This is a genomic window from Natrinema sp. H-ect1 (genome assembly GCF_041821105.1).
Lineage (GTDB): Archaea > Halobacteriota > Halobacteria > Halobacteriales > Natrialbaceae > Natrinema > Natrinema thermotolerans.
The window spans coordinates 53421-163251 of the sequence record NZ_JBGUBA010000005.1 but is presented as its reverse complement, the minus strand read 5'-3'; the positions used below and the strand labels follow the sequence as shown (position 1 = coordinate 163251).

Sequence of the window (109831 nt, the reverse complement as noted above, 5' to 3'; positions counted from 1 at the left end):
CTTCGGAGGTCGCCGACCGGCTCGACATCGCCCGCCAGACCTTCCACCAGCACCTCCGGGTCGCACAGGCGAAACTGCTCTCGGCGTACTTCGGCGACGACGACTGAGCCGATGGCACCACCGAGCGATACCAGAGTATGCTGGTACAGTTCTTTCCACCGCTCGCTGTCTCTATCCGCCAATGAGTTTCCCCCCGTCCCTCGAGCTGACGACGACCGCGGCGGACGTCCTCGCGGACCCGCACCGGCGGGCCCTCCTCGCCGTGTTGCGCGACCGCGAGGGGCAAACCCCGACGGCCGCCACAGCGACGGGACCCGCCATGCCGATCGCCGACCTCGCGACCGAAGTCGCGGCCGTGGAACGGGGCACCCCGATCGTTCCCGACGCCCACTGCGAGCGCCTCCACATCGAACTGATTCACCGGCACGTCCCGCGGCTGGTCGACCGCGGTGTTCTGTCCCGGGACGCCGACGGCGACGACCCGGCGGTCTCGCTCACCGCCCACCCGATCCTCGATCTCGAGTGGGTCGAGAGCCTCCTCAAGGATCCGACCGGGGACGACGTCCCCGTCGCCGCGGAGACGCTGACTCGGACCCTCGAGGCGCTCCGGGAGCCGCGGCGTCTGATCGTCTGTACCGAACTCGCGAGTCGGGGCGGATCGATCGCCGTCGACGACCTCGCCGCCGGCGTCCTCGTCCGGGAGGGCGAGGCGGACCGTCCCGCCGACGTGGTCGGCTCGCAGCGGACGGCCGTGGCGATGGAGCTGGCCCACAAACACCTCCCCGCGCTCGCGGCTGCGGGGCTCGTGGCCCACGACGACGAGTCGGGACGGGCCGCGCTCGAGACCGACGCGCCACACTGGGACGTCGACTGGCTCGCCGACGGGCCGCTCGCCGAAGCCGCCGCGCTCGTTCGGTCCGACTCGACGCGACGAGCGCGACCCGAGAGCGAGCCGTCGGTCCCGGCGCAGCCGATCGCTCGGGACTCGGACGAGAGCGGACGGACGGGGACGGATGTCGAGAGCTGCTGGACGCTCGAGGGCGAGGCGAACGTCGCCGAGCGGGGCGACGAGATCGCCGCCGGGGCCGACGAGGAACTGTTCGTGATGGCGCCCAGCGCCGTGTTACTCGGATCGACCTGCCTCGAGAACCTGCGGGATGCCGCCGACCGTGGAGTCGACGTCTACGTGGCGTCGCGGTCGCCCCGCGTTCGCGACACGGTCCGGGCGGCGGTACCGACCGCGACGGTCTGTGAACCGCGGTTCGACTGGTTCAGTTTCCCGGTGGACGCGCCACAGTGCGGATACGTCCTCCTCGCGGACCGCGAGGCGGCCATGCTCGTGACGGCCGAGCGCGACGTGGGCGACGAGTCAGTACGAGCGGGCGCGATCACCGGCGAAGGCCGCGAGAATGCGCTCGTGTCGGTCGTCCGCACCCAGCTCGGACCACGGCTGGACCGGCTGCCGACCGCCGGCGACGAAACCGACGGGACGCCCCTGCCAATGTGACGGCTCAGACGGTTTGCTGTAACTGACGGACAGTAGACCGTATCAAAGGACCAGAAAGGCCATGAAGCCGGCGTAGCCGACGACGAGAGCCGCGCCGTCGAGTCGCGTGAGCCGCCGGCCGTAGCTCATCATGCCGACCAGCACGAGCGTGAAGGCGACCATGACCGGGAGTTCGAACCGAAGCGTCGCTGGCTGGATCTCGATCGGCGTGATCAGTGCCACGACCCCGAGTACCGCGAGGACGTTGTAGATGTTCGAGCCGACGACGTTCCCGACCGCGAACTCCGTCTCGCCGCGGACGGCACCCACGACCGAGGCCGCCAGTTCGGGCAACGACGTCCCCAGGGCCAGCACCGTCAGCCCGATGATGAGGTCCGGGACGCCGAGCGCCGACAACAGCCCCGTCCCGCCGGCGACGAGCCACCGCGAGCCGACCACCAGCGCGATCAGGCCGGCGACGACGAGCCCGATATCGCGGATCGAGACGCCCGCGCCGGCGTCCGGATCGTCGGCCACCGACGGCGGATCCGCGTTCACGTAGTAGAGGAGAAAGGCCGTGAATCCGGCCAACACCAGCAGGAAGATCGCGCCCTCGAGGCGACCGATCCGCCCGTTTGCCCCCAGCCCGACCAGGAGCAGGGCAGCAAGCACCATCGTGGGGACGTGCCGGCGGAGGACCCGATCGCCGATCGGGAGCGGTTTGATCAACGCCGATACCCCCAGCACGAGCCCGATGTTCGCGATGTTCGAGCCGACGACCGTTCCCAGCCCCACGTCGCTCGAGACGTTCAGCGCGCCGATAGTCGAGACGAACAGTTCGGGCGCGGTCGTCGCGAAGGCGATGACGGTCACGCCGACGGTCGTCGCCCGCAGCCCGATCCCGAGCGCCAGCCGCCCCGCCCCCGAGACCAGTAGCTCGGCACCGCCATACAGCGCGACGATACCGGCCGCCAACAGGAGGAGATACAACGGCGTTCCCGAAAGCATGGCGGCGGCTACTCACGAGGGGCCTAAAAGCGACGCGAAACAGCTCGTCGCCGCGTCGGCACCGATCGCTCACACGCGATTTTCTGCGCTGCGGTGGCGCACGCTGAACTGTGCCGAACGGAAGTGAGGGACAGTTCGAACCCGTGCGAGGGATGAGCGAAGGAACGGAGTGACTGAGCGTTAGCGCGGAACCGGAAGTTCCGCGAACCATGCGAACGGGCCGAAGGCCCGTGAGCAGAAATCGGCTGGGGAGGGCGTGGCCACTCCCTGCAGCCATGATAGCAGGACGCTTGTCGCAGTCGCTGTCGGAAATCCATACTACCCATCGAACAGCCAGTAACAGAAGCAAAGCGAGCCACGAGTCCCTGCCGGAGCCGGACCCATTATAGGCCCGCCGTGCCGACTACCGGGAAACGATGGCAATGGACGTGTACGGGCTCCTCGGCAACCCGGTGGGACACTCCCTGTCCCCGCCGATGCACGAGGCGGCCTACGACGAACTCGGCCTCGAGGCCCGCTACGTGACCTTCGAACCGGATCAGGACGCCCTCGCGGCCGCGATCGACGGCGCCGACGCCCTCGGGATCGCGGGGCTGAACGTGACGATCCCGTTCAAACAGGAGGCGCTCGAGATCGTCGCGCCGGAGGACTTAGCGACCCGAATCGGCGCGGTCAACACGATCGACTTCTCCGGCTCGGGGCCGCCGACGGGCTACAACACCGACGCCGTCGGCGCGTTACGCGCGCTCCGGGACCACGACGTCGCCCTCGAGGACGCGCGGGCGGTCGTCGTCGGGGCCGGCGGGGCCGGGCGGGCGGTCGCGTTCGGGCTGGCCGACGCCGGCGCGACGGTCGCGATCGCCAACCGTACCGAGCCCAAGGCCCGCCAGCTGGCCGAGGCGGTCCCCCGGGCGAGCGGCCACGGGCTGGCGGACGTCGAGCGGCTGCTGGCCGAGGCCGACGTGCTGGTCAACGCCACCAGCGTCGGGATGGAGGAGGACGCGACGCCGGTACCGGCCGACGCGCTCCACGGCGATCTGGCCGTCCTCGACGCGGTGTATCAGCCCCTCGAGACGCGACTGCTGCGCGACGCGGCCGAAGCGGGGGCCACGACGGTCGACGGCGCGTGGATGCTGCTGTATCAGGGCGTCGAGGCGTTCGAGATCTGGACCGGCCGGGACGCGCCGGTCGAAGCGATGAACGAGGCACTGCGCTCGCGGCTGTAACCCAGCGCCAGCACCGCGGGACCGACAGTATCAGGCGAATTTAAGTGTTGGAACCGACTACGATCAGATAATGGCAATCCTCCAAAAGCTGAAGTCCCTGTTGGGGTTCGACGAGTCGGACTCGGAGCGCGGGGGCGCTCGAGAGGTCGGGGTAACGGTCGAGCGGGAACGATCGAACGACGACGCCGGGAGCGACACCGACGCGGGCGCGGCGGACGAAGGGGCCGCCGAGCCGCCCCAGTCGGCCGCGACCGGCTCGACGGCGGCGGCGTCGACGGAGTCGCTGACGGACGAGCCCGATCGCCCGGAGGAGGCCGCCGAACCGGCGGAGGCGACCGGGCCGGAGACCGAGGACGCGGCACCGACGACCGAGAAAACGGCCGAACCCGGGTCGCCCGTCGAGGAGGCCGAACCCGACGCCGACGCGGCGGCCGAGTCCGAGTCGACGGAACCCGAGCCCGAAACCGCAGCCGAGACCGACGACGCCGAAGACGAGGAGGACACGGCGGTCGAAGCCGACGCCGCGGACGAAAGCGCCGCCGAACCCGCGCTCGAGGAGTCGGTCGCCGAAGCGGAGACCGACGACGAAGTTGACGACGCCGAACCCGACGCCGACGCCGAGCCCGAACCGGAAAATCAGGAGCCGGTCGACTCCATCAAGGGGATCGGCCCGGCCTACGCAGACCGGCTGGCCGGCGCGGGCGTCGAGACCGTCGGCGAACTCGCCGTCGCGGACGCCGCCGACCTGGCCGAGCAGACCGACATCTCGGAAAAGCGCATTCAGGGCTGGATCGACCGCGCCGAAGTCAGGTAACGACCCCACGGATCTCTCACTCTCTCGCCGTCTCGAGGCGCTGTCTCTCCCCGTTCTCCGAGCCGACCCAGTTTTGCCGGTCGACCCCGCCGACCGGCGGCCCGTGACCGCCGGCGTCCCCGCCCGCGTTCGACGGTCGGCCGACTGCCGAATCGCAAGAGGATTATCGATCCGTTCCGTTCCGTGCCACATGAGCGACCCGCGCGTCGTCACGACGCTCGACTCGTTTCGCGCCGCCGCTCGGGACCCCGAGCCCGGCGCGTCGACCCCCCGTGACGCCCCGGCGACGCGCACCGGACGCCGCGTTCCCGTCGAAGTGCGACTCACCGTCGACGACCCCTTTGCCGCCTACCGCCGCGCCCGCGACGGCGAGGGCGACGCCTTCCTCGAGACGACCGGCGGCCAGCCCGGCTGGGGCTACTTCGGCGTCGATCCGGTCGACCGGCTCACCGTCGGCCCCGACGCGGTGCCACGAGCCGAGGGTGATTCGCCGACGCTGGCCGCCCTCGAGGGCCTGCTCGCCGCCGACGGACTGGCGCGGGGCGACTGCGACGTCCCCTACCCCTGCGGGGCCGTCGGCTGGCTCTCCTACGACGTCGCCCGCGAACTCGAGACCCTCCCCGAGTCGGCCGTCGACGACCGGGGGCTGCCGCGGCTCGAGGCCGCGGTCTACGACCGGCTGGCGGCGTGGGAGGCACCGGTCGACGGCGAGACGACGCTGCGGATCACGGCCTGCCCGCGAGTCGGGACCGGCGACGCCATCGAGTCCGCCTACGAACGCGGCCGCGAGCGGGCGCTCGACCTCGCCGAGCGGATTCTCGAGGGCGATCCGACGGTCGGCGACCCGCCGGTCTCGAGCCCCGAGGCAACCTTCGAGAGCGACTGCGGTCGCGAGGCCTTCGCCGACCGCGTGCGCCGGGTCAAGGCGTCCGTCCGCGACGGCGACACCTTCCAGGCGAATATCTCCCAGCGGCTGGTCGCGCCCGCGGCGGTCCACCCCGTCGCCGCCTACGACGCCCTGCGGCGGGTCAATCCCGCGCCGTACTCCTGTCTGCTCGAGTTCCGGGCGGCCGACCTGGTCAGTGCGAGTCCCGAACTGCTGCTAGAGCGCGACGGCGAGTTCGTCCGGACGGAGCCGATCGCGGGCACCCGGCCCCGCGGCGAGACGCCGGCCGAGGACGACGCGCTCGAGGCCGACCTGCTGGACGACGAGAAAGAGCGGGCCGAACACGCGATGTTGGTCGACCTCGAGCGAAACGACCTCGGGAAGGTCTGTGCGTACGGCTCCGTCGACGTGGCGGAGTACCGCCGGATCGACCGCTACTCGGAGGTGATGCATCTCGTCTCGAACGTCACGGGCAGACTCCGGCCCGACGCCACGCTCTCGGACGCCATCGGGGCGGTCTTCCCCGGCGGGACGATCACCGGCGCGCCCAAACCACGGACCATGGCGATCATCGACGAACTCGAGGCAACCCGGCGGGGTCCCTACACCGGCAGCGTCGGAATCTTCGGGTTCGACGGCCGCGCCACACTCGACATCGTCATCCGGACGCTGGTCCGGCAGGCCGACGAGTACCACCTCCGGGTGGGTGCGGGGATCGTCCACGACTCCGACCCCGAACGCGAGTACGACGAGACGCTGGCCAAGGCCCGCGCGCTCATCACGGCCGTCGACGAAGCGCTGGGCGAACGGGCTGAGCTGGACCTCGAGGACGAGAGCGACGAAGCGAACCCGGAGACGGCCGGCAGGGGTGAGCAGAGTGACTGAGTCGCGGACCCGCGTCCTCGTCGTGGACAACTACGACTCGTTCGCGTACAATCTGGTCCAATACGTGGGCGAACTCGCGGACGACGTCGTGGTCCGCCGGAACGACGAGATCGATCTCGCGGGGGTTCGGTCCCTCGAGCCGACGGGGATCGTCGTCTCGCCGGGCCCCGGAACGCCGCAGGAGGCGGGGATCTCGATGCCGCTGTTTTCCGAGACCGAGTACCCGATTCTGGGGGTCTGTCTCGGCCATCAGGCGCTGTGTGCCGCCCACGGCGCGCCGGTGGGCCACGCCCCCGAGGTCGTCCACGGGAAGCCGTCGACGATCACCCACGACGGGACGGGACTCTTCGACGGGCTGCCCGAGACGTTTCAGGTCGGCCGGTATCACTCGCTGTCGGTCGAGCGCGCTGGCCTGCCGGACGCGCTCGAGGAAACCGCTCGGACGACCGACGAGCGCGGCGTTTTGATGGCGGTCCGCCACCGCGAGAAGCCCCATCTCGGGGTACAGTTCCATCCCGAGAGCATTCTCACGCGGGCGGTGCCGGGCGCGGACGCCGACTCCAGCGACGACGGGAGCGGCGAGGAAATCTCGCTCGAGGTGGGCAAAAAGCTGATCGCGAACTTCTGTCGGCTCGCCGCCCGCGCCGACGGGTGAGCGGGCCGCCCGATGCTCCCTCGAGCGGGCCGTCAGCACTCCCGTTCGATCACCGTGACCGCCTCGAGTGCCGGCTTCAGCACGACGCGGTAGCCCGCGTACTCGAAGCGGACGGTGACGGTCGCGTCCGACTCGAGGACCGCGGTCAGCGCCTCGGTGTCGACCGTGTCGCCGAGGGGCGGCAGGCCGGCCACGGCGCGGCCCTCACGGGCCGCGATACGCGTGAGTGCCGTAGCGAGTGCTGGATGCATGGGTATCATCGGGGCGTTCGACGAGCGTGAGTGCGAACGTCGTCTCGCAGTCCGGGCAGGTGGCCGGACCGTCGGTCGGTGCGATACGGCTGTCGGTCCCACAGTCGCAGTGGATGGTGATGCTCGAGACCATAGGTTGGGTGTGGCCCCGACGCGGCGGTCGGCAACCCAGCGAAGACATCGGCGACGGTAGCGACTGGTCGGCGGGACGTCGGCACTTCTTTATTTCGCCACCGACAATGGTGGATTGCTCCCGCGACGCGGGGGCCGTGTGTGAGCCGGAGCGCGTGGCTCCAACCTAGCACTCCGGCTCAGCGCACTTTCGTGCGCGTCTGTACGTTACGGAATCTATCCTAAAGAACGTTAGGATATTGACTGGTTAAAGTCTACGATGGTACTCCAGAAAACGGGCCCAAGCGATGGTTTGGCTATGTTGTGTGCAAAAACGCGGTGCCCCTAAGGGGGCAGGGCAATTGCGCGGCGCGCAGAGCGCGCGCCGCGCTGAGAGAAGGGCGAACTGGTCGGTGCCAGACGGTACAACGGTGCTACTTCAGCATTAGGTGAAGATGGGACCTCGATAACGATTGTTGTCGAGTCCGCTTAGGAGGGGAGAGATTAGACTGGGGCTGAGCGGTAAGTACAAGAGACTTACTTATCGACCGTTAGCCAGTTTTAACTGCATGAGTAATCAGTGTCAATGTAGAGATGAACTGGAGGGAGATTTCGGTACCAGTATTAGTCTTAGTCCTATTAGCAGTCTTTCTATTGGGGACTATCCTTGGCGGTTCATCTGCTGGCTTATGGTGAGTGTCTATCGAACTACACCCAAACTGGTTGCTTACTCTGCCCATAGGACGTTAGCCAGTAAGTAGGCACACATAGTTATCGGGACGTTCAGCCAACCACTGAGTGAATAGAAGATGGTAAATCACTGTTTCGATCCAACCCCCTAGAGTTGCACGTCGATAGAGTCCGATTCCCGAATATGCACACGAATCGCGACTCGTCGTGTGCATATCAAGCGATGATTGCCCCGAGAGAACAGTCGGTTCTCATATCAGATGATGGTAATTCCCCGCTCGTGAGCTGATAGGCTACTCGAGAGCGTCACAAATGACGACGTGAGCAGTCGTGTGTACGAGGGAACGAACCCGAACGGCGAGGGTAGGCGTGACGAGAGCGGCGCACTCGAGCAGCAGTCAGCACCTTCATACACCTCCGAGTGCCACGACGAGACAATCCGAGCGCACCACCATGACTGACGACCCCATCTACCACGTCGACGGCGACCTCGAGCCCGCCAGCGAGGCGACCGTCAGCGTCGACGACCGGGGCTTTCGCTACGGCGACGCCGCCTTCGAGACGCTGCGGGTCTACGGCGGGACCGTCTTTGCGTGGGACGCCCACCTCGAGCGCCTCGAGCGGACCTGCGAGATACTCTCGCTCGAACACGGGCTCGCCGCCACCGACCTCCGGGAACGGATCGACGAGACGCTGGCGGCCAACGACCTCGCGGACGCCTACGTCCGGCTGTCGATCACCCGCGGCGTCCAGCCGGGGAAGCTCACGCCCGCTCCCGAGGTCGACCCCACCGTCGTCGTCTACGCCAAGCCCCTCCCGCGGGGCGGGCTCGAGGGCGAGCCCGTCTGGGACGGCCCGGCGACCGTCGAAACCGTCGACACGCGCCGGGTCCCCGATGAATCGATCCCCGCCGCCGCCAAGACTCACAACTACCTGAACGGCATTCTCGCGCGCACGGAACTCGAGCCCGGCAGCGACGAGGCGCTCATGTGTGATCTCGAGGGCCGAGTGACCGAGGGGGCCACGAGCAATCTGTTCTTCGTCCGCAACGGCACGCTCCACACGCCGACGACCGACGGGCCGGTGTTGCCGGGGATCACCCGCGATATCGTCCTCGAGTTGGCCCGCGAGGCCGGCCTGTCGGTCCGCGAGGGCCGATACGAACCGGACGCGGTCCGCGCGGCCGACGAGGCGTTTCTGACGAACCGAACGTGGGAACTCCGGCCGATCGGGACGCTGGACGGCCACGCGATCGGCGGCGGGTCGGTCACCGACCGGCTCGCACGGCTGTACGACGAGCGGGTCGAGCGGAGCTGTTACGAGTAATGGCGGTCGTCACCGATCCCGTCGAATCGCCCACGACAGCGACCAGCCGCCGAGACTGGTCACGCCGAAGGCGATCGCTGCGCGGTGTGTCGGGTCCTCGGTCAGGACCCCGGCGAGCAGATAGATGCCGGCGAACAGCCCGAGCGCGACGGCGGACGCGGCGACGGTCCACAGGACGTCGGTCGACCAGGGCCACTCCTGTGGCCAGTGCGCTTCGTGAATGGACGGCACGATCACACCGAGCAGCATGAGTAACATGAACCCGCCGGCGAACTCGTCCCAGTACCATGTACTCCCGAGCGCGACCGCCATCCCGATCGGCACCGCGGTCAGCAAAACCGGCAGCGAGCCGGTCCGGAGATCGTCCCTGAACCGCTCGCGGAGGGTGGGTCGATCGGAGGACATCGATAGCTACCGGCTCGAGCCGGACGCACAAAAGTGTGGTTGGTTATCCAAGAGGTCCGCAGTCCTCGGGACCGCCTCGCCGGGACTCGCCGCTCGAGTGCCATCGGAAAACGTGGTTCCACTCCCGCCGAACGGATCGATTCACCGCGGCTCGACCGGCGACGGCCGCTCGGACTCGCCGATCGCCGCCGCTTGCCCGCCGGACTCGGCCGGTGCCTCGACCAGTTCCCGCTCGGTTGCCGACAGCTCGAGGACGAATTCGCTGCCGAAGGCCGATGCGGGCGTCTGGAAGCCGGCCGGGACCCGGCCCCCCTCGAGGACCCGCTGTGCGGCCGCGACCGCCGACTCGGCCGTCAGGGCGTAGGGATTCGGCGTGCGGAGCCGGGCCTGTGCCCGTCGGCCGGTCGCCTCGTCGACGACCTCGCCCCAGACGACGGCGCTGCCGGTCGCCAGTTGGCGGTCGTCCGGCCCCTCGAGTCGGGCGTCGATCAGTCGCTTCAGGACTCGCTCGGCGGGGCCGCGCTCGAGGAGCCAGCCCAGCGAGTCGACCGCCGAGAGGGCCCGGTCCGCCCACGACGGCGCGGCGGCGTAGACCTCGATCGATTCGATCCCGGTGCTGTGGGCAGCGGTGACGACGTCGCCCCACGGGATCGTGACGGCGTGTTCGGGGCCGTCGCCGAAGTCGATCTCGCGGCTCCGGAACGCGGTCGGCACCTGAATGAGCCGGCCGTTGCGGCGCACGACGCCGCCGTCGCCGAGGTGTTCGAGCATCGTCCGGGCCGTGCCCCGCGAGAGGCCGCCCCCGCCCTTGATCCCGAGTCGCAATTGGTCGGCGGCCGGTAGCTGCTCGTTGAGAAACGCCGCCAGACAGTCCGAGGGGACGACGTCGAAGCCGACGCCGGGCAACAGCGTGATCCCCGCCTCGCGGGCCTGCTCGTCGCGCTGGCGGAGCCGCTCGAAGACCGGGAACTCACCGGTGATATCGAGGTAGTCCGTCTCCGTCTCGAGGCAGGCGTCGACCAGCGGGCCGGCCGTCTCGACGAACGGACCGGCACAGTTGAGGACGGCGTCGAAGGGGCGGAGTCGGCGCTCGAGGTCGTCGGCCGCGAGGTCGACGGTCCGGCCCTCGACCCGGAGCGCGTCGGCTTGTTCGGCGACCGCGCGGCCGTCGCGGCCGGCGACGACGGGCGAGCCGCCGCGAGCGACCGCCTCGCGAGCGATCAGCCGCCCGGTGTAGCCATAGGAGCCGTAGACGAGAAGGGAATCCATAGGCGGCGTTTGGCGGAGAGGCGGTTAAAACTCCGTCAGACATATGCACGCTCGTTGTCGAAACGTTCAGGACGAACGACCGGTAATCGGGGTCCCATGGACGCAGGACGGATCACGGCGCTTGCGGACGTGCCCGCCGACTCGACGGTGCTGTTTCGTGTCGCCGACGGCACGGGCGACGAGCGGGAAGCGATACTCGTTCGGACCGAAGCCGAGGGCGACGGTCCTGCCGACGAGGTCGCCTGCTGGCTCAACTACTGTCAGCATCTCACCCACATCAAACTGGACAAGGGGTCGGGCGCACCGATCCGAGACGGCGAACTCGTCTGTGCGAACCACGGCGCGTACTTCGAACCCGACTCGGGCCGCTGTACCTTCGGCCCCTGCGAGGGAGCCTATCTCACCGACCTCGAGGTCACCGTCGCGGACGGCGACGTCTACCTGACCGACGACGACTACGAGTTCGTCGGTCCCGGCCCGCTCGAGACGGACGATCTCGATCGAACGTCGACCTCGAACGTCGAGTTCTAGATCTCGTCGGGCGCGACGAGGTCGCGTTCCTGATCGTACACGAGCAGGCCGGCATCGACCAGCCGCGGCAGGTGATCGTGATAGAGCGAGAGATAAACCTCGGTGACCCGCTCGGCCGGGATATCCGTTACGCCGTGGCCCGTCTCCCGGATGGCGACCTCCTCCGCGGCGTCGGGCAGCGTCAGCTCCTCGTCGTAGGTGCGCATGACCCGCAACAGCAGCCGGCGGCGCTGGTCGGACAGCAACGCGAACGCGTCGTCGATCGCCTCTGCCGATGCGGTGGGCTCGTCGAGCCAGTCGAGGACGGCCTGGACGAACTCGGCGCGATCGGGTTCCGAGTGTGGTGCGGGACTCATATCTGTTCGATGGGCTCGAGTCGAACGGCCGAGACGGTGCCCGGACACGCGGGGGTTCGTCGACCGGGACACGACCGCTCGCTCGAGGGGACTACCGGGTTTGCTCTTGCGCGCTAAATATTAGTGTCGAATCGGAGACGGAATTAGACACCGGCGATGACAGTCCTCGAAGGTGGACTGTCAAGTCACTCGATCGTAAACGTCGGTTCGTCGACGGACTCGCTCTTGCAGTCGGGACACCGCGAGGGGAGGTTCAGCAGGTCGTCGTAGTCGTCGAACCCGCAGTTCCGACAGGTCGGCGGGGCGACGAGGAACTGCTCGTCGCCGTCGGCTACCGACTGGGAGACGTGTTCGACGTGGCCCACCACCGCGTGGGGCGTGAGATCGAACTGCGTCGCGAGTTCGCTCGGCGTCGCCGGCTCGGCCCGGAGGGCGTCGGCGAGTTTCTGTCGGGTGGTTTCGTCGGCCTCGCGCATACCGGGGGGTAACGGCGGGTGCGCTTTTACCGTTTGCTCTCCGCTCGCCGCCGCGAGTCCGTCCCCCATGAAAGGACAACTGACTTAGACCCCGCAGGAGAACACCGCCCTATGAAGGCCGTCGTCCTTGCAGGCGGGTACGCGACTCGGATGTGGCCGATTACCAAACATCGGCCCAAGATGTTCCTCCCGATCGGCGAGTCGACTGTCGTCGATCGCATCTTCGCGGAACTCGAGGCCGACGAGCGAATCGACGAGGTCTACGTCAGCACCAACGAGCGGTTCGCCCCCGACTTCGAGGCCCACTTGGCCGATAGCGAGTTCGACAAGCCCCGGCTCTCGGTCGAGGAGACGACCGAGGAAGACGACAAGTTCGGCGTCGTCGGCGCGCTTTCCCAGCTGATCGACCGCGAGGACGTCGACGACGACCTGCTGATCATCGCCGGCGACAACCTGATCAGCTTCGACGTCGCGGACTTCCTCGACGCGTTCGAAGCGCGGGACGCGCCGACGCTGGCCGCCTACGACGTCGGCACCCGCGAGAAGGCCAAATCCTACGGGCTGGTCGACCTCGAGGGCGACCGCGTCGTCGACTTCCAGGAGAAACCCGACGACCCCAAGAGTACGCTCGTCTCGATCGCCTGCTATGCGTTCCCGAAGGAATCGCTCGATCTCCTGCCGACCTACCTCGAGGACGGCAACAACCCCGACGAGCCCGGCTGGTTCGTCCAGTGGCTCCAGAACCGCGAGGCCACCTACGCCTACACCTTCGAGGGCGCGTGGTTCGACATCGGCACCCCCGAGAGCTATCTCGACGCCGTCGCCTGGCACTTGGACGGCGACTCGCTGGTCGCCGACTCCGCGACGCTGGAAGACGCCACGATCGGCGAGAACGTCCACGTCATGGCCGACGTGACCCTCGAGGGGACCGACCTCGACCACACCGTCGTCTTCCCCGAGGCGACGGTTCGCAACGGCGACATCCGCCGTTCGATCATCGATCGGGGAACCACGCTCGAGGACCTCGATCTCGCGGGGGCGCTCATCGGTGCCCACACGACGATCACGAACGGCGGCGCGTAGCGACGGCCGGCCGTCGATCGCTGGAATCGGGCGATACACCTATGGGCATGCCGTGTGTCACCCGTGACCAACGGACATGAGTGTCGACGAGACGGCCCGGGCGGCCCTCGAGTCCCGTGCCGACGGCGTCCCGGCCGCGGAACTCGCGGCCCAGTTCCTCGAGTTCCGGCGCTGGACCGGCTCGAACCCGCTGTTGCTCGTCGCCGAGGCCGCCGCGGCCGCGACCGGACAGGGCTTTCTCGACGGGATCAAACCGGCCGTCGAGCGATTTCGCGACGCGTTCGTCGCGACCGGGCGGATCGCGTCGTTTTCGGACCTCGCCGCCCTCGAACGCGAGGACGACGACCTCGTAGCGGCGCTGGGCGCCCGGCGCAAGCGCGATGTCTGTTGTGAGATCGCGGCCGTCCTCGCCGACTCCCCGACGGACGACGACCTCAAGGCGCTGGTCGACTGGGCCGAAACAGCGGATCACTACCGGCACGAGTCGGATCCGATCGGATCGATCGCCGGCGTTGGCCTCGGGACCGTTCAGTACCTGCGACAGTTGGCCGGCGTCGATACCCCGCGACCGGATCCGCCCCTCGAAACCCTGCTGTCGGCCGTCGACGACGATCTCGAGCGCTCGCCGATCGACACCGCGACGGCGCGCCGGACGATCGCCTCCTGTGAGTGGCTCGCCGTCGTCTCGGGGTATCGCCGGCTCGAGATCGATCGGATCGCGTGGTGGCGGGCGACGGAGCCGGCCGAACGGGAGCGAATCGCCGACGTTCACGTCGCTCGAGTCGATCGGGACCGTTGAACCGACCGGCACGGGGCCGCGGTGGCCGCCGGCGCGGCGCGATCGGACTAGAACTCTTCGGTCGGGACGGTGAATTCGGCGGTCACGAGACGGCCGTCCTGCGAGACGTCGCCCAACGTCGCCTCCTCCGAGAGGTCGTTCTCGACGTCGGATTCGGCCTGCTCGAGATCGACGCCGTCCTCGCTCGCGTACAACAGGAGGTATGTCCCGTTCGTCTCAGCGCCGTCGATCTCCGCAGTGATCGCGGTCGTGACGACCGTATCGTCGGCGGCGTCTTCGGTCGCCGACTCGGTCTGTCCGCTGACGTAGACGTAGTGGTCCGTGTCCACTTCGCTCTGTACCTGATCGAAGTCGTCGTTCACGTCGACGAACCGGTCGACGTCGCCGCTGGCGGTATCGATCAGGTGTTCGATCTCCTCGCGGGCGTCGACGTCGGAGAACCGTTTCCGGACGTCTTGACGAGGATGTCTCCGTCGGTTCCGATCACCGCGTTCTCCTCCTCGTCGTCCGTGTAGAGGTCGAAGTCACCGTGGCTGCCCTCCGCGGCGAACCCCATCCCGTCGACGACCGCCTCCCCATCGAACGAGCCGGTCAGTATCTCCGACCGACCGACGTTGAGGACGTACTCGACGTCGTCGGCGACGAGTTCGCCGCTGTAGTTGTTCGTGGCCTCTTCGCGCAGGTCGCCTTTGTTCTCCACCTCGTCCGTCTCGAGGATCGCCTCCACGTTCATAAGGAAGACCGTCACCGAGTCCGAATCCAGCCCGTCGGGATCGTAGACCCACTCGGTGTAGTCGAAGCCGAAGTAACTCCCGACGACCGGAATCTCGCTACAGCCGGCAAGCGCCGTCAGTAGTCCGGTCCCCGCAACGCCTGCCCCAGTTCGAATAACGTCACGTCTCGAGTGCATCCGCTCGCTCTGTAATCAAGTATTATATAAAATCGTTGTGACCGATACGTGCATCGAAATAAAATTCGAATTATCGATCGTTTGTACTATCTTTGGGCGTTCACAACCAGGAATCTCGAGACGGATCCTCCGACGGTCGGCTCGAACCGATGTCTCGCTGCCCCCTCGAGACGGTCCGCATCGATCGCGAACCACGTCACTCGAGTCGAGCGTCGGTGATCCGCAAGCGCCCCCGCGTCCCCTCCCACTCCCGCTCGTACTCGAGGTCGATTCGCCGATCCATATGTGGCCCATCCACGACAAAGGTCTCTGACCCACCTTTTTTGCTCGAGTGGTCAGCCTTCGGCTGACCACTCGAGCAAAAAATCTGGTCCAAAAAATGCCGCTCACTCGCTGCGCTCGCTCGCGGTACTTATGCTAGCTCCGCATCGGTAATCCGCAATCGACCTCGCGTCCCTTCCCACTCCCGTTCGTACTCGAGGTCGATCCGCCGGTCCATATGCGGCCCGTCCACGACAAACGTCTCGAACTCGCCGCCCTCTCCGAGGATATGGACGCCGTACTCCTCGTACAGCGCCTCGAGTTCGGCGATCGCTTCCCGGTCGAGCGTGCGCCCGAGCCACGACTCGTCCAGCCCGCGGGCCGCGACCTGGATGATCGCGATCTCGAAGCCGGCCTCGAGCATCGCGTCGGCGAGGTCGCGGGGGTCCTCCTGCCAGAGCGGGGCGAACAGCTCACAGCCGAGGCGGTCGCACATGCCCTGAATGCGGCTCGTTTGGTACTCGCTTTCGACGGCACCGGCCGTGACGCCCGCGATCCCGCCCGGGAGGTCGGCGTCGAGTTCCTCGAGGGCGGCCTCGAGGGGCTCGAGTTCGGCGTCGCCTTGCACCCCGGAGTCGGCGGCCGTGTCGGCCGCGAAGTCGTCGGGTTCGACGTCGATCAGTTCGATGCCGATGCTCTCGGCCGCCAGCGTCGCCAGTTCCGTCGCGGGGACGTGATACATATACGAGTCGCCCGCGGGGTGGACGGTCACAAGCCGGTCGACGGGCAGTCCCGCCTCGAGGGCCCGGTACAGCGCCCACGAGGAGTCCTTGCCGCCCGAAAAGAGACTCACCCACGCGCCGTCTGCGTCGCTCATGGTCGGTCGTCGGCCGGCGCGGGTAAATGGATACCGAGTCGGAACGGTCAGCGGTCGCGATCGGCGGGCGAGTCGGCGCCGGCGGCCGCACCGCCGTCGGTGAGTTCGGGATCGCTCCGGTCCGGGACCGCGCCGGAATCGGGGGTTGCGGCCGCGGACTCGCCGTCGGCCGTCGCGCCGTCTTGTGGACCCGCATCGGAGCCGCCGTCGCTCCGTTCGTCCTCGCCGCTCGAGCCACTGAGCGAGGCCGCGATCTGTGCGCCGACGAGGCTAATGACGATCGCGGTGACGACGTAGAGCGCGAGGCGTTCGCCCGCCCCCATCACGAACCGCTCGTTCGAGAAGATGAGGAACTCGTTGGCCGGGACGACAAACGACTCCATCTGACCCTGTTGCTCGAGGAAGTACGCGGAGAACCCGCGAACGACCAGCCCCACCGCGACGACGATGAAGGGGAGGTTGAGAAAGGAGGTGCGGATGGGGTCGTCGCCGATCGCCTCGTCGAGCAGGCGGCCGGCACTGGCCGTCAGGGCGGCCATCGCCAGCCACGGGACGCTGTCGAACGCGAACCGGGTCGCCGGGATCACGATGCCGGACGTATCCTCGAGTCCCGAGACGCCGAGCGCGCCGACGAACAGGCCGACGAAGGTCAGCCCGGCCGCGACGACGTAGGTGACGACCGACACCTGCCCGGAGTACAGCGACTCGCGGGTCCCGCGGGCGAGTCGGGTCAGGCGTTCGTCGATGTTGAAGCCCTTGTAGAGCAGGAAGAGGCCGATGACGGTCGTAATCGCGGCCGCGCCCTCCGCCGGCCCGACGGTCGTCGCGAGCAGCGGAAAGACCAGCAGCGTCAGCCCGATCGGGACGAGGATCGTCTGGCGCAACTCCTCGTCGGCGAGGAACTGCTTGAGCAGGTAGTACGTCGACTCGATGTCCCGTGCCTGGCGGACGACGACCCGGTCGACCGAATCGACCTGCACGCGGCTCTCGACGATCGGAATCAGCCGTTCGTCCTCCGCACTGTCGGTCACGACGACCGCCGAGTCCGGATCGTAGTCCGCGATGAGGTCGTCGAGCTGCTCGGCGACCGCCCGGTCGGCCGACACCATCGACTCGTGGTCCCCCGAGACGACCGCGACGACGACCTCCTCGTTCTCGTCGCGCAAGTCCTGGGCGACCCGCAACGACTCGAGCAGGGTGTTGACTCCCGAGTCCTCCGGATCCGCGAGGCCGACGTCGGTCACGAGCGCGCGAACTGCCTCCCAGCCGACGACCGGCGAGCGCAGGCCGGTCTTGCGGCCCACGTCGTCGGTCCGGTCGAGACAGACGACCAGCGTTGTCACGGTAGCCGATGCATTCTGTGCAACGATAAAACCACTTACTCGTTCGACCGCTCCCGGGCCCGTCTCGACCGTGAGATGGGGCCTCGAGCGGGCGACCCCGCGCAGTTAGCTCCGAAGGCGGAAGCCGCGACCGTCGTCGAGGCCGGCGATGCCGGCCCCGAAGGCGTAGGCGACCTTCTGGGCGCCCGCGCCGACGCGGGCCATCAGCGGACGCTCGGGCTCGAATTCCTCGACGACGACCTCGTCGGTCTCGAGCCGGTCGGCCAGTTCGGCCTCGATCTCGCGGCGGGTACCGAGGTGGTCGACCAACTCCAGCTCGTGGGCCTGCTCCCCGAGGTAGATCCGCGCCTCGGTGTCGCGGACGAACTCCGGCTCTAAGTCGCGGCCGTCGCTGACCCGTTCGACGAAGGTGTCGTAGTAGTCGTCGATGATCCCCTGCAGGTACTCGCGTTCGTCGTCCTCGAGTTCCTTCAGGGGGGTTCCGGCGTCCTTGAACTCGCCGGCGGCGAAGCGCTCGTAGGAGAGGCCGACCTTCTCGGCCAAGTCGCTGGCGTTGACCCGGGAGCCGATGACGCCGATCGAGCCGACGATCGACCCCTCGCGGGCCCAGAGTTCGTCGCAGCCGCTGGCGATCCAGTAGCCGCCGCTGGCACAGACGTCGGTCGCGTAAGCGACGGTCGGCCCGTCGAAGCGCTCGGCAGCGAGGCGAATGTCGTCGCTGGGGACGACCTCGCCGCCGGGCGTGTTCAGCTTCAACAGCAACGCGTCGACGCTGTCGTCCTCGTCGGCGCGATCGATCTGGTCGACGACGTCGTCGGCCGGCGTCGCACCCGGGCTCGTCGGCAGGGGCCCACCGCCGCCGTCGCGGCTGATCGGCCCCTCGACGGCGACTTCGGCGACGTCGTAGCTCGGGTACAGCGAGCCGGCGATGTTGCTCGTGAATCGCAGCCCCACGAGGACGGCGGCGATCGCGACCAACACGCCGAGCAGGTCCGTCAACGTCGCCGGATAGACGATAAACAGCGCGACCGCGACCGCCGCGGACGCGAGCCCGCCGAGGGCGACCGTCAGGAGTCGCTCGGTCCCGTTACTGACCATCGGTGACACCTCGAGTCATATTGATAGCTGCGTGTGCGGTCCGTTAAGCGTTGGTGGTCTAAACTGAAATACAGTCAGTAACTATAGTAAGGACCGGTACCGTTCAATCCCCATATATTTGGGGAGAGAAAGTAGTTTATGATAGTTACGGTTAGTTAACAGGATAGAAAATAGCATCCAACAGATTACTTTCCACCCATGGTATTTCAGGTCGCAATATGAGAAAAAGAAGAACTGTATTGCGCACGTGTGTACCGGGACCCTCCATAAATCAGGGTTAAACCTAGATGGCTAATCACACGTCACACATAAGCACTAAGTTCACCATGATTTTAGCCGGGGTGGCGGCAACGGGGCTATATACGATCGCTACGGGGCAGGTAGTCGAAGTCGTGACGCCACTGCCTTACTTACTCGTCGCGGCCGCGCTCGGAAACCTCGGCGCTCTTATCGAGTACACACGGGAGAGTACGATCCTGAAATTGATATGGGCAGTCGTAGCCGGCGGGATCATAGGCGTACTCATTTCCGATGAAACATGGTCCGAACTCCTTTTTGCGTTCTTCTTCGGCGGTTTGCTCGTCATGACTGTGCTATACGTACTCGGAACACGGCGCTCGAACTCGTCTCCGAGTACGACTGACACTTGATATCCCGCTTTGCGATCTATTTTGGTACTGTGAACTCGAGTCAGTTGCGAATTCCGTAATTCGGAGTGTGCTGTGTTGCTGGTCTGGGATGGTTACATCGGCGTTTCGCGCTGGCAACGTGTCGGTCACCGCGTCCCGTCGTCCGCATCACCGGACTGCGGTCCGGTCGGGCCGCCGTCGGTCTGGGCCGGCTCCGATGCCGGGCGGTCGATCGTCGGCGTCGCGCCGGTCGGCTCCGTCCCGTCGTCCCCCGTCTCGGCCGCCGCCGACCGATCCCCCAGCCACGTCCGCACGAGGTTGACGCCGTCCTGCACGAACGGCACCGGGTCGTCGGCGACGGCGTAATCGAACCGTGGGTGAGCGACGAGCGACGTCGCAACCTCGCGGACGGCGGCCCCGAGCGAGGGCCGCTCGACCAGCGGATACTCCTCGGTGGCGACGCTGTGTACGTAGCTGAGTTCGCCCCGCAACAGATGGCCGCCCATCCCGACCTCGTAGGTCGGCTCCGACGTGATCGGCTCGCCGGTCGCCAACTGCCAGTAGTAGGCGGGAAAGTCCGCGCCCGCCCGGACCGAGAACGGCAGCGAGGACCAGAACCGCGGGTTGATCTCCATCAGCTTGAACTCGCCGTCGGCCGGGTCCCGCAGGAACTCCACCATCGCGAGCCCGTGCCACTCGAGTTCGTCGAGCAGCGCCCGCCCCGCGTCCTCGAGTTCCGGGATGAAGACCGATTCCCGGTAGGCGCTGGGTCCGCCACAGTACTTCCAGCCCCGTCGCTGGCAGTGCTGGAAGGTCGCGACCGGGTCCCCGTGATCGTACAGCGCGAAGAAGCCGTACTCCGGCGAGTCCGGGATCCGTTCTTGGACCAGCGGCACGTGGCCTCGCGTGTCGATCTCGGCCTGCCGGTCCGGTTCCGTTCCCGGAGGCTGGTACTCGGTCGAGCCGATCGTCGCGTGTGCCGCGCTCGAGCCGAGATAGGCCGGTGCCGCGACGGTGTAGCGTGGTTTGACGATCGTCTCGCGATCCCAGTCGTCCCACTCGTCGAGAAGGGCGGTCTCGGGGGCCGCGACGCCGGCCGCGTCGGCGGCGGCGAAGAGTTCGACCCGGTCCTGGACGCGCCGGAGCGTCTCGAACGCCGGCCACGGGGTCGCGACGGCCGTTGCGAACTCGTCCCTGCGGTTCGCGAGGACGTAGACGTCTTCCTCGCGGACCGGGACGATCGTCTCGATATCGGTCCGTTCGGCGAGCGAGCGGAGGGCGTCGCCGTACGCGGCGAGATCGGTCTCGGGGTCGGGCAGCCCCACGAACTCGTCGCGATAGGCCGACGTCGCCGCCGGCGTCGATCGCGACTCGGAACCCACGACGGTCCGAACGCCGCGCGGTCGAAGCGAGCGGCAACAGGCGACCGTACTCGGGGCGGCGATTCCCGGCACGAGAACGCTCGCGTCCTCCCTGTGACGTTGCATGAGCAGCGACTGAGGACGGCCGGTTCCATTGTTATAGATCGGGTACAGCGGCGGGACGACGACACCACCGGCCCGGCTTCCGACCGGTGGCTGTAGGCGCGGGCTACCCACGGCCGGCACCGAGACGCCAGTGCGACCGGCCGCCACGAGTCGAACCCGTCGATTCCGGCGGCCGACAACGGATAGCAGACGCTAGGATGGCGCTACAGGACACGTATGTCACTCCTATCGATCGGACACCGGACCGGCCGGTCGCGGGTGAGACGAGCCGCCGGCCGACGAGGCGGGAGCTGACGGGGACGAGTCGGCCGGCTGAGACACGGTCACGGTCCCGCCGCGCTCGAGCGACCGGAGCCGATCCCGGAGCGACTGTCGGCCCGCCAGCGCCGTCGCTGGACGGACTCGAGAACCCCGAAGACTCGGGGGAGAAAAACCGCGGGGTAGACGGAATCGACTTAGAGCAGTCCCGTCTTCTGGAGCTTCATCAGGTCCTCGGTGTCGAGGGTTTCGCCTTCCTTGAACTTCTGGTAGATCTCCTCGGCCTCCTCTTTGGCCTCCTCTTTCTTCTTGTCGCGCTCGGACTTGCGCTCTTCTTCCTCTTTCTTGTCCAGTTCGCGCAGGCGCTTCTGGACGCGGACGAAGTCCTCGTGGTGGCGGTCGGCGGCCTCCTGGGCCTCGACGAACTTCTCGTGCATCTCGTCGGCCTCGTCACGGATGTCGTCGGCCTCCCGATAAGCCTCGATCATCTGGTTGTGATGTTCCTGGGCCTTGTCGGCGAGTTCCGTGACCTTCTGGTGGTGCTGGGAGGCTTCCGATCGCACTTCCTCGGCTTCCTCGACGAGTTCCTCTAAGTCCTCGTTCTGATCGAGTTTCTGCTTGCGCTCCTCGTACTCCTCGCGCTTGCTCTCGATCTTCTCGATGAGTTCCTGCTCTTCCTCGCTCGAGAGGACCTCGGTCTGCTGTTTGAACTCGAGGTCTTCGATCTCCTCTTCGAGTTCCTCGAGGTCCTTGCCCTCGTCGAGCTCCATGTCCGATTTGAGCTGCTCGACCTTGTCGAACAGTTCGTTGGCCTCGGCGTTGAGCTCGTTGCGGCTTTCTTTGTGTTCCTGGACCTGCTCGTTGAGTTCGTCGCGTTTCTCGCGATGCTCCTGGGCTTCGTCGACCTTCTCGCGAGTCTTCGCGTTAAGGTCGTCGCGTTTGGAAGCCCGGTCAGAAGCCATCTGGTTCAGCTCGTTGCGCCGGTCTCGCAGTTGACCGGCCATCTTGATGAGCTGTCCTTTCGATTTGTTTTCTAGGTCGTCCTCTGTCAGTTCGATGTTCTTCGATTCGTCTACCATGTTAGTCAAACCTCTGTGCCATACCCGCACCGGGAAACCGACCGGCCGGCCGTCCGAGCCGATCGCCGGCGATTCGGCGATCGGTTCGGCGGTAGCCAACCAGTCGTTCGAAGCGACTGCTCACGATCTGCGAAACCTCGGTGAATAAGATTTCCTGTCATCGATCGTCGAGCGATACGCGCCCCGGTGGCGTTCTGGTGACTGGTACTATTGTCGCCTCTAATTTAAAGCTACCGGTACCCCAACCCCTGAAAACGGTTCGCAGGGGCCTCGTCTCGCCCCGTTAGCCCGTGACATGGTGAGCCGAACGTAGTTATAAATAGTACCGGTTACGGACCGTCCGCCCGTCGACGGCGACCTCGAGGTCGACCCGATCCGCGTCGGGCGGAATCCGGGCGGTCCCGGCGCTCGTCGTCTCGAGGGGGTCGACGTCTACCGTCGTCGCGGCCGTCTCCTCGCCCGCCCGCCAGCCGACGGTCGCCTCGACGGCCTCGTGGCTGTCGTTACAGAGCGTGATCCCGGCGGTCCCCGGCGTCGGCGGCCCGTCGAGGACGGCCTGAATCGGCTCGTAGGACTGCGCGATCGCCTCGGCGGCCCGCTTCGGATCCCCGTCGACGGTGTGAACGCCCATGCCCCCACCCGGTCCGGGGTCGCGAAGCGTCGACGCCGCGAGGACGCCACACTCCCGCCGGCGGAGCGTCTCGGCGACCGTTTTCAGGATCCGTGCCTGCTCGCGCTGTGAGTCCGCGGCGTCGGCCCCGTCGGCGAGCAGCGCCGGCTCGAGCCCTGGGACCGTCGCCGGATCGGCGTCGTCGGCCGCGAGCGATCCGGCACCGAATCGGCCGACCACCGCGCCCAGCGACGGATAGGTCTCGAGCAGCCAGTCGATATCGGCGGCCGCGAGGTATCGCCAGCCGGGGAAGAGATGCGCCGCGTCGGGGTCGATTCCCGGGGGGCCGGCCACCGACACGACCGGCAGCTCGTCGGGGAGGTTCTCGGCGATCTCGTCCGCCGGTTCCCGGTCGGCCGACGCTCGCCACGTCCGGTACCGGACGGCGAGTTTCGCGAGCAGGCCCGTCCCCAGCGGCTCCGCGGACGGATCAGCCGGCCGGTCCTGAACGCCGTACATCGCGAGGCTGGGGTGGCCGCCGTACGTCTCGGCCAGCGCCGTCGCCAGTTCGGTCCCCCGCTCGACCGGGAGATCGGCCCCGCAGGCCGGCAGGTCCTGCCAGACCAGCACTCCGGCCTCGTCGCAGGCCTCGTAGAACGACCGGGGCGGGACGTGACCGCGCGCCCGGAGCAACGTCGCGTTCGCGTCGACGGCCCGGTCGACGTCCGCGCGGGGCTCGCCGCCGGGAAGCCGCGTGAACCCGCGGGCCCGAACCCGTCGGCCGTTGACCAGCAGGCCCTCGTCGTCGCGCTCGACGCGGCGCAGTCCGACCGTCCGCTCGAGCGTGTCGCCCTCGAGTTTCGCCCGCACGGTGTACCGGTCCTGTGGGCCGTACTCGCGGGGCCACCACAGCGAGGGCTCCCTGATCGTGAGCGTCCGCGAGACGGTGGTCCGTTCCCCCGCCTCGGCCCGCACGGGAACCCGTTCCATGGCCGCGCCGCCGCGAAAGCCCTCAGGCCGCAGCGACAGCGTTATGGCGTCGTCGACGGCCGCGCCCGCGTCGACCTCGAGGGTCACGTCGATCGCGGCACCCGCGCCGTCGGGAGCCACGTTCGCGGCCGACGCGGCCCCCTCGCTCGCGTCGCCCGCCGACACCGGTCCCAGTCGCGGACGGGCCTCGAACGCTCGCAGGAACGTCCGGGGACGGGACTCGACCGCGACGCCCCAGCGGATCCCGGGCGTATCGAACCGGTCGGGGACCGCGTCGGTCGCGTGAATCCCCGCGAACGAGTCGGGGGGCTCGCAGACGACGAGCAGTTCGTTCTCCGGGCGGGGCTCGAACTCGAGGCGGGCCGGGACGAAGGGGACGTTCTGGGTCCCCAGTCGCGTGCCATTGACCCAAATCTCGGCGCGGCCGTACGCGCCGCGGACCTCGAGCAGCGCCCGTTCGGACGCTTCGTCTCGCGGGTCCGGAACCGTCGTGCGATAGGCGATCGGGCCGTCCGCATCGGCAACGGCCGCAGGGTGGCCGGGCACCGATACCGGTCGCCACCCCTCGACGGTCGGCGGGTCGTCACCGCCGGCGTCGGTGACGACGCCGGCAGTCCACTCGTCGGTCATTACCCCCGAGAGTGAACCCGAGATAAAAAGCCCTTCCGACGGTTCAGACGGTTTGGTGTACCGATTTCCGGTGCAACCACAAAGCGGTCGTGGTCGCACCGATACTGACGGCAGGAGACCGTCTCAGAACAGGTTCTCGAGCCGGTCGTCGGCGAACTCCTCGGCGTGGTCTGTCGATTCTTCCTCCTGGGCCTCCTTGGCCTCGCGGGCCCGTTCCATGAACGCCTGGACCCGGTCGGAGCGCTCGGCACCGCCGAGCAACACCAGCGCGCCCAGCCGATCGCTGTCCAGCGGGAAGTCCCCGCCCCGGACCTGCATGCTGCCGGTCTCGTCCTCGAGCCAGCGCCGGGCGCGCTCGACGCCCTTGCGCGGGATGGCGTCGGGCTGGCCGGCGATGACCAACAGCGCGGAGTCGGCCGTGGTCGCGTCAGGCAGACTCGTCCCCGTCAACAGCGCCTGCCGGGAGACTGTCATGGCGGTGTTGATGTTCTCGGCGCTGTCGTCGCTTGCCACCTCGGTCGCGTAGCCAAGCGCCGCGACCCCGCCCGCTCGGAGGGTGTTGATGACCTCGCTCGAGTCGACCACGCTCTCGCCGACGCCCTCGACGGCTTCGCCGGAGGCAAAGAGCAGGCCGACTCGCTTGGCGATCCGGTCGTTGATCGTCTCGAAGGCCCCCTCGACGCTCTCGCCCTGTTCGTGCCAGGCGTCGTTGTCGATCAGCAGCGTCGAGTCGGCCTCCCGCAGCAGCGTCTTCAGCGAACGGCCGGCGTTTGCCTGATACAGCGCCCCTTCGTTGCGCCCGGGCAACACGCCCAGCGCGTAGACAGGGACGTCGTAGACCTGCTGGAGGTTATGGACCAACACCGGCGCGCCGCCGCTGCCGGTGCCGCCGCCCAGTCCGGCGACGACGACGATCGCTTCGGCGCTCGAGGTGACTCGGCCGTCGAGCGCGCCGAGTACTTGCTGGATGTCGGCCTGCATCACTTCCGTGCCGAGTTCGTTGTCGCCGCCGACGCCGTGGCCGTTGACGCGGTCGGCACCGATCAGCTTCGTATCGACGACGTCGAGGGACTGGAGGTCGGGTTTCGCGGAGTTGACGGCCAGGGCTCCCTGGACGGCTCCGAAGTCCATGTTCGCGTCGAACCTCGCGAGCCGCTCGGTGATCTTCCCACCGGCCTGACCGACCCCGATCAGGGCTACTTTCATATTGCTCCCATACGGGTGGGGGCTGTTGAACGTTCCGGTGATCTGATACTCGACTCGTGCCAGGGTAGCCGCTTGACCGGCACCCCCGAGACGGGAGCGTTCGACGGCGCGTTCGCCACAGTTCACAATACATTTGTGGAGCATTCCCGTCGGATCCGGTATGTTCCACGAACAGCGGATGACCGTCCCGGACTCGCCCGCCGAACTCCGGGCCGAGTACGCGGACGACCTCGCGGCGATCGTCACGGAACGTGGCCCCGCCGAAGCGGCCGCCGAAACCGACCTCGAGCGGGAGCGCCTCGAGGCGGTCGCCGCGGGCGAGCTGCCGGAGCTGACCCTCGAGGAGGCCGCACGGATCCAGTCGCTGGCCGAGGGCGCGCCCGATCCCGAGACGACGAAGACGATGGCGCTGGAACACCTGCTGCTGGGGATGTCGACGGCGGTACTCGACGTCGACGCCGTCGAGAGCGAACTCGAGATCGACCTCGATGCCAAGGAGATCCAACAGAAGATCGAGAGCCGCGCGCCGATGTCGTTCGACGAGTTCGTCCACGTCCAGTACGTGATCGCGGACGGCGCGCCGTAGCTCGGCGGCCGGTCACACCCATTGATACCACGCCCCGTGATTTATCGACCTCGGCGGCGTCAACACACCATGTCGAACACGGAGCGCAGCGAGAACCGGCATCGGGAGATCGACGACATTCTGGGACGGAAACCCGGCACCGAGGCCGTCACTGACCTCGCGGACCGGTATCGAGTGGTCGGTGCCGCCGACCGGGGGACGTACGCGAACTGGCTGACGCCGCTCGAGGAACACTACGTCTGTCACCGCAACGAGACGCTGGATCCCGCGGCCGAGGAGTGGACCGTCGAACTCGGCGGCGCGGTCGAGCGGGCGGCCGACCTCGAGATGGCCGCGATCCGGGAGGAGTACCCGACGATCGCCGTCGCCCACACGATGGAGTGTGCGGGCAACGGACGGGGCTACTTCGAGCCCGAGACGGGGAGCGTCCAGTGGGAGTACGGAGCGGTCAGCACCGCGTTCTGGACGGGCACCCCGTTGCGGTCGGTCCTCGCCGATCACGGTGCGGCGACCGACGACGACATGTGGCTCACCGCGGTCGGCGGCGATCGGCCGGAAGTCGACGGCGAGAACGACCGGTTCGCCCGCTCGATTCCGATGGAGAAGGTACTCGAGGACTGCATCCTCGCCTACGAGGTAAACGGGGAGCCGCTGCCCCCGGAACACGGCTATCCGGTCCGGCTGCTCGTCCCCGGCTGGTACGGCGTCAACAGCGTCAAGTGGGTCACCGAACTCCGCGTGACCGAAACCATGGTCCACGGCGAGGAGTGGACGGATCGTGACGGAGAGGACTTCACGCAGTGGCAGCAGTCGTCCTACCGGATCCACCCCGAGGGCGTCGAACCCGAGTCGAACGCGACGGTCTCGACGTTCGACACCTGGGACCAACTCGAGTCGGCCGAGATCGACCACCCCTACACCTTCGATCAGAACGTCAAGTCGACCATCGGCGCGCCCGACGACGGCGCGACCGTCTCGAGCGATGACGGGCCGATCGCGGTCGTCGGCGTCGCCTGGGCGGGCGACGACGCGGTGACGACCGTCGAAGTCTCGACCGACGGCGGCGAGGAGTGGACCGAGGCCGAGTGCGTCGGCCCGGACTACGATTGCGCATGGCGGCTGTTTCGCTACGAATGGGAGCCCACGCCCGGCAGCTACACGCTCGTCTCGCGGGCGACCGACGAGCGTGGTCGCCGCCAGCCCATGCGGATCGCAGCGCCCGAGGACGAGGCCGACGACGAGTACCCGTGGAACGAGGGCGGCTACGCCGAAAACGCCTGTCTCCCCCATGCGGTCGACGTTACCGTCGAGTGACGCCGATCACGGCTCGAGTCTCCCGCTTGAAGATTCGCGGGAATCGGCTCGAAGACGGTAGAAAACCGCCCTCGAGCGGTGAAATTATGTACGACCGACCACGACTCGACGTATGAAGGTTGCAATTCTGGGCTGTGGGCACGTCGGTCTCGAACTGGGTTGCCAGCTCGCGGCGCGGGGCCACGAGCCGATCGGCGTTCGCCGGTCGGCCGATGGGGTCGAGCGGATCGAAGACGCCGGCTTCGAGGCGGTTCGAGCCGACGTCACCGACCGCGAGGCGCTTTCGGCGGTTCCCGACGTCGACGCCGTCGTCTTCGCCGCCAGCAGCGGCGGTCGCGGTGCCGAGGCCGCCCGCGAGGTCTACGTCGAGGGGCTACAGACTGCGATCGAGGCCTTCGGCGAGCGCGAGGCTCCCCCGGACCGACTGGTCTACACCTCCTCGACGGGGGTCCACGGCGACCACGACGGCGACTGGGTCGACGAGGAGACGCCCCTCGAGCCGACGACGGAGAAAACCGAGGTGCTGGCCGAGGCCGAACGGATCGCCCTCGAACTGCCCCTGGAGTACGGCGTCGAGGGGACCGTCGCGCGCTACGCCGGCCTCTACGGTCCCGGCCGGTATCGGCTCGAGCGCTACCTCGAGGGGCCGGTCACCGAGGGGTATCTCAACATGGTCCACCGCGACGACGCCGCCGGCGCGGTCCGGTACCTGCTCACCGAGGACCTCGCGCGCGGGGAGGTCGTCCAGGTCGTCGACGACGAGCCGGCATCGAAGTGGGCGTTCGCGGACTGGCTGGCCGAGGAGTGCGGCGTCGACCGGCCACCCAAGCAAACGAAGACCGAGCGGCTCGCGGACGACGATATCAGCGAGGCGGGCCGGCGGCGGATCCTGACGAGCAAGCGCTGTTCGAACGAAAAACTGCGCGATCTGGGCTACGAGTTCGCGTACCCGACCTTCCGCGAGGGATATCGCGACGCGATCGAGCGCTATAGTAGCCACTGAAACGATTCACACACTGATCGCAACGCTGTCGTGCGATCAGGTGTGCAATGACTTTCAGTGGCTGCTATATTGCGGGACCGAGGAGTAACAACGCGCCGGAATCGGGGGAAAATTCTTGAGGGTTCGATCTGATTTCCGGGTATGAGCTATCGGAGCGCCCCGTTCGACGGTGGGGTCGTCGGGGCGACACCGCTCGCGACCGAGTCGATCGGTGACTCGGTGCGCTCCCTCGAGCCGCTCGTTCTCTCCCTGCTAGTGCTTGCCGTCGTCGGGCTCGCCGTCGGCGGCTGGTGGGTCGTGCGGTGGTTCCGGCGGCCGCCGGGCGCACAGTTACAGCGGCTGCTAGCGACCCACGACGAGGTGACGGTGTTGATGCACCCGAACCCGGATCCCGACGCCATGTCGTGTGCGATGGGCGTCGCGGCGATCGCCGACGCAGTCGACACCGACGCCGAACTGCAGTACGCCGGCGAGATCCGCCATCAGGAGAACCGGGCGTTCCGGACCGTTCTCGAGTTGGAGATGGAATCGATCGACGCCAGCTCCCAGCTCGCTGCGGACCCGGTCGTCCTGGTCGATCACAACACGCCGCGTGGCTTCACCGGGGCCCAGACCGTCGAGCCGGTCGCGGTCGTCGACCACCACCCCGGCAACGGTGCCGGCACGAAGTTCACCGACGTCCGGACCGACTACGGCGCGGCCTCGACGATCATCGTCGAGTACTTAGAGGAGATCGGGGCGACGCTGGACGACGGGGAGGGCAGCGGCCCCGAGGTATCGCCGGAACTCGCGACCGGGCTGCTCTATGGCATCCAGTCGGACACGAACCACCTGACCAACGGCTGCTCGCGGGCCGAGTTCGACGCCTGCGCGACGCTGTTTTCCGGGATCGACGAGGACCTGCTCGATCGGATCGCGAACCCGCAGGTCAGCGACGACGTCCTCCGGGTTAAGGCGACGGCGATCACCGAAAAGCGGATCGAGGGCCCCTTCGCCGTCTGTGACGTCGGCGAAATCGGCAACGTCGACGCGATCCCCCAGGCCGCCGACGAACTCATGCACCTCGAGGGGGTGACGGCCGTCGTCGTCTACGGCGAACACGACGGGACGATCCACCTCTCGGGGCGGTCCCGGGACGACCGGGTCCACATGGGCGAGGCGCTTCGCCACGCCATCAGCGACATTCCGATGGCGAGTGCGGGCGGCCACGCGCGGATGGGCGGCGGCCAGCTCTCGATCGATCACATGAACGGGATCGGTCCCTCCGACGGGATCAGCCGCGAGGAGTTCGAAGAACGTCTTTTCTCGGCGATGGCCGGCGAGCGCTAGTCCTCGCCCAGCGCTCGGACGGCCGCCGGATCGGCCGTGTCACCCGTTTCGACGAAGTGTGCCGCACAGGCGTTTCCGAGCGACAGCGCCGGCTCGAGGCCCCTCCCGCGGGCCAGCGCACAGGTCAGTCCGGCCGAGAACCGGTCGCCGGCACCGGTCGTCCGCCGCGGGTCGCCGACGTCGTACATCTCCGCGACGGCGGTCTCGGTCCGCGTCGCGCCGATGGCCGCGTCCGGGCCGTGGGAGACGACACCGGTGAGATCGAGCGCAGCGCGAAGTGCGGCCAGCGAGTCGGCGGTAGGCTCGGCGTCGACGCCAACGGCGCGCGCGGCGGCCCGAAACTCCGTCGGGTTCACGCTCAGGACCACCGTGATCGAGCCGTCGGCCCGGTCGGCCCGCGAGAGTGCGTCGAACAGCCCCTCGAGCGCGGCCGGGTCGACGGTCTCGATCGGCCCTGGATCGACGACGCTCGGAAGCGGATCCGCGGGCGGGGTCGCCGCCAGCCGGTCGAAGACCGCCGTGAGGCCCCGGACCGAGACCCAGTTCGTACAACACAGCGCGTCCGCGGCGACGAGCCGGTCCCAGTCGACGACCGCGAGCAGCTCCGCGAGTCCCCAGTCCTCGGCCGGCCCCGGTTCGGCGAGCTGGAGTTCCTCTCCGCCGACGTCGACGACGCGGACCGTCGCCGGCGGCCCCATCGAGCGCGTCTCGAACGGAAAGTCGGGAAACACCGGATGGTCGAGGTGGCCGATAAGCGTCGGCCGATCGCCGAGAGCGTGGACCTGTCGCGCCGCGTTGACCGCCTGTCCGCCCGGCCGAACGGCCGTCGGCTCGAGCGAGAACGTGCGGTCGCCGGCCGCGAGCCGGTCGGCGAACGCGTCGGCCGATTCGAAGCGGTCGCCGCCCGAGCCACCGAGCGCGTACCAGCGATCGACGCTACCGTCGGGAAGCGTGACGATATGTCTGGGGTCGTCGTGTTCGAGGATTGCCGGACGGTCGCGATGGTCGTCGCTCACGGTCGGAACTCGTCGCCCGTGGCCAAAAGACACCGGCCAGCGCGGCGAAGGTCGGTTCGAACGGCGGCCCGTCCGGTCCTCGCGAACCGGCCACAGCGGCACGCGTGACGGCCGTTACCGGATCTCTTTCCACTCATCCGCACAGTCGGGACAGATACGGACCGTCTTGATCTCGTCCGGGTCGTTTTCGGTCTTCAGGGGCTTCTCGCACTCGCCACAGACGAGTCGATCGTAGGTGTCTTTCTCGAGTTCGCCGTCGCGGAGTGCCTTCCGGACTGATTTCATATTCGCCCTGTAAGAAGGTGGGGGAGAAAAAGACCGGTGCTTTTTCGAGTGTCGATGCGCCGACCGCTCCGCGTATCGTGACGGCGGCGTTCGTCGTCTACTCGCGACGTACCTACCTGGCCGGATCCGTGGTCGTTTTACCGATCGGGCCGAAGACCCCACCGATGGAGTACGTCCAGGAGCGGATCGCGACGCTCCACGAGTTCGGCGAGGCGAGTTCGGCCGGCGGGGCCCGCTCGAGCGCGGTCGGCGCGGTCGCCGAGACGGCCGTCGTCGTCCCCATGGCCGGCCGCGAACTGGAGAGCCCCGCCGCCGCGCGCGTCCTCGGCGAACTCGAGCGCCTCGAGCCCTCGCCGGCCGCGGTCTTCGTTCCGATCCGTGCCGAGCCCGACCGGGTCGAGCCGTTCCGGGAGTGGCTGGCCTCGTTTGCCCTGCCGATCAGGCTCCTCTGGTGTAACGCACCCGGCATCGAGACGCTGTTTGCCGAGGCGGGGCTCGACGGCGGGTTCGGCAAGGGCCGCGACGTCTGGCTCGCGCTCGGCCCCGCCGCCGCGGCCGGCGACGCGGTCGTCGTCCACGACGCCGACGCCCGCAGCTACGAGGCCGAACACGTCCACCGCCTGCTCGCACCGCTGCAACTGGGGTTCGACTTCGCGAAGGGGTACTACGCCCGCGTCGAGGACGAGCGGCTCTACGGGCGGCTCTTCCGGCTGTTTTACGCACCGCTCGTGCGGGCGCTGGCCGACGCCCACGACGCCCCGATCCTCGACTACCTCGGGGCGTTTCGCTACGCGCTGGCCGGCGAGTTCGCCGCGACGGCCTCGCTGGCCCGTCGACTGCGCGCCCCGCGGGCGTGGGGACTCGAGGTCGGGACCCTCGGCGACGCCTTCGACGTCGCCGGGTTCGACCGCTCCGCGCAGGTCGATCTGGGCCGACACGTCCACGACCACCGCGCGGTCGCCGGCGATACCGGCCTCGAGGGGATGAGCCGGGAGGTGGCCGCGACGCTGCTGGGCGTCCTCGAGGACCACGGCGTCGAGCCCGCTTACGGGAGTCTGGCCGAACGCTACCGGGCCGCCGGCGAGGAACTGATCGACCAGTATCGGGCCGACGCCGCGTTCAACGGCCTCGACTACGAGCCCGCGGCCGAGCGGGACCAGCTCGCCCGCTACGCCGAGTCGATCGCCCCACCGGGAGCCGACACGCGGCTGCCACGCTGGACCGAAGCCCCGTTCGCGCCGGCCGACGTGCTGGCGGCGGCCCGCCCCTGGCGGGACCGCCGCGCCGGCTCGCGCTCGCAAGACTAATCCTCTCACCGCTCTTTGCACTCCGTATGGACGCGACCGCCGACGAACTGGCCGGCGTGGTCGATCTCTTCGGCGGGCTGACCCGCACGGAACTCGAGCGGGCGCTCGCCGAGGCCGCCTACCGCGCCGACGGGGGGTCGGTCGAGGCGGCGGCCCTCGAGACGGCCGTCGAGGACGCCCTCGAGTCGTTCGCGCTCGTGCGGTACGAGCCCGACGCGGACGAGGGGCTTCCCGACGACGAGGCGCTGTTGGTCGCCGGCCCGACCGCTTTTCCGACGGTTCCGGAGGACGCCGAGGACGTTCCACACATCCTCGAGATCGACCGCCGACGACTCGACCGCGAGGCGCTGGGTGAGGCCGCCAGCGAACGGCTGCATGCAGCCGTCGACTCGGCCGTCGCCGCGGACGATACGGACCGGATGCGGACCCTGATCGACGTCACCTACGACCTCGAGGCGTGGGCTCCGATCGATTGCACCGACGAACGCCGACGACTGGAGGAACGGCTCGAAGAATGACCGCCCGACTGACGCTCGAGCCGGTCGCGAGCTACGAGCCGACGGAGATCACCGATCAGGAGTTCGACGCGGCCGTCCTCGCGCCGATCGTCGACCGCGACGGCGAGGACCACCTCCTCTTTACCCGGCGGGCCGACCACCTCGGCGAACACCCCGGCCAGATGAGTTTCCCCGGCGGCGGGGCCGAACCCGTAGACGGGACGATCCTCGACACCGCGCTCCGGGAGGCCAACGAGGAGATCGGCCTCGAGCGAAGCGAGGCCGAGGTCGTCGGCCAACTCGACGACATCCGAACCGTCACCGAGTACGCAGTTACCCCCTTCGTCGCACACGTCCCCGACCGGGAGTACGTCCGCGATGAGAGCGAGGTCGCCGAGATCGTCGTCCTCCCGCTGTCGGGGCTGCTCGACCGTTCGAACTACGAGTACGAGCGCCGCTCTCACCCCTACTACGGCGAGATCGTTATCCACTACTTCCACGTCGACGGCTACACCGTCTGGGGCGCGACCGGCCGGATTCTGGTGCAACTGCTCGAGCTGGCGACGGATTTCGAAGCACCGGAAAAGGTCGACCGGTCCGAGTTCTGAGACGGCGACCGGTGCTTAGAGCCCCTCGAGCGAGCGGAGCTTCTGTTCGACGTCCGGCGGGGCGGCGCTGGGCCCGTCGCGCACGCGGTGGTCCGGAATCAACAACGGGGCGGGGTTCTCGTCGAGGGCGGTCCGGACGAGAATCAGGTCGTCGTCGTCCTCGTGGGATAGTCCCGAGGTCATCCGGGCGAGCGTCTCGACGGAGACCTGCTCGCCGTAGGGGACCGACTGGACGCTCTCGAGGACCGCCCGCCGGTCGGTCGGCATCGTCATCGCGACCTGAACGTCCTCGAAGGTGATCTCCTCGACGGTGTCGAGGTACTCGAAGATCCGGTCGAGGACGGGGTGGTCGTCCTCGGCGTCGTCGTCCGGAATCTCCGGGAACGAGACGCTCAGGACGCGTCCGCTCGCGGCACCGAGCTGGACGTATCGATCGAGGTACGGCGATTCCCGCGCGTAGATTCCGGCCTCCGTAACGTCGTCCATACCCGCCCGTAGGCGAGCCGGGCTTGAATAGCCGCCGGTCCCGGACGTTCGGTGCCGGGACCGCGACACCGCGGTCGGTCAGACGCCGGTACGCGTCCAGTCGTCGTCGCCGCTCCGTTCGAACCGAGCCCCCTGACCGCACTCGGGACAGCCGAACTGACGGTACTCGATCTCGCTGCCGAGCAGCGGGACCGTGGTTTCGGTTCCCTCGGCACGGAGTTCCATCTCGCGGCCACAGCGCGAGCAGGTCGGCGGATCCAGTGTGGGTTCGTTCTCGACGGACATACGGAACCCAGTCTAGAGTTAGCACGGGTCACACTTTAGCCGTTCGCTGCGACCGCCGGCCCCGTGAGGATGACGCAAGCCTTATGTACATATGAGTACGTCGATGTACAATAATGGACTCCGATACCGAACTCGCCCCGGCAGTCCGATCGATCCTCGAGGCCGCTCGGGGCCGGTCGGGCGGGGAGGGCGTCGTCGACGTCGATGCGCGCTCGCTTCCCGACGCGCTGGCGGCGGCCGAGGCCGACGGGCGGGTCCCAGTGATCGCGGAGGTGAAACCGACGAGTCCGACGGCCGCGGGGACCCGCGCCGACGACCCGGTCGAACTCGCGCAGGCGATGGTCGCGGGCGGCGCGGCGGCGATCTCGGTCCTCACGGAGCCGACCCACTTCGACGGCTCGCCCGAGGCGCTGACCCGGGTCCGCGAGGCCGTCGACGTCCCCGTGTTGCGCAAGGACTTCGTCCTCGAGGAGGACGGGATGGACGTCGTCGAGGCCGACCTGCTCCTGCTGATCGCGCGGTTCGTCGACGACCTCGAGGGGCTGGTCGCTGCGGCCCGCGAGCGGGGGTTCCAGCCGCTCGTGGAGGTCCACGACCGAGCAGAACTCGAGCGGGCCATCGATGCGGGCGCGGAGATCGTCGGTGTGAACAACCGGGATCTGGCGCGGCTCGAGGTGGAACTGGAAACCTTCGAGTCGGTCGCACCCCATGCGAGACGCGTGACGGGTCTCGAGAACGCGAACGGCGACGTCGTTCGAGAGGCGCAAAGCGCCTCTCGTGATGACGAGACGCCTACGGCGTCTCGAACCACCGTGAGCGATGTGCCGGACGACGTGACGCTGATCGCCGAGAGCGGGATCTCGTCGCCGGCCGACGTGCGGCGGATGCGCGAGGCAGGTGCCGACGCCTTGTTGGTCGGCAGCGCGATCATGGACCACGGGACGGGCGACAGCGACGTCACCGAGAACACGCGGCGGCTCACGCGGGCGGAATCGACAGCGGGAGACTCCACATGAGCGACCACGACGACACTATTCAGACATGAGTACAGAACACGACCACGACGACGGCGACGCCGGACGGACGGGTACCTTCGGCGACTACGGCGGGCAGTACGTCCCCGAAGCGTTGATGCCGGCCTTACAGGAACTCGAGGACGCCTACGAGCGGTACGTCCTGGAAAACGAGGACGGCTTCATGGACGAGTTCCGCGAGCGGATGCACGATTTCGGCGGGCGGCCGACGCCGCTCCAGCGCGCGGACCGGCTGAGCGACCGCTACGACCGCGAGGTCTATCTCAAGCGTGAGGACCTGCTCCACGGCGGGGCCCACAAGCTCAACAACGCGCTCGGGCAGGTCCTGCTCGCGAAGTACATGGGCAAAGAGCGGATCATCGCCGAAACCGGCGCGGGCCAACACGGCACCGCGACGGCGATGGCCGCGGCCCACCTGGACATGCCCTGCGAGATTTACATGGGCCGAACCGACGTCAACCGCCAGCGTCCGAACGTCTACCGGATGCGGATGAACGGGGCCGAGGTCAACCCCGTCGAGGCCGGCAGCGCCACCCTGAAGGAGGCGATCAACGAGACGATGCGCGACTGGGCGACGACCGTCGAGCGGACCCACTACGTCATCGGCTCCGTCGTCGGGCCGCATCCGTTCCCGCAGATGGTCCGGGACTTCCAGGCGGTCATCGGCGACGAAGCCCGGAAACAGATCCGGGAGAAGGCCGGGCGACTCCCCGACAGCGTCGTCGCCTGTGCCGGCGGCGGCTCGAACACGATGGGGACCTTCCACGCCTTCGTCCCGGACGAGGACGTGGACCTCGTCGCCGTCGAAGCCGGTGGCTCGAGCCTCGAGATCGACGAGGAAGAGGGGATGGCCCCCAACTCCGCGACGCTCTCGACCGGCACCGACGGCGTCCTCCACGGCGCGATGACGAAGCTCCTGCAGGCCGGCGACGGCCAGATCGTCGAATCCCACAGCGTCAGCGCGGGGCTTGACTACGCCGGCGTCGGGCCCGAACTCTCACATCTCGTCGAGACCGGGCGCGTGACGCCCGCGAACGTCGACGACGAGGCCGCGCTCAACGGCTTCCACCGACTCTCGCGGCTCGAGGGGATCATCCCCGCGCTCGAGTCGAGTCACGCGCTGGGGTATCTAGAGGAGTACGCCGACGAACTCGGCGGCCTCGTCGTTGTCAACGTCTCGGGACGTGGCGACAAGGACCTCGAGACCGTCCTCGAGGAGACCGAGAAACGGGATCTCGAGGCCGCACCGGACGTGGAGGTGTTCGACGGATGAGCGAGTACGACAGCGAAGTCGAGGCCGCCATCCGCGAGAACCACCCCGCGCTGATCACCTACATCACCGCGGGCGACCCCTCGCTGGCCGATACCAAAGACTACGTCGAAGCGCTCGATCGGGGCGGCTCGGACCTGATCGAACTCGGGCTGCCGTTCTCGGAGCCGATCGCAGAGGGTCGGACGATTCAGGACGCCATCAACCGCGCGCTGGCGGCCGGGACGACCCCCGAGGGCTTTTTCGAACTGGTCGACGACCTCGAGACCGAGGCGCCGCTGCTGGTGATGACGTATTATAATATGATCCTCCAGTACGGGGACAGCGAGGCGCCACGCGCCTCGGAAGAAGCGAGCGGTGCGAGGCGCGAGCGGAGTGAGGGCCTCGACGAAGCGAACGGCGAAGCCGTGAGCGGGCAACGCCCGCGAGCCAAGCCGGACGTTCGTCCGTTCGTCGAACGGGCCGCCGAGGCCGGCCTCTCGGGGATCATCGTTCCCGACCTGCCCGCCGAGGAGGCCGAGCCGCTGCGGCGGGCCTGCGACGACAACGGACTCGACCTCGTCTTCATCATCGCGCCGACGACCGAGGGCGAGCGCCTGGATCGGATCATGTCCCACGTCTCGGGCTTTGCCTACGTCCAGGCCCGACTCGGGACGACGGGTGCGCGCGAGAACGTCTCGGGCGCGACTCACGAGAGCCTCGAGCGTCTCTCGGAGTACGACGTCCCCAAAGCCGTCGGCTTCGGCGTCAGTAAGGGCGACCACGCCGCGGAGATCGTCGAAGCCGGTGCCGACGGCGTCATCGTCGGCAGCGCGCTGGTCGACATCGTAGCCTCGAGCGACACGCCCGAGGCGGCGGTGGACCGACTCGAGGCGAAGGCCCGCGAACTCAAGCGAGGCGCGCGCAGCGGCGCGGAAACCGTCACGATCGATCCGGAAGATGCACCGGAACCAGAACAGCCATAACCGCTAGCTTGCTACACTCCCGCAATGACTACAGGAATCGACGCACGACTCGATCGAATCGGGACGGACGACTCGTACGTGATCGTCCCAATGGACCACGGCATCACAATGGGTGCCGTCCAGGGACTGAAAGACATCGAATCGACGATCGACGGGGTAACCAGCGGCGGTGCCGACGCCGTCCTCACGCAGAAGGGGATCGCGCCCCGCGTCCACGAGAACAAGAACGGGAAGGGCTACATCGTCCATCTCAACGGCTCGACGACGATCGGACCCGACGAGCAGGACAAGCGACTGACCGGCACCGTCGAGGAAGCGGTTCGGGTCGGTGCCGACGCCGTCTCCTTCCACATCAACGTCGGCTCGAACCACGAGCCCGATCAGATCAACCAGCTCTCGGAGGTCACCGAGCGGGCCCGTCAGCTCGGGATGCCGGTCCTGGCGATGGCCTACGCCCGCGGCCCCGGCGTCGACTCGACGGACCCCGAAGCGCTGGGACACGCGGTTCGGCTCGCCGAGGAACTCGGTGCTGATATCGTCAAGACGGGATACAGCGGCGACGCCGAGAGCTTCCAGCACGTCGTCGAATCGACGCGACTGCCGGTCATCATCGCCGGCGGCTCGAAGGGGAGCGACCGCGAGACGATCGAGATGGTCCGCGGCACGATGGACGCCGGCGGCGCTGGCATCTCCATGGGTCGCTCGATTTTCCAGCACGAGGACCCCGAGGCGATCGCCCGGGCCGTCGCGGGCGTCGTCCACGACGATCTCTCGGTCGACGACGCACTGGCCGAGGCGGGGCTGGCGCTCGAGGCCTGATTCTCGACTCCCGTTCGCTCCGTTGGTCGACGCCGTCCGGTTGCCGGCTCAGTGACAGTGCGTGTTCAGATGCACGTCCCGGTCGGCATAGCGCGGACTCAGTTCGACGGTGGCGTGATCGACGCCGTGGCCGGCGAGTTCGTCGTGGGCTCGCCCGACGACGGCCTCCGCCTCGGCCATCGTCTCGACGCCGGTTTCGACGTGGACCGTCGCGACCGTGATCTGACTGCAGATCTGCCACGCGTGGACATCGTCGACGCGGTCGACGCCGTCGATCGCCTCGAGGTGGGCCCGAATCTCACCGATATCCAGCGGCGTCTCGAGGAAGAAAATCGCGCCGCTACCTCGCAGGACCCGGACCGCCGACCACGCGACCACGGCCGCTATCAACCCCGCGGTAATGGGGTCGACGACGCGGATCCCGGTGACTTCGATCACGAGGACGGAGACGATGACGGCGATCGAGCCGCCGGCGTCGCCGAGCAAGTGATAGAACGCCCCCCTTTCGTTGAGGCTCATCGCGTCGTCGTGGAGGATGAAGACCGAGCCGACGTTGACCAACAGGCCGCCGACGGCGATGGCGATCGTCGGGCCGGTCCCGATGGCAACCGGTTCGAGGAAGCGCTGATACGATTCCCAGAGGATGAATCCGACCATCGGGAGGAGGAGCAGGCCGTTCAGGAAGGCCGCGAACGGCTCGAGGCGGTGGAGGCCGTAAGACCAGCGCTCGTCGTCGCCGTACCCCTCGGCGACGCGGGCGGCGGCGAAAGCCATCACGTACGCCAGCGCGTCGAACAGCATGTGGACGGCGTCGCTGATGAGCGCGACGGAGCCGAAGGCCAGCCCGCCAGCGAGTTCGACGAGGAAGCCGACGACGTTGATCACCGAGACGGCGGCGAGTTTGCGGCTGCTCGTGGTGTCGTCACCGTGGCCGTGATCGTGGTCGTGACCCGCGTGTGAACTCGAGTCACGAGCGCGGGTCGACTCGTTGTGACCCATCGTGGATCGATCTCGCGGGCGGAGACTTATTAAATCGGCTGCTACAAAACGGCGTTTCTACAGCAATCATTAGCAAATATCCTCGAGAGATTTAATAATCGGCCGTGACCGGTCGCTCTCCGGCAAGCCCGGCCTCAGCTACCGTGCCAAGAGTTACCCCGGCAACCGTCGTAGCCCGAGTCCGTGTCGGAACCGACGCTCACGACGCGGCCCGTCGCACGGACCGCGACGGGCCACTGTACGGAACTACTGTACGACGACGGCGCGAACGACGACGTGCTGGTCTGTGCGGCCCACGGCGGCGGGGTCGAACCCGGCACCGGAGAGCAGGCCCTCGAACTCGCGACCCGGTTGTCCGACGCGAGCTGTTGGGCGTGTCTCGGCTACGACGAGGACGACGCGTTCGAGGCGTGGCATCCGCCCTCGTCGGCCATCGACCCGGCCGACTACCCGCTGTTGTCGGCGATCGCCGACCGCGGCTTCGAGACCGTCATCAGCCTCCACGGGCTCGCCGACGATCGGGTCGTCGTCGGCGGCGGGGTCGATGCCGCGATCAAGCGACGCGTGTGCCACCGCCTCGAGCGCGTTGTCTCCACCCCAGTCGAGGCGGTGTCGGACGGTCCCTACGCCGGCGTCAGTCCGAACAACTTCGTCAACTGGCTCGCCGACGGGGACCGGGGCGGGCTCCAGCTCGAGCAGGGGCCCGTGGTCCGCGACGGCGAGCGCGAGGCGGTCATCGACGCGCTCGAGTCCCTCGTCGAGAACGGCGGCTGCCGTCCGGTCTGAGTCGGGCGTGTCGCGTCAGCCGTCGAGTCCGAGCGGGTCCGCGGCGACGAGGTCGTCGACGACCGCACCGGCGGCGCGGGCGGCGTTGTCGATCGCCAGCTCGCGGCTCGCATCGGTGCCGTCGAAGCTCTCGGCGGCCGACTGACCGGGGGCCGGCCGGTCGTAGTTGGCCACCGCCCGCACGCTCAGGTAGCGCTCGAGCCGGTCGAACCGCTCGAGGGCCGTCGCCGTCGCTGCATCCTCCATCTGGGTCGCGAGGAACGGAGCGACGCCGTACGCCTCACAGAGCCACGCGACCTCGCGGGCGCGCTCGCGACCGTGCCAGAACTCGTCGCCGCAGACGCTGGTCCCCGTCTCGACGGTCGGGCCCGCCGCCGGCGCGTCGGGATACTGCGGCTGGGACGCCCGGACGGCGTCGGCCGATCGCAGGTCGACGCTCGCGGCGACCGACTGCGCGCGCTCGACGAGTCGCGGCTCGAGGCGGTGGACGTAGTCGCGGGGCCGATACGCGAGGAGATCGAGCCGGTCCGCCGGGTCGTCGGCCGCGGGGCTCGCATCGGCGTCCCCGCGGTCCCAGCGGTGTTTGCGGTCCCAGTCGACGATCGCGTCGGCGACGACGACCGAGCCGAGCGCGGTCCGGGCGGGCGGGCCGCCGGCGATCCCCGTCGAGACGACGTAGGCCGACGAGAGATCGACGCCGGGGGCCGCAAGCAGGGCGGTGACGGTCGTCGCGGCGTCGCTCTTGCCGATCCCGGTCGTCGTGACGGCAACGCCGTCCTCGGCCACGTACAGCAGCGTGTCCGTCCCGGGGACCGCCACGGCGTCGGTGATCTCGGCGCGCTCGAGCCACGGACGACGTTCGGTAAGCGGCGGGTCGGCGACGGCCGGCAGCACGAGCGCGGACGGTCGGACGGGTGTGTCGGGGTCGGGGGTACGGGGCGTCGGGAGATCGCGGTCGCTCATTTGGTTCGACTCGGTTCCGGCGGCGCAAGTATCCCGCCGTTCCGGAAGGATTTCGGCCTCGCCGGTCATCCGTCGGCCCGTGACCGACGACGCGGACCTCACCCTCGCGGACGAGATCCTCGCCCGCGCGCGGATCCACGCCCGCGAGGTCGTCGCCGAGTACGACCTGCCGGTCGCGCTCGAGGCACTCGAGTGGGCGGTCTCGACGCGGGCCAAACGGCGGGCGGGCGCGTGTCGATGGGACGCCGAGACCGAAACGGCGACGATCGTACTGGCGCGGCGGGCCTACGAGGCCTACGAGTGGCCCGCCTTCGCGGGGATCGTCAGGCACGAACTCGTCCACGCCTGGGAGTTCCAGCAGTTCGGCGAGTCGGGTCACGGGCCGCGGTTTCGCGAGCGGGCCGCCGCGCTCGAGGCGCCACGGCACTGCGAGGAGTTCGCCGACCCGCGCTACGTCCTGCGGTGTCTCGAGCCGGAGTGTGACTGGCACGCGAAGCGCCATCGGGCATCGAAGCCGGTCAAATCGCCCGGCGGCTACCAGTGTGGGGCCTGCGGTGGGGCCTACGAGGTCGAACACGTCGCCAGCGGTCGGACGTGGACGACCGCCGGCGGCTACGGCGGCGCGAAAGCGGCGCTGAGCGAGGAGTGGTAGGAGGGCCGCTCGAGCGGGGAACCGAACCGGTGCGAGCGCGGAAGGCTTATTCGACTCACACTACCTGTTTCGAGTATGGGAATACTCGATCTCATGCTGGGCAGTCCGGGCGAGGGCGAACAGGGCGTCGCGGCCAAGTCGTACACGCTGCCGAAAGAGACCCACGAGTTCGTCTACCCCGTCGCGGTCCGGCGCGCGGAGGTCGAGGCCTTCGCGGAGCTACTTGCGGCCGAGGCCGACGCCCCGGCGCTCGAGGGCGGCACCGAGGACGTCCAGGCGGTTCTCGACGGGATGATCGAAGAGGGCGCGGTCGACGCCGAAGAACTGACCGAACGGATGCAGGGGCCCCGCGGCGAGGTCGAGCCCGTGATCGATGACTGGCAGGCGCGGCTCGAGGGAGACATCGGCGTAGTCTACGCCCGGCCGGGTACCTACGAGAACCTGCTGGCGTTCGTGAAGTTCTGTAAACGACGCGACGACGATACGAGCGACGAGTTCACCGTTCCGGAGAACTTCGCCGACGCGGCCGCCCTGCTCAAGCGCCTCGAGACGGGGACCGACACCCAGTACCGGGCCGTGATCCATACTGACCTCCTGCCCGACGAGTAGCGGTCAGACGATCGTGTCGAAGGCCTCGAGCGAGGCGAGTTCGTAGGTCGGCTCGTGATCGCGCGGACCGTCGGCGTCGGTCGCCAGCCACGCCGAGTCCAGCCCCATCGCGTTGGCGCCGGCGATATCGGCATGGAGGGAGTCGCCGACGTGGATCGCCGCGTCCGGTCCGACGTCGAGTTCGGCCAGTGCGCGTTCGAAGGGGGCCGCGTGCGGTTTCGGGTGGATCCCAGCACTTGGCTCCGTGAAGACACGGACGTCGAACGCGTCCGCAATGTCCAGCGCCCGCAGTTTCCGCGTCTGTGTCTCCCGACCGCCGTTCGTGATGAGTCCGACCCGACCCCGTTCGCGGGCGGACTCGAGGGCCGCCTTCGCGCCCGGGCGGAACTCGACGGCGGTCGGATCCCGCGCCGCGAGGTACTCGGCGGCGAGTTGTGGGGCGACGGCAGTGTCGACGCCCGTTCGCGTCGCCACTTCGGTAAAGAGGTTGTCGTAGAACTCACGGTCGGTCTCGGCGGTCGGCAGGTCCGGGACCGCAGCGCGCAGGTCCGCCGGCGTACAGAACGGCTCGCGGCCGGCACGGTGGAAAGTCGACTCGAGCAGCGTCTCGGCGTCCTGGGTCGAGGTACAGAGGGTGTGATCGAGATCGAAACAGATCGCGTCGTAGGCGGCCATTCGAGTGCATGTAGGGGCGGGGGCGTTCTGAACGTTTCGCCGACTATCGTCTCGTGTGTGAACCGGTTCAGCGGCGACTGTAGATCGCGTCTCTGCGAACCGTCTCGGTACCGCGAATACGTTCTGAAAGCCCCGACCGCGCTCGCGGGCTGCGACTCGCTGCGCGCTTCGCTCACTCCGTTCGCTCCAGTGCTTCCGTCGTCTCGCCTCGCGACCCCGGTCGCCCCTTTCAGTCCCACCCGAACGGTGGGGAGGTCGGGGGCCGAAACGCAGCGATCGTCGAGGGTTCGACTCGAGCCCACCGTCGATCCGTAGCAGTTATTTTTACTGACGAGTCCCACACCGTATGGATGTCGTCAAGCGAGTCCACGTCGTCCCGCTGGGCTACGAGTTCGACCGGATCCTCGAGCCGATCCGGGACCAGCGGGCGGATCTGGTCTACCTGCTCGAGGACGAGGGGGGCGACGGGCGGCGACCGGGCGGGGCGGACCGCGGCGTCGAGGAGCGAAACGCGACGGCGACGGCCGACTATCACGAGGAACTCCGCGCGGAACTCGAGGCGATCGTCCCCGAGGTCCGGACCCGGGAGTGTGACCTGACGGACGTCTACGCCGTCCTCGGGGACGTGACGACGATCGCGGATGTCCACGCCGAGGACCAGGTGTACGTCAACGTCTCCGGCGCGGGGACGATCCCGGCGATCGGCGCGACCATCGCGTGTATGGACGTCTCGACGGACGCTCACGCCTACTACGTCGAGCCCGCCGAGTACGCCCACGACGGAACGACCGAGCCGGTCTCGTTCGGCCTCGACGAAATCGAGGAGATCCCGACCTACCCCATCGAGTCGCCGACCCGCGACCAGGTCGCGATCATGGAGTTCCTCGCCGAGCCGAGCGCGTGGGAGGGCTTTCACGACGACCGGACCGCTCCACCGAAGAAGAAAGACCTCATCGAGTACGCACGGGATCGGGAACTCGCGTTCATGGCCGATCGACGCTCGCCCGACGAGCGCGCCGGCGAGGACAAGGGGGCCTTCCGCGTCCTCGACAGTCACGTCCTCGAGCCCCTCTCGGAGGACGGCTACGTCACGATCGAGTCGGTCGGCCGCCGCCGTGTCGTCGAACTAACCGAGCGCGGCGAGAACGCCTACCGGGCGTTCCGGCACAAGCTCATGGACGAGGGCGGCGATCGACGGTAGTCGGGAGGGGGCGTCAGCGGGGAGACAGCGGAGCGGTTCAGTTCTCGTCGGTTTCGCCGTCGTCCTCGTGGACGAGCGCGTACAGCCGCGGCCCCAGCCGGGCGAACGCGAGATCGGCCTCGAGGCGCTCGACGTGGGCCCGCAGCGCCGCCGGTTCGAGTCCCGGGTGTTCGTAGTCGGTGCTGGGATCGAGATGCGCGTTCGCGCGAGCGAGGAGGGCGGGCGCGGCGTGGGCGAGGCGCGAACCCGGAAGCTCGGGGCCAGCGTTGCGGTCGCGTTCGACGGCGGTCAGGACCTCTCGGGCCACGAGAAGAGCGCGACGCAGCGAGCGGACCGCGTCGGCGTCGGCGGGCGACCCGAGATGCGACGCCAGCAACTCGTCGGCGGCGACGACCCGCTCCGGGTCGACGTCGAACGCGGCGGCGATCTCGTCGCGGTCGGGTTCGCCGGCGTCGGTCCGGCGGGCGGCGAGTCGAACCGCACCGAGGACGGCGGCGGTCCGATCGTACGCCAGCGTCGCCAGCTCGCCGGCGTGGTCGAACGCCGCGCGGGCGACCGCGATAGCAGAGTCCACCTCGAGTCGGCGGACGGCACAGTCGATCGACGGTGCGGCTTCGGCCTCGAGGTGTCGCTGACCCATACTCGAACGCTCTCCCGGACATGTATTATCAGCTATCCTGAAAGTATTGTTACTATCGTTACTATCGCAGGTGTCGAGGTAATTGGTACGAAACAGAATATCATCACGGCGAATCGATCGCGAGCGGTCGAGTCGGCGGGGAATCACCGACCGAACCGACGCCCCTGCCCGATCCGCCACGTTCAAGCCGGTTCCCTTCGAGAGTCGATTCATGACGCGAGCTGTCTGGGTGAAAGCCGACGATGCCGTCGGCGACTGGGACGACCGCCGGGCGCGGATCACCGCCGCGCTCGAGGCGGGTGCAGACTGGGTACTGGTCGACGAGGACGACGTGGAGCGCGTCCGCGAACTCGGCGAGATCAACGTCGCGGCGTTTCGGACCGACGGGGACGTGACGCTGGTCGACGACATCGATGACGCCGAAGCCGACGACGGCGATACGGACGAGTCGGCCGCATCGCAGGCGGACGCGATCGTCGTCGGCAAGAACGGCGAGGGCGACGCGACGATCGACCTGCCGGAGGACTTCGCGGGCTCGGCCGACCTCTCGACGCTGCGCCGGGACGGCGACTTCCAGCGGGGCGCGTACGTCCGCATCCTCGGCAAGGAGTACGAACGGTTCGCCGAGACCGCTGCCGAGGAGGCCGACCACACCATCGTCGTCGGCGAGGACTGGACGATCATCCCCCTCGAGAACCTGATCGCCCGGATCGGCGAGGAGACGAACCTGATCGCGGGCGTCACCAGCGCCGAGGAGGCCAAGACGGCCTTCGAGACGCTCGAGATCGGCTCCGACGCCGTCCTGCTGGATTCGGACGATCCCGACGAGATCCGCGAGACCGTCGAGGTCCGCGACGAGGCCGCCCGTGAGAGCCTCGATCTGACCACCGCCGAAGTCCTCGAGGTCGAACGCGCCGGCAGCGCGGACCGGGTCTGTATCGATACCGGCAGCCTGCTCGAACACGACGAGGGGATGCTCGTCGGCTCGATGAGCCGCGGGCTGGTCTTCGTCCACGCCGAGACGGCCGAATCGCCCTACGTCGCCTCGCGGCCGTTCCGGGTCAACGCCGGCGCGGTCCACGCCTACGTTCGCACGCCCGACGGCGGGACGAAGTACCTCTCGGAACTGCAAAGCGGCGACGAGGTCCAGGTCGTCGACACCGACGGCAACACCCGCGAGGCCATCGTCGGCCGGGTCAAGATCGAACAGCGACCGATGTTCCGGATCGCCCTCGAGACCGCCGAGGGCGACCGCGTCGAGACCCTGCTCCAGAACGCCGAGACGATCAAGGTCGCCGCCGACGAGGGCCGCAAGGCAGTGACCGACCTCGAGGCCGGCGACGAGATCCTGCTGTACTACGAGGACACGGCCCGACACTTCGGCGAGGCCGTCGAGGAGAGTATCATCGAAAAATAGCGGGTTTCCTCGACCCGTCGGTTCGCCCTCATAGTTAATTGGTAACATAGGGCACGAAGATGTCACGGCGGATCGAACGCCGCCGATCGACCCACGGAAACCCGGACTGTCATCGGACCTGATATCGACTCGGCCGCTAACGGATCGTTTTTCGATCGCGTCACGGAAACGGTATACACTATCTATGGTAGCTGGCCCCACACCAATAACACGCTATGAGCGTCACTCGAGAGAAAGTCAGCGCGGTCGAACCGCCGGCGTTCGCGGTGACGCTGCGAAACGCCGGACTGGCGGGGGCCGGCGGTGCCGGGTTCCCAACCTACGCCAAGTGGGACCGGCTCGAGGAGGTCGATTCGCTGCTGGTCAACCACCAGGAGAGCGAGCCCAACTACTACATGGACAAGTGGCTGGGTCTCGAGCGGGCCGACGAACTGGCGGCGCTGTTCGACGGCCTGCTCGATCGAGCGTTCGATCGGATCGTCGTCGCCGCCAAGCGGACCGACCGCGAGGCGTGGCTGGGCGACCTCGAGGCGGCGACCGAGGCGACGGTCTACGAGCCCGGCGACCTGCCGATCGACGGGACCGAAACGGGCGTCGTGATCGCCTACACCGCCGACAAGTACGAGTTCGGGATGGAGACGGTCCTCATGCGGATCGTTGCGGGCGTCGTCATGGCGGGCGACGAGTTGCCCATGGACCACGGCTGGATCGTCCAGAACACCGAAACGCTCGCGAACGTCGCTCGAGCGCTGGTCGACGGCGAGCCGATGACCGAGAAGTTCGTCCACGTCGACGGCCGCGTCCCCACCCACCGGTTCCTCCGGGTCCCGGTCGGGACGCCCGCGACCGACCTCCTCGAGGCCGCGGGGCGAGCCGACGAGTTGGGGGCAAACGAGGTCATCCTCGACGGTGGGCCGGGCTGGTGCTTCGAGATCGAGCGCCCGCCGGACGAGTTCGGCGTCCGAAAGCGGACGAACTGTCTGCTCGTCATGGCGGACTCGGTCGTCGAGGAGAACCGCCTCGGGAGCGGCGGCCGGATCAACGTCCTCGCGTCGGCGGCCTGGTCGGAATCGAGCCACGAGACGGCCCCGACGGCCCGGCTCGAGCCGGAACGCGTCGTCGTGCCGTTGCTGACGAACCCCGCCTTCGAGGGTGTGGTGACGCCCAGCGAGCCGATCGTTCGGGCCGGCGACGAGGTCGAACCGGGCGAGCTGATCGCCCGTCCGGGCGACGGGATCAGTACCGCCCAGCACGCCCCGATCGACGGCACGGTCACCGGCGTCGCGGATCGGTCCGTGACGATCGAGCGCGACGAGGCGTCGGCGGCCGGAACGGCCGGCGCGGAGCCGGCCGATCCACACCGGATCTACTGGTCCTGGTGTCGCGAGTGCGGCCGGTACCTTCCGGAGCCACAGCTCAAGGCGGTCAGTCCAACCGAGTTCGTCTGTAGCCAGTGTCGTTGACGCTATCGAACGCAGGGGCGAACGACCGTCGATCGAACCCACGCCGCGGGGTTCCGTCGATCGACGATGACCTGCCCGTTGCCGTCCCGGTAGCTCGCGTACCGTTCGCGTTCGATGTCGGCCGTCCCACTGTCGTCGGTACGTCGTGTTCCGTCACTTCGCATTCGAAGTCACTCCCGCCGGCCCGCGGGGCCGACGACGATGGCCGTGGTATCCGACGCGGAGACAAAAGGGCTCCGTGGAAGTACTACTAGCGTGGGTATATGCCGCCGACAGTGATCGGTCGGATCGGTCCGAACGAGGGGGCGTCAGGAGTGGGTCGGCTCTTCGTCGGCGGCGGGCTCGAGCCGGGTCGTACACCAGTGACAGAACTCGAGGTCCTCGTCGACTTCCTTCCCGCATTCGGGACAGGTCGCGCCGTCCCCGCCGGTATCGCTGCCCGGTGGGAACCCGAGTGCGCGGAAGGTCGCGTCGATCGCGGCGAAGAGACCGATAAACGAGAGCAGGAACTGGGTCATCGCGTCGGTCTCCTTGGCCATGATGTCCGCGTACGCGTTGATATCGCCGACGCTCGTCATCGGCCCGGCGGCGGTGAGCTGTTCGATCGGCAGGAAGATCGCACTCGCCGAGATGAAGAGGCCGGCGAAGACGGCGGCGCGAAGCCAGTCCCGGATTACGAGATGGCCCGCACCCGGCAGGAGTATCGAGAGGCCGGCCGCGAGAAGCGCACGGAACCATGTCATTGTGTGTTGGGGTCGTAGGGGACCCCGACCCTTAACATTCCGATTTCGCTCGTTTTCACTCGAGCCGACCGACCAGCTCCGCGAGCGTCTCGAGGTCGTACTGCCCGGGCGCAGTCGCCTCTGCGGGATCGACGGGTGCATAGCCGATCTTCGACCCATAGACCGGCGCGACGGCCCGCGTGTGGCTCCCGACCTCGCCCATCGCCATCGTCGCGACGGCGTCCCCGTGGGCGGTCAGTTGCTCGGTCGCCGACAGCAGCGCCAGGGTGTCCGCCGTGGACTCCGCGGTCACTGCCAGCTTCGCGACGTCGGCGTACTTGCCCGCTTCGGTCAGTGTCCGTACCAACTCCGTGCGGGGTGGCGTCCCCTCGAAGTCGTGGGCCGAGGCGACGATCGAGACGTCGCGGTCGCGGGCCGTCTCGAGCAGCCCCTCGGCCCCACCCTCGAGGATCGACGCGAGTTCGACGTCGATCGCGTCGACGCCCGCGAGCGCGGTCGCTTCGGCAAGCGTCTCGAGTCGGTCCTCGTCGGTTCCGTCCCACTCGCCGCCCTCCCACGCGGCGCGGTTGGTCGCGAGGATCGGGAGGTCGCCGTCGTAGGCCTCGAGGGCGGCGAGGGGGTCGTCGGCCAGATCCATCCGGAACTCGATCGCGTCGGCGTGGTCGCGGGCCGCGGGCTCGTCGGCGAGGTCGGCCGTCGACGCCGCGAGAACGAACGAATCGAATCGAAGGCTCATTGCTACGCAGTGCGGACGAGAGCGGGGAAAACGGTATCGTTTCGGCGAACGTCGCCGCGAGTTAGGCCAGGCCGATAGTCTCCTCGGCCTCGAGGAGTTCGTGGTAGCGGTTCCGAATCGTGACTTCGGAGATGTCGGCGACATCGGAGACGGCGGCCTGCGTGGTCTTCTCGTTGGTCAGGAGTGCGGCGGCATAGACTGCTGCCGCGGCGAGGCCGACCGGCGACTTACCGCTGTGGACGCCCTTCTCCTTGGCGTTCTGGAGCAGGCTCCGCGCGCGGTGTTCGGCTTCGTCGGAGAGTTCCAGTCCGGAAGCAAAGCGGGGCACGTAGCTCTCGGGATCGGCCGGCTGGACCTCGAGGCCGAGTTCCCGAACCACGTAGCGGTAGGTGCGTGCGATCTCGTTTTTCTCGACGCGGGAGACGTCGGCGATCTCGTCGAGACTTCGGGGAACGCCGGCCTGCCGGGCGGCGGCGTAGACACAGGCCGTCGAGACGCCCTCGATCGAGCGACCGGGGAGCAGGTCCTCGTCGAGTGCACGTCGGTAGATGACCGACGCCGTCTCGCGGACGTTCGTCGGGAGGCCGAGCGCGGAGGCCATGCGGTCGATCTCGCCGAGGGCCTGTTTCAGGTTGCGCTCCTTGGAGTCACGAGTTCGGAAGCGCTCGTTCCACTTGCGCAGGCGCTGCATCTTCTCGCGCTGGCGCGAGCCAAGCGAGTTGCCGTAGGCGTCTTTGTTGCGCCAGTCGATGTTCGTCGAGAGCCCCTTGTCGTGCATCGTGTTCGTCGTGGGCGCACCCACGCGGGACTTCTCGTTCTTCTCGGCGGCGTCGAACGCGCGCCACTCGGGACCGCGGTCGACGGAGTCCTCCTCGACGACCAGTCCACAGTCCTCACAGACCGTTTCGCCGTGTTCGTCGTCGACGACGAGATTGCCCGCACACTCCGGACAGACGAGATCCTCCTCTTCCGTTTCGGTTTCCGTTTCGTTCGTTTCGGGTTCGCTACGTCGTACTCTCGTGTTCGATGGTGCGTTAGTCATATCGCGAATGCTCCCGGCCGAACCGATCGTAAAAGCCCGGGCGGAGTCGTTACCTCCCACGTTCAGACACTCGAGGGTTAAGGGTTTCGAAATCCCAACCGCACATCCCCCGAAAACGGGTAATTCGGGCAAAAGAGCATGATAGATAGGCGGAGTAAAACTGCGAACGCGAGCGGAAACACAGCCCCCAAATCGGCCCCGCTCGAACGGCCGATATGGAGATCGCAGTCGGGAGTACGAACCCGGTCAAGATCGACGCGGTCGAACGGACCATCGAGCGAGACGAAGCGACCGTCCGCCCGGTCGCCGTCGACTCCGGCGTGAGCGAACAGCCCCGATCGGTCGCGGAGACGGTCACGGGTGCGGAGAACCGTGCCCGACGGGCGCTCGAGGCGACCGGGGCCGACTACGGCGTCGGCCTCGAGGGCGGGGTCGCGCGACTCGAGGGAACACCGGGCCTCTCGCTGATCATGTGGGGCGCGGTCACCGACGGCGATCGATTGGAACGTGGTGCCGGTCCGACGATCCGTCTTCCGGACGACGTCGCGGCGCGACTCGAGGACGGCCGGGAGTTGGGGCCGGTGATGGACGAACTGCTCGGCACCGAGGGACTCGCCGAAGGGGCAGGCGCGGTCGGCGTCTTCACGGATCGGCTCACCGACCGGACGGCGGCGCTCGGGCAGGCGGTTGCATGTTCGTTTGGCCCGTTCCTAACGAACTATTACGACGCCGACAGCTGACCGTCACCGGCACCGACTCGCCGGTTTCACGGCCCGACAGCCGGGCGATTCCGCCGATCGGAAACGGACACGTACAGATGACAGTCGCCAGCAAATATATATTAACCTCGCGTACCAACGAAAGCTTTCGACGGCAGTATACATCGATTACCGGCCACAAAAATCGCAGGACGGCGGCGGGTTAACTGCACGTACCAAACCCCCTAAGGGTGTTCCTCCCATCCGATCGGGTATGAGCACTGCAATGGCCCCCGACCTCACGAGCAAACAGCGCCGGATTTTGGAGTACCTTCGGAACAACGCGGCGACGAAGACCTACTTCAAATCCCGTCTGATCGGCCAGGAACTCGGGATGACGGCCAAAGAGGTCGGCTCGAACATTACAGCGCTCCAGGAGGGTGACTACGACGTCAAGATCGAAAAGTGGGGGTACTCCTCGAGTACCACCTGGAAGGTCGACATCTGAGACGGAACCGATCAAGGGGCTCATTTCGCTGCCGTTTGTCGATCGTTTCACGAGCCCCGCGGCTGCCGAACCCTCTTTTCGCTCGCTCCCCTAGCAGCGCCGAATGACGACGACGGTACTGTTCGACATGGACGGGATCGTTCTCGAGGGACCGCGCACCGACCCGCAGGTATACGCCGACGCCGCTGACGCGGCCGTAGCCGATCTCGAGGTCGATCCGTCGCCGGCACAGCGCGAGGACTTCAGGCGACACGACGCCGAGCGGATCAGGACCCACTGCGAGGAGTTGGGGGTCGATCCCGACCGTTTCTGGGAGTTGAAAGAGCGCTACGCCTCGCGGGGCACCCACGATCGGCTCCGTGCCGGCGAGCGTGGGATCTACGACGACGTCGCGACGATCCGGGACCTCGCCGACCGGACGACGGTGGGGCTCGTAACCAACAACCGTCACGAGACCGCCGCGTTCGTCGCCGACTACGTCGGGATCGACTTCGACGTCGTCCGCGGACGGGACCCCACGTTCGAGGGGTACGAGCGGCGCAAGCCCGACCCCGACTACATCGAGGACGCGCTGGCCACCCTCGGGGTCGCGGAAGGTGTCTACGTCGGCGACTCCCACAAAGACGTCGCCGCGGGGCAGGCAGCGGGCCTCGAGACGGTCTACGTGCGACGGGACCACAACCGCAATCACGAACGGCCGCCGAACGCGACCGTCGAACTCGAGGGGCTGACGGGGCTCCCGGCGGCGCTCGAGTCGCTGTAACCGGGGAGGAAGCCGTATTACTCGGATGGGGAACCTTGGTAGGACAGATAGCCGTCGGCGTTCCGGGCCAGCGTCCGCGCGCGATCGCCGAAGGAGTCGGCGTGGCGAACCACCAGCACCAGCACCGTCTCGGGTCGTTCGACGGCGTAGCCGTCCGCCCGCGAGAGCAGGCCCGCCTCCTCGAGTTCGCCGGCGTACTTGCTGACCGTGGGTGCGGAGACCTCGAGTGCGTCCGCGAGATCGGCGGCCGTCGCCGACGGCGTCAAGAGGAGTTCGATCAGCATGCCACGTGGGGTCTCCCGCCGGAGGTAGCCAAGCGCCCGTTTTTCGAACTCGTCGAACCGGCCGGCGGTGACATAGCGCTTGTAGTCGCCGTCGCGGTAGCGTTCGATCGCGCCGGCGTCCTCGAGTCGGCGGAGGTGGTGTTGGGTCTCGCCGGTCCCCAGCTGGAGGTCATCGCGGATCTTCGAGAAGTGGGCACCGGGCGTCGTCGAGAGGTAGCCCGCGATCGCGTCGCGCGCGTCGCTTTCGCCCGTTTCAGCCGCCGCTGTGTCGGCGCGACCGACGAGCGGGGAGGCAGCACCGAGGGCAGCGAATCGGCGCAGGGTCGCTCGTTTCTCGTCGTCGACCCCGTCGGGCTTCGTCATGTCTATCTACGGTCCACAACGGTTCGACCCGTAAAACAGGTTTCGCTCCGTCCTGTTTTCCGATAGTGACCGGTTACTGGACGGCTGCGTCGGCAAAAGAGCGCGGGGCGGGCCGATCAGTCGCTGGACGAGGGGTCGTCGCCGGCCTCGTCGCTCGGCACGCCGGTCCCACCGTCGGTCTGGCCCTGGAAGTCCTGATCCATCTGTTCGATGACCTCGTCGGGATCCGAGATATCCGCCGTGTCCTGGCCTTCCTTGATCGCCTGGGCCTCCTGTTCCATCGCCTCGACGTCCATCTCGGCCTCCTGGTCGATCTCGCCGATGATCTCGGCGATGTCGTCCAGGCCGATCAGTTCGCGCGTCTCGTCGTCGAACTCGCGGCTCTCGAGTTCCTGACCGTCCGCCTCGACGTCGCTGCCCGAGAGATGCTTGCCGTAGCGCCCGACCAGCGAGGTGAGTTCCTGGGGCATGACGAACGTCGTCGACTCGCCCTGGCCGATCTCGCCGAGCGTCTCCATTCCTTTGTCGATGATGGCGCGCTCGCCCATCGATTCGGCCGAGCGGGCTCGCAGCACGGTCGAAATGGAGTCTCCCTGTGCCTCCAGGATCTGGCTCTGCTTTTCACCCTGGGCACGGATGATCTCGCTCTGTTTGTCACCTTCGGCCTTCTCGACGGCACTGCGGCGTTCACCCTGTGCCTCGAGGATCATGGCACGGCGTTTCCGTTCGGCGGAGGTCTGTTGCTCCATCGCGCGCTGGACGTCCTTCGAGGGGTTGACCTCGCGGACCTCGACCGATTCGACGCGGATCCCCCACTCGTCGGTGGGTTCGTCGAGTTCCTGGCGGATGCGGGCGTTGATCTCCTGGCGCTTGTTCAGCGTGTCGTCGAGTTCCATGTCACCCAGCACGGCACGCAGCGTCGTCTGGGCGAGGTTCGAGACGGCCCGTTTGTAGTCGTCGACCTGCAGGAACGCCTTCTTGGCGTCCATCACCTTGATGTAGACGACGGCGTCGGCGGTCACGGGCGAGTTGTCGCGCGTGATCGCTTCCTGCCGGGGCACGTCCAGCGTCTGGGTTCGCATGTCGAACGCGTACGTGTTCGAGACGAACGGCGGGACGAAGTTGATCCCCGGCTCGAGCAGTTTTCGGTACTCACCGAAGACGGTTAGCGCGCGTTTCTCGTAGGCGTCGACGATCTCGATCGCGCTCAGCAGCGCGGCGATCACGAGGACGAGCAAGAGGGCACCGACGAGTAGCAGGGCCCCACCGAGGGCCTGCATCGGTATGAGTTGGACCACCATATCCCCGCCTTACGGCGGCGGGGGGAAAAGCGTTCCCTTGTTTCGTCGACATGTCTGCCCCGATCGGGACCTCACCGTTCCGTTTCCGTCTCCGTTTCCGGTTCGGTGTCGTTGGGGTCGACCGCGGCGTCATCGGCCGGTTCGTCGTCGGTCTCCGTGTCGGCCACCGAGGCGGCATCGGCTTCAGCGGCCGCCTCGGTCTCGGCCTGATCGCGTGCGAGCGCGCGGTCGATCTCGTCCTCGCCGATCGCATCGAGGGACTCGACGGTCAGAACGTTCCCACCGCCGGGGTCGATGACGATGATTTCCGAGCCCTCCTCGATCCGTCCGTCGGTGGTCCGAGCGCTGTAGTAGGGAGCGAAGCCGCCCTCCTCGAGTTTGACCTCGCCGCTGCGGGTCGTGACCGTCTCGGTGACGTAACCCGTCACGCCGGCCAGCGAGTCCGAGTCGGTCGTCCTGGCAGTACCTTTGCCGCCGTAGAAGTCGAACTCGCGGTAGACGTAGGCGGCCGCGGCACCGATAAGCAGCGTCAACAGGGCCAACACGAGGACGTTCGCGAAGGGCGAGAACAACACACCGAGCAGCCCGGCACCGACGAGCGCGACGCCGATGACGATGAGATGTGCGCCGGGAGACACCGCCTCGAGGACCATCAACACGAGTCCCGCGACTAGGAGCAAAAGCGGCACGTTCCCCGCGAGGGATTCCACCATATCCGGGGCTAAGGTCTCGCCCCGATTAAATGTTTACCGCAGTCGCCGAGTGATTTTATCGTTCGGTCCCCTGACTCTCACGCGATCGGTGGCGACGAGTCCGCCTCAGCCGAGCGGAATCATTACGAGACGAACGAGAACCAACACCATCGCGATCGCCCCCAGCAGGACGAACAGCGCGCTTTCCAGTTCCGGCTCCCCGGGCTCGATGGGCGTCTCGTTCGGCTCCGGCGCGTACTCGTCCTCATCGTCGTCCACGTCGGCCGCGTCATCGCTCGAGTCCGAGAGGTCGAGCGGGATGCGGTCGTCATCGTCGACGCGCTCGTCCCGAACGGAATCGTCTCGGTCCGCGTCGCCGCTCCGGTCGGCGACGTCCCAGCCCTCGCCCGAGTCGGTCCGGGTCGCGTCGGGCCCCGTAACCGACCGCTCGGTCCGGTCGTCGTCGGCGTCGTCTCGCGTCCCGGACGGTTCGTCTGCCATGGCTGATTGTAACGGATCCGCCGTCAAAAACCCGTGGTCCGAGCGCGGGGCGGACGGCCCGTTGTACGGTATCACCGGTCCAACCCCGATGTCCTGCAGTTACACCGGGAAATCGGTCCAACAGTCGGTCTCAGGGGCGCTCGGGACGACCCCCGATATCGCCGCCGTAGACGACGCCGCGCTCGGCGTCGACGGTGACCGTCTCGCCGGCCGACAGCGCCGCCACGTCCGCGTCGCTGATCATCGGCACGCCCAGTTCGCGGGCGATCATCGCCGGATAACCGGTCATCCCCCGCTGGGCGTTGACGATCCCGCCGATCCGGTCCGTCTCGCTCGAGAACTCCGCGTCGAAGTCGGCCGACAGCGCGAGGATCGCTCCCTCGGGGACTCCCGAGAGATCGCCGTCGGTGGCGTGAACGATCGGCCCGGTCGCCCTGCCCTCGACGACCACCTGGCCGGTCGTCAGGGCGTCGGCCGCGACGTGGACCTTCAGCATGTTCGTCGTGTTCGCCCCCTCGAGTTCGGTCATCATGCCACAGAGGACGACGACGGTATCCCCGCTTTCAGCGATGCCGGCGTCTAACGCGGCCTGAACGGCCTTCTCGACGACGGCGTCGGCACCCTGATCCGAGACGGAGGCATACAGCGGCGTCACGCCCCAGGTCAGCGCGAGCTGGCGACGCACCGCCTGACTCGGCGTCGAGGCGACGACGGGTACGCCCGGACGATACTTCGCCGTCTTGAGTGCGGTGTAGCCGGACTCGGTCGCGGCGACGACCGCGTCCGCGTCGATATCCCGGGCCAGAAAGCGGGCCGAACGAGCCAGCGCGTCCGTCCGCGCCTCGCCCGCGGCCGGGACCCGTTGCTCGAACAGTTCGGCGTGTTCCACGGAGCCCTCGACTTCGCGGACGATGCTGTCCATCGCGTCGACGACGGCGACGGGGTGGTCACCGATCGCGGTCTCGGCCGACAGCATGACCGCGTCGGTGCCGTCGAGGACGGCGTTGGCGACGTCGGAGGCCTCCGCGCGGGTGGGTCGGCGAGCCGTCACCATCGAGTCGAGCATCTCCGTCGCCGTGATGACCGGTCGCCCCGCCTCGCGACACTTCCGGATGATCCGCTTTTGGATCATCGGGACGTCCTCCATCGGACACTCGACGCCGAGGTCGCCGCGGGCGACCATCACGCCGTAGGCCGCTTCGATGATCTCGTCCAAGTTCTCGACCGCGCCTGCTCGCTCGATCTTCGCGATGACCGGAATGTCGGCTCCGGCCGCCTCGAGTACCTCGTCGACCTCGTAGACGTCGTCGGCGTCCCGGACGAAACTCGCGGCGACGAAGTCCACCTCCTTTTCGGCGGCCAGCTCGAGATCCTTTCGGTCGGACTCGGTGACGACGTCGAGGTCGAGTTCGACGCCGGGGACGTTGACCCCCTTGCGGCCGCCGAGGTCGCCGCCGGTATCGACGCGGGCTCGGACGCCCTCGCCCTCGGTTCCGAGGACGGTTGCCTCGATCAACCCGTCGTCGAGCAGGATCCGATCGCCGGGCTCGACGGCGTCGATCGACAGCGAGAGCCCGACGGTCTCCGGCGTCGCCGTCTCGCCCTCGACGAAGCGGATCTCCGAGCCCGTCTCGAGCGTCACTGTCTCCCCCTCGGGCAGGGGCGCGGTCCGGATCTCGGGGCCCTGCATGTCGAGCATGACCGCGACGGGCTCGGTGCGCTCCTCGTCGACCGCGCGGACCCGGTCGACCAACGCGGCGCGGTCCTCGCGGCTCCCGTGGCTCGCGTTCAGCCGTGCGACCGACATCCCCGCCTCGGCCAACTCCCGGATCGTTCCCCGGTCGTTCGACGCCGGTCCCAGCGTACAGACGATCTTCGCGTTTCTCATGTCGGGGGCTAACGCCAGGTGGCGTAAAAACCGGTCGCTTACTCGCCCTCGAGTACCAGTTCGGACCGCCGGTTGCGGTCCCGTCGCCTGCCACGCCAACCGTTTTCCGCGGATCGACCCTCCGATTTCCTATGCCGACCTACGCCACTCTCGTCGACCTCGCCGATCGCGACGTCCAGAACGTACAGGAACTCGCGACGATCTGGGGTGAGATCCGGACGGAGTTCGAGGGACACGACACCGAGTTGCTCGACTCCTACGCCGCGCTCGGCGAACACGACTTTCTGATCACCTTCGAGGCCACTGACCGCGAGGCGGCGTTCAAGTCCGCGTTGACGCTGCACCGTCAGGGCCTCGAGGGAGAGACGATGCCGATCGTCGATACCGACGACTTCTCCGAGTTGGTCGACGAGGTATGACCCGTCCGAGCGGACTGGCGACAGCGCTCCCGGACGTCACCCCCGCGTGGCGACGAACGCCGGTCCGCCGCGCCGCCTCAAGCGGCGGGCCCGGATCGGACCGTTACCAGAGGCCGGCGAGGTTGCCAAGCGCCATGAGCGAAAACAGCGAGAGGGCGATCACGACGAGCGCCCTGGCTTCCGCCGATCCGCAAGCGGCGGGAAGTCCCGCGAGCCAGTTCGACCCCACGTCTCGACCGACGACCCCTCGAGCGCGCCCGTCACTCTGTGACATATGAGAACGTATTGCATCTAGCCACATAGCTGTATTTGAGGCGGGTTGACAGGTGACCTCCTCCCCGTCGTAAACGACAGGGCTTCCCACGGCACCGCACCGCTGGGTTGGGATATTTGCTGGTTTACGACTTGTCGGCATGACAGGCCGATGGCAGGGCCACACTGCCGTTACTCCTATCCCAGCATGGGACTCAGAGTTATCTTGTGACCGAGACACCACAGCGGTTCGAGAGGGTGTCTCGAACGTTCTGGGTCCCGGAGTCCCGATATTGTGCATTTGAGTGGGCGGTGTGACCGCCTCGGTGTATGTCATTCTACAACACACTATTACTTAAATATCCGCATTATCGCTGAACGCTGATTATATAGTTGAGCGACGCGATTCACGCCCGCCGTAAACGGCGGGATTCTCTCGCTGTTTAAAGAAAGCGCTCTTCCGTAGGAGATTGTTGATACAGCCTTTCGTTGCGGACCGCATTCAGTAACTGGCCGTCAGAACTGCTGAGTCATGAGTTCTCGATTCGCTTGACTCACTACGGAATCGCAAGACAGCTCTCCATCAACAATGTGCTACGCAAGAGCGTAAAGAAAGATAGTCCCGTGGCGGGGTGTCGAACGGCCGGTACACGACCGCCCAACCACCCGTTCCCGACCGAGTCGCTTACTTGATCTTCTCGCCGACGGCGGCGTCGCCGTGGGTCGTCAGCAGATCGGCCTCCTCGCCCGCGGCGAGGATCATCCCGTTGGACTCGACGCCGAACAGTTCGGCCTTCTCCATGTTCGCGAGCAGGACGCACTTCTCGCCCGGCAGTTCCTCGAGGTCGTGTAGTTGCTTGATCCCCGCGACGATCTGTCGCGTCTCGAAGCCGATGTCGACCTCGAGGCGCGCGAGGTCGTCCGCGCCTTCGATCCCTTCGGCGGATTCGATCCGGCCGACCCGGACGTCCAGTTCCTGAAAGTCCTCGAACCCGATCCGCTCGTCGGCCAGCGGCTCGAGATCATCGGTGTCACTCATACCGTCGGCTTCCGCGTCGGTGCTTTCGTCGCTTTCGGTTTCCTCGTCGCCATCGTCCGAGGCGGCCGCGACGCGTTCCTCGAGCTTTTCAGTCAGTTCGTCGACGCGGTCGTCCTCGATCTTCTCGAAGAGTTCGCCGGGCTCGTCGAAGTCCCGTGGCGGAGCCTCGAGCGCGTCCTCGAGATGCGCGTCGGCGATATCGCCGTCCTCGCCGATCTGTGCCCAGAGGGCCTGGGCCTTGTCGGGGGTGATCGGCTCGAGCAGGACGGCGACGGCCTTGGCGATCTGGACGCAGTCGCGGATGACCTGCGTCGCGTCCTCGCTCTCGGCGTCGAGCTTCCAGGGCTCGTTGCGCTGGATGTACTCGTTGCCGAACTGCGCGAGTTCGGTCGCCGCTCCGCCGACCCCGCGCATGGAGTAGTCGTTGACGTTCTCGCGCACGTCGCCGATCGCGCCCTCGATACGCTCGCGGACTTCCTCGGAGACGTCCGCGTCCGGCGTCCCCTCGTAGTTGCGGTAGGCAAACAGCAGCGAGCGGTACCAGAAGTTACCGATAGTCCCGACGAGTTCGCCGTTGACCGTCTCCTGGAAGGCGTCCCAGGAGAAGTCGACGTCCTGTTGGAGCCCGCCGGTCGTCGTCAGATAGTACCGCAGTAGATCGGGGTGGAACCCCTCCTCGAGGTATTCCTTCGCCCAGATCGCCCGGTTGCGACTCGTCGAGAGCCCCTTGCCGTTGATCGTGATGAAGCCGGTCGCGGCGATCCCGCGGGGCTTGTTGTAACCCGCGCCCTCGAGCATCGCCGGCCAGAAGATCGCGTGGTGCTGGATGATGTCCCGGCCGATGACGTGCATGATCTCGCCGTCGCCCTTCCAGACCTGCTCCCAGTCGAACGCGTCTTCGCCGACGCGCTCGGAGTACTGCTTCGAACTCGAGATGTACTCGATCGGCGCGTCGACCCAGACGTAGAGGACGAGGTCGTCGCCGTCGTCGGCGGCTTCGCCGCCTCCGCTTCGTTGCTCCTCCGGAGCAACGCTACCCTCGCCGGGGTAGTCGATCCCCCAGTCCATATCCCGCGTGATACACCAGTCCTGCAGGCCGTCCTCGATCCACTGCCGGGGCTGGTTACGAGCGTTCGAGGTCCCCTCGAGGCCGTCCAAAAAGTCGGTGAGGAAGTCCGCGAATTCGGAGACCTCGAAGAACTTGTGGGTGCGCTCGCGGTACTCCGCGGGGTTGCCCGTGATCGTACTGGTCGGGTCCTCGACCTCGCCGGGCTCTAAGTGGCGCTGACAGCCCTCGTCGCACTCGTCGCCGCGGGCTTTTGCGCCGCAGTAGGGACAGGTCCCCTCGACGTAGCGGTCGGGGAGGTACTGGTCGGCGTCGGGATCGTAGGCGACCTGGATCTCCTTCTCGTAGATGTAGCCCTCGTCGTCCAGCGTCCGGACGATCTCCTGCGTCGTCTCGACGTTGGTCTCGTCGTGGGTGTGACCGTAGTTGTCGAACTCGACGTTGAACTTCGGGAACGTCTCCTCGTACTGGCGGTGCCAGTCTAACGCGAAGTCCTCGGGGTCGACGCCCTCCTGTTCGGCGTTGACGGCGACCGGGGTGCCGTGCATGTCCGAGCCGCAGACGTAGGCCGTCTCCTGTCCCAGCGTCTCGAGCGCGCGGGAAAAGGCGTCCGCGCCGATATACCCCCGCAGGTGACCGATGTGAAGGTCCCCGTTCGCGTAGGGGAGCCCACAGGTCACGACGGCGGGTTCGTCCGTCGGAAAGTCCTCGTGGCTCATGATCGCCACGTCGCGCTCGCGGGCGTAAAACCCGCCGGTTTCGATCGGGGGCGGACCCGCGGTACGCGGTGGCGATCAGTCGTCGCTCGTGATCGGGACGCTCGCGCGCACCTCGAGCCGGTCGAGATCGCCGATAAAGGAGGCCAGCATCTCACGGGTGACGTGGGGCATACAGACCACGCGCAGTTCGTCGGTCGCGGTTCTCGAGATCCGCCAGCCCTTGGCCCGCAACGCGTCGAAGGTCGAGCGGGGGACGTCGGCCGCCACCAGCGGCAGCGTCGGGTCGGCGACCTCGTAGCCGCGTTTCTCGAGGGCGTCGGCGAGCCACTCGGCGTTGTTCTGCGAGCGGACGTACTGCCGGCGGTACCCCGTCGGCCACAGCTCCTCCATCGCGGCAACGGCGCTGGCGACGCCCGCACCCGAGCGGGTGCCGGTCAGGGTCGCCTGTGAGGTCGACTCGAGGTAGGGCGTGTCGACGGCGAGTTCGTCGAGTAGGGCCGAATCGCGAACGAGCAGGCCGCCCGCGGGAACGGCGGCTTGGCCCATCTTGTGGGGATCGATCGCCATCGTGTCGACCGCGGCGTGGTCGAAGTTCCACTCGTAGTCGGTAAACGGAAGGACGAAGCCGCCCCAGGCGGCGTCGACGTGCATCGTCGCGTCGACCGACCGGGCGATCTCGCCGAGTTCCGGAATGGGATCGACGCGGCCGTACTCGGTCGTCCCCGCGACGCCGATCACCGCGGCGGTGTCCTCGTCGACGGCGGCCCGGACGGCCCCGAGGTCGGCCCGGTAGTCGTCGTCGGTCGGCACGATCCGGAGGTCGATCCCGAGCAGGTCCGCGGCCTTCTGGAAGCTGAAATGGCCCGACTCGGGCATGACGACGTTCGGATTCCGGCTATCGGCCCGTTCGCGGGCGATCCGGACCGCCTGAATGTTCGCTTCCGTGCCGCCACTGGTGATATAGCCCGCCGGCTCTTGGAGTCCGGCGATCTCGCTCAGCAGGGCGACCGCGTCGTCCTCGAGTTCCGAGACGCCGGGGTAGGTGCCCGGATCGCCGGGGTTGGTCGCGAGAAACCGCTCGGCCGCGTCGCGTGCCGCCGGGTGGGGTTCCGTACACATCGAGGAGAGAACCCGGTCGAACGCCTGCGGCTCGATTTGCATATCACGTATGTAATCGGTCATCGATTTATTTGTTGCGTTTGCCGACGTTTCACGAGGGGATTCCCTCGCCGTCTTCGGTTCCGTGGGCGGGTCTGCCGGCCCGGCCGCCGGTAGCGCGAAAGCGTGCCTTCAAGTCCGGGGCCGCGCTACGGCCACGCATGAACCCAGGCGACCGCGTCCGCGTCGATCGCGCGGACCGTACGTACGAAGGCGTGTTGCTCCCCTCGAGTACGGACGACCAGCTCGTGGTGAAACTCGAGGGCGGCTACAACGTCGGCGTCGACCGGGGCGAGGCCGACGTGGAGGTCCTCGCGGAGGACGTCTACAGGATCGACGGCACCGACGCCGCGGGCGACGATGGGGCCTCGGAGATCGAGTTCGACGACGACCTGCCGACGATCTCGCTGATCTCGACCGGCGGGACGATCGCCTCGACGGTCGACTACCGCACCGGCGCGGTGACCGCCCAGTTCGACGCCGAGGACGTCCTGCGGGCGGTGCCGGATCTGGCCGGCCGGGCGAACTACCGCGGGCGCGTCGTCGCCAACATCCTCTCGGAGAACATGGAGCCGTCGATCTGGCGGGACCTCGCGCAGGCGGTCCGCGAGGAGATCGAGGCCGGCGCGGACGGCGTCGTCGTCATGCACGGCACCGACACGATGCAGTACTCCGCCTCCGCCCTCGCGTTCATGCTCGAGACGCCGGTACCGATCGTCTTCACCGGCTCCCAGCGCTCGGCCGACCGCCCCTCCTCCGATAACGTGATGAACGCCGTCTCGGCGGTCGAGGCCGCCAAAAGCGACTGTGCGGAGGTCATGGTCTGTATGCACGCCACCGAGTCGGACGACCGCTGTGCCCTTCACCGCGGGACCCGCGTGCGGAAGAACCACACCTCGCGGCGGGACGCCTTCGAGACCGTCGGCGCGGAACCGCTCGGCGAGGTCGAGTACGAGACCGAGACCGTCGAGTTCCGGCGGGCGTATCAGGAACGCGGAGCGAGCGAGTTGGAACTCCGCGACGACCTCGAGAGCGACGTCGAACTGCTGAAGTTCACCCCCGGAATGGACCCCGCGTTCCTCGACGTCGTCGAGGGGAGCGAGGGCCTGATCATCGAGGGCACCGGGCTCGGACACGTCCACACCGATCTGATCCCCCGCATCGAGGAACTCATCGCGGACGGGACGACCGTGGTCATGACGAGTCAGTGTCTCGAGGGGCGGGTCTGTGACCGGGTCTACGACACGGGTCGGGACCTGCTCGAGGCCGGCGTCGTCGAGGCCGGCGACACGCTGCCCGGGACGGCGAAAGTCAAGTTGATGTGGGCGCTCGAAAACAGCGACGACGTCGCGGAGGCGATGGGCACGTCGCTGGCCGGCGAGATTCAGGAGCGGTCGGTTCCGTGGGAGTGATCGCGTCCGCTGGACGCGGCTGAACGGAGACGGAGTCGAGCGACTGTTTTGCGACGCGCGCTCGAAATCGGACGGCCGACAGCGTGTGCCACCGCAGTCGATCCCGCCTCGAGCCCGCGAAGTTCTTTCACGGGCGATCACATGAGATGCCAATACTCGACAACTATGGCATCAGAGTTGGATTCCGAGTCCGCCATCGAGATCCGCCGCGCTACTCACGACGACTACGACGCCGTCGCCGACTTCACGGGCGATATCTGGCCCGACCGCGGCGGCGACTACATCCCGCGAATCTACCACGACTGGCTCGAGGACGAGCCGGGACAGGGAAAGAAAACCTTCCTCGCCGAAGTCGACGGCGAGGCCGCGGGGATCGTCCAGGCCGTCATGCTCTCGGACGACGAGGCCTGGTTCCAGGGAATGCGCGTCGCGGCCGACTACCGCCGGCGGGGCGTAAGCCACCGGCTGAACGAGGCGACCTTCGAGTGGGCCCGCCGGCAGGGCGCGACCGTCGGCCGCGTGATGATCTTCTCGTGGAACGCGGCCTCGCTGGGTGCGGCGCGAGCCAGCGGCTTCGAACCGATCACCGAGTTTCGCTTCGCCCATCCCGACCCCGACCCGGACGCCGCGGGACCCCACGCGGTCTCGAGCGATCCGACCGAGGCGTGGCGCTACTGGACCCACAGCGACGCACGCGCGCATCTGGACGGCCTCGGCCTCGCACCCGAGGAGTCGTGGGCGGTGCGGGAACTCACGCGTGACGACTTCGAGCGGCTGGCCGACGAGACGGCCGTCTTCGCCGTCGAGGGCGAGGACGGTCTCGCCGGAACGGCCTACCGCTCGCGGACCTACGAGCGGCCGGTCGACGGCGACGAGACAGACGGCTCGAGCGACGATCCCGAAACCGAACGGTGGGTCGAGTACGGCGTCGCCGCGTGGGACGGGGTCGAGGCCGCCCGCTCGCTGTTCGCCGCGATCGCTCGCGACGCGGCCGACTGCGGCGCGGAAAAGACGCGCGTCCTGATTCCCGAAACAGCCCGGTTCGTCACCGACGCGCCCGCCGCGGGAGTCGATATCGCCGAGGAACCGGACTTCGTGCTGGGGATCGACCTGACGGCGACTCGCTGACGGCTACCCGCCGCTGACCGGCGGGAACAGCGCCAGTTCGTCGCCCGCCTCGAGAACCGTCGCCAGCCCCTCCTCCTCGACCAGGACGTTCGTGCCGTTGCGAAGCACGTTGATCTGGGAGCGCAGTTCGCCGTCCTCGAGGACGCGGCCCTCGAGGGCGGGGGCCTCCTCGAGCAGTTCCTCGAAGGCGTCGCCGACGGTGTCGCCGGCCTCGGCGTCGACGGTCACATGCTTGTCGCCGGCGCGCTCGGCCAGATCCGCGAACAGTTTCCACTCCGTGGGCATACGTGGCGGTATCGGTGCCGGCGGCAAGTAGCTACCGCTCTCGGGGCCGTTCCGGCGCGTGGCCGTGATCCGGATCGGCGGCCGCCCGCTGACCGTCGTCGGCCGGCGGTGTCGCGGACGAGTCCGCGTCAGCCAGCGACCGTTCGGTCACCCGGCGAAGCGCGTCCGGCCGGCCGAGGACGTACGCGACGTCGCCGGCCGCGAGTCGCACGTCCCCGGCCGGCAGCGGCCGGTGTTCGGCGTCGCCGTCGCCCTCGCGCTCGAGCGCGAGGACCAGCACCGGCAGCGAGTCGACCGACAGGCCGGCGAGGGGGTCGTCGGCCTCGACGGTGACGGTCCGGACCGTCTCGTCGGCCGCCCGGAGCAGGGAGACGAGGTCGCGCTCGGCGTCGGGGCTACCGGGCAGCGTCACGAGCCGGTAGTCCCCGTCGGAGTCGAGATCGCGGGCGTCCTCGGCGTCGAGCGCGACGGTCGCGACGTCGCCGGCGGTCCCGCGGAGTTCCCCGCCCGCGACCCGCCGGGCCGTGCCGTCCTCGCCGCGGGCCCAGAGACGGACCGCGTCGCCGGGGCTGGCGTCGGCCGGGGGGTCGCCCTCGAGCGCGACGGCGACGGTCCCCGGCGCGAGCGTCGGGCCGATACCGGCCGGCCGGCTACCCACGGCGAGGAACGCGACCGTGCCGTCGGGCTCGAGATCGACGTCGACGTGGCCGATCCCGAAGTCGCGCTCGAGGCGGGCCACGAGCCGCTCGCGCAGTTCCGCGTCGGTAAGCCGCCGGGGGAGGAGAAACGTCTGCCCGGCGAGGTCGGCCTTCACCGACTCGTCGACCGGGTCGTAGCCCTCGATGTCGTCGATCTCGTCGGGAAGTTCGACCGTGACGACCCGGCCGGCCGAGCGGACGAGTTGGGTGACCTCGGTGATCGTCCGCGGGGTCGCAACCATGAACACGTCCCGGGCGAGGTAATCGCCGAGCCGCCGGCCGCCGTCGGCCGCGACCGCGCTGGCGGCGAAGGCACCGACCGTGTAGATCGCGGTTCCGGGCTCGAGCAGGCCCGTGTTCCCGATGATCGCCTGCTGGAGCGCCGTCTGAGTGTTCAGCCAGATCGCGACGAGCGCGACGCCGAACAACACCGCGATGCCCTCCGGGATCCCGTCGGCGCTGTACCACCGATAGACGAAGGCGACGCCGGCCCCGCTGCCGGCCGCGAGCAGGGCGAACCCGAGGATCCGGACGACCGCCTCGAGCAGCGTCTCGGTCGGGACCGCCGCCGCGACGATCGCAGTCATTGCGCGATCGCCTCCGCGAACGCCTCGACCGCGTCGTCGGGACCCGCGACGAACGCCTCGTCGCCGGCCTCGAGCCGTCGTTCGATCCCGGGGGCGAACACCCAGCCGTGGCGACGTTCACCGGTCTCGCTGCCCTGTCGACGGACCGCAAGGACCGTCACGTCGGTCCCGGCGATCGTCTCGTCGGTCGCCCCGATCGGACCGACGGTCAGTCGTCGGATGGCGTACCCCTCGCGTTTGACCAGCGAGAGCGCCTCGAACTCGCGGCTGGTGCCCCGCGAGCGCACGACGAGCCGCGGCGACTCGGCCTCGAGGACCGGCTTTACGTCCCGACGGGGGACGGCAATCGTCACGCGGCCCGAGCCGCCGGCCGTCGCCGCGTGCGGTTTCGCCGCGGGGGTGGGCTCGGGGTCCGCGCCGCCGTCGGGCGCGACCGCGTCGGCAGGCCCCGACGAACCGTCGTCGCCGTCGATCTCGTCGTCGGTCTCGGTACGGGCGCTGACGACGGTTCCCCCGATCGAGCGGTCGCCGACGCGGACGCTCACCACGTCCCCGCTCGCGAGTCCCGTCGAGACGAGCGTCGTCAGCGAGACGGCCCGCCGGCCCGCCGGGACGCGCCGGGAGAGACCACCCGAAGGCGGCGCGGCCGTGATGGTCGCCCGAGCCCGTTCGTCGATCGCGACGGCGACGTCCGCGAGATCGTGATCGGTCCGCAGGCGCTCCTCGAGGCGGGCCTCGAGTTCCGAGAGCGGGAGGTCGGCGGGGAGCCGCCACGAACCTCCCTTCAACGTCCGGCGGAGGTCGGCCGACAGCGGCGGGTAGCCTTCCATGTCGTGGATCTCACCGGTGGGACGCACCGTGACCTGGCCGACCGAGCCGACGAGTTCGACGACGTCGGCCGAGAGGGTCCGCTGGCGCAGCGAGGTCAGCGAGAGCCGACGCGGGAGTTCCGCGCCGAGCTTGTCGCCCTGGTTGTGGGCGTACAGCGCGAGCATGAGGACGACCAGCACGGCAACGAGCAGCCGCGGTGACTGGGCGATGGTTGGTTCGACGAGCCCGAGCAGTCCGCCCTGGACGCTGGCGATCGACAGCGCGAGGACGACCACACCGAACCCGGGCAGGGTAACGCCGGTGAAATACCGGACGAGAAAGCCGAGCGAACCGGCGACGAAGGCGGGAACGATACCGGTCAGGAGGCCGAGATAGAGACCGAGCAACACTTCGACCGGAAGGGATGGCATTGTGGGCCAGTGGGCCGGAGCGGTTAAATTAGCACCGGCAGCCGTCTCCGGCTCGAGCGGCGATCCCCCGAATTCCGAACGGAGACGTTTAACTGACGCCGTCGCTCACCGGTGTGTATGGCCGACGACCGGTCGCTTCGAGAGCGACTCCCGGACGACTGGCAGCACGTGCTGACGACGCGGGCGACCGTGATCCTCGTCCTGCTGGTCGCGCTGCTCTCGGTCGCCACTGCGGTCATCAACATCTGGACCCCGAACCCGGGACCGCTCCACGGGTACGTTCCCGAAGCGATTCAAAGCGCCGCCGCGTTCACCGGGGCGCTCACCGGGTTCATGATGGTCGGCAGTGCGCTTGCCCTCCGACGCGGGCTCCGCGCCGGCTGGTGGGCGACGCTGCTGTTGCTCCCGGTGACCGCGGGACAGGGCCTCCTCCAGTCGAGCCAGTACTCGGTTCCGCTGGTCGTCCTCTCGATCGTGTCGATTCCGGCCCTCCTGTTGACCCGCGGCCGGTTCGACAAACCGCTCTCGCTGACGACGACGCAGATCGCGGCCGGTGCGGCACTGGTCGGCGTCCAGCTGTACGGCACCATCGGCGGCTACGCCATGCGGGAACACTTCGACGGGATCAACAACATTCTCGATGCCTTTTATTTTACGCTGATCACCTCGAGTACGGTCGGCTACGGCGACGTCACGCCGAATCAGGAGTCGATCGAGGGGATGTTGTTTACGATGTCCGTCCTCATCCTCGGCGTGGCCAGCTTCGGTATCGCCATCGGGGCGCTGGTCGGCCCGCTCATTCAGGACCGCATCTCGAAGACACTCGGAAAGATGACCGACTCACAGCTGCAACTCCTCGAGGACCACATCCTCGTCCTCGGCTACGGCGAACTGACGGAACCGATCGTCGACGAACTGGCCGACGGCGGCCGCAAGTTCGTCGTCGTGACCAGCGATCGTGAGGTCGCGACGGACCTCACCGACCGCGGCATCTCGGTCGTCACCGGCGACCCCAGCGACGAGGAGCCGCTCCGGCGTGCAAAAATCGACCGGGCGGCCGCGATCCTCGTCGCCACGAACCACGACGCCGAGGACGCGCTGGCGATCCTAACGGCCCGCGAACTCGCGCCGAACACCCGCATCGTCGCCGCCGCGACCGACCGCGAGAACACGAAAAAACTCGACCGGGCCGGCGCGGACGCGGTGATCAGCCCCTCGGTACTTGGGGGGCACCTGCTCGTGCGATCGGCGCTTGGCAGCGACGAGAGCGTGCTGATCGACCGCATTCTCGAGCGCGAGTGACCTACCGTCGGCGACCCCGATGGACGATCGCCACGTCCGCCTCCAGATCGCTGAGCTTTCGGAACGTCGGCGGGGAGACAAAGCGGGAGGCCGCCGAGCGGTCGGTACTCGAGCCGACGAAACAGACGTCATAGCGGGGCGCGATGCGGGCGAGGTAGTCCTCGACGGCGGCGGTAACCACGTGGGTTTCGAAGGGACCGGCAAAGGCATCGACGAGATCCGCGAGCGTCCCCTCGGCCACCCGACGGCGCGACTCCCGATCGATGCAGGTACAGACGCTGATCGGCCGGCCGGACTCGGTCACCCGAATCGCGAAATCGAGCATCGCGCGAGCGGTGTCGCCCGCACCGCGAACTGCGACGAGGCCGCTCCGCCAGCGCGTCCGCCGCACGCCGTTCGAGCGGAAGACGATCGTATCGATCTCGCCCTCGAACAGCCCGGTGATAAACGACGAGAGGCCGCCACCCTCGCGTTCGGCGTAGGGCGTGACGATGAGATCGCAGTTCTCCGCTCGCGCGGTCTCGAGGACGAGCCCCGACGAGAGGTCACTGTCGGCCGCGACGACGACCTCGCAGGGGACGTCGTATGCGCTCTGGAGGTCAGTCGCGAGCGACTCGAGGCGGCGGCCGGCGTCGGTGGCCGCGCGTTCGGCGGGCGTCGGTTCGTCCGGGTCGCCGTCGGCCGAGGCGTCCGGTTGCTCGTCGTCGACCGTCTCAACGACGTCGAAGAGGACCACCTTGCCGGCGTCGTGGGCCCCGGCGATCGACGCGGCGAAGCGAGCGACCGTCTCCTCGCAGTCGGTCATCGGGACGAGGACGTGATCGTCGCCGCTGGTCGTCCGATAGAGATAGCGGGCGCGTTGCTCGTAGAACCGGTCGCGCCAGACGACGAACGCGGCCGCGACGAACGAACTCGAGATGACGATCCCGAGGACGTAGGCCACCTGTGCGTTGCCGGTCACGAGAACGAGCAGGGCCGTCGAGAACGCCGTCGGCACCTCGAGATCGAGCGCCCACGTGCAGACGCCGGTACAGAAGACCCCGAGTGCGGCACCCCAGGCGCTGATGCCGCCACCCAGTCCGACGGCTGCCGTCAGCGCGAGCGCGAGCCAGCCACAGCAGGCCCCGACGGTCATCCCGCCGACGAACTTCCCCGGGGAAGCGTACTTCCCTTCCGGCTCCGCAAAGAGGGTGAAGGTCCCCGAGGCAAGCGGCGGAAAGAGCAGAAACGAGATCACGGGGGTCGCGTTCGCCAGCCACGTCACCGCGGCGATCAGCAGGGGGACGAAGACCAGCACCGACAGGTGAAGCAGGTTCCCCGTCTGCTCGAGCCATCGGACGGCGGCCTCGAGTTCACGTCGTTCCAGTCGTCGAAGCCGCCTTGCGAGCGCGCGGAGTCGCGCACGTACCCCCTCGAGCATGGGATGCGTTGCTCGAGCGACGACCAAAACCGTTTGGCTTCTCGCACGAGCGATCAGCGAAGCCAGCGAGGATCCACGAACTATTCGGGCGCGCCCTCGAGAATCTCGACCCCGCTCGAGGCCCCGATGCGTTCCGCCCCGGCCTCGAGCATGGCCATCGCCTCGTCGTAGCTGCCGATACCGCCGCTGGCCTTGACGGGGAGGAAGTCGCTCATGAGGGCGACGTCGTCGACGGTCGCGCCGCCCCCGCCGAACCCGGTCGCAGTTTTCACCATCGCCGCGTCGGCGGCGGCCGCGGCCTCGCAGGCCCGCCGTTTCTCCGCGTCGGTCAGTAGTGGGGCCTCGATGATGACCTTGACCGGAATCGGGACGGCCACGACCAGGTCGGCGAGTGCCGTTTCGACGGCCTCGTCCGCACCGGCCTGCAGCCGGCCGACGTTGATCACCACGTCGAGTTCGTCCGCCCCGTCCTGCCAGGCTCCGACCCCTTCCTTGCGTTTCGCCGCGGGCGCGTGCTGGCCGTGGGGGAAGCCGACCACCGTCGCGAGGGTGACGTCGGGGGCGTAGTCGGCGGCCATCTCGACCGCGTACGGCGGGATACAGGCGTTCATCCCGTACTCGGTCGCCTCGTCGAGGACCCGCCGAACGTCGGCCGGCGTCGTCTCGGGACCAAGCACCGTGTGATCGATCAGGGGGGCGAGTTCGCTGCGCTCCATACGCGGGGCGACTCGGCGAACGGGCAAAAAGCCGGTCGGTCGGCTCGAGGGCGTTCGAGTCGGACGGGAACCCGTGGCCGTCTCGGAACGCCTTTGGCCTCGGCGGTCGCCTCCTCGGATATGAACGTCGACATCGGGAACGCGCTCGCGTCGGTCGCCTCGCCGGGCGTCTCGCGTGCGTCCCTCGAGCGACTGGACGAACAGGTCGCGGCCGCCCACGAGCGCATCGAGCGCGGCATGGCAAACGCCGACCACGGCTACGAAGCACTGAATCTCCCCGAGCGGACCGATCCCGACGAGATCCGGGCGGCCGTCGAGCCGGTCGCCGACGCCGACGCCCTGATCACCGTCGGTATCGGCGGCAGTTCGCTGGGCGCGGCGACGATCGTCGACGCCCTCGAGTCAGACACCGAGACGGTCTTTCTGGACAACGTCGACCCCGAGTGGGTATCGCGTCGCCTCGACGGGCTGGCGCTCGAGAACGCGGCGATCAACGTCGTCTCGCGGTCGGGGACGACCGCGGAGACGCTGGCGAACTTCCTCGTCGTCCGAGCGGCCTTCGAGGACGCCGGCGTCGACTGGACCGAGCGGACCATCGTCACGACCGGCGAGTCGGGGCCGCTGCGGGACCTCGCGGACCGCCACGACCTGCCGTCGCTGAAAGTCCCCGACGGCGTTCCCGGCCGTTTCTCGGCGCTGTCGGCCGTCGGCATGGTCGCCGCCGCGGTCTGTGGCCACGACCTCGAGGCCCTGCTCGCGGGCGCGGCCGCCGAGCGAGAGACGCTCTCGGGCTCGCTGTTCGAGTGTCCGGCCTACGCCTACGGCGCGACGACCTACGCGCTGGACGGGCGAGGTGCGGGAGTAAACGCCGTGATGCCCTACGCGGAATCGCTCGAGACCTCGGCGGAGTGGTTCGCCCAGCTGTGGGCCGAGAGTCTCGGCAAGGACGACCTCGGCCAGACCCCGGTGCGGGCGCTGGGAGTCACCGACCAGCACTCCCAACTGCAACTCTACCGGGCGGGCCCACGGGACAAACTCGTCACCTTCGTGACCGCCGACACGGACGCCGATCGCTCGATCCCCACGACCGACGTCGAGGAACTCGCGTATCTGGGCGACGCGACGCTGGGTGAACTACTCGAGGCGGAGTTCGAGGCCACCGAGGCGAGCCTGGCCGCGGCCGGCCGGCCGAACGTCCGGGTCGAACTCGAGGCCGTCGACGAGTACGAACTCGGCGGCTTCCTCTACGGGATGGAGGCCGCCTGCGTCCTCGCAGGGGAACTCTACGGCGTGAACACCTTCGAGCAGCCGGCCGTCGAATGGGCCAAGAAGGCCACCCGCGGGCTACTCGGCGGCGGCGAGTTCGAGGAGGCGGAAGCGGTCGCCGAGAAGACCGAGCTTCGAGTCGAGCGGTAGCCGACCGGGCCGACCTGAACCCGTCGTCCGGTTGCGGTGTGCATATGAGCCCTCGGACGAACACTCACGTATGACCGAGACTGCACGGGCCGACGACGCCGGCCCGGTCGCGTCCGGCGCGATCCCGGGTATCGGAACCCTGCTGGCCGGACTCACGTTGGTCGCCATGTTCGTCCCCGTTCGCAACGGCGTCGACGACCCCAGTGTCTGGGCCGGCACCGGCCTGGCCGTCGCCGCCGTCCTCGCCTTCCTCGTTCGCCGCCACGGCTCGCGCGAACCCCGGCTCCTCGCGGCGGTCGCCGCCGGCTCGAGCGTCGGCGTCGTCCTGCTCGCCGGCTACGCGTTGAATCAAGGGGTCACGACGTCGCTGCTCTCGATACCGATCGTGTTCGTGGCGTTCGTGACCGCCGGGCTGACCGTCGGCGTCGCGGTCGCGGACTTCTTCGGCATCGGCGTCGTCGGGCTCAAGCGCCGGACCAGCCAGGCCCTCGTCATGACGGGGGTCGGCCTCGTCGGGCTCATCCTGCCGCAGCTACTGATGATTCTCTTTGCCGCACCGGTCTATCCGTTCCTCGAGACGCTGCCGGAGATCGAGCGGCTCGTGGCCACCCAGCTCATCACCCAACTCGGCGTGGTCATCGGCACGGCGATCGTGGTCGTCGCCTTTCTTCGCTGGACGGACCGGGGGCTGTCGTTCATCGATCTCCGGTGGCCCACGCTGCGGGAGGTCGCCTGGACCGTCGGCGGCCTCATCGTCCTCTTCGGCGCGTTGTTCGCGATCTCGACGCTCATGCAGTCGACCGGCGTCGAGAGCGCGGACCACTCGACCACCCAGCGGGCCGCGGACAACCCCGGACTGATGCTGATCATGGTACCGATCGCGATCCTGATAATCGGGCCGTTCGAGGAGGTTCTCTACCGGAACGTGATCCAGAAGTCGCTGTACGAGACGTTCTCGCGGTTCGGTGCCGTCGCGGTAGCGAGCGTCATCTTCGCGGCGGTCCACGTCCTCGCGTACGCCACCAACGGGCTGGGCGCGGTCATCGCCAGTCTGGGGACGATCTTCGGGCTCTCGATCGTCCTCGGAGTCATCTACGAACGAACGGAGAACCTCCTGATCCCGGCGCTGGTCCACGGGTTATACAACGCGTTGACGTTCCTGAACCTCTATTTCATCCACGCCTGAGCGCGGGACTGCCGACGCTTACGGGGACATCGACCGCGACCGAAACGATCGCGAGCTACGAGGGGTTCTTCCGGGCCAGTTCCGACCCACAGATCGGACACCGCTCTTTCTCCTCGTCGAACTCGCGGCCACAGCCCTGGCACTGGTAGGTCCAGTGGCGCTGCTCGTCGATCCCCTCCCGGGCGATCACGTCGACCGCGACGTTGAGCTTCTCCGCGACGTTTTGCATCGCGTAGTCGTCGGTCACCAAGGTGGCGTCGAGTTCGAAACTCGCAGCGACGAGCCGAACGTCGGTGTCCGAGAGGACGCCGAGATCCCCGGATTCCCGGGCCGCGCGTTCGACCTTTTCGGTGGTGTCGTCGTTCGGGATGTGGATATGCATGCCCGATCCCTCCATCGCGTCGTAGCGATAAGCGCTCTCGTCTTCGAGTTCCTCGCGGACGAGCGGGATCGTCGCAGTCTGTTCTGTCGTATGGAAATCGTGGATAAAAGCCGAGGAGTCGAGAACGTACATACCGTTAGCGCTGGACGACGATGTAGTCTTTCACCGCTTGGACACGGTTGACGGGAACGAGGAAGTGACCGCCCTCGTCGAGGTCGAAGTCGACGGCGCGGGTCGACAGCTCCTCGTCGGGCTCGATGACGAGATCGTGAAGCGTGCCCGATTTGAGATCCATGGTGATGTTATAGAGCAATCCGAGCTCGGTGCCGTCGGAACCCATGACGGACTTCCCCGAGAGGTTTTCAGCGAGTATATCGCTCATGCATGCCCGTACTTACTAATCGGTATTAAACGATTGGGACCGCTCTCGAGGCGAGCGGACCGCCGGAGCGGCCGCCCTCGACTCGAGCCGACGACCGCCGAGACTCGGCGGTCGATCGCGGCGGTCCGGAACGCGGATGACGATGGGTTTAACTACGGCGCTACGGACGATTTAGGTAAGACCTTCTCGGGTGGTTCATCATGTCGGACACGGATACACGCGACCCCACATCCCTCAGAACGCCGATCGTCGCCGTCCTCGGACACGTCGATCACGGCAAGACAAGTCTCCTCGATAAGATCCGCGGCTCCGCGGTCATCGAGGGCGAAGCAGGCGCGATCACCCAGCACATCGGCGCGACTGCCGTGCCGCTGGACATCATCTCGACGATCGCGGGCGATCTCGTCGACCCGGACGATTTCGACCTCCCTGGCCTCCTCTTTATCGACACGCCGGGTCACCACTCCTTTACGACGCTGCGATCTCGCGGGGGCGCGTTGGCCGACATCGCCATCCTCGTCGTCGACGTCAACGACGGCTTCCAGCCCCAGACGCTCGAGGCCCTGGACATCCTCAAGCGCTCGGAAACGCCGTTTATCGTCGCCGCGAACAAGATCGACACCGTCCCGGGCTGGAAGGAACACGAGGACACGCCGATCAACGACACCTACGAGTCCCAAACGGATCGCGTGCGCGAACGACTCGACGAGAGTCTCTACGAGATCATCGGCAACCTCTCGGACGAGGGGTTCTCCGCGGACCTCTACTGGCGGGTCCAGAACTTCCAGCGCAACGTCGGGGTCGTCCCCGTCTCGGCGATGACCGGCGAAGGGGTCCCCGACCTCCTGACCGTCATGATGGGACTGTCCCAGCGCTACATGAAAGAGGAGATGGAGATCGACGTCGCCGGCCCCGGCGTCGGCACCGTCCTCGAGGTCAAAGAGGAGAAAGGGTTCGGGACGACTATCGACACGGTGCTGTACGACGGGACGATCCGGGCCGACGACACGCTCGTCGTTGGCGGGCAAAACGAGCCGATCGTCACCGAGGTCCGGGCCCTGCTCCAGCCGCGGCCGCTGGCCGAAATTCGTACCGAGAGCCGCTTCGAAACGGTCGATGAGGTGTCGGCCGCATCCGGGATCAAGGTCGCCGCGCCCGACCTCGCGGACGCGATGGCCGGCGCGCCGGTCCGGGTCGTCCGCGACCGCGACCTCGACGAGGTCATCGCGGAGGTTCAGGCCGAACTGGCCGACATCGCCGTCGACACGGCCGAGGAAGGCGTCGTCGTCAAGGCAGACACCCTGGGCAGCCTCGAGGCGATGGCCGACGCCCTAGGCGAGGCCGAGGTCCCGATCGTCCGCGCGGAGGTCGGCGACGTCGCACCCCGTGACGTCTCGGTCGCCTCGACCGCCGAGGACCCGAAACAGCAGGTGATCCTCGGGTTCAACGTCGACACGTTAGACGACGCCGAGCAACGCGCCGAGATCGAGGACGTCTCGATCTTCACCGACGAGGTCATCTACCAGCTCGTCGAGGGCTACGAGGAGTACGTCGAAAACATCGAACAGGCCCAGCAAGACACCATCCTCGAGAACATCACCCGGCCGGCCCGATTCCGGATCCTGCCGGATCACACCTTCCGCCAGAACGATCCCGCGGTCGTCGGCGTCGAGGTAAACTCGGGGACGATCCAGACCAACGCCAACGTCGTCAAGTTCGAGGGCAACGAGCCCGAGCGTGTCGGCCAGGTCAAAGGCATTCAGGAACAGGGCGAGGACGTCGACGAGGCCCGCGCGGGCAACCGCGTCTCGGTCGCCATCGACGGCCCCACCGTCGGCCGCGGAATCGAGGAAGACGACGAACTCTGGGCCGAGATCCCCGAGAAACACGCGAAGATCTTAGAGCAGGAACTCGCAAGCGAGATCCCCGGCGACGAACTCGAGGCGCTGAACATGTACCTCGACAAGCAGCGCAACCGCGATCCGTTCTGGGGCAAGTAGACGTCCCTTTTTCCGCCTCGGGATTCCTCACTTCGTTCGGCGCTCTTGTGGCGTAGATTGTTGGTGAGTTAGAGTGCAGTTTCGACGATGGTTTTAGGAAACCGATCAGAAATCGAATCCCTCCACGGACCAGGCAGGAGGGAAGTTTGACGATCGGGGATCCTCACGGACGCGGCGTCGCGTCTGGGCCGTACTCCACGTCCCAGTCATCGAAGAGCGCCCGGAACTCCTCGCGTTTGCGTTCGATCTCATCGTCACTGAATTCCTCTTCGGCTTTCGTCAGTTCCTCCTCGTAGGTGAGTTCGGCGGTCGCGTAGCCGGTCACCTCGTCGCTTTCTACGACCCAGGATGGGAGGCACTCGCTCTCGAGGCTGAGATCATACTCGTACCCCTCCGCGCCCATACACGCTGCAGAATAGTGCTTGTCGGACTGTCGTTCGAACGTCGTTTCGAACTCTGTCACGGACCGAGCGGGACCGATGTCGATACCGACGCCAGTCGGTTCACGTGATATCGAGAGGTCGATGGTCACGTGAGACCACTGGTAGCGGGCGTCGAACGGGAGACACGGGTGCCCGCAAGTGTTCAGAACGACGTCTGGATACCGCTCGTCGCCCGGGTCATATATTAGACACTTCATCCACGTCTGGACGGACTCGAACCGGTCGATGACGAACGTCTTAGACTCGATGTTGCCCATACAGATGATTCGACCGGTCGATAATATAAATGCTGTCCGAGGAGAAAACGAAAATTGAGCTGGGGACGCCCCTATCTGTTCGGTCCGGTGGACGGGACCGTCGTCCTCAGCCCGCGAGGCGCGCGGCAGCACGCGGCTCCCCGTCCTCGCTGGCCGGTGTCGGCCCTCAGAACAGACACAGTTTCCCGCCAGCCAGCCAGTCGGCGATCGCGCCCTCGGACACCGTTCCCGCGCGTTCTCGAGCGGTGCATCTAGTTCGAGATCGACGTAGAGTTCGTCGCCCCAGCGGGTCGCTCGCCAGCGGCGGGTAGTGCCGCCTCGAGGGCGGCTCTGGTGGCCGGTGGGTCGTCGGCCCAGGTCGCGGTCGGCGACGGTAACGCGGAGATCGCTCATGGACGAACCGACGAACGGCGGGGACTCCGGAGCGGCGACCGCAGCGGTTCAGTCGGCGGTGTCGACGGCCCGCAAATCGCGGCTCGTGGCCCGTTCGCGCGTGCGCTCGAGCGCCCCAGCGACCGCCTCGGGGTCGTCGATCGCCGAGCGGTCACAGCGGAGATCGAAGACGCTACTGTCGAGGCCAAAGCGCCGCCGTTCGACGACGAGTTCGTCGTCGGTCAGCCGGACGCCGTCGACCGTCGCCCAGGGAATGAATCCTTTCCAGAACGACCGGTCGACGACGAGCCCCGCCTCGTGGACGCGGATCTCCGGCGGGTTCCAGCGGCCGGTCTCCTCGAGGTCGTACCAGTCGTACCGTCTCGAGAGTATCATGACGACCCCGTAAACGACCCAGAACGGCCCGAGGTACCACTCGCCCTGCCAGATGCTGACCAGTCCGGCGAGGATCATGAACGCCATGATTACGGTGTAGGCCGGCTCGCCGGTCCACCCGCCGCTTCGCTGCCACGTCCACGTCGCGGCGGGTTCGTCGGCCGTGAGCGCGTCGACGTACCGGTTTTTCGCCATCCGCTCGAGGCCGAAGCCCGAGACGCCGGCCAGAACGGCCGCGGCGACGGTCAGGACGATGAACCGACCGGTGTCGGCGATCGGCATGGTCCCGGCGGTAAAGAGAAGCGCCGTAAACGCCGCCGCCGGGGCGTAACAGCCGAGTCGTCGCCAGCGGCTCCGGCCGATACGCTCGGGCAGTCCCCGCGCCCGGCTGGCGTAGATATGGCCGACGATGGCGACGGCAGTCACTGTACTCGGCAGGATGCCAAGCAGCGCCGCCGTCCCCACGTCGGCGAACACCCCCGCGATCGCGACGATCCCGGTGACGACGATCCCGAGATAGAAGCCGAACCCGGCCTGGAAGCCAATGTCGGGGTCGCTCACCTCGAGGGGACGGTGCCGGTCGTATGATGCCACGGTGTTCGCGATTTCGATTCCCGAGCATAAAATAAAACCGGTACCCTTAGTCCGATTACACGCTCGCCGGTCTCGACTCACCCGCCGCTGTATGCTCTCGTCGACGGCGTACCGGCGGCTCGAGACCGCCCGGCGAGTTCCAGTGTGAGAGTTACCACACTGCAGGTCGTGGCTAGCGTATGCTCGTACAGCTCTACCAGTACAAACACGAGGAGGTCCAGTTCGACGACAACCGAACGACCGGTGAGTCCCAGACCGAGGACGCGGTGAATCCCGATGCGGACGACTACTTCGGGGCCGAGATGGACGAGTTCGACGTCGAGACGTGGGATACCGTCGAGTACGAGGGCGACCCCATCCAGCGCCGGTCGGTCACGATCGACGGCGTCACCGCCGTGTCGGTGCTACAGGACGCCGACGAAGGGGATCCGGGACTCCCCGGACGGACGATCCAGATACGAATGGAGGGCGGGAACGAATCCCTCGAGGGGGCCGAGATCGTCGACGTACAGGACGAAGCGCCCGGGTGAGAGTCCCGGTGGACGACCGTGGCTGTCGTGGCCGTGATAGTGACTGTCTCCAACGGCAATGGGGAGTGACAACCCCTATCGGGGCGGTTCGCTCCCGAAATCGTTTTCAAGCGGTCGCGCGCACACTCGGTATGCCGACGGAATCGGACACTCATTATGACCCCTCGCTGGGGAACAAGTTCATCTTCGTCACCGGCGGCGTCATGTCGGGGCTCGGCAAGGGGATTACGGCCGCGAGTACCGGCCGACTCCTGAAAAACGCCGGGTTCGACGTCACCGCAGTGAAGATCGATCCGTACCTGAACGTCGACGCGGGGACGATGAACCCCTACCAGCACGGGGAAGTCTACGTACTGGAAGACGGGGGCGAGGTCGACCTCGATCTGGGGAACTACGAGCGGTTCCTCGACATCGACATGACCTCGGATCACAACATCACGACGGGGAAGACCTACCAGCACGTCATCGAGAAGGAACGCGCCGGCGATTACCTGGGCAAGACCGTCCAGATCATCCCGCATATCACCAACGACATCAAACGGCGGATCCGGGAGGCCGCCGAAGGCACCGACGTCTGTATCATCGAGGTCGGCGGAACGGTAGGGGACATCGAGGGGATGCCCTACCTCGAGGCCCTGCGCCAGTTCGCCCACGAGGAACCGGAGGAGAACGTCCTCTTCACCCACGTGACCCTCGTCCCGTACTCGAAAAACGGCGAGCAGAAGACCAAGCCGACCCAGCACTCGGTCAAGGAAGTCCGTTCGATCGGCCTCCAGCCCGACGTGATCGTCGGCCGCTGTGAGGATCGACTCGATCCCGAGACCAAAGAGAAGATCGCGCTGTTCTGTGACATCCCGACCGAGGCAGTGTTCTCGAACCCCGACGTCGAGGACGTCTATCACGTCCCGCTGATGGTCGAGGACGAAGGGTTGGACCAGTACGTCCTCGAACACTTCGGGCTGGCCGAGGAGGCCCTGCCGGAAGGCGAACGTGCCAACGAGTGGCGCGAGATCGTCACGAGCGAGAAGGACGGTGCGGTCGACATCGCGCTGGTCGGCAAGTACGACCTCGAGGACGCGTACATGTCGATCCACGAGTCGCTGAAACACGCCGGCTTCGAGGTCGGCGTCGACGTGAACGTCCACTGGGTCGCGGCCGACGAACTGAGCGAGGGCCACGACGGCCAACTCGAGGGGATGGACGGCGTCATCGTCCCCGGCGGCTTCGGGATGCGCGGTTCCGAAGGGAAGATCCGCGCGGTCCAGTACGCCCGCGAGAACGACGTGCCGTTCCTGGGCCTGTGTCTGGGCTTCCAGATGGCCGTCGTCGAGTACGCACGGAACGTGCTGGGCTTCGAGGGGGCCCACTCCGCCGAGATGGAGGAAGACACGCCCCACCCCGTCATCGACATCCTGCCCGAGCAGTACGAGGTCGAGGACATGGGCGGGACGATGCGGCTGGGTGAACACACGACCGTCATCGAGCCCGAAACGCTGGCCTACGACCTGTACGGCGACACCTCCTGTTCGGAGCGCCACCGCCACCGCTACGAGGTCAACCCCGAGTACTTCGACGCCTTCGAGGACGAGCCGCTGACGTTCTCCGGCACCGCGGGCAACCGGATGGAGATCCTCGAACTCGAGGATCATCCGTTCTTCGTCGGGACGCAGTTCCACCCCGAGTACACGTCCCGACCCGGCCAGCCGAGCCCGCCGTTCCTGGGGCTGGTCGAGGCCGTTCTCGAGGGACCGGCCGATGACGACGACACCGACCCCGCAGACGACGACACCGACGCGGAAACAGAGGTAACCCACTGATGGTAGATACCGAGACGTTCGTTCCCGACGCAGTCGCAGAGATCGAAGACGAAATCGGCGATGCAAACGCCGTCATCGCCCTCTCGGGCGGCGTCGACTCCTCGACGGCCGCCGCGCTGGCGTACGAGGCGATCGGCACCCAGCTTACGGCCGTCTACGTCGACACTGGCCTGATGCGGAAAGGCGAAACCGACGAGATCCGCGAGACGTTCGACTACATGGACAGTCTCCGGATCGTGGAGGCCCAAGACCGCTTCCTCGAGGCGCTCGAGGGCGTCACCGACCCGGAGGAGAAACGCCACATCATCGGCGAGCAGTTCATCCGGGAGTTCGAGACGGTCGCGAAAGAGGTCGACGCGGACTACCTCGTGCAGGGGACGATCTACCCCGACCGCATCGAAAGCGAGGGGACCATCAAGTCCCACCACAACGTCGGCGGCCTCCCGGAGGTCGTCGACTTCGAGGGCATCGTCGAGCCCATGCGCGACCTCTACAAGGACGAGGTCCGCGAGGTCGCCCGCGCGCTCGACCTCGAGGAGGTCGTCTCCGAACGCATGCCGTTCCCCGGCCCCGGCCTCGCCGTGCGGATCATCGGCGAGATCACCGAGGAGAAGTTGGAGGTGGCCCGCGAGGCCAACCACGTCGTCGAGGAAGAACTCGAGGAGTACGAACCCTGGCAGGCGCTGGCGGCGGTCATCGGCAAGGCCACCGGCGTCAAGGGTGACAACCGCGTCCACGGCTGGGTCGTCTCGGTGCGCTCGGTCGAGTCCCGCGACGGAATGACCGCCCGCGCCCAGGAGATCGACTGGGACACCCTCCAGCGCATTCAGTCCCGAATTACGGGGTCCCACGAGAACGTCGCCCGCGTCGTCTACGACGTGACTCACAAACCGCCCGCGACCATCGAGTACGAATGAGCGCCACGACCGCGGTCGTCGCCGGCGACGACGAGGACGGCATCGGCGCGGCCCTCGAGAACGCAGGCGTCGACGTGACCCGCGTCACGGGCGTCGTCTCCCGTCCCCAACTCGAGGAGGCCGGCGTCGTCGAGGCCGACCTCTACGTCCTGACCGACGTCGGGCAGGCGACGACGATCCCGATCGTCTGCGATCTCAACGATGACATCCGAACCGTCGTCTACGCCAACCGGACGGTCCCGGAGTTCGTCAAGGGCCAACTCGACATCGCGATCGACCCGCAGTTGATGGACGCCGACATCGTCGTCGAGGAACTCGTCGACTGAGGCAGCCGCCGGAACACCGGTCACGAGGAGCCGGGGCGATGGCAGCCGAATTCGTCGTCGTCCGAACGCCGGCGAAGCGTCCGTTCCGGCGACCGTCAGCGTTCGCTTTCATTACGTCCGAGACGTCCAGTATAAACCGTCTGACGGCGGATCTCGAGCCGATAAAGCCGCGTTGAATTCGGTCAAACTCGGCGTAAGAGCGGTATACCATCACCGCCGTTCAAGTGGGATCGGCCGCTACCATCGCGTGGAGGTCGACGGGCAGACCCCAAGGCACCCACCACCTGTTCCCGCGACTTCCAGCAACCCCACCACAGCACCCTTCCCCCACCACTGCCAACCGATTCTCGCCGACGCGAGCCCGCCCCACCGGCTCGCGTCACACCCTGCGACCCTGGCATTCGGGGCACGGCCCGACCGTGCCCCGGGGATGGATCCCCTTTCCTCGACGCGAACTATAGTAGCCACTGAAAGTCATTGCACACCTGATCGCACGACAGCGTTGTGATCAGTGTGTGAATCGTTTCAGTGGCTACTATACCGCTCCCGGAGCCGCCGGAGGATCGGAATCTCCGCGAGTCGCTCGTCTTCGAGCAGGTCCCAGTCGATGCCGGTCGGCTGGTCGTCGGTCTCGGGCCGGAACGTACGGTCGGGCGTGACCACGAGATCCATCGCGACGTCGTGACTCCCGATCGCGACCGGGCCGTCGATCACCTGCCGCTCGTGGACCGTCGTCGCGACCGGCGTCGAATCGTCGACGAGACCGAGATCCCGGAGGACGGCGTACTCGAGGTCGCTGTACCCCTCGCCCTTGCCGATTCGGCCGCCTTCTTTCATCACGGCGACGCTCCCGGAGACGATCAGATCGACCCGATCGACCTCGTCGGGGCCGACCTGCTCGCCGTGGTCCGACGAGCCCGAGACGGTCGTCGCCGCGTCGTAGTCGGTGAGGGCGTCCGGGTCGAGCTTCAGGAAGCACTGCTCGTCCCGGAGCCGCGGGACGGCCATGTAGACGGTCTTGCCCTCGCGCAACGCCCGCCGGCGGACGGGCAGCTGCGGCGCGTCGGGATTGGCCTTGATCGCCGTCGCTCGCTCCCACTCGGGTTGCTCGGCCAGTCGATCGGCGGCGTCGTCGGCCCCTGCGAAGTTCGGGATCCGGCCGTGGGGCGGGAACGGGAAACGGGCTTCGCCGCTCTCCTCCAAGTCATCCCAGACCCGCTCACGGACGGCCGTCTTCTCGAGGGTCTCACCCACGTCAGGCACCCCCGTCGGCGGGTTCGGCCCCGTTCGCGTCGGTCGGTTCCTCGTCGGCGTCGGACGCCTCGTACCCGGCGCGCTCGACGAGGGACGGTGCCTCCTCGAGAACGATCTCCTCGATGGCGAGCTGGACCGCGTCGACGTGACCCGGCAGGCAGAAGACCGGCGTGCCGTCGGCCACGCCCGCGAGCGTCCGTGCGCCGACGACCGCCGTGCCGACCCGCTCGTAGCCGAGAACGGTGACGAGTTCGCTGAACGCGGCCAGTTCCTTCTTCAGGAGCGGTTCGACCGCCTCGATCGTGATATCGCCGGGCTCGACACCGGTCGCGCCGGCCGTGATCACGATATCGACGTCGTCACGGTCGAGCAGCCGTGAGACGATCGACTGGACCGTATCGTGATCCGAGTTGACGTGTTCCCGTACCGCGACCTCGTGTCCGTCGGCCTCGAGGAGATCGGTGACCGTCTCCCCGGCCGCGTCCTCCTCGAGCCCGCGGTCCGAGGCGATCGTGATGACGCCGGTACACAGCGTTCCCGTGGCGGCGTCGGCGTCCGTTTCGTCCATACGTCGCCTTCGAAAGCCGGCGGGTAAAAGCTACGCACGCGGGTTACGGCGTGGGGTCGGGCCCCGGCCCGCCGTTCGGACCCCGCTCCCGGTCCGGCATGGCGTCGGGATCGTACGGCGGGTCCGACCCCGAGTCGGTGTCGAGATCGGCGATGAGCGACTCGAGGGTGCGGACGTGGTCCTCGAACAGTTCCTCGCCGCGGTCGGTGAGTCGATACGTCGTCTGGGGGGTGTCGTCGACGAACTCCTTTTCGACGGCGACGCAGTCGGCCTCGGCCATGCGGTCGATGTGGCTGGCGAGGTTCCCGTTGGTCACCTCGAGGGTCGACGTGAGGGCGGTAAACCCCGTCGGACCGTTCGCGTAGAGGTGTGCGAAGATCCGAAGTCGCGTCGGTTGGTGGACTAGTTTGTTGAATTCCATGTCAGTATCGGAAGAGAGCAACGTAGGTCGCGACGTGATGCAGTGCGATGCCGATGCCGAACGCCGCGTACTCCCAGCCCTCGAAGGCGGGGATGTAAGGGATGGCCGCCGAGAGGACCATGATCCACGCGCCGCCGACGACGAACGCGTACCGGTCGGCGGGCCTGACGTCGTACGCGGCGAGCAACTGGCCCATGAGGACGTAGCCGACGCCGACGACCGCGCCCGCGGCGACGATCGCCAGCCGAACCGCGTTCGTCGGGCCCAGCGACTCGAAGACCGGGCGAAGTCCGACGACCAGGGCGATGACGCCGGCGAGGACCGCGACGAACCAGCGCCGCTGGCTCGGCAGCCCCGCGGCCGGCGGCTCGTAGCTCGACCGGAGGCGTCGCTTCGCGAGTTCACAGCAGCCGACGACGCCGGCGAACGCGACGGCGATCCACGGCCGAAACCCCTCGCGGAGCCAGAACTGGACGATAGTGAAGAGGAGCCCGGTACAAACACCCTCCACGATCCAGAACCGCCACCAGTAGGGGTGGTCCGACGCGAGCCCCATGGCTCCCTTGATCTCCGCGAGTTCGGCCTCGAGCCGGTCGGGATCGACGTCGTCCGAGACGTTCTGGGCCATCGTTACTGTCCGTTCGTGGTCGGTACACCGTTCGTATAGTAATTAAACAGGGCGGTGTAGGTCGGCTCGACGATCGACAGATCGGCCCGATCGATTCCGGTCTCGGCCGCCAGATTGGCGAGCAGTCGCTCGGGGTCGTCGGCCGCACCCCCGTATTCGCGCGGGACAACCGCACGAACGTTGCCTGCTACCGCGAACGGCTCGCTGTCAGCGACGGCGGCCAGCGCGCTCGCGTTCGCCGCGCGGGTCTCGAGGACCGGCGGGACCGACGCAAGCAGCTCCTCGGGCGCGCCCGTCGCGACGATCCGGCCGCCGGCGAGGAAGGCGAGTCGATCGGCGACGTCGGCGTTCATCGGCCGATGGCTGGCGACGACGAGGGTCTTCCCGGCCGCTCGCTTCTCGCGGAACAGTTCGTGGACCGTCGGGATCGTCGCCAGATCCAGCGCGGCCGTCGGCTCGTCGAACAGGTACAGCGGCACGTCGATGCTGGCCGCGATCGCGAGTTCGAGCTTCCGGACCATCCCGCCGGAGTAGTCCGCGACGGGCCTGTCGAGGTCGTCCGCGATGCCCAGCCTCGCGACGTGGTCGCGCCACGCGTCGGTAAACTGCGGGTGGAGCCGTCGATAGAAATTGACGTTCTCGCGGCCAGTGAGTTTCTCGAGCGCCAGCGCGTCCTGCAGGAGGAAGCTCGTGGTGTCCGCGCGGGCGGTCGCGGGCTCGCCGAAGACCTCGACGTCGCCCGCCGACGGCCGCTGGCTGCCGGCGAGACACGACAGCAAGACCGACTTGCCGACCCCGTTCGGCCCCATCAACACGAGCAGTTCGCCCGCCTCGACGGTGAGATCGACCGCCTCGAGGACGCCGTCGTCGCCGAAGGACTTGCTGACGCCGTCGGCGGTCGCGACCGGCTCGGTCACGTCCACCACCCCCGGTCGTAGAGGGTCCGGGTGACCAGTACCGAGCCGGCGACGACCGCGATCAGCGTGTAGCCGGTCAGCAACGCGAGGAACGCCGGTTCGGTCGGCAGTTGGGGCGGTGAGACGCCGAGTTCGGTCCAGTTCTCGGCGGGGACGAGGTGAGCTACGAGCAGCCGCGTCGCCAGCGTGTTCGGGAGGTAGTTCAACGCCGGGCCGTCGATCGGCGACTGTGCCGGAACGACCCCGTTGAGCCCGGTGAGGACGAACGCCATGACGGCCACGAGCGTCGTCGCCATCGACGCGACGCGTTTGTTCCCCGCGACGACCACGAACGGGACGGCGACGACCATCCAGAACAGACAGGTCGCCACCCCGGCGAGCAGGACGACCGGCACCGACGCGGGCCCGCGGAGCCCGAATGCCGCGCCGGTCGCGACCGCGACGACGATCGTGACGGCGAACGACCCCGCGGCGAGGACGAGCCCGGCCGCCATCCGGCCGGTCAGTTCGGCCGACGGCGAGATCGGCATCGACCGGTAGGCCGCGTACCGCCGATCCTCGAGGTCCGTCGCGAGCTGGCTCCCGAAGAGGAACAGAGAGACGAACATCGCCCCGAGAACGCCGGTGCCGATCGCGACGCTCGCGTCGGCCGCGGCCGACGTTTCGGTCCCTTGCGTCACCCGGAGCAGGTACGTGATCGCGGGGAACGCGATCACCCACGCCAACATGAGACCGCTGTTCCGGACTTCCCGGAGACTCCGGTCGGTGAACGCGCGGGCCTGTGCGAACCAGACGCCGCGGCTCCCGGTCGATACGCCGTCCGCCGCTTCCGTCGTCGGTGTCTCGGTCGCCATCGGCTTCGCGTCGACCCGACGGACGGCCCACGGAAAGTAGTTTGCATTGCAAAGTCACTTTGCAGTACAAACAAAGGGGCGTCGCCGGAGTGCTGGTAGCCCAACTGTTATGGACGCCGTTTCCGTTGGCCACGGTATATGCAGGCAGTCCAAATCACGGAACACGGCGACACCGACGTCATCGAGTACGGCGAGTTCCCCGACCCCGAGATCGATCGGGACGAGGTACTGGTCGACGTCAAGGCGGCCGCGCTCAACCACCTGGACATCTGGACGCGCCGCGGAATGCCGGGACTGGACCTCGAGATGCCCCACATCCCGGGCAGCGACGCGGCGGGCGTCGTCGAGGAGGTCGGCGAGGACGTAACCCGCTTCGAGGAAGGCGACCGCGTCGCGGTCTCGGCCGGCGTCGGCGACCTGCGGATGGACGACCCGACGCTCGACCCGACGTTCCACATCATCGGCGAACACGTCCGGGGCGTCCACTCCGAGTACGCCGCCGTCCCCGAGGACAACCTCATCCCCGTCCCGGAGGGCGTCGACTGGGCGGTCGCCGGCTCGAGCAGTCTGGTCTTCCAGACCGCGTGGCGCATGCTCATCGAGCGGGCGGACCTCGAGGCCGGCGAGAGCGTCCTTGTACTGGGTGCAAGCGGCGGGGTCGGCCACGCCGCCTTACAGATCGCCGACTACGCGGGCGCGGAGGTCTACGCGACCGGTAGCACCGAGGAGAAACTCGAGTACGCCGAGGAACACGGCGCGGATCACGTCTGTAACTACGAGGAGGAGAACTTCGCGGACTGGGTTCTCTCGGAGACGGACGGCCGTGGCGTCGACGTAGTCGTCGAACACGTCGGTGCGCCCACCTGGCGGGACTCGCTGAAGAGCCTGACCAAGGGCGGCCGGCTCGTAACCTGTGGCGGCACGGGCGGGGGCAACCCCGAGACGGACATCCCGCGGATCTTCTGGGAACAGCTCACGATCATCGGCTCGACGATGGCCACGCCCGAGCAGGTCGACGACGTGATGGAACTGGTCTGGGACGGCACCTTCGAACCCGCGATCCGCGAGGAGTTGCCGATGAGCGAGACGGCCCGCGCTCACGAGATCATCGAGAACCGGGAGGGCTTCGGCAAGGTCGTCGTTCGGCCGGACAGCGAACTCTAAACCCCGTCTCGATCACGGCCGACCCGGTTGGCCAACCGTGAGGGCTTTTACGATGCGGTCAAAGGGTCCGATAGTGAGTTCGAACGACGACGGCGGCTACGTCCACGATCCGGCGGCGTTCGACGCCGACGACGGGGAAACCGACGAGTCGGCCGACGACGACGATGGGTGGGACCCGTCCCACCCAGAGACGGCCGACCGGGAGTTCGACTGGCGCGGCTGGGTCCTCGTCGGCGTCCTCGTGTTCGCCTTCCTGATCGCCCCGACCGCGATCTATCTCTTCCCGCCCGGCGCGGAGGGGTATCGGTTCGCATTACTAATCCTGCCGCTGGCTCCAGCTATTCTGCTCGCCGTGACTGCCGTCTGGGCGACGACGCGCCCCTGAAAAAGCGGTCCCTTAGGGCTCGCGAACGCCCTCGAGGGTCTCGAGGACGGCCGCCCCGTGGCTGACGTCCCGTTCCGGGGCGTCCTCGTGGTCGACGTACGAGGCCAACGCGGTATAGAGCCGGTCGGCCTGGGAACCGGTGAGTCGCGTCTCGCCGTCGGCTTCGACCGCGTCGATCGACTCGAGTACCCACTCCGGCGGTGTCTCGTCGCCGTCGAGAGCCTCATCGAGCCGGTTCGACAGGACGTGATGGGCGACCCATTGCTCGTCTCGGGAGAGCGTGACTTCGTACGTCTCGGTTTGTGGTGAGGAACTCATTTCGTCAGACGGGACCATGGTGTCGGTCCTCAGGCAACGCTACGAACAGCGTGATAATAAGCCTTGTTACCGAGTGGCATGATTGCCGCGTTCCGCTAAACTACAACGGTCGCGTGCCACGCGGGGGTGACCGACGGACCCACGGCCGACAACGGGTCGGCCGTCGATCAAAAGCTACTAACAGAATCGCCCCGAGGAACGGGACGACCGAATGGATCTCACGAGGCTGACGGAATCGATCGCGACCGGCCGCGTCGGACACGCGATCTCCCGTCTCGTCCCGTCGACGGCCGTCTGGGAACGTGAGTGGGACGTCTGTTGTGTCCTCGACGGCTGCCGGTACGATCTCATGCGCGAAACCGCGGCCGCCGGCCACGAGTTGCTGCCGGGGCCCGAGGGGGTGGGCTCGCTGTGGTCGGTCGGCTCCCAGTCGGCAGAGTGGATGGATCGGACCTTCGCCCCCGAGCATCGCGAGCGGATGGCGCGGACCGCCTACGTGACCGGCAACCCTTTTTCCTCGCAACCCTGCGACCACATCCTCGTGACCTCCGACGAGGTCCTCCCGCTTTCGGCCGACGACTTCGGCGTCCTCCACGAGGCCTGGCGCGACGAGTGGGTCGACGACGATATCTCGACGATTCCGCCCGCGCCGCTGACCGACGCCGCGATCGCCGTCTGGCGCGCCCGCGAGCGACTGGGGATCGATCGCGTTCTCGTCCACTACATGCAGCCCCATGCCCCCTTCCGGTCCCAGCCGGACTGGTTCTTCGGCTCGGCCGACATCGAACACTGGGGCCAGTTCGTCGAGGCCGACGACGATGACGAAGAGTTCGACCCCGAATCGCTGACCGCCGAGGAACGCGAGGCGCTCGAGGCCTTCGCCGAGGCCGACGACGACGATGACTCGATGAACGACCCCTGGCTGCGGGTCCGCGAGGGCGACCTCTCCCGTGAGGCGGTCTGGGCGGCCTACCGGGACAACCTCGAGTGGGTCTTAGACGACCTGACCCGACTCTACGAGAACTGCGACGGCCGGCTCGCACTGACCAGCGACCACGGCAACGGCCTCGGCGAGTTCGGCGTCTGGTCACACCCGCCGGGTACCCCCGTCCCCGCCGTGCGCCGGGTCCCCTGGGTCGTCCGCGAGGGCCGCGACCGGGAGACCTGCGATCCCGCCCTTCCGGCGGGGATCCGCGAGGGCGATTCGGCCGCCGGAGACGACGACGGCGAGATCGAATCGCGCCTCGAGGCGCTGGGGTACCGATAATGGACGGGACCCCGATCCGAGACGCGATCTATGCCCTCCGAAAGGCCCGGCTCGGCCTCGAGCGCCGCCGGCTCGATTACGGCCGGGAGACGCGCGAACGGGCCGACCGGCTGGCCGACGTGCTGCCGGCCTCGGCCGACGAACTCCGCGAATACGAGCGCGAGTACGACGACCTCGAGTGGTTCCACGACAGCTACGCCGACCGCGTGGCGGCGATCCACGACGCCGGCGTCGCGACCGACACGACCCACTGGCGCGACGGGGTGACGCTGTACGTCGTCTGTCGCGCGCTCGAGGTCGAGACGGCCGTCGAAACCGGCGTGCTGTTCGGCTCGTTCGACGCGCACATCCTCGCCGCGATGCACGAAAACGGCGGCGGCACGCTGCATGCGGTGGACCTGCCCGGCGGCCCGCCCGGCCCCTTCGAGTACGGCCACCTGATCCCGGATCGCTGTCGCGACCGATGGGAACTCCATCGGGGCGACGCACGGGAGGTGCTGCCCGACCTGCTCGAGTCGGTCGGCCCCGTCGATCTGTTCCTGCACGACTCGGACCACCGGCTGCCCCACATGCGCTTCGAGTACGAGACGGCGTTGGGGCAGCTCGAGTCCGGCGGGGTCCTGGCCAGCCACGACGTGCGGCTCTCCGGGCTGTTCGACCGGTTTACCGAGGAAAACGGGTTGCGATCGTGTGTGATCTGCGATACGGGGATCGCTCGAGTACCGCCGTTGGAGAGTACGTACTGACGACTCGAGTCGTACTGCTATCGTAGCAACAGGGGGCCGCCACACCCTTGCCAGCCGATTCGCTCGTTTCACTCGCGACAACCTCGCGCAGTGTCGTCGGTCGGCTTCGCTCGGCTCACGGATCCATCAGTCACTGTTCGCACCATCGAGGCCTCACTACGGTCGGCCTCGCACCGCTCAGCCGACCGTCAGCGCGCGCCGCCGCGGATCGATTAGCCGATCGCGGGGAGACGTGATTTCCGTAGACTGGACGACTACTGTTCGCCTGCGCCGTCCGAACCGCGCTCACTCCGGTCGCGGGTCGGTGAATAGGTCCGCGGCGGGGGAGAGTCCCGACAACGCATCCGCAGCCAACACCGCCGCTCCGCCGGTCCACGTCGGCCGCTCGCCCGGCCAGAACTCCTCGTCCTCGAACTGGTAGCCCGTCCAGAAGACCCCCTCATCGTCGGTCCACTGGAAGAGCCAGTCGTAGATCTCGCGAGCGCGCTCCGTCCGGCCCACCGCGGCCAGCGAGACGACGAGTTCGCAGGACTCGGCGACGGTCACCCACGGCTCGTCCGCGACGCAACGACAGCCCAGTCCCGCCTCGAGGTACCGATCCATCCCGGCCTCGAGTCGGTTCCGTGCCGGGTCCCCGGTCAGCACCCCACAGAGGACGGGGTAGAACCAGTCCATCGCATAGCGGGACTTGCTCTCCCACGTGCGGTCGAACCGGTCGGGGCGGGTTCGGATCGCCTCGCCGAGGTCGGTACGGGCCGCGAGCCAGCGCTCGCAGGCCTCGTCGTGGCCCAGCACGTCCGCGATCGCCGCGCCACAGGCCAGACTCTTGTAGAGGGAGGCACAGCCCGAAATCAGTGCGTCCTCGTAGGGCTCGCCGTCGGGGCCGACGGTCCAGTAGATCTCGCCGGTCGGTGCCTGCTGGCGGCGAGCGAACTCGAGGGCGTCCCGGACGGTCGGCCAGAGTTCCTGGAGAAATGCCCGGTCTTCGGTACAGAGATAGTGGTGCCAGGCGCCGACGGCGACGTAGGCGCTGCGGTGGGTTTCCTTGCGCGGCTCGTCGCCGGCGTGGGCCCCGTCGTTGTCCTCGGCCTCGCCGTAAGTCGCCCACAGCGCCCCGTCGTCGTGCTGGGCGTCGGCGATCCAACGGTACGCGCGACGGGCTGCATCCTCGCGGCCGGCGATCGACAGCGCCATCGCGCTCTCGACGTGGTCCCACGGATCGGCCGGCCCCTCGGGATACCAGAGGATGAGCCCGTCCGAGCGCTGGGCGCGCTCGATGTGTTCGAGTGCGGGCTCGAGCCCCCAGTCGGAAAGCGACTCGAGCGTGGCGTTGCTCACGCCGACCCCTCCAGTTCGAAGTAGTAGACGACGCTCTTGCCCAGCGCGGGGTCGAGCCCGCGCTCGAGCAGCCGCACGGGCCGGGGCGACTCGAGGACGTCCCACTCGAGGAACCGGTCGTAGGCCCGCAGGGGCAGCGGCGCGTCACCCTGTTGGTCGCGGTCCCACCAGAGACACTTCAGCCACCAGTAGGGGGCATGCAGGGCGTGGGCGAAGTGGCCGTCGACCCGCTCGAAGCCGCGGCGTTCGATCGCCGCCCGCAGTTCCTCGCGGTCGAAGATCCGAACGTGGCCGCCCTCGACCTCGTGATACTCGTCGGAAAGGGCCCAGCAGACCCGCTCGGGGCCGGCCCGCGGGACGCTGACCGCCAGCGTCCCGCCCGGCGCACAGACCCGCCGGAGTTCGTCTATGGCAGCCTCGTAGTCGGGAATGTGTTCGAGGACCTCGGTACAGAGAACGACGTCGAACGCGCCGTCCTCGAAGGGCAGTCTGAGCGCGTCCCCCGAGAGGAACGTGACCGGCACGTCCGACTCGGGCGCGATGTACTCGTCGTGATCGTCGCGGGCCGCCTCGAGGTTCGCCCGCTCGAGGTCGAGTCCGACGACCTCGCCGACGTTCTCGAGGGCGGCAGCATTGACGTGACGACCCTCGCCACAGCCGACGTCGAGGACCCGCATACCGGGGGTCAGCGTCAGCCGATCGAAGTCGATCGTCTCCATCTCAGACACCCCGCGACCGGGTTTCGATGGCGGCCCGATACTCCCGGACCGTCTCGCGGGCGGCCCGTTCCCAGTCGAATTCCTCAACGATGCGATCCCGGCCACGCTGGCCGAGTTTCCGTCGGCGCTCGTCATCGACCAACAGCTCGCGAACGGCGTCGGCGATAGCGTCGGAATCGCCCGGTTCGACGAGGACCCCCGCGTCGCCGACCACTTCGGGGAGACCGCCGCCGGTCGTGGCGACCACCGGGACGCCACAGGCCAGCGCCTCGCCGGCGGGCAGGCCAAAGCCCTCGTAGATCGAGGGGACCACGGCGACGTCGGCGGTGCCGTAGAGTTCGACCATCCGTTCGTAGCTGATCTCGCTGTGGGTCTCGACCGCGTCCGCGATCCCCAGTTCCGACACCAGCCGGTCGCAGTCCCCGCCTTCGTCGAACTCGCCGACGACGACGAGTTCGGCGTCGATCGATTCCCGAACGGTCGCGAACCCCTCAAGCAGGTGTCGGGCCCCCTTCAGCGGGACGTCGGCGCTGACGGTCGTCATCACGCGCGGGCGGTCGTGATCGCCGTCGACGGGGCGAAACAGGTCGGTGTCGATCCCGTTGTGGACGACCCGGATCGAGTCGGGGTCGGCTCCGAAGTCGGTGACGGTGCGGTGTTTGGCCGACTCCGAGACGGTCAGGACGTGGGGCAGCTCCCGAACGACTTCGCGTTGCATCCGCAGGAACCGGTACCACCGTCGGATCAGGAGCCGTTCTGTCCAGTCGTCGGCGGCCGCAAGCGCGGCGTCGCGGTCGACGGTGATCGGGTGATGTACCGTCGCCACGACGGGATGCCCGCGCTCGCGAAGCGTCCGGAGGCCGTGACACAGCGACTGGTTGTCGTGGATCACGTCGTAGTCGGGATCGTGTGTCTCGAAGTAGTCGACGACCCGGCGGCCGAAGGCGTAGGGATCGGGAAAGCCGCCGGTGAGCGCGCTCAGCCACTCGTAGAGCGCCAGCGGCTCCCGCAGATAGGAGGGTTCGAACTGCCCCAGCCGGTCGAGTTCGTCGACCACGTTCTCGCCGGGGAGTTTCACCAGTCCGACGTCGTCGTCGAGGTCGGGATACGGTTTGCCCGAAATGACGTCGACGGAGTGGCCCAGCTCCGTCAGCGCTCGGCTCAGGTACTTGACGTAGACGCCCTGTCCCCCGGAGTAGGGGTTCGAGCGGTAGCTCAACAGACAGATATCGAGCTGTTCGGCGGGCCGCTTCGCCTCGGCCGACGGCTCCGCCGTCGCCGCCGTGGCGGTCGACTCCCCCGTCGACGCGACCGACGTACTGATACTCCCCCGGAGAAGCCGTCTGAGCGTACCCATCACCATCGCAGTCTATCCGCCATGTGTGGGCACTCCCCTATAAACCTCCCGCTCGTGTACTGTTTCTCGAGGGTGTTTCGTCGTGCGTTTCGTTATCGCACGTCCCGTCGCATCGCGATCTCGAACCACGGGCAGAGTCGCAGTTGGCGGTACCACTCCGGGTTCGAGTGGAGTCGCTCGTACGGGACCCACATCAGGCCGGCGACCTCCTCCTCGTTGGGATCGAGGCTCCGGTCGGACAGCGTCAGCTGCAGGACGGCACAGACCTCGTGTTCGACGCCCGCGTTCTCGAAGTAGCGCTTGTACTCGAACCGGTCGGTCAGCTGCAGGTCGTCGTACTGGTCCGGGGAGATTCCCAGTTCCTCCTCGAGACGCTGGCGGGTCGCTTCCTCCTGGCTCTGGCCCTCGACGGGGTGGGAGGCGACGGTGCCGTCCCAGTAGGTGCCCCACAGGCGCTTGTCCGGCGCGCGCTGTGCGAGCAAAATGTTGCCCTCCCCGTCGAAGACGAGCGAGGTAAATGCCCGGTGACGAATCCCGTCGCCGGTGTGGGCGTCGAGCCGGTTGACCAGTTCGAGTTCGGTATCGTCGGCGTCGACGGCGATCACGTCCTGTCCGGCGTTCTCGTGTTGGAGGTCTTCCTCCGGCGTACTCATACCCGCACAATTACCGTGACTCCTGAAACCAGTATCGTCTCGTGACGGCCGTTTCGAATCGATATGCTCCCTATCCGGCGGGTTCGAGCGACCATAGCTCGCCCCCGTCGGGATCGGGCCGGTACGCCTCCCCGACGGGAATCGTGAGCGCGCCGCGCTCGGTCTCGAGTCGCAGCCGTTCGGTCTCGAGGGTCTCGCCGTCCAGGCTGTACTCGACGGCGTCCGCACGGCTCTCGATCGACAGCGTCGGCGTTCGTCGGCGGACGATGTGCGTGCTATCGCCGCCGAACAACCCCTCGAGGGCCGCGCCGCTCAGCAGGTCCGTCGTCGCGGCGTCCTCGACGATCGTCACCTCGAGCAGGCCGTCCTCGACATCGGCCTGTGCGGTCCGTGCGCCGGTAAAACGCCGGCAGTTCCCGATGAGGACGAACATCGCCTCGCCCTCCCAGGCGCGGGCCCGTTCGCCGTTCGGGCCCGCGGCCGTCTCGACGCGCAGCGGGAGCGAGTCGAACTCCCCGACCGTCTCGATCGTATTCTTGACGTAGGCCAGCACCCCCAGTTCGGCCTTGCTCTCGGGGGTCGTCTCGCTGCTGGCCTCGGCGGTGATCCCCCCGACACAGGAGTTGACGAAGGTTCGGTCGTTGGCCCAGCCGACGTCGATCTCCCGGCGGCGGCCCTCTTCGATCACCGAAAAGGCATGCTCGATCCCCCGAATCCCGACGTTCGTCGCGAAGTTGTTGCCCGTCCCCGCGGGGACGACGGCGACCGTCGTCGACTCGAGGGCGTCGGCGGCTGCGACGCCGTTGACGACCGCGTTAAGCGTGCCGTCGCCGCCGGCCGCGGCGACGAGGTCGGCGTCGGGCGTGGCCTCGCGAGCGAGTCGGGTTGCGTCGCCCGCCTCCTCGGTCCGTCGGATCTCGAAGCCGTGTTGCTCGGCGAGCCCGGTAACGGTGTCGACGTGGTCCCCGTTGCCGCTGACCGGGTTGCAGACGAGGACGCGATCCGCGGCCGCTCGAGCGTCGTCCGGCCCCTCCGATTGCATACCATGGGAGACGCCGGCCGAGCGCAAAAGGGTCTGGCCGGCGTCTGCGTAGCCGTGTACACCGTCGACCTCCACGCGCACACGCGATTCTTCCACGGCCGCCGCGGGCTCGGCGACCGGTTCGATCCGCTGGGCGTTAGACTCCTCACCGAGGTGGCCGAACGCCGCGGCCTCGACGGGGTCGCGACCACCAACCACGACTACTACACGCCGTTCGATCCCGCGCCCGACGTGGCGACGCTACCGGGCATCGAGATCACCACGGATCGGGGCCACGTCCTCGTCGTCGGCCCCGATCCGCCCCGTGCGACGAAACCCGGCGCGCTCTCGCCCGAAGAGGCCGTCGCGCTGGCCCACGACCGCGATTGTGCCGCCATCGTCGCCCACCCGTTCCGGAACAGCACGGTGCGGGAACTCGAGGACGTCCCCTTCGACGCGATCGAGGTCAACGGCAAACACCCCCGCTCGCAACCGCTGGTCGAGGAACTGGCCGGCGAACGCGACCTGCCGCTGGTCGGCGGCAGCGACGCCCACTACCCCGTCGAGGTGGGCCGGGCGTACACCGTCGTGGAGGCCGACCGGCTCACGCCGGAGTCGGTCGTCGCGGCCATCCGCGACGGCCGGGTGAGCGCAACGGTCTCGCGATCGGGATTCGACAGCCTACTGCGGCGGGCCTACCGTGCGATCCACGACCGGAAAGGGGTGATCGACGCAATCGACCGCCCGACGCCCGGCGTGGGCACACCGCCCGGCGAGGACGAGGGGACAGTCGAACAGTAGCGACTGCTCTCTCACAGCGGATCGATGAACCGCCATGCGGTGGCGCGCGCTGAACTGTGCCGAGCGGAAGTGAGGCACAGTTCGAAACCGTGCGAGGGATGAGCGAGCGACTCTGGAGCGAGCGAATCGGTTGGGGAGGGCGTGGCTACTCCGTGTTGCCACGATAGCAGCACACTTCCCCTCGGAGACATCGGTTCTCGAGCGCTATTTCCGCCCGACCGCCTCGAGCGAACGCCGACAGATTCCACCACGCCAGCAGTAGATATAAGTGACCACTGACCAACAATTAGCACGGAAGCCGATCTCCGACAGGGGACGTCTCGAAACGTCCCGGGTGCTAGGACCACCCGAGACTCGGCTTCCAACCCGAGAGGGTTAGCAAGCCATGATTCAGTTCGTTCTACCGGGATATAAACGTCCCGCACGACAGCCGCATCGCCAGTCACGACCACGTTCGAGTCCGTCTCCACTCGCTCGAGAACCCGCGGAGGCGGGCCGATGAGGAGCGATCCCGAGGACGGCGACGACACGCCGTTTCCCGACTGTCCGACCTGCGGCGAGCCGGTCGCGTTCGTCGTCGCCACGGGGCCGTCAACCGGCACCGTCGAACCCTGTGGCTGCTCGCTGCCGCCGGCCCTGTTGACGCCCGATCGGGAGGACTGACAGGGGGCCGTCTGACCGGCGCTCGAGGACCGCCGGTGGCCCGCTCGAGGCCGGGCACGAAACGCCTCGCGGACGGGTCGTGTCTCCGAACCGCGGCGGCACAGTCGCCCCCACCGCGGGCGGGCTACGTCGCCGGCGGAACCCGGAGCGTGACGATCGTGCCACGCGGCTCGTTCTCGCTGATCCGCAGTTCGCCCCCGACGTTCTTCGTCACCCAGTAGATGAGCCACAGCTCGAGTCCGGTGCCGTGGACGAGCGGCGTCTCGTGACCCAGTTCGATCATCGGTCGTTCTTCCGCCGGGATGCCGGGGCCGTTGTCGGCGATCACGATGTCGACCCAGTCACCGCTGTCGGTCGCCTCGGGCGGGGTGACGCCGACCGTCACGTCCGGGACGGGGCGGTCGTTGTGACTGACGGCGTTGTGGATCGCTTCCCGGATCGCCATCTCCAGGCGGTCGTCGGCCTGTACCGGAACGGAATCGGGGGCCGTGACCGTGATCGCGGCGTCCGGGTACTGCTCGTCGAAGTCGGCCGCCAGCTTTGAGACCATCGTGCCGACGTCGCAGGTCGCGTCGGCGTCTCGCTCCCGCTGGAACAAGTCTCGAACGGCGGCCGCGTTCTCGCTGATCTTGAGGAGGTCGGCCGCCTGCTCTTCGATCGCCGTCACGGCGGTGTGACGGTCCTCTTCGGCGGGCGCCGTCCGGAGCCGGGTCACGTTCCCTTTGATGACGTTCATCGCATTTCGGATGTTGTGTCGCAGGATTCTGTTGAGGACGCCCAGACGCTGTCGCCGCAACCGCTGTGCCGTGATATCGGTCTCGATGGCCACGAAATGCGTGATCTCGCCCGCGTCGTCGGTGATCGGTGCGATCGTCTGGTCGACGTGGTACAGTTCGCCGGACTTGCGCCGGTTGATGAGTTCGCTTTCCCAGATCTCGCCCGAGCCGATCGTGTCCCAGAGGTCCTCGTAGAACGCCTCGTCGTGCTTTCCCGACTTGACGATACGCGGGTTCAGGCCGACGGCCTCCGTGCGGCTGTATCCGGTGTCCCGTTCGTAGGCCGGGTTGACGTACTCGATGGTCCCGCTGCGGTCCGTGATGATGATCCCGTGACCGGCCTGTTCGACCGCTTTTCGGAAGAGCTGCAACTCCCGCTCGCGTTCCTTCCGCGCCGTGACGTTCTGAATCGCGCCGCGTAACGCGACGACGGTTCCGTCCTCCGTGACCGGTTCCCCGACCGTCCGGACCCATCGTTCGTTCCCCTCGGCCGTGACGATCTCGAGGACGCCGTCGTACGACTCCTCGTCGCGTCGACATGCCTCGACGAACGCCCGAATCTGGGGCCGATCGTCGGGCCGATAGAACTCGATCGCGTCAGAAAGCGTGGGCTCGTAGTCGTCGTCGACCTCGAAGATCGCTCGCGTCCCGTCGGTCCACCGGAGATCGTTCGTTCGGAGATCGAGTTCCCACCCGCCGACGGCCGCGAGGTCCTCCGCTTTCGTCAGGAGGTCCCGGTTCCGCTCGAGTTCACGCTCCGTCGTCGCCCGTTCGGAGATGTCACGAACGATACCGACGATCCGGCGGACCGGACCGCTCGAGTCGACCGGGTGCAGCGTCGTCTCGACGGTTCGTTGCCCGACCGGCAACGAACGCGTCGCGCTGACGTCGACCGGCTCCTCGCCCTCGACACACTCCCGGTATCGACAGAGGGTGTCGCCGTCGGGGGATAACTCGAACATGTCCTGCAGGGATTTCCCCGTGACCGACGCGTCGGTCAGGCCGGTCGCCGCTTCGTAGGCCGGGTTGACGCGTCGGAACCTGAACTCGGGATCCCGCTCCGTCCGTTCGACATCGATTAGAAAAACGGCCTCCTCGACGGCGTGAAACAGTGTTTCGGCCTCGTCGGGGGCCACCGATCGGCCCCGATTCGAATCCGTCGTCCGATCGGCCGCGACCGACTCGTTTCGATTTCCGGAGCGTTTCTCGGCGGTCATTAGAACGGAATGTGGCCCATCGGGCAAAAAAGAGAGGGAGTTCGCCTACCGAACGGGAACACCGGCGCGACTCGAGTCGCCCGCTCCCGACCGGAGCGAAGCAAGCGGCGGATTCAGCCGAGTTCCTCGTCCAGAATCAGCCGCGTTTTCGTACTCACGACCTCCTCCTGATCGCGGGCCTTGGTGATCAGATCGTTGACCCCGCGCGTGTCCGCGGCGTCGACCACGAGGACGACGTCCTGTTCGCCAGAGACCATCCAGACGAAGTCGACCTCGTCCCACTCGGCGATCCGTTCGGAGACGGCCTTGGTATCGACATCGACCGCGACGCTGAGTTCGATCATCGCCTGGACGTTGCCCGTCCGGGTCGAGATCGTAAAGCGCTCGATCACGTCGTCGTCTAGCATCCGCTCGACGCGGTTCCGGACGGTCCCCTCGCTGGTCCCTACTTCGTCGGCGATCTCCGTGTAGGGCGTGCGGCTGTCTCGCCGGAGAATATCGAGGATCTGTCGGTCCAGGTCGTCCATGGAGATGCGTACCTACGGCGAACCCGCACTTACCGATTACGAAAATCGTAACTGAGCTTCGAAGACAACACTTATGCCGGTCCATCCGATACGTAGATCGTAATGACGGAAGCCTACGTCGCACTGGAAGGCGGCCACGTACTCGAGGGACGTGGTCGTGCCGACGGGACGGCCCGCGGCGAAATCGTATTCACGACAGCGTATACCGGCTACGAGGAGAGTCTCACCGATCCCTCCTACGAGGAGCAGATCCTCACGTTCTCGTATCCGCTGATCGGCAACTACGGCGTCCGCGAGGAGCGCTTCGAGGACGACCGCATCCACCCCCGCGCCGCGATCGCCAAGGAGTTCACCGACGAGATCGTCGACTGGTTCGAGCGCGAGGGCATCCCGGCGGTCGACCACCTCGACACCCGCGACGTCGTCACCGACATCCGCGACGGCGGCGCGATGAAATGCGGTATCGCCGTCGGCGAGGACGTCACCGAGGAAGACGCCTTGGAGCAACTCGAGGCCTGCAAGGCGATGAGCGACCACACCGAGATCGGCGCGCAGGTCAGCGTCGACGAGCCCGAAGTCTACGGCGAAGACAACGACGGCGAGACGGTCGCGCTGGTCGACTGCGGTGCGAAGGGGTCGATCATCAGTTCGCTGCTCGAGCGCGACGCGACGGTTCACGTGCTGCCCTACGACGCCGACGTGTCCGCGGTCGAGGCCGTCGACCCCGATCTGCTCTTCATCTCGAACGGCCCCGGCGACCCGGTCAACTTCGGGCAGGCGATCAGTCTCGTCGAGGCGTTCGTCGAGGACACGCCCGTCGCCGGCATCTGTCTCGGCCAGCAGATCGTCGCCGAGGCCCTCGGCGGGTCGACCGAGAAGATGACCTTCGGCCACCGCGGCGTCAACCAGCCCGTCCTCGACTTGGAGTCCGGGCAGGTCGTGATGACGACCCAGAACCACGGCTACACCGTTGCCGACCCCGGGGAACACCTCGAGGTCACCCAGATCAACGTCAACGACGACACGCCGGAAGGAATCGACGGCGTCGAGTACGACGTGATCACCCGTCAGTACCACCCCGAGGCCAACCCCGGCCCGCACGACACCCTCGACTTCTTCGACGACGTCCTCGCCATGGCTTCCGGGCGAGCAGACTCGCAGGCGGTTCCGGCCGACGACTAACGGCCGCGACCCTCGTTTTCCGTTCGATAGCCGCTTTTCAGTCCCCCTTCGAAATCGATAGCGACGCGAACCCGGTCACTCGAGCGTGCGATGGAACACGCAATCGCCGCTCGCGGGCCGTCTCCGGTCAGTCCTCCGTCGGATCGTCGCCGTCCGCGTCGCGAACGTACTCCCGGATCGTCTCGTCGTCGACGGCCTCGAGCAGCACCGCGTCGTCCAGCGCGGCCGCGAGCCGACGCTGTCCGCGGTCGACCCGCCGACTCGCGGTGTCGGGGTCGACGTAGCTGTCGTCGCGCTCCTCGGCGTAGGCCTCGGCGAGGCGACGGATCTCGGCCGGGTCGTACTCCTCGGGAGCGTCCGATTCGAACAGTTCGACCCAGCGGTCGGGATCGGCCCACTCCTCGGCCCTGTCCGCGGCATCGCGTCGCCAGTCGTAGCACTCGGCGAACCGGCCCCAGTAGCCCGCGTCCTCGCGGCGGTCCCGGAGTAACGACCGGGCGACCGTCGCGCCGTGGCCGGCCGCGATGATCGCCTGATCGCCACCGCCGGCCAGCGGGCCGGCGACGTAGAGGCCGTCGACCGGCGTCCGCCCGTCGTCGTCGGGATAGGTCCCGTCGAAGCGCTCGACCGTCTCGCCGTCGCGCTCCTCGGTGACGAACAGCGCGTCGGGGTCGTCGAGCCCGCGGAGGTACGAGCCGTCGTACTTGGTCGCGGCGATCACGTACCGCGTTCGATAGGTGCCGCCGTCTTGCGTCTCGAGCCGAAACCCGCCGTCGGCTGGCAACGCGACCGACTCGACGAGGTCCTCGTGGAACCGACAGCCCGCCGTCTCGGCGTGATCTCGCGCGAGATCGAGGAAGGTCCCGACGTCGATTCCGCCGGGGAACCCGAGGTAGTTCTCGAGGGAGACACACCGCCGTAGCGACGAGGGGCCGCGGTCGAAGACCGTCGTCTCGAGGCCCGCTCGCGCGGTGAAGACGCCGGCGGCGCAGCCGGCTGGCCCGCCGCCGACGACGGCTACGTCGGCGTCGAACTCACGGTCAGTGCCGCCAGTCGCGTCGTCGCCGTCGGTGCCCATCCTACGCGCCCTCGGTGACGATTTCGGCCACGCGCTGGCGGTCGAACAGCTGCTCGTCGGCCGGAATATCGGGGTAGGACTCGCCCGACTCGTAGCCGGGCCACTCGCCGAACCGCTCGGGGTAGAGCTGCTTGGCCGTCATCTCGAGCTGGAAGAGGTTCATGATCGGCCCCTGATAACGCATCCCGCCGGGGACGACCCGGTCGTCCTGAACCGCGGTGAGCTGGCTGCCGGCGGAGTCGTTTTCCAGTCGCTTGCGAACGTTGCCGATGGCGTATCGAGGCGTGATCCCCCAGAGGTGGAGGATCACGTCGGGATCGGCGTCGAGCATCGCCTCGTAGCCGACGGTGCCCCAGTCGCGCTCCCAGTCCCGGTCGGCGAAGACGTCGCGGGCCCCGAGCGGGCGCGTGTCCGCCTGCCAGTAGCCGTCCGCATTGAGGTGGTAGGCGAAGAACTGGCCATCGCCCAGCGTGACGCGGGCGACCGTCGGCCGCTCGCTCTCGGGCGGGAGGTTCGACTCGATCTGCGAGCGCAGATCCGCGTGGACCTCGGCGAGCGCCTCGTAGCGTTCTTCCTCGCGGAAGACCGCCGCGACCCGCTCGAACATCTCCCAGAGGGTGTAGTACTCGTAGCTGTCGGCGTAGGCCGACGCGGGCTCGCTGTGGACCCCGCTGTGGAAGTTGCCGACCCACGGGCCGATCTGATCGGCGACGTCCGCGACGGTCGAGGCATCCCAGTCGTCGTCGGTCTTGACCGGGTAGGAAGGGTCGAGGAAGTGAACGTCGCTGTCGAGGGCGTAGAGTTGCTCTTCGCTGAGTCCCTCCGCGAGGGGGTTCTCGAGCCCTTCCCACTCGAAGGACACGCCCTCGAGTCGGTCGTAGTAGGTGTTCATCGTCGCGCCGGACATATAGGGTGCGAAGAGGGTGGTGACCGCGTCGCCGTGGCCGAGCGCGACGGCCATGTCCGCGTACTGCGGGAAGGTAACGAAGGCGTCCTGCGGCACGGAATCGAACTCGACCTCGCCCATCGGGGCCATCGAGACGGTATAGGAGTCGCCATCGGTCGCCGATTCGGAATCGATTCCGCCGATACAGCCGGCTACTGCCGCACTGCCGGCCGCGATGCCCGTCGCGACGAACGCGCGACGGCTCCGGTCCGCGTGTGGGGTCGGATCCATACGTTTTAGGCGAGCCTAATTATTCAAAAAGCGTTCGGTTTTAGGCTGGCCGAAACGTTGCGGTCCGCCGGACGGGCCCGCCGAAACGGTCACGCCTCGAAGTCGTAGGTGACCGTCACGCTCGCGGTCACGCTGACCGGATCGGCATCGATCTCGGTCGGCGGGGCCCCGCCGGCACCTCCGGCCGCGTCGTCGCTGGCTTCGGTACGGACCGCATGCACCTGCACGTCACCGGTCGTAACGGCCGCCGTTCCCGTGATCTCGACCTCGCGGTTGTCGGCGATGTGTGCCGCCTCCGCGTCGGCGTTTTCCAGCGCGGCGTCGATCGCGTCCTCGCGTAGCGTCGATCGGGTCTCTTCCTGTAGCGTAAACCGGACCCGGCCGATGTCGTCGGCACCGGCCTCGATCGCGGCGTCGATGACCTCGCCGACCCGATCGACGTCCGCGAGGGTCACGTCGAACGAGTGAGACCCCTCGAACCCGTCGGTCTCGCGCCCGCGAGCGGGATGGACGCGGTACCGCCCCTCCTCGACGTTCTCGTCGGGGATGCCGAGGTCGTCGAAGGTCTCGCGGAGCCGTTCGGCACCGCTGGCGAGTTCGTCGGTGACCGCGTCGGCGCTTTCGCCGGTCGCAGTGACCCCGACATCGACCGTCGCCTGATCCGGTTCGGCCTCGACCTCGCCGTCGGCACTCACCGTGATCTCGCCGTCGGCGTCGGTACCGTTCGCATCCGAGCCCGTAGTCGATCCCGGTTCGGGGTCGTCGTCGCCCTCGGTCGCGCTTCCGGTACACCCTGCCACTGCGGCCACGAGTCCGACGCTCGAGGCCGCGAGGAATCGTCGTCGATCCATACTGAACGCTCGTTCGGAAACGGAAAAAAGCCCGCCCCAAGCTCAAACGTGACTTTGAGCCAGGGCTGCGAGTCACGAACCCGTACGAACCTGTTCGGGATAACGCGGACTGGCGTCCTCGCCAGTGATTCGGGTGATGGACTCATCGCTTCCCGCTGCAGCCGAGATCGATGCCGCAGCGACCGTCGACGAACTGATCGGCGAGACGCCGCTGTTGCGACTCGATGCCGTCGCCGACAACTGTGTCGGGAAAGTCGAGGCGGCCAACCCCTACTCCGTCAAAGACCGGATCGCACGGGCGATCATCGACGCCGCCGAGCGCGAGGGCGCTCTCGAGCCCGGCGGCACCGTCGTCGAATCGACCAGCGGCAACACGGGGATCGGGCTGGCGGCCGTCTCGGCCGCTCGAGGCTACGACTGTGTGCTGACGATGCCCGAATCGATGTCGACCGAGCGCCGCCAGCTCCTGCGGGCGCTAGGGGCCGACCTCGAGCTGACCCCCGCCGAGGACGGGATGGGCGGCGCCAACGAGCGGGCCGCGGAAATCGTCGCCGATCGGGAGAACGCCGTCCTCGCGGGCCAGTTCGAAAACGAGGCCAACCCGGCGGCCCACCGGGAGACGACCGGCCCCGAGATCTGGGAGGCCACGGACGGCGCAGTCGACGCGGTCGTCGCCGGTGTCGGGACCGGCGGCACGATCACGGGCGTCTCGGAGTATATCAAGGAAGAGCGGGGGAAGACCGAGTTCACGTCGGTCGCGGTCGAACCCGCCGAGTCGCCGACCCTCTCGGAACTCAGTTCCGACGGCCACGACATCCAGGGGATCGGCCCCGGCTTCGTCCCGGAGATCCTCCGGACCGAACTCGTCGACGAGGTCAGGGCCGTCGAGGCCGACGACGCCAGAGCCGCGGCCCGGACACTCGGCCACGAGGAGGGGTTGCTCGTGGGCATCTCCGCCGGTGCAGCGATCGCGGCCGCCGCCGACTACGCCGCCGACAACCCCGACGAACTGATCGTCGTCGTCCTCCCCGACACCGGCGAACGCTACCTCTCGACGGACCTCTACGACATCGAGGACTGACCGCGGACTCGAGTCGCGGAACCCGCCTCGGGCGCGACTGATCCGGGAATCGAGTCGCACTCGAGCAGCGGTATCGGCAGGACGTGCGGCCCCAGCCACACTTAACCGGGCCCCGTGCAATGCATCGCTCATGGAATCCGTTGGCAGTGGCCTCGCGGCGATCGACTGGCACGACGACCGGGCCGACGTCTACCTCTCGCGACCCGACAAGCGAAACGCGATGACCGTCCCGCTCATGGACGACCTCATCACGGCCTTCGAGCGGGTCGACGCCGACGAAGACATCCGTGCCGCCACCCTGCTCGGCGAGGGGCCGGTCTTCTGTGCCGGGATGGACCTCGAGATGATGCGCGACCGGGTCGAGCCCGACGCCGAGATCGACCGCAACAAGTTCCCCGAGGTCCTCGAGACGATCGAGGAGACCCGGCAGCCGGTCGTGGCCGGCATCAAACGCGCCGCACCCGCGGGCGCGTTCGAACTCACGCTGCCCTGTGACTTCCGGATCATCGGCCGGAACGCGAAGTACGGCCTGCTCGAGGTCCAACTGGGGACCTTCCCCCATGCAGGGGGCACGCAGCGGCTCCCCCGGCTGGTCGGACTCTCGAAGGCCAAAGAGATCGTCCTGACCGGCGAGTTCGTCGACCCCGAGGAGGCCGCCGACATCGGCCTGGCCCACGAGGTCGTCGATACCGACGACGTCGACGAGCGGGCGAAGGCCTTCGCCGACGACCTCTGTGAGAACGCGCCGCTCGGGCTTCGAAACGCGAAGAAAGCCCTCAACGCCGCCCTCGAGACCCCCCTCGAGCAGGGGCTGGCCTACGAGCGCCAACTGGCCTACGAAATAGACGACACCCACGACTACCGCGAAGGGTTCGAGGCGCGACTCGAGGGCCGGGAACCCGAGTTCCGCGGCGAATAACAGGTGGTGGGGCGGGCCCGCGATACCACGTCAGCGCCGGTCGTAGACCCGAACCGCCCGGTCGTGGCGCTCCGAGAGCCCGTTGGGGTTCCGTCGGCTCGAGCGGTCGGCATAGCGGGCGCGGACGCCGTCCCAGAGCCCGCGTGCGATGTTTTCGGTGACATCGACGCCGTCCGAGACCCAGCCGGTCGGCGTCGCCTCGCCGGCGGCCAGTCGACGGACGCCGCCGGCACCGTCCCGGAGCGCGCTCCCGACGGTCCGGGCGAACACGCTCGGTCGGGGACCGTAGTTCTTCGCGAGTCGGTAGGACAGCGAGCGGTAGGTCGCCCCCCAGTCGGGGTCGGCCCGGCCGCCGTCGGTCCCGACCTCACGGCGGGCGGCCATCGCCGCGTCCCACGAGACCTCGTACTCGAGGCCGGCAACGCGGTGGGCACAGTCGCACTCGCTTTCCTGGACGAGGTACTCGTCGAACCCGTCCAATGCCTTGAGGACGGACCGCTCGAAGGCGACGTTGTCGCCGTGAAACTCCGTCACCGTCCGGCCGCCGATCCGCCGGGGCGAGCGATCGCGCTCACGATCGGAACCGCCGGTGATGGGGCCGGTGACGACGTCGGTCTCGTCGGCCATCGCCCCCTCGATGGCCGGATACCAGCTGTGATCGATCGTGTACTCGCCGTCGAGGAAGGCGATCGCGTCTCCCGTCGCGAGTTCGAGGCCGGCGTTCCGGGAGACGCCGGGGTTTCGCTCGGAGATCTCGACGAGGACGTCGACGTCGTCGCGATCACGGACGACGCCGGTGGTCCCGTCCGATGACGGGCCGTTGACGACGATGATTTCCGTCGACGACGGCGTTCGCCCCCCGAGGGCATCGAGACACGACGGCAACCGCTCCCGGTCGTTCAGCGTCGAGACGACTACCGAGAGCTCCATACGTCCCGGTACGGGCTCCTGATAGTAAATAGATTGGATTGACCCCGATGCCGTCACCGAACGCGCGCGTTCCAGTACGATACCGACGCGAAGTGATCGGTGACCGGGAGCTTCCCAACCGCCTCGTCGATCGCCCGAAGTGGCGAGGCGAGCGCGTTCGGAATCGATCGATACAACCCGTAGGGGAGGAGGAAGTCGTCTTCCACGTCGACGAGCGTGAGATCGGTCTTCGCGAGCAGGACCGCCACTTCGCTCTTCGAGTAGAGTCGGGACCCCATCGGCAGCGCCCAGTTGTAGACGCTCCGGCTCGAGAACCGATTGAACGTATCGAAGACGATCTGATCGCGGGCCACCCGTCGCATCTCCTCGAGGAAGGCCTCGGGGTCGTCAGCGAGGTGGAAAAACCGCATCGCGATGACGGTATCGAAGTGATCGTCCGGGAACGGCAGCCGCCCCGCATCTCCCCGGAGGAACTCCAGCGTTCCCGAAAGCTCGTCCTGTTTCGCCTTCCGTCGTCCCTGCTGTAACATCGCCGCCGAGATGTCGAGTCCGACGACGTCGGCCCCCTGGTGGGCCAGCATGACCGTAAACCGCCCGGTACCACAGGCGATCTCGAGGACCTTGCGGTCCTCGACCGGCATGATGGCCTCGAGGACGGCCTCCTTCTCCCGGCGGTCGATCAGCTGGCCGCCCCGGGAGAAGCGCTTGTCGTCGTATTCCTCGGCGATGTCGTCGGCTTGGTACCACTCCTGTCCTTTCACACTGAGCGAATCTACTGTCGCGATGGGATAAAACGATACTGGAGTCGACTGACGAATCGGTGTCAACGGCAGTTACCCATCCGCCTGCGGTCGATTGGAGCCGGGCACAATATATTGTGTTAATACCTCATTCATATGCCTTATACAAACTGCATTGTTCGTATCCACATATAGGGAAGCTTTACCACTGGCGATTGCACTCAAGTGGGTATGAGCATGAGTACAGCCGAGGACCGTGGCGCTGCTGCCGAAGAAACGCTGTCGGAGGACGAATACCGCGACCGACTCCGCGATCTGCCCCCGAGCGCGAAACTCGTTGCGAAAGTTCTCGAGACCGACTCGCCGCTCTCGCAGGGCCAACTCGCCGAGGAGTCGCTGCTGCCCGACCGCACCGTCCGCTACGCCCTCAATCGCCTCGAGGACGTCGGACTGGTCGGCTCCCGATACAGCTTCCGTGACGCGCGCAAACAGGTCTACTACCTGAATCACTGACCGACTCGCCGCCCACGTCTCCACTGCTCGGGGGAGCGGAGAGGGAATCGAGTGCCGGTCGCCGCCGATACGTCTTTTTTCACCCGGTCGTACTGTCCTGACATGCACGTTACTCGGTGGTCCGTCCCCGTCGCGACGCGCGCGCCGTCCGGCGACACCAACGCGTACCTCCTCGAGGGAGCGAAACCGACCTCGGACGGCGAATCCAGCTCCGAATCGGCGATCCTCGTCGACCCCGCGGCTCGAACCGACGCCCTCGACCGGGCGGTCCGCGACCGATCCGTCGATCACGTTCTCGTCACCCACACCCACCCCGATCACGTCGGTGCCGTCGCGGCCTACGCGGCCGAAACCGACGCGACGGTCTGGGCCCGCTACGGCCGCGTCGACCGCTTTCGCGACGCGACCGGGATCGAGCCCGACCGCACCGTCACGCCGGGGACCGAAATTCCGCTCGGCGAGGAGTGCGTTCGCGTTCTCGACGCGCCCGGCCACGCGCCGGACCACGTCGCCCTCGAGGCCGGCCACGGCGGCCCGATCTGCTGTGGTGATTGTGCCGTCCGCGAGGGTAGCGTCGTCGTCGGCGCGCCCGAGGGGGACATGCGCGCGTACGTGACGACTCTCCGTCGCCTCTGGGCGGCCGATCCGCCGGCGCTGTATCCTGGCCACGGCCCCGAGATCGACGCGCCCCGCGAGACCCTCGAGCGACTGCTTACCCACCGTGCCGACCGCGAGCAACGCGTCCGCGAGGCCGTCACCGGCGGCGCGGACACGCTCGAGGCGGTCCTCGAAGCGGCCTACGACAAGGACCTCTCGGGAGTGCGGGACCTCGCGCGGGCGACGGTCCGCGCCCACCTCGAGAAACTCGCCGTCGAGGGGCGGGTCGAGTGGGACGGCGAGCGCGCTGCACCGTCCGCGGACGACTGACTTTTCCGCTTCGACCGCCTCCCCTCGAGCGTGCAATCGCTCGAAGCCGAACTCGACGACGCCCGCCAGCTCTCGATCGCCGACCTCGCGGACGCGATCGAATCGATCGGCTTCGAGTGTACCCGCTGTGGAGCCTGCTGCAAAGCCGACGACGCGGACGACCACACGGCGACCGTCTTTCCCGACGAAGTTCGGAATCTCGAGGAAAGCGACGAGTACGACGAGGAGTACGACTGGCGCGATATCGCCCGACCGATGCCGTACGGCCTCTCGGAGACCGACGACGGCGGCCTCGAGGGCGAGACCTTCGAGTGGGCACTCCAGACCGACGGCTGTGGCGACTGTACGTTCTACGAGGAAGACGACTCGGGCACGGGTGCGTGTACCGCTCACGACGACCGGCCGCTGATCTGTCGCACCTACCCCTTCAGCGTCGCGCTCGCGGGCACCAGTCAACCGATGGGTGAAGCCGTCGACGAGGCCGGCATGGTCCGCGCCCACGAGTGCGAGGGACTGGGTCGCGACATTTCGCGTGACGACGCCGAAGATCTGGCTCGAGCGCTGAAGGAACGGGCCGTGCGGGAACTCGAGGAGGCCATTGCCGTCCGCGACGAGTACGCGCCCGCCGATCCCGACCCCGGCGAGGTCGTCGTTCACGACTCCGAGGGCGCGAAGCGGGCGGACGGGACGCCGCTCGAGAAGTAATTCCTGACCTAGAATGAAAGAATGAAATCATTATGTAGCGGCGGCTACCGCTATCACGTATGGGTCCCCGACGACGGAACGTTGCGAACACCGAGCGGTCGACGCACGAAACGATCGTGGACCGGTTTCCGCTCGCGAAACGGCAGTTCCGGACGTACGTCACGAAGCCGCGATACTGGCTCTTCCCACTACTGCTATTCGGTCTGGGTGTCGCGTCATCACTGGAGTTGGCGTTCGGTAATGCCGACGCAAAGCAATACCTCGGATCGCGGTATCCACTCATCGCTTTCCAATGGTTTTGCTCGATTATC

The 109831-nt window shown here is 67.7% G+C and carries 118 protein-coding genes and 2 pseudogenes (2 of these 120 only partly in view); 55 read left to right on the top strand and 65 right to left on the bottom strand.

Going from position 1 to position 109831, the window contains the following annotated elements:
* Both ACERIM_RS13215 and ACERIM_RS13210 read left to right on the top strand, forming a co-directional pair.
* Positions 1-107 carry the 3' portion of a PAS domain S-box protein gene (locus ACERIM_RS13215; protein ID WP_373633031.1) on the top strand. The gene continues 2332 nt to the left of window position 1, outside the view, so the window shows 107 of its 2439 coding nt (coding positions 2333-2439); its start codon lies beyond the left edge, outside the window; it ends in the stop codon at positions 105-107.
* 74 nt (positions 108-181) lie between these two features.
* Positions 182-1507, top strand: coding sequence for a hypothetical protein (locus ACERIM_RS13210; protein ID WP_373633029.1), 1326 nt, complete (start codon positions 182-184; stop codon positions 1505-1507).
* Between the two features lie 42 nt (positions 1508-1549).
* Here the strand turns inward: ACERIM_RS13210 and ACERIM_RS13205 are convergent, their stop codons facing one another.
* A complete protein-coding gene (locus tag ACERIM_RS13205) occupies positions 1550-2494 on the bottom strand; it encodes a calcium/sodium antiporter (protein WP_373633028.1) in 945 nt (314 codons plus the stop codon).
* Between the two features lie 422 nt (positions 2495-2916).
* On the opposite strand from ACERIM_RS13205, the gene ACERIM_RS13200 reads away from it, so the two are divergent.
* The 4 genes from ACERIM_RS13200 to ACERIM_RS13185 all read left to right on the top strand — a co-directional run bounded on the left by ACERIM_RS13200 (position 2917) and on the right by ACERIM_RS13185 (position 6960).
* The gene (locus ACERIM_RS13200) at positions 2917-3720 is read left to right on the top strand and encodes a shikimate dehydrogenase (protein WP_373633090.1); all 804 of its coding nucleotides are present in this window, start codon (positions 2917-2919) and stop codon (positions 3718-3720) included.
* 70 nt (positions 3721-3790) lie between these two features.
* Positions 3791-4534 (top strand): helix-hairpin-helix domain-containing protein, encoded by a 744-nt coding sequence (locus ACERIM_RS13195; protein WP_373633026.1) that lies wholly within the window; start codon positions 3791-3793, stop codon positions 4532-4534.
* A 190-nt stretch (positions 4535-4724) separates the two neighbouring features.
* Entirely contained in the window at positions 4725-6305 is a 1581-nt protein-coding gene (pabB, locus tag ACERIM_RS13190; protein WP_373633023.1) for an aminodeoxychorismate synthase, component I, read from the top strand.
* Positions 6298-6960, top strand: coding sequence for an aminodeoxychorismate/anthranilate synthase component II (locus ACERIM_RS13185; protein WP_373633021.1), 663 nt, complete (start codon positions 6298-6300; stop codon positions 6958-6960). The genes pabB and ACERIM_RS13185 overlap by 8 nt, the downstream gene beginning before the upstream one ends.
* A gap of 32 nt (positions 6961-6992) precedes the next feature.
* On the opposite strand, the gene ACERIM_RS13180 is transcribed toward ACERIM_RS13185, so the two are convergent.
* Together ACERIM_RS13180 and ACERIM_RS13175 are read right to left on the bottom strand one after the other, a co-directional pair.
* Positions 6993-7211, bottom strand: a complete 219-nt coding sequence (locus ACERIM_RS13180) for a HalOD1 output domain-containing protein (RefSeq protein ID WP_373633019.1) — start codon at positions 7209-7211, stop codon at positions 6993-6995.
* Positions 7165-7344 (bottom strand): hypothetical protein, encoded by a 180-nt coding sequence (locus ACERIM_RS13175; RefSeq protein WP_084813319.1) that lies wholly within the window; start codon positions 7342-7344, stop codon positions 7165-7167. The genes ACERIM_RS13180 and ACERIM_RS13175 overlap by 47 nt, the downstream gene beginning before the upstream one ends.
* 1121 nt (positions 7345-8465) lie before the next feature.
* Here ACERIM_RS13175 and ACERIM_RS13170 point away from each other — a divergent pair.
* Positions 8466-9338: an aminotransferase class IV gene (locus tag ACERIM_RS13170; RefSeq protein ID WP_373633017.1), complete on the top strand. Its 873-nt coding sequence runs from the start codon at positions 8466-8468 to the stop codon at positions 9336-9338.
* Positions 9339-9347: 9 nt separating this feature from the next.
* On the opposite strand, the gene ACERIM_RS13165 is transcribed toward ACERIM_RS13170, so the two are convergent.
* Both ACERIM_RS13165 and ACERIM_RS13160 read right to left on the bottom strand, forming a co-directional pair.
* Positions 9348-9743 carry a hypothetical protein gene (locus ACERIM_RS13165; RefSeq protein WP_373633014.1) on the bottom strand — a complete coding sequence of 132 codons (396 nt, stop codon included), beginning with the start codon at positions 9741-9743 and terminating at the stop codon, positions 9348-9350.
* A gap of 141 nt (positions 9744-9884) precedes the next feature.
* Entirely contained in the window at positions 9885-11012 is a 1128-nt protein-coding gene (locus ACERIM_RS13160) for a trans-acting enoyl reductase family protein (RefSeq protein WP_373633013.1), read from the bottom strand.
* 96 nt (positions 11013-11108) lie between these two features.
* Between ACERIM_RS13160 and ACERIM_RS13155 the strand changes: the two genes are divergently transcribed.
* Positions 11109-11543 carry a Rieske (2Fe-2S) protein gene (locus ACERIM_RS13155; protein ID WP_373633011.1) on the top strand — a complete coding sequence of 145 codons (435 nt, stop codon included), beginning with the start codon at positions 11109-11111 and terminating at the stop codon, positions 11541-11543.
* Here the strand turns inward: ACERIM_RS13155 and ACERIM_RS13150 are convergent.
* Positions 11540-11899 carry a hypothetical protein gene (locus ACERIM_RS13150; RefSeq protein WP_006650102.1) on the bottom strand — a complete coding sequence of 120 codons (360 nt, stop codon included), beginning with the start codon at positions 11897-11899 and terminating at the stop codon, positions 11540-11542. The genes ACERIM_RS13155 and ACERIM_RS13150 overlap by 4 nt on opposite strands.
* A gap of 185 nt (positions 11900-12084) precedes the next feature.
* Positions 12085-12375 (bottom strand): transcriptional regulator, encoded by a 291-nt coding sequence (locus ACERIM_RS13145; RefSeq protein WP_049964997.1) that lies wholly within the window; start codon positions 12373-12375, stop codon positions 12085-12087.
* 111 nt (positions 12376-12486) lie between these two features.
* Between ACERIM_RS13145 and ACERIM_RS13140 the strand changes: the two genes are divergently transcribed.
* Both ACERIM_RS13140 and ACERIM_RS13135 read left to right on the top strand, forming a co-directional pair.
* A complete protein-coding gene (locus ACERIM_RS13140) occupies positions 12487-13458 on the top strand; it encodes a sugar phosphate nucleotidyltransferase (protein ID WP_373633009.1) in 972 nt (323 codons plus the stop codon).
* 76 nt (positions 13459-13534) lie between these two features.
* A complete protein-coding gene (locus ACERIM_RS13135) occupies positions 13535-14257 on the top strand; it encodes a hypothetical protein (protein ID WP_373633007.1) in 723 nt (240 codons plus the stop codon).
* Between the two features lie 47 nt (positions 14258-14304).
* Here the strand turns inward: ACERIM_RS13135 and ACERIM_RS13130 are convergent, their stop codons facing one another.
* From ACERIM_RS13130 to sppA, 6 genes and pseudogenes are all read right to left on the bottom strand, one after another.
* On the bottom strand, positions 14305-14619 hold the full coding sequence (locus ACERIM_RS13130) for a hypothetical protein (protein WP_373633005.1): 315 nt from the start codon (positions 14617-14619) through the stop codon (positions 14305-14307).
* Between the two features lie 38 nt (positions 14620-14657).
* Entirely contained in the window at positions 14658-15167 is a 510-nt protein-coding gene (locus ACERIM_RS13125) for a hypothetical protein (protein WP_373633003.1), read from the bottom strand.
* A 196-nt stretch (positions 15168-15363) separates the two neighbouring features.
* A pseudogene (locus tag ACERIM_RS13120) lies at positions 15364-15477 on the bottom strand (ATP-binding protein); the annotation flags it as partial.
* A 102-nt stretch (positions 15478-15579) separates the two neighbouring features.
* Complete coding sequence (locus ACERIM_RS13115; RefSeq protein ID WP_373633001.1) at positions 15580-16305, bottom strand: diphthine--ammonia ligase; 726 nt, start codon at positions 16303-16305, stop codon at positions 15580-15582.
* 47 nt (positions 16306-16352) lie between these two features.
* Entirely contained in the window at positions 16353-17648 is a 1296-nt protein-coding gene (locus ACERIM_RS13110) for a DUF373 family protein (protein ID WP_373632999.1), read from the bottom strand.
* Positions 17649-17753: 105 nt separating this feature from the next.
* Complete coding sequence (sppA, locus tag ACERIM_RS13105; RefSeq protein ID WP_373632998.1) at positions 17754-18746, bottom strand: signal peptide peptidase SppA; 993 nt, start codon at positions 18744-18746, stop codon at positions 17754-17756.
* A 287-nt stretch (positions 18747-19033) separates the two neighbouring features.
* On the opposite strand from sppA, the gene ACERIM_RS13100 reads away from it, so the two are divergent.
* The gene (locus ACERIM_RS13100) at positions 19034-19396 is read left to right on the top strand and encodes a hypothetical protein (protein WP_373632997.1); all 363 of its coding nucleotides are present in this window, start codon (positions 19034-19036) and stop codon (positions 19394-19396) included.
* Positions 19397-19521: 125 nt separating this feature from the next.
* Here the strand turns inward: ACERIM_RS13100 and ACERIM_RS13095 are convergent, their stop codons facing one another.
* The 4 genes from ACERIM_RS13095 to ACERIM_RS13080 form a co-directional block, all read right to left on the bottom strand.
* Positions 19522-20862, bottom strand: a complete 1341-nt coding sequence (locus tag ACERIM_RS13095; RefSeq protein ID WP_373632995.1) for a carboxylate--amine ligase — start codon at positions 20860-20862, stop codon at positions 19522-19524.
* Between the two features lie 455 nt (positions 20863-21317).
* Positions 21318-22199, bottom strand: coding sequence for a coiled-coil protein (locus tag ACERIM_RS13090; RefSeq protein WP_006650092.1), 882 nt, complete (start codon positions 22197-22199; stop codon positions 21318-21320).
* 313 nt (positions 22200-22512) lie between these two features.
* Entirely contained in the window at positions 22513-24429 is a 1917-nt protein-coding gene (locus tag ACERIM_RS13085) for a glycoside hydrolase family 2 (protein ID WP_373632993.1), read from the bottom strand.
* A 123-nt stretch (positions 24430-24552) separates the two neighbouring features.
* Positions 24553-25635, bottom strand: a complete 1083-nt coding sequence (locus ACERIM_RS13080; RefSeq protein WP_006650090.1) for a tubulin/FtsZ family protein — start codon at positions 25633-25635, stop codon at positions 24553-24555.
* Positions 25636-25795: 160 nt separating this feature from the next.
* Here ACERIM_RS13080 and ACERIM_RS13075 point away from each other — a divergent pair, with 160 nt between their 5' ends.
* From ACERIM_RS13075 to ACERIM_RS13060, 4 genes are all read left to right on the top strand, one after another.
* A complete protein-coding gene (locus ACERIM_RS13075; protein ID WP_373632991.1) occupies positions 25796-26221 on the top strand; it encodes a DUF5791 family protein in 426 nt (141 codons plus the stop codon).
* Positions 26222-26290: 69 nt separating this feature from the next.
* A complete protein-coding gene (locus ACERIM_RS13070) occupies positions 26291-27535 on the top strand; it encodes a sulfite oxidase (protein WP_373632989.1) in 1245 nt (414 codons plus the stop codon).
* A gap of 112 nt (positions 27536-27647) precedes the next feature.
* Positions 27648-28538, top strand: coding sequence for an SDR family oxidoreductase (locus tag ACERIM_RS13065; RefSeq protein ID WP_373632987.1), 891 nt, complete (start codon positions 27648-27650; stop codon positions 28536-28538).
* Positions 28539-28679: 141 nt separating this feature from the next.
* A complete protein-coding gene (locus ACERIM_RS13060) occupies positions 28680-29867 on the top strand; it encodes a bifunctional oligoribonuclease/PAP phosphatase NrnA (protein ID WP_373632984.1) in 1188 nt (395 codons plus the stop codon).
* Here the strand turns inward: ACERIM_RS13060 and ACERIM_RS13055 are convergent.
* Positions 29864-30883: a PfkB family carbohydrate kinase gene (locus tag ACERIM_RS13055; protein WP_373632983.1), complete on the bottom strand. Its 1020-nt coding sequence runs from the start codon at positions 30881-30883 to the stop codon at positions 29864-29866. The two genes, ACERIM_RS13060 and ACERIM_RS13055, sit on opposite strands and share 4 nt — an antisense overlap.
* Before the next feature lie 114 nt (positions 30884-30997).
* Entirely contained in the window at positions 30998-31168 is a 171-nt protein-coding gene (locus tag ACERIM_RS13050; protein WP_006182537.1) for an HVO_0758 family zinc finger protein, read from the bottom strand.
* 164 nt (positions 31169-31332) lie between these two features.
* Between ACERIM_RS13050 and ACERIM_RS13045 the strand changes: the two genes are divergently transcribed.
* From ACERIM_RS13045 to ACERIM_RS13035, 3 genes are read left to right on the top strand one after another with little or no spacing between them, the layout of a single operon-like run.
* Positions 31333-32475, top strand: coding sequence for a glycosyl transferase family 2 (locus tag ACERIM_RS13045; protein WP_373632981.1), 1143 nt, complete (start codon positions 31333-31335; stop codon positions 32473-32475).
* Between the two features lie 26 nt (positions 32476-32501).
* Positions 32502-32993, top strand: coding sequence for a hypothetical protein (locus ACERIM_RS13040; protein WP_006650083.1), 492 nt, complete (start codon positions 32502-32504; stop codon positions 32991-32993).
* Positions 32990-33580, top strand: coding sequence for a CoA pyrophosphatase (locus tag ACERIM_RS13035; protein ID WP_006650082.1), 591 nt, complete (start codon positions 32990-32992; stop codon positions 33578-33580). The genes ACERIM_RS13040 and ACERIM_RS13035 overlap by 4 nt, the downstream gene beginning before the upstream one ends.
* A 15-nt stretch (positions 33581-33595) precedes the next feature.
* Here ACERIM_RS13035 and ACERIM_RS13030 read toward each other — a convergent pair whose 3' ends face one another.
* Complete coding sequence (locus ACERIM_RS13030; protein WP_006650081.1) at positions 33596-34066, bottom strand: MGMT family protein; 471 nt, start codon at positions 34064-34066, stop codon at positions 33596-33598.
* A gap of 78 nt (positions 34067-34144) precedes the next feature.
* Positions 34145-34351 carry a hypothetical protein gene (locus tag ACERIM_RS13025; RefSeq protein WP_373632978.1) on the bottom strand — a complete coding sequence of 69 codons (207 nt, stop codon included), beginning with the start codon at positions 34349-34351 and terminating at the stop codon, positions 34145-34147.
* A 113-nt stretch (positions 34352-34464) separates the two neighbouring features.
* Between ACERIM_RS13025 and ACERIM_RS13020 the strand changes: the two genes are divergently transcribed.
* Genes ACERIM_RS13020 through ACERIM_RS13005 form a run of 4 tightly spaced genes read left to right on the top strand, consistent with a single transcriptional unit; the run spans position 34465 to position 38439 of the window.
* Entirely contained in the window at positions 34465-35367 is a 903-nt protein-coding gene (locus ACERIM_RS13020; protein ID WP_373632977.1) for an indole-3-glycerol-phosphate synthase, read from the top strand.
* 25 nt (positions 35368-35392) lie between these two features.
* On the top strand, positions 35393-36658 hold the full coding sequence (gene trpB / locus ACERIM_RS13015; protein WP_373632976.1) for a tryptophan synthase subunit beta: 1266 nt from the start codon (positions 35393-35395) through the stop codon (positions 36656-36658).
* The gene (trpA, locus tag ACERIM_RS13010) at positions 36655-37620 is read left to right on the top strand and encodes a tryptophan synthase subunit alpha (RefSeq protein ID WP_373632975.1); all 966 of its coding nucleotides are present in this window, start codon (positions 36655-36657) and stop codon (positions 37618-37620) included. Before trpB ends, trpA begins: the two co-directional genes overlap by 4 nt.
* A 24-nt stretch (positions 37621-37644) precedes the next feature.
* Positions 37645-38439 carry a 2-amino-3,7-dideoxy-D-threo-hept-6-ulosonate synthase gene (locus tag ACERIM_RS13005; RefSeq protein WP_006650076.1) on the top strand — a complete coding sequence of 265 codons (795 nt, stop codon included), beginning with the start codon at positions 37645-37647 and terminating at the stop codon, positions 38437-38439.
* A gap of 48 nt (positions 38440-38487) precedes the next feature.
* Here ACERIM_RS13005 and ACERIM_RS13000 read toward each other — a convergent pair whose 3' ends face one another.
* The gene (locus ACERIM_RS13000) at positions 38488-39438 is read right to left on the bottom strand and encodes a cation diffusion facilitator family transporter (RefSeq protein ID WP_373632973.1); all 951 of its coding nucleotides are present in this window, start codon (positions 39436-39438) and stop codon (positions 38488-38490) included.
* A 183-nt stretch (positions 39439-39621) separates the two neighbouring features.
* Between ACERIM_RS13000 and ACERIM_RS12995 the strand changes: the two genes are divergently transcribed.
* On the top strand, positions 39622-40224 hold the full coding sequence (locus ACERIM_RS12995) for a poly-gamma-glutamate hydrolase family protein (RefSeq protein ID WP_006650074.1): 603 nt from the start codon (positions 39622-39624) through the stop codon (positions 40222-40224).
* A gap of 15 nt (positions 40225-40239) precedes the next feature.
* Here the strand turns inward: ACERIM_RS12995 and ACERIM_RS12990 are convergent, their stop codons facing one another.
* Positions 40240-41187: a phosphorylase gene (locus ACERIM_RS12990; protein ID WP_373632971.1), complete on the bottom strand. Its 948-nt coding sequence runs from the start codon at positions 41185-41187 to the stop codon at positions 40240-40242.
* A 79-nt stretch (positions 41188-41266) separates the two neighbouring features.
* Between ACERIM_RS12990 and ACERIM_RS12985 the strand changes: the two genes are divergently transcribed.
* A complete protein-coding gene (locus ACERIM_RS12985; protein WP_373632969.1) occupies positions 41267-41839 on the top strand; it encodes a SprT-like domain-containing protein in 573 nt (190 codons plus the stop codon).
* A 75-nt stretch (positions 41840-41914) separates the two neighbouring features.
* On the top strand, positions 41915-42448 hold the full coding sequence (locus tag ACERIM_RS12980; protein WP_006650071.1) for a hypothetical protein: 534 nt from the start codon (positions 41915-41917) through the stop codon (positions 42446-42448).
* 3 nt (positions 42449-42451) lie between these two features.
* Here the strand turns inward: ACERIM_RS12980 and ACERIM_RS12975 are convergent, their stop codons facing one another.
* On the bottom strand, positions 42452-43123 hold the full coding sequence (locus tag ACERIM_RS12975; protein ID WP_373632968.1) for an HAD family hydrolase: 672 nt from the start codon (positions 43121-43123) through the stop codon (positions 42452-42454).
* A 346-nt stretch (positions 43124-43469) separates the two neighbouring features.
* Here ACERIM_RS12975 and ACERIM_RS12970 point away from each other — a divergent pair, with 346 nt between their 5' ends.
* Positions 43470-44324 (top strand): DUF6293 family protein, encoded by an 855-nt coding sequence (locus ACERIM_RS12970; protein ID WP_006650069.1) that lies wholly within the window; start codon positions 43470-43472, stop codon positions 44322-44324.
* Between the two features lie 37 nt (positions 44325-44361).
* On the opposite strand, the gene ACERIM_RS12965 is transcribed toward ACERIM_RS12970, so the two are convergent.
* Positions 44362-44964 (bottom strand): hypothetical protein, encoded by a 603-nt coding sequence (locus tag ACERIM_RS12965; RefSeq protein WP_373632967.1) that lies wholly within the window; start codon positions 44962-44964, stop codon positions 44362-44364.
* Between the two features lie 211 nt (positions 44965-45175).
* Here ACERIM_RS12965 and ACERIM_RS12960 point away from each other — a divergent pair, with 211 nt between their 5' ends.
* Both ACERIM_RS12960 and ACERIM_RS12955 read left to right on the top strand, forming a co-directional pair.
* Positions 45176-46381 carry a 3-dehydroquinate synthase II gene (locus tag ACERIM_RS12960; protein ID WP_006650067.1) on the top strand — a complete coding sequence of 402 codons (1206 nt, stop codon included), beginning with the start codon at positions 45176-45178 and terminating at the stop codon, positions 46379-46381.
* Between the two features lie 215 nt (positions 46382-46596).
* Positions 46597-47844: an NADH dehydrogenase subunit gene (locus ACERIM_RS12955; protein ID WP_373632965.1), complete on the top strand. Its 1248-nt coding sequence runs from the start codon at positions 46597-46599 to the stop codon at positions 47842-47844.
* Positions 47845-47846: 2 nt separating this feature from the next.
* On the opposite strand, the gene ACERIM_RS12950 is transcribed toward ACERIM_RS12955, so the two are convergent.
* The 4 genes from ACERIM_RS12950 to ACERIM_RS12935 all read right to left on the bottom strand — a co-directional run bounded on the left by ACERIM_RS12950 (position 47847) and on the right by ACERIM_RS12935 (position 50365).
* Entirely contained in the window at positions 47847-48008 is a 162-nt protein-coding gene (locus tag ACERIM_RS12950) for a hypothetical protein (protein WP_006650065.1), read from the bottom strand.
* 144 nt (positions 48009-48152) lie between these two features.
* Positions 48153-48587, bottom strand: coding sequence for a zinc ribbon domain-containing protein (locus tag ACERIM_RS12945; protein WP_373632963.1), 435 nt, complete (start codon positions 48585-48587; stop codon positions 48153-48155).
* A 55-nt stretch (positions 48588-48642) separates the two neighbouring features.
* On the bottom strand, positions 48643-49323 hold the full coding sequence (locus ACERIM_RS12940; RefSeq protein WP_373632962.1) for a type I 3-dehydroquinate dehydratase: 681 nt from the start codon (positions 49321-49323) through the stop codon (positions 48643-48645).
* 61 nt (positions 49324-49384) lie between these two features.
* On the bottom strand, positions 49385-50365 hold the full coding sequence (locus ACERIM_RS12935) for a transcription initiation factor IIB family protein (protein ID WP_006182559.1): 981 nt from the start codon (positions 50363-50365) through the stop codon (positions 49385-49387).
* Positions 50366-50580: 215 nt separating this feature from the next.
* Here ACERIM_RS12935 and yjjX point away from each other — a divergent pair, with 215 nt between their 5' ends.
* The 3 genes from yjjX (at position 50581) to ACERIM_RS12920 (ending at position 52334) form a co-directional block, all read left to right on the top strand.
* The gene (gene yjjX, locus ACERIM_RS12930) at positions 50581-51105 is read left to right on the top strand and encodes an inosine/xanthosine triphosphatase (RefSeq protein ID WP_373632961.1); all 525 of its coding nucleotides are present in this window, start codon (positions 50581-50583) and stop codon (positions 51103-51105) included.
* A 244-nt stretch (positions 51106-51349) separates the two neighbouring features.
* Positions 51350-51571, top strand: coding sequence for a hypothetical protein (locus ACERIM_RS12925; protein ID WP_373633088.1), 222 nt, complete (start codon positions 51350-51352; stop codon positions 51569-51571).
* A gap of 103 nt (positions 51572-51674) precedes the next feature.
* Entirely contained in the window at positions 51675-52334 is a 660-nt protein-coding gene (locus ACERIM_RS12920; RefSeq protein ID WP_373632960.1) for an HAD family hydrolase, read from the top strand.
* Positions 52335-52351: 17 nt separating this feature from the next.
* Here ACERIM_RS12920 and ACERIM_RS12915 read toward each other — a convergent pair whose 3' ends face one another.
* The 5 genes from ACERIM_RS12915 to pyk all read right to left on the bottom strand — a co-directional run bounded on the left by ACERIM_RS12915 (position 52352) and on the right by pyk (position 57363).
* Entirely contained in the window at positions 52352-52981 is a 630-nt protein-coding gene (locus tag ACERIM_RS12915) for a winged helix-turn-helix transcriptional regulator (protein ID WP_373632958.1), read from the bottom strand.
* A 116-nt stretch (positions 52982-53097) separates the two neighbouring features.
* Positions 53098-54282: an SPFH domain-containing protein gene (locus ACERIM_RS12910; protein WP_006650060.1), complete on the bottom strand. Its 1185-nt coding sequence runs from the start codon at positions 54280-54282 to the stop codon at positions 53098-53100.
* Positions 54283-54353: 71 nt separating this feature from the next.
* Positions 54354-54995, bottom strand: coding sequence for an NfeD family protein (locus ACERIM_RS12905; RefSeq protein ID WP_006650059.1), 642 nt, complete (start codon positions 54993-54995; stop codon positions 54354-54356).
* A 105-nt stretch (positions 54996-55100) separates the two neighbouring features.
* On the bottom strand, positions 55101-55475 hold the full coding sequence (locus tag ACERIM_RS12900; protein WP_006650058.1) for a hypothetical protein: 375 nt from the start codon (positions 55473-55475) through the stop codon (positions 55101-55103).
* A gap of 130 nt (positions 55476-55605) precedes the next feature.
* Entirely contained in the window at positions 55606-57363 is a 1758-nt protein-coding gene (pyk, locus tag ACERIM_RS12895; protein ID WP_373632955.1) for a pyruvate kinase, read from the bottom strand.
* Positions 57364-57494: 131 nt separating this feature from the next.
* On the opposite strand from pyk, the gene ACERIM_RS12890 reads away from it, so the two are divergent.
* Positions 57495-57782 (top strand): GYD domain-containing protein, encoded by a 288-nt coding sequence (locus ACERIM_RS12890; RefSeq protein ID WP_006650056.1) that lies wholly within the window; start codon positions 57495-57497, stop codon positions 57780-57782.
* A gap of 103 nt (positions 57783-57885) precedes the next feature.
* On the opposite strand, the gene ACERIM_RS12885 is transcribed toward ACERIM_RS12890, so the two are convergent.
* The 3 genes from ACERIM_RS12885 to mfnA form a co-directional block, all read right to left on the bottom strand.
* Positions 57886-58056 carry a hypothetical protein gene (locus ACERIM_RS12885; protein ID WP_172704580.1) on the bottom strand — a complete coding sequence of 57 codons (171 nt, stop codon included), beginning with the start codon at positions 58054-58056 and terminating at the stop codon, positions 57886-57888.
* Positions 58057-58719: 663 nt separating this feature from the next.
* Positions 58720-60858 carry a methionine--tRNA ligase gene (metG, locus tag ACERIM_RS12880; RefSeq protein WP_373632951.1) on the bottom strand — a complete coding sequence of 713 codons (2139 nt, stop codon included), beginning with the start codon at positions 60856-60858 and terminating at the stop codon, positions 58720-58722.
* A gap of 75 nt (positions 60859-60933) precedes the next feature.
* On the bottom strand, positions 60934-62040 hold the full coding sequence (gene mfnA, locus ACERIM_RS12875) for a tyrosine decarboxylase MfnA (RefSeq protein WP_373632950.1): 1107 nt from the start codon (positions 62038-62040) through the stop codon (positions 60934-60936).
* 137 nt (positions 62041-62177) lie between these two features.
* Between mfnA and gatD the strand changes: the two genes are divergently transcribed.
* Both gatD and ACERIM_RS12865 read left to right on the top strand, forming a co-directional pair.
* Complete coding sequence (gene gatD / locus ACERIM_RS12870; protein ID WP_373632948.1) at positions 62178-63428, top strand: Glu-tRNA(Gln) amidotransferase subunit GatD; 1251 nt, start codon at positions 62178-62180, stop codon at positions 63426-63428.
* Between the two features lie 165 nt (positions 63429-63593).
* Positions 63594-64556: an N-acetyltransferase family protein gene (locus ACERIM_RS12865; RefSeq protein ID WP_373632946.1), complete on the top strand. Its 963-nt coding sequence runs from the start codon at positions 63594-63596 to the stop codon at positions 64554-64556.
* Between the two features lie 3 nt (positions 64557-64559).
* On the opposite strand, the gene ACERIM_RS12860 is transcribed toward ACERIM_RS12865, so the two are convergent.
* Genes ACERIM_RS12860 through ACERIM_RS12850 form a run of 3 tightly spaced genes read right to left on the bottom strand, consistent with a single transcriptional unit; the run spans position 64560 to position 67367 of the window.
* Positions 64560-64841: a ubiquitin-like small modifier protein 1 gene (locus tag ACERIM_RS12860; protein WP_006650051.1), complete on the bottom strand. Its 282-nt coding sequence runs from the start codon at positions 64839-64841 to the stop codon at positions 64560-64562.
* A 31-nt stretch (positions 64842-64872) separates the two neighbouring features.
* Complete coding sequence (locus ACERIM_RS12855; RefSeq protein ID WP_373632944.1) at positions 64873-66126, bottom strand: TrkA C-terminal domain-containing protein; 1254 nt, start codon at positions 66124-66126, stop codon at positions 64873-64875.
* The gene (locus ACERIM_RS12850; RefSeq protein ID WP_373632942.1) at positions 66123-67367 is read right to left on the bottom strand and encodes a potassium transporter TrkA; all 1245 of its coding nucleotides are present in this window, start codon (positions 67365-67367) and stop codon (positions 66123-66125) included. Before ACERIM_RS12850 ends, ACERIM_RS12855 begins: the two co-directional genes overlap by 4 nt.
* A gap of 117 nt (positions 67368-67484) precedes the next feature.
* Between ACERIM_RS12850 and ACERIM_RS12845 the strand changes: the two genes are divergently transcribed.
* Entirely contained in the window at positions 67485-68669 is a 1185-nt protein-coding gene (locus ACERIM_RS12845; protein ID WP_006650048.1) for an NAD-binding protein, read from the top strand.
* Between the two features lies 1 nt (position 68670).
* Here ACERIM_RS12845 and ACERIM_RS12840 read toward each other — a convergent pair whose 3' ends face one another.
* Both ACERIM_RS12840 and deoC read right to left on the bottom strand, forming a co-directional pair.
* Complete coding sequence (locus tag ACERIM_RS12840) at positions 68671-70089, bottom strand: HPP family protein (RefSeq protein ID WP_049965032.1); 1419 nt, start codon at positions 70087-70089, stop codon at positions 68671-68673.
* Between the two features lie 80 nt (positions 70090-70169).
* Entirely contained in the window at positions 70170-70805 is a 636-nt protein-coding gene (gene deoC, locus ACERIM_RS12835) for a deoxyribose-phosphate aldolase (protein WP_373632941.1), read from the bottom strand.
* Positions 70806-70925: 120 nt separating this feature from the next.
* On the opposite strand from deoC, the gene ACERIM_RS12830 reads away from it, so the two are divergent.
* Together ACERIM_RS12830 and ACERIM_RS12825 are read left to right on the top strand one after the other, a co-directional pair.
* The gene (locus tag ACERIM_RS12830; RefSeq protein ID WP_006650045.1) at positions 70926-72221 is read left to right on the top strand and encodes a hypothetical protein; all 1296 of its coding nucleotides are present in this window, start codon (positions 70926-70928) and stop codon (positions 72219-72221) included.
* Positions 72222-72291: 70 nt separating this feature from the next.
* Positions 72292-73407 carry a CPBP family intramembrane glutamic endopeptidase gene (locus ACERIM_RS12825; protein ID WP_006650044.1) on the top strand — a complete coding sequence of 372 codons (1116 nt, stop codon included), beginning with the start codon at positions 72292-72294 and terminating at the stop codon, positions 73405-73407.
* 55 nt (positions 73408-73462) lie between these two features.
* On the opposite strand, the gene ACERIM_RS12820 is transcribed toward ACERIM_RS12825, so the two are convergent.
* Together ACERIM_RS12820 and ACERIM_RS12815 are read right to left on the bottom strand one after the other, a co-directional pair.
* The gene (locus ACERIM_RS12820; RefSeq protein ID WP_006182584.1) at positions 73463-73921 is read right to left on the bottom strand and encodes an NOB1 family endonuclease; all 459 of its coding nucleotides are present in this window, start codon (positions 73919-73921) and stop codon (positions 73463-73465) included.
* Between the two features lie 4 nt (positions 73922-73925).
* Positions 73926-74171: a PRC-barrel domain-containing protein gene (locus ACERIM_RS12815; protein WP_006182585.1), complete on the bottom strand. Its 246-nt coding sequence runs from the start codon at positions 74169-74171 to the stop codon at positions 73926-73928.
* A gap of 200 nt (positions 74172-74371) precedes the next feature.
* Between ACERIM_RS12815 and infB the strand changes: the two genes are divergently transcribed.
* Entirely contained in the window at positions 74372-76171 is a 1800-nt protein-coding gene (gene infB, locus ACERIM_RS12810) for a translation initiation factor IF-2 (protein ID WP_006650043.1), read from the top strand.
* Positions 76172-76334: 163 nt separating this feature from the next.
* On the opposite strand, the gene ACERIM_RS12805 is transcribed toward infB, so the two are convergent.
* Both ACERIM_RS12805 and ACERIM_RS12800 read right to left on the bottom strand, forming a co-directional pair.
* Positions 76335-76871 carry a hypothetical protein gene (locus ACERIM_RS12805; protein WP_373632939.1) on the bottom strand — a complete coding sequence of 179 codons (537 nt, stop codon included), beginning with the start codon at positions 76869-76871 and terminating at the stop codon, positions 76335-76337.
* Between the two features lie 441 nt (positions 76872-77312).
* Positions 77313-78233: a PH domain-containing protein gene (locus ACERIM_RS12800; protein WP_373632938.1), complete on the bottom strand. Its 921-nt coding sequence runs from the start codon at positions 78231-78233 to the stop codon at positions 77313-77315.
* Between the two features lie 179 nt (positions 78234-78412).
* Here ACERIM_RS12800 and ACERIM_RS12795 point away from each other — a divergent pair, with 179 nt between their 5' ends.
* The 4 genes from ACERIM_RS12795 to ACERIM_RS12780 all read left to right on the top strand — a co-directional run bounded on the left by ACERIM_RS12795 (position 78413) and on the right by ACERIM_RS12780 (position 81823).
* The gene (locus ACERIM_RS12795) at positions 78413-78763 is read left to right on the top strand and encodes a hypothetical protein (protein WP_006650041.1); all 351 of its coding nucleotides are present in this window, start codon (positions 78413-78415) and stop codon (positions 78761-78763) included.
* A 131-nt stretch (positions 78764-78894) separates the two neighbouring features.
* The gene (gene pyrG, locus ACERIM_RS12790) at positions 78895-80580 is read left to right on the top strand and encodes a glutamine hydrolyzing CTP synthase (protein WP_006650040.1); all 1686 of its coding nucleotides are present in this window, start codon (positions 78895-78897) and stop codon (positions 80578-80580) included.
* Positions 80580-81497 (top strand): glutamine-hydrolyzing GMP synthase, encoded by a 918-nt coding sequence (gene guaA, locus ACERIM_RS12785; protein WP_006650039.1) that lies wholly within the window; start codon positions 80580-80582, stop codon positions 81495-81497. The genes pyrG and guaA overlap by 1 nt, the downstream gene beginning before the upstream one ends.
* A complete protein-coding gene (locus tag ACERIM_RS12780) occupies positions 81494-81823 on the top strand; it encodes a CTP synthetase (protein WP_373632936.1) in 330 nt (109 codons plus the stop codon). The genes guaA and ACERIM_RS12780 overlap by 4 nt, the downstream gene beginning before the upstream one ends.
* Before the next feature lie 525 nt (positions 81824-82348).
* Here ACERIM_RS12780 and ACERIM_RS12775 read toward each other — a convergent pair.
* From ACERIM_RS12775 to ACERIM_RS12750, 6 genes and pseudogenes are all read right to left on the bottom strand, one after another.
* Entirely contained in the window at positions 82349-83077 is a 729-nt protein-coding gene (locus tag ACERIM_RS12775; protein ID WP_373632933.1) for a 5-formyltetrahydrofolate cyclo-ligase, read from the bottom strand.
* A 1-nt stretch (position 83078) separates the two neighbouring features.
* On the bottom strand, positions 83079-83645 hold the full coding sequence (locus ACERIM_RS12770) for a molybdenum cofactor biosynthesis protein B (protein WP_006650036.1): 567 nt from the start codon (positions 83643-83645) through the stop codon (positions 83079-83081).
* Between the two features lie 130 nt (positions 83646-83775).
* Positions 83776-84066 (bottom strand): annotated as a pseudogene (locus ACERIM_RS12765) (transcriptional regulator); the annotation flags it as partial.
* Position 84067: 1 nt separating this feature from the next.
* The gene (locus ACERIM_RS12760) at positions 84068-84694 is read right to left on the bottom strand and encodes a hypothetical protein (protein ID WP_373632931.1); all 627 of its coding nucleotides are present in this window, start codon (positions 84692-84694) and stop codon (positions 84068-84070) included.
* A 2-nt stretch (positions 84695-84696) separates the two neighbouring features.
* Positions 84697-85617, bottom strand: a complete 921-nt coding sequence (locus ACERIM_RS12755) for an ABC transporter ATP-binding protein (protein WP_006650033.1) — start codon at positions 85615-85617, stop codon at positions 84697-84699.
* Positions 85608-86465: a hypothetical protein gene (locus ACERIM_RS12750; RefSeq protein ID WP_006650032.1), complete on the bottom strand. Its 858-nt coding sequence runs from the start codon at positions 86463-86465 to the stop codon at positions 85608-85610. The genes ACERIM_RS12755 and ACERIM_RS12750 overlap by 10 nt, the downstream gene beginning before the upstream one ends.
* A 138-nt stretch (positions 86466-86603) precedes the next feature.
* Here ACERIM_RS12750 and ACERIM_RS12745 point away from each other — a divergent pair, with 138 nt between their 5' ends.
* Together ACERIM_RS12745 and ACERIM_RS12740 are read left to right on the top strand one after the other, a co-directional pair.
* Positions 86604-87629, top strand: coding sequence for a zinc-binding dehydrogenase (locus ACERIM_RS12745; RefSeq protein WP_006650031.1), 1026 nt, complete (start codon positions 86604-86606; stop codon positions 87627-87629).
* 73 nt (positions 87630-87702) lie between these two features.
* Complete coding sequence (locus tag ACERIM_RS12740) at positions 87703-88014, top strand: hypothetical protein (protein ID WP_006650030.1); 312 nt, start codon at positions 87703-87705, stop codon at positions 88012-88014.
* Positions 88015-88026: 12 nt separating this feature from the next.
* Here the strand turns inward: ACERIM_RS12740 and ACERIM_RS12735 are convergent, their stop codons facing one another.
* Entirely contained in the window at positions 88027-88332 is a 306-nt protein-coding gene (locus ACERIM_RS12735) for a hypothetical protein (protein ID WP_373632927.1), read from the bottom strand.
* A 211-nt stretch (positions 88333-88543) separates the two neighbouring features.
* Between ACERIM_RS12735 and ACERIM_RS12730 the strand changes: the two genes are divergently transcribed.
* Entirely contained in the window at positions 88544-89599 is a 1056-nt protein-coding gene (locus tag ACERIM_RS12730) for a hypothetical protein (protein ID WP_373632925.1), read from the top strand.
* Positions 89599-90345, top strand: a complete 747-nt coding sequence (locus tag ACERIM_RS12725; protein WP_373632924.1) for a class I SAM-dependent methyltransferase — start codon at positions 89599-89601, stop codon at positions 90343-90345. The genes ACERIM_RS12730 and ACERIM_RS12725 overlap by 1 nt, the downstream gene beginning before the upstream one ends.
* Before the next feature lie 285 nt (positions 90346-90630).
* On the opposite strand, the gene ACERIM_RS12720 is transcribed toward ACERIM_RS12725, so the two are convergent.
* The 5 genes from ACERIM_RS12720 to ACERIM_RS12700 all read right to left on the bottom strand — a co-directional run bounded on the left by ACERIM_RS12720 (position 90631) and on the right by ACERIM_RS12700 (position 95454).
* On the bottom strand, positions 90631-91683 hold the full coding sequence (locus tag ACERIM_RS12720; protein WP_373632922.1) for a prenyltransferase: 1053 nt from the start codon (positions 91681-91683) through the stop codon (positions 90631-90633).
* Positions 91680-92402, bottom strand: coding sequence for a class I SAM-dependent methyltransferase (locus ACERIM_RS12715; protein WP_049905793.1), 723 nt, complete (start codon positions 92400-92402; stop codon positions 91680-91682). Before ACERIM_RS12715 ends, ACERIM_RS12720 begins: the two co-directional genes overlap by 4 nt.
* A 1-nt stretch (position 92403) precedes the next feature.
* Positions 92404-93765 (bottom strand): glycosyltransferase family 4 protein, encoded by a 1362-nt coding sequence (locus ACERIM_RS12710; RefSeq protein WP_373632919.1) that lies wholly within the window; start codon positions 93763-93765, stop codon positions 92404-92406.
* 86 nt (positions 93766-93851) lie between these two features.
* A complete protein-coding gene (locus ACERIM_RS12705) occupies positions 93852-94412 on the bottom strand; it encodes an NUDIX domain-containing protein (protein ID WP_006182604.1) in 561 nt (186 codons plus the stop codon).
* 70 nt (positions 94413-94482) lie between these two features.
* A complete protein-coding gene (locus tag ACERIM_RS12700; RefSeq protein ID WP_373632918.1) occupies positions 94483-95454 on the bottom strand; it encodes a diacylglycerol kinase family protein in 972 nt (323 codons plus the stop codon).
* A gap of 54 nt (positions 95455-95508) precedes the next feature.
* On the opposite strand from ACERIM_RS12700, the gene ACERIM_RS12695 reads away from it, so the two are divergent.
* On the top strand, positions 95509-96234 hold the full coding sequence (locus tag ACERIM_RS12695) for a PHP domain-containing protein (RefSeq protein WP_049905792.1): 726 nt from the start codon (positions 95509-95511) through the stop codon (positions 96232-96234).
* A gap of 498 nt (positions 96235-96732) precedes the next feature.
* Positions 96733-96897, top strand: a complete 165-nt coding sequence (locus tag ACERIM_RS12690; RefSeq protein ID WP_373632916.1) for a hypothetical protein — start codon at positions 96733-96735, stop codon at positions 96895-96897.
* 124 nt (positions 96898-97021) lie between these two features.
* On the opposite strand, the gene ACERIM_RS12685 is transcribed toward ACERIM_RS12690, so the two are convergent.
* Positions 97022-98890 carry a PAS domain S-box protein gene (locus tag ACERIM_RS12685; RefSeq protein WP_373632915.1) on the bottom strand — a complete coding sequence of 623 codons (1869 nt, stop codon included), beginning with the start codon at positions 98888-98890 and terminating at the stop codon, positions 97022-97024.
* A 113-nt stretch (positions 98891-99003) separates the two neighbouring features.
* Positions 99004-99417 (bottom strand): Lrp/AsnC family transcriptional regulator, encoded by a 414-nt coding sequence (locus ACERIM_RS12680; RefSeq protein WP_006650019.1) that lies wholly within the window; start codon positions 99415-99417, stop codon positions 99004-99006.
* Positions 99418-99519: 102 nt separating this feature from the next.
* Between ACERIM_RS12680 and carA the strand changes: the two genes are divergently transcribed.
* Entirely contained in the window at positions 99520-100599 is a 1080-nt protein-coding gene (gene carA / locus ACERIM_RS12675; protein WP_373632913.1) for a glutamine-hydrolyzing carbamoyl-phosphate synthase small subunit, read from the top strand.
* Between the two features lie 127 nt (positions 100600-100726).
* On the opposite strand, the gene ACERIM_RS12670 is transcribed toward carA, so the two are convergent.
* The 3 genes from ACERIM_RS12670 to ACERIM_RS12660 form a co-directional block, all read right to left on the bottom strand.
* Entirely contained in the window at positions 100727-101677 is a 951-nt protein-coding gene (locus tag ACERIM_RS12670) for an FAD-binding protein (RefSeq protein WP_373632911.1), read from the bottom strand.
* Position 101678: 1 nt separating this feature from the next.
* Complete coding sequence (locus ACERIM_RS12665; protein WP_373632909.1) at positions 101679-102854, bottom strand: ABC transporter substrate-binding protein; 1176 nt, start codon at positions 102852-102854, stop codon at positions 101679-101681.
* An 89-nt stretch (positions 102855-102943) separates the two neighbouring features.
* Positions 102944-103705 (bottom strand): SIMPL domain-containing protein, encoded by a 762-nt coding sequence (locus tag ACERIM_RS12660; RefSeq protein ID WP_373632908.1) that lies wholly within the window; start codon positions 103703-103705, stop codon positions 102944-102946.
* Between the two features lie 136 nt (positions 103706-103841).
* Between ACERIM_RS12660 and cysK the strand changes: the two genes are divergently transcribed.
* Together cysK and ACERIM_RS12650 are read left to right on the top strand one after the other, a co-directional pair.
* The gene (cysK, locus tag ACERIM_RS12655) at positions 103842-104786 is read left to right on the top strand and encodes a cysteine synthase A (RefSeq protein ID WP_373632907.1); all 945 of its coding nucleotides are present in this window, start codon (positions 103842-103844) and stop codon (positions 104784-104786) included.
* Positions 104787-104916: 130 nt separating this feature from the next.
* Positions 104917-105705, top strand: a complete 789-nt coding sequence (locus ACERIM_RS12650; protein ID WP_006650013.1) for an enoyl-CoA hydratase/isomerase family protein — start codon at positions 104917-104919, stop codon at positions 105703-105705.
* A gap of 30 nt (positions 105706-105735) precedes the next feature.
* Here ACERIM_RS12650 and ACERIM_RS12645 read toward each other — a convergent pair whose 3' ends face one another.
* Together ACERIM_RS12645 and ACERIM_RS12640 are read right to left on the bottom strand one after the other, a co-directional pair.
* On the bottom strand, positions 105736-106635 hold the full coding sequence (locus ACERIM_RS12645) for a glycosyltransferase family 2 protein (RefSeq protein WP_373632905.1): 900 nt from the start codon (positions 106633-106635) through the stop codon (positions 105736-105738).
* Between the two features lie 53 nt (positions 106636-106688).
* On the bottom strand, positions 106689-107396 hold the full coding sequence (locus ACERIM_RS12640; protein ID WP_006650011.1) for a class I SAM-dependent methyltransferase: 708 nt from the start codon (positions 107394-107396) through the stop codon (positions 106689-106691).
* Positions 107397-107606: 210 nt separating this feature from the next.
* On the opposite strand from ACERIM_RS12640, the gene ACERIM_RS12635 reads away from it, so the two are divergent.
* From ACERIM_RS12635 to ACERIM_RS12620, 4 genes are all read left to right on the top strand, one after another.
* Positions 107607-107888 carry a helix-turn-helix domain-containing protein gene (locus ACERIM_RS12635; RefSeq protein ID WP_006182618.1) on the top strand — a complete coding sequence of 94 codons (282 nt, stop codon included), beginning with the start codon at positions 107607-107609 and terminating at the stop codon, positions 107886-107888.
* Between the two features lie 102 nt (positions 107889-107990).
* Positions 107991-108815 (top strand): MBL fold metallo-hydrolase, encoded by an 825-nt coding sequence (locus ACERIM_RS12630; RefSeq protein WP_373632903.1) that lies wholly within the window; start codon positions 107991-107993, stop codon positions 108813-108815.
* 30 nt (positions 108816-108845) lie between these two features.
* Positions 108846-109520, top strand: coding sequence for a YkgJ family cysteine cluster protein (locus ACERIM_RS12625; RefSeq protein ID WP_373632901.1), 675 nt, complete (start codon positions 108846-108848; stop codon positions 109518-109520).
* A gap of 59 nt (positions 109521-109579) precedes the next feature.
* Positions 109580-109831, top strand: partial view of an ABC transporter permease subunit gene (locus ACERIM_RS12620; RefSeq protein WP_373632899.1) — the start only. Its footprint extends 690 nt past the window's final position; only the first 252 of its 942 coding nucleotides appear in the window; it begins with the start codon at positions 109580-109582; the stop codon falls past the right edge of the window.

Coding starts and splice junctions, on each gene's coding strand:
- ACERIM_RS13210 (WP_373633029.1), top strand. CDS start 182: ATGAGTTTCCCCCCGTCCCTCGAGCTGACGACGACCGCGGCGGACGTC.
- ACERIM_RS13205 (WP_373633028.1), bottom strand. CDS start 2,494: ATGCTTTCGGGAACGCCGTTGTATCTCCTCCTGTTGGCGGCCGGTATC.
- ACERIM_RS13200 (WP_373633090.1), top strand. CDS start 2,917: ATGGACGTGTACGGGCTCCTCGGCAACCCGGTGGGACACTCCCTGTCC.
- ACERIM_RS13195 (WP_373633026.1), top strand. CDS start 3,791: ATGGCAATCCTCCAAAAGCTGAAGTCCCTGTTGGGGTTCGACGAGTCG.
- pabB (WP_373633023.1), top strand. CDS start 4,725: ATGAGCGACCCGCGCGTCGTCACGACGCTCGACTCGTTTCGCGCCGCC.
- ACERIM_RS13180 (WP_373633019.1), bottom strand. CDS start 7,211: ATGCATCCAGCACTCGCTACGGCACTCACGCGTATCGCGGCCCGTGAG.
- ACERIM_RS13175 (WP_084813319.1), bottom strand. CDS start 7,344: ATGGTCTCGAGCATCACCATCCACTGCGACTGTGGGACCGACAGCCGT.
- ACERIM_RS13170 (WP_373633017.1), top strand. CDS start 8,466: ATGACTGACGACCCCATCTACCACGTCGACGGCGACCTCGAGCCCGCC.
- ACERIM_RS13165 (WP_373633014.1), bottom strand. CDS start 9,743: ATGTCCTCCGATCGACCCACCCTCCGCGAGCGGTTCAGGGACGATCTC.
- ACERIM_RS13160 (WP_373633013.1), bottom strand. CDS start 11,012: ATGGATTCCCTTCTCGTCTACGGCTCCTATGGCTACACCGGGCGGCTG.
- ACERIM_RS13155 (WP_373633011.1), top strand. CDS start 11,109: ATGGACGCAGGACGGATCACGGCGCTTGCGGACGTGCCCGCCGACTCG.
- ACERIM_RS13150 (WP_006650102.1), bottom strand. CDS start 11,899: ATGAGTCCCGCACCACACTCGGAACCCGATCGCGCCGAGTTCGTCCAG.
- ACERIM_RS13145 (WP_049964997.1), bottom strand. CDS start 12,375: ATGCGCGAGGCCGACGAAACCACCCGACAGAAACTCGCCGACGCCCTC.
- ACERIM_RS13140 (WP_373633009.1), top strand. CDS start 12,487: ATGAAGGCCGTCGTCCTTGCAGGCGGGTACGCGACTCGGATGTGGCCG.
- ACERIM_RS13135 (WP_373633007.1), top strand. CDS start 13,535: ATGAGTGTCGACGAGACGGCCCGGGCGGCCCTCGAGTCCCGTGCCGAC.
- ACERIM_RS13125 (WP_373633003.1), bottom strand. CDS start 15,167: ATGCACTCGAGACGTGACGTTATTCGAACTGGGGCAGGCGTTGCGGGG.
- ACERIM_RS13115 (WP_373633001.1), bottom strand. CDS start 16,305: ATGAGCGACGCAGACGGCGCGTGGGTGAGTCTCTTTTCGGGCGGCAAG.
- sppA (WP_373632998.1), bottom strand. CDS start 18,746: ATGGTCAGTAACGGGACCGAGCGACTCCTGACGGTCGCCCTCGGCGGG.
- ACERIM_RS13100 (WP_373632997.1), top strand. CDS start 19,034: ATGGCTAATCACACGTCACACATAAGCACTAAGTTCACCATGATTTTA.
- ACERIM_RS13095 (WP_373632995.1), bottom strand. CDS start 20,862: ATGCAACGTCACAGGGAGGACGCGAGCGTTCTCGTGCCGGGAATCGCC.
- ACERIM_RS13090 (WP_006650092.1), bottom strand. CDS start 22,199: ATGGTAGACGAATCGAAGAACATCGAACTGACAGAGGACGACCTAGAA.
- ACERIM_RS13085 (WP_373632993.1), bottom strand. CDS start 24,429: ATGACCGACGAGTGGACTGCCGGCGTCGTCACCGACGCCGGCGGTGAC.
- ACERIM_RS13080 (WP_006650090.1), bottom strand. CDS start 25,635: ATGAAAGTAGCCCTGATCGGGGTCGGTCAGGCCGGTGGGAAGATCACC.
- ACERIM_RS13075 (WP_373632991.1), top strand. CDS start 25,796: ATGTTCCACGAACAGCGGATGACCGTCCCGGACTCGCCCGCCGAACTC.
- ACERIM_RS13070 (WP_373632989.1), top strand. CDS start 26,291: ATGTCGAACACGGAGCGCAGCGAGAACCGGCATCGGGAGATCGACGAC.
- ACERIM_RS13065 (WP_373632987.1), top strand. CDS start 27,648: ATGAAGGTTGCAATTCTGGGCTGTGGGCACGTCGGTCTCGAACTGGGT.
- ACERIM_RS13060 (WP_373632984.1), top strand. CDS start 28,680: ATGAGCTATCGGAGCGCCCCGTTCGACGGTGGGGTCGTCGGGGCGACA.
- ACERIM_RS13050 (WP_006182537.1), bottom strand. CDS start 31,168: ATGAAATCAGTCCGGAAGGCACTCCGCGACGGCGAACTCGAGAAAGAC.
- ACERIM_RS13045 (WP_373632981.1), top strand. CDS start 31,333: ATGGAGTACGTCCAGGAGCGGATCGCGACGCTCCACGAGTTCGGCGAG.
- ACERIM_RS13040 (WP_006650083.1), top strand. CDS start 32,502: ATGGACGCGACCGCCGACGAACTGGCCGGCGTGGTCGATCTCTTCGGC.
- ACERIM_RS13035 (WP_006650082.1), top strand. CDS start 32,990: ATGACCGCCCGACTGACGCTCGAGCCGGTCGCGAGCTACGAGCCGACG.
- ACERIM_RS13030 (WP_006650081.1), bottom strand. CDS start 34,066: ATGGACGACGTTACGGAGGCCGGAATCTACGCGCGGGAATCGCCGTAC.
- ACERIM_RS13025 (WP_373632978.1), bottom strand. CDS start 34,351: ATGTCCGTCGAGAACGAACCCACACTGGATCCGCCGACCTGCTCGCGC.
- ACERIM_RS13020 (WP_373632977.1), top strand. CDS start 34,465: ATGGACTCCGATACCGAACTCGCCCCGGCAGTCCGATCGATCCTCGAG.
- trpB (WP_373632976.1), top strand. CDS start 35,393: ATGAGTACAGAACACGACCACGACGACGGCGACGCCGGACGGACGGGT.
- trpA (WP_373632975.1), top strand. CDS start 36,655: ATGAGCGAGTACGACAGCGAAGTCGAGGCCGCCATCCGCGAGAACCAC.
- ACERIM_RS13005 (WP_006650076.1), top strand. CDS start 37,645: ATGACTACAGGAATCGACGCACGACTCGATCGAATCGGGACGGACGAC.
- ACERIM_RS13000 (WP_373632973.1), bottom strand. CDS start 39,438: ATGGGTCACAACGAGTCGACCCGCGCTCGTGACTCGAGTTCACACGCG.
- ACERIM_RS12990 (WP_373632971.1), bottom strand. CDS start 41,187: ATGAGCGACCGCGATCTCCCGACGCCCCGTACCCCCGACCCCGACACA.
- ACERIM_RS12980 (WP_006650071.1), top strand. CDS start 41,915: ATGGGAATACTCGATCTCATGCTGGGCAGTCCGGGCGAGGGCGAACAG.
- ACERIM_RS12975 (WP_373632968.1), bottom strand. CDS start 43,123: ATGGCCGCCTACGACGCGATCTGTTTCGATCTCGATCACACCCTCTGT.
- ACERIM_RS12970 (WP_006650069.1), top strand. CDS start 43,470: ATGGATGTCGTCAAGCGAGTCCACGTCGTCCCGCTGGGCTACGAGTTC.
- ACERIM_RS12965 (WP_373632967.1), bottom strand. CDS start 44,964: ATGGGTCAGCGACACCTCGAGGCCGAAGCCGCACCGTCGATCGACTGT.
- ACERIM_RS12960 (WP_006650067.1), top strand. CDS start 45,176: ATGACGCGAGCTGTCTGGGTGAAAGCCGACGATGCCGTCGGCGACTGG.
- ACERIM_RS12955 (WP_373632965.1), top strand. CDS start 46,597: ATGAGCGTCACTCGAGAGAAAGTCAGCGCGGTCGAACCGCCGGCGTTC.
- ACERIM_RS12950 (WP_006650065.1), bottom strand. CDS start 48,008: ATGCGAAGTGACGGAACACGACGTACCGACGACAGTGGGACGGCCGAC.
- ACERIM_RS12945 (WP_373632963.1), bottom strand. CDS start 48,587: ATGACATGGTTCCGTGCGCTTCTCGCGGCCGGCCTCTCGATACTCCTG.
- ACERIM_RS12940 (WP_373632962.1), bottom strand. CDS start 49,323: ATGAGCCTTCGATTCGATTCGTTCGTTCTCGCGGCGTCGACGGCCGAC.
- ACERIM_RS12935 (WP_006182559.1), bottom strand. CDS start 50,365: ATGACTAACGCACCATCGAACACGAGAGTACGACGTAGCGAACCCGAA.
- yjjX (WP_373632961.1), top strand. CDS start 50,581: ATGGAGATCGCAGTCGGGAGTACGAACCCGGTCAAGATCGACGCGGTC.
- ACERIM_RS12925 (WP_373633088.1), top strand. CDS start 51,350: ATGGCCCCCGACCTCACGAGCAAACAGCGCCGGATTTTGGAGTACCTT.
- ACERIM_RS12920 (WP_373632960.1), top strand. CDS start 51,675: ATGACGACGACGGTACTGTTCGACATGGACGGGATCGTTCTCGAGGGA.
- ACERIM_RS12915 (WP_373632958.1), bottom strand. CDS start 52,981: ATGACGAAGCCCGACGGGGTCGACGACGAGAAACGAGCGACCCTGCGC.
- ACERIM_RS12910 (WP_006650060.1), bottom strand. CDS start 54,282: ATGGTGGTCCAACTCATACCGATGCAGGCCCTCGGTGGGGCCCTGCTA.
- ACERIM_RS12905 (WP_006650059.1), bottom strand. CDS start 54,995: ATGGTGGAATCCCTCGCGGGGAACGTGCCGCTTTTGCTCCTAGTCGCG.
- ACERIM_RS12900 (WP_006650058.1), bottom strand. CDS start 55,475: ATGGCAGACGAACCGTCCGGGACGCGAGACGACGCCGACGACGACCGG.
- pyk (WP_373632955.1), bottom strand. CDS start 57,363: ATGAGAAACGCGAAGATCGTCTGTACGCTGGGACCGGCGTCGAACGAC.
- ACERIM_RS12890 (WP_006650056.1), top strand. CDS start 57,495: ATGCCGACCTACGCCACTCTCGTCGACCTCGCCGATCGCGACGTCCAG.
- ACERIM_RS12885 (WP_172704580.1), bottom strand. CDS start 58,056: ATGTCACAGAGTGACGGGCGCGCTCGAGGGGTCGTCGGTCGAGACGTG.
- metG (WP_373632951.1), bottom strand. CDS start 60,858: ATGAGCCACGAGGACTTTCCGACGGACGAACCCGCCGTCGTGACCTGT.
- mfnA (WP_373632950.1), bottom strand. CDS start 62,040: ATGACCGATTACATACGTGATATGCAAATCGAGCCGCAGGCGTTCGAC.
- gatD (WP_373632948.1), top strand. CDS start 62,178: ATGAACCCAGGCGACCGCGTCCGCGTCGATCGCGCGGACCGTACGTAC.
- ACERIM_RS12865 (WP_373632946.1), top strand. CDS start 63,594: ATGGCATCAGAGTTGGATTCCGAGTCCGCCATCGAGATCCGCCGCGCT.
- ACERIM_RS12860 (WP_006650051.1), bottom strand. CDS start 64,841: ATGCCCACGGAGTGGAAACTGTTCGCGGATCTGGCCGAGCGCGCCGGC.
- ACERIM_RS12855 (WP_373632944.1), bottom strand. CDS start 66,126: ATGACTGCGATCGTCGCGGCGGCGGTCCCGACCGAGACGCTGCTCGAG.
- ACERIM_RS12850 (WP_373632942.1), bottom strand. CDS start 67,367: ATGCCATCCCTTCCGGTCGAAGTGTTGCTCGGTCTCTATCTCGGCCTC.
- ACERIM_RS12845 (WP_006650048.1), top strand. CDS start 67,485: ATGGCCGACGACCGGTCGCTTCGAGAGCGACTCCCGGACGACTGGCAG.
- ACERIM_RS12840 (WP_049965032.1), bottom strand. CDS start 70,089: ATGCTCGAGGGGGTACGTGCGCGACTCCGCGCGCTCGCAAGGCGGCTT.
- deoC (WP_373632941.1), bottom strand. CDS start 70,805: ATGGAGCGCAGCGAACTCGCCCCCCTGATCGATCACACGGTGCTTGGT.
- ACERIM_RS12830 (WP_006650045.1), top strand. CDS start 70,926: ATGAACGTCGACATCGGGAACGCGCTCGCGTCGGTCGCCTCGCCGGGC.
- ACERIM_RS12825 (WP_006650044.1), top strand. CDS start 72,292: ATGACCGAGACTGCACGGGCCGACGACGCCGGCCCGGTCGCGTCCGGC.
- ACERIM_RS12820 (WP_006182584.1), bottom strand. CDS start 73,921: ATGTACGTTCTCGACTCCTCGGCTTTTATCCACGATTTCCATACGACA.
- ACERIM_RS12815 (WP_006182585.1), bottom strand. CDS start 74,171: ATGAGCGATATACTCGCTGAAAACCTCTCGGGGAAGTCCGTCATGGGT.
- infB (WP_006650043.1), top strand. CDS start 74,372: ATGTCGGACACGGATACACGCGACCCCACATCCCTCAGAACGCCGATC.
- ACERIM_RS12805 (WP_373632939.1), bottom strand. CDS start 76,871: ATGGGCAACATCGAGTCTAAGACGTTCGTCATCGACCGGTTCGAGTCC.
- ACERIM_RS12795 (WP_006650041.1), top strand. CDS start 78,413: ATGCTCGTACAGCTCTACCAGTACAAACACGAGGAGGTCCAGTTCGAC.
- pyrG (WP_006650040.1), top strand. CDS start 78,895: ATGCCGACGGAATCGGACACTCATTATGACCCCTCGCTGGGGAACAAG.
- guaA (WP_006650039.1), top strand. CDS start 80,580: ATGGTAGATACCGAGACGTTCGTTCCCGACGCAGTCGCAGAGATCGAA.
- ACERIM_RS12780 (WP_373632936.1), top strand. CDS start 81,494: ATGAGCGCCACGACCGCGGTCGTCGCCGGCGACGACGAGGACGGCATC.
- ACERIM_RS12770 (WP_006650036.1), bottom strand. CDS start 83,645: ATGGACGAAACGGACGCCGACGCCGCCACGGGAACGCTGTGTACCGGC.
- ACERIM_RS12760 (WP_373632931.1), bottom strand. CDS start 84,694: ATGGCCCAGAACGTCTCGGACGACGTCGATCCCGACCGGCTCGAGGCC.
- ACERIM_RS12750 (WP_006650032.1), bottom strand. CDS start 86,465: ATGGCGACCGAGACACCGACGACGGAAGCGGCGGACGGCGTATCGACC.
- ACERIM_RS12745 (WP_006650031.1), top strand. CDS start 86,604: ATGCAGGCAGTCCAAATCACGGAACACGGCGACACCGACGTCATCGAG.
- ACERIM_RS12735 (WP_373632927.1), bottom strand. CDS start 88,332: ATGAGTTCCTCACCACAAACCGAGACGTACGAAGTCACGCTCTCCCGA.
- ACERIM_RS12730 (WP_373632925.1), top strand. CDS start 88,544: ATGGATCTCACGAGGCTGACGGAATCGATCGCGACCGGCCGCGTCGGA.
- ACERIM_RS12725 (WP_373632924.1), top strand. CDS start 89,599: ATGGACGGGACCCCGATCCGAGACGCGATCTATGCCCTCCGAAAGGCC.
- ACERIM_RS12715 (WP_049905793.1), bottom strand. CDS start 92,402: ATGGAGACGATCGACTTCGATCGGCTGACGCTGACCCCCGGTATGCGG.
- ACERIM_RS12710 (WP_373632919.1), bottom strand. CDS start 93,765: ATGGTGATGGGTACGCTCAGACGGCTTCTCCGGGGGAGTATCAGTACG.
- ACERIM_RS12705 (WP_006182604.1), bottom strand. CDS start 94,412: ATGAGTACGCCGGAGGAAGACCTCCAACACGAGAACGCCGGACAGGAC.
- ACERIM_RS12700 (WP_373632918.1), bottom strand. CDS start 95,454: ATGCAATCGGAGGGGCCGGACGACGCTCGAGCGGCCGCGGATCGCGTC.
- ACERIM_RS12690 (WP_373632916.1), top strand. CDS start 96,733: ATGAGGAGCGATCCCGAGGACGGCGACGACACGCCGTTTCCCGACTGT.
- ACERIM_RS12685 (WP_373632915.1), bottom strand. CDS start 98,890: ATGACCGCCGAGAAACGCTCCGGAAATCGAAACGAGTCGGTCGCGGCC.
- ACERIM_RS12680 (WP_006650019.1), bottom strand. CDS start 99,417: ATGGACGACCTGGACCGACAGATCCTCGATATTCTCCGGCGAGACAGC.
- carA (WP_373632913.1), top strand. CDS start 99,520: ATGACGGAAGCCTACGTCGCACTGGAAGGCGGCCACGTACTCGAGGGA.
- ACERIM_RS12670 (WP_373632911.1), bottom strand. CDS start 101,677: ATGGGCACCGACGGCGACGACGCGACTGGCGGCACTGACCGTGAGTTC.
- ACERIM_RS12665 (WP_373632909.1), bottom strand. CDS start 102,854: ATGGATCCGACCCCACACGCGGACCGGAGCCGTCGCGCGTTCGTCGCG.
- ACERIM_RS12660 (WP_373632908.1), bottom strand. CDS start 103,705: ATGGATCGACGACGATTCCTCGCGGCCTCGAGCGTCGGACTCGTGGCC.
- cysK (WP_373632907.1), top strand. CDS start 103,842: ATGGACTCATCGCTTCCCGCTGCAGCCGAGATCGATGCCGCAGCGACC.
- ACERIM_RS12650 (WP_006650013.1), top strand. CDS start 104,917: ATGGAATCCGTTGGCAGTGGCCTCGCGGCGATCGACTGGCACGACGAC.
- ACERIM_RS12645 (WP_373632905.1), bottom strand. CDS start 106,635: ATGGAGCTCTCGGTAGTCGTCTCGACGCTGAACGACCGGGAGCGGTTG.
- ACERIM_RS12635 (WP_006182618.1), top strand. CDS start 107,607: ATGAGCATGAGTACAGCCGAGGACCGTGGCGCTGCTGCCGAAGAAACG.
- ACERIM_RS12630 (WP_373632903.1), top strand. CDS start 107,991: ATGCACGTTACTCGGTGGTCCGTCCCCGTCGCGACGCGCGCGCCGTCC.